A 113,275-nucleotide genomic window follows, 5' to 3' on the forward strand; every position below is an offset into this window, starting at 1 on the left:
TCGAACAGGCGCCGGTAGTAGTCGTGTGACGGTGTCGCGCGCATCTCGCGCAGGTCATGGCCGGCGCAGAAGGCCTTGCCGGCACCGGCCAGCACCACCACGCGCACGGTGTCGTCGGCGGCGAGCCGGCGCAAGGTCTCGGCCAGCGCATCCAGCAGGCCTTCGGACAAGGCGTTGAAGGCCTGCGGCCGGTTCATGGTCACGCGCACCACGCCCGCGGCATCGCGCGTTTCGGTCAGCAGCGGCGCGTCCACGCGCGCATCGTTCTCGGCCATGACGGATGCCTCCTATCGTTCCAGCAGGACTTTCAGGTGGGCCAGCACGCTGCGGCCGAGCGCGCTCAGGTTGTAGCCGCCTTCCAGGCAGCTGACAATGCGCCCCTGCGCGTACATGCGCGCCACGTCGACAAGCTGGCCGGTGATCCACGCATAGTCCTGTTCCACCAGGCCCATCTGCCCCAGGTCGTCCTCGCGGTGCGCATCGAAGCCGGCCGAGATGAACAGCATCTGCGGGCGAAACTCGTGCAGGCGCGGCAGCCAGATGGTCTCGACCACCTCGCGCACGGCCATGCCGTTGGTGTAGGCCGGCAGCGGGATGTTTGCCATATTGGCCGCCAGGTGCTCGGTGCCGCTGTATGGATAGAACGGGTGCTGGAAGAAACTGCACATCAGCACGTGCTCGTCGCCGCGAAAGGCCGACTCGGTGCCGTTGCCGTGGTGGACATCGAAATCGATGATGGCGACGCGTTCCAGCCCATGCGCCTGCAGCGCGTGGCGTGCGGCAATGGCCACGTTGTTGAAGAAGCAGAAGCCCATGGCGCGGTCCGGCTCGGCATGGTGGCCGGGCGGGCGCACGCAGCAGAAGGCGTTCTCGAACTCGCCCGAGATCACCGCATCGGTCGCCGCCACCGCGGCGCCGGCGGCCAGCCTGGCCGCGCTCAGCGTGTGGGCGTTCATCGACGTATCCGGATCGATCGGGTAGTAGCCGCTGGCCGGGCTGGTGCTTTCCAGAGAATCGACATACTCGGCCCGGTGCACGCGCTCGATCTGCTCGCGCGTGGCCGGCGTGGGCTCGCGGCGCTCCAGCAGCCCGTCCAGGCCGTGCGAAATCAGGTGATCCTCGATCGCCTGCAGGCGTTCCGGACACTCGGGATGAAAATGCCCCATCTCGTGCCGCTGGAACTCGGGGTGCGTGTAATAGCCTGTCGGCATCTCTTATCGTCGCTCGGTTGTCTCCATTCGCTACGTTAGCACAGGGCGGGCCTTGCCACCCAATGCGCGTCCTCGCGGCGGGCGCGCGGTTGAGGCGGTTCGCGCAGGGTCGCGCCGGGTCGCTGCAGTGGCATCCGCTATACTCGGAGCGACTTGCAAAGGACACCATGACCGACACCCAGCGCTCACTGCGACGCCCCCTGCTGGGCGCCGCGCTTTCCGCTGCCGCACTCGGACTCTGCGGCCTCTCCCCCAGCCTTCTCGCCGCAGGCAAGCGCCGCGTCAGCGTGCGTGAAGAAGAGATCGAACCCGGCCGCTACCGCGACAATCCGCAAACCCGCGCTTTTATCGATGAAATGGTGGCGCGCCATGGCTTCGACCGCGGCGCGCTCCAAGACTGGTTCGGCCAGGCGGTCTATTCCTCGACCGTGGTGCGGCTGATCATGCCGCCCGCCACCGTCGGGCGCAAAAGCTGGCGCGCCTACCGCTCGCGCTTTATCGAGCCGATCCGCATCAATGCCGGCGTGCGCTTCTGGCAGGACAACCGCGACACGCTGCGCCGCGCCGAGGCCGAATTCGGCGTGCCCGCCTCGGTGATCGTCGGCATCATTGGCGTGGAGACCATTTATGGCCGCGACATGGGCACGTTCCGCGTGCTCGATTCGCTGTCGACGCTCGCCTTCGACTACCCCGACACGCCGAACCGCGCCGCGCGTTCCACACTATTCCGCAACCAGCTGGCCGACTACCTGCTGTGGTGCCGCGATACGCGCACCGATGTGTATTCGGTGCTGGGCTCATACGCCGGCGCGATCGGCATCCCGCAGTTCATGCCGACCAGCCTGCGCGAATACGCCATCGACTACGACAACAATGGCCGTATCGATCTGCGCAACAGCCCGACCGATGCGATCGGCAGCGTGGCGCGCTTCCTGCAGCTGCACGGCTGGGAAGCGGGCCGGCCGGTGGCATGGCGCATTGCCGGCGACAGCGGCAGTCTTGGCGTCGCCACCGCGGCGGCGGATGGCGAGCCGTGGCCGACGCGCACGCTCAACCAGCTGACCCGCGCCGGCCTGCGCGTGGATGAGCCCATCGACATGGCGCGCGAAGGCGAAACCGGCGTGCTGGTGGTGGACCTGCCCACGCCGGACCAGCCGACCGAGTACCTGCTGGGCTTGCGCAACTTCTATGTGCTGACGCGCTACAACCGCAGCTTCTTCTACGCGCTGGCGGTGTACCAGCTGGGCGAAGCGGTCAAGGCGGCAATGGGCTGAGCCACCTCCGACACCCGGACGCAAAAATGCCTCGCTTGCGCGAGGCATTCTTTTTCTGGCGCGGCCGGCCGAATCTGGCCGGAAACGTCAGGCCGGAAATACGCCGGTCGACAGGTAGCGGTCGCCGCGATCGCACACCACGAAGACAATGGTGGCGTTCTCCACTTCCTCGGCAATCCGCAGCGCAACGCACAATGCGCCGGCTGCAGAGATGCCGCAGAAGATGCCCTCTTCAGCCGCCATGCGGCGCGCCATGTGCTCGGCATCGGCCTGGCTCACCGGCTCGGTGCGATCGATATGCGCGGGGTCATAGATCTTGGGCAGGTAGGCTTCCGGCCACTTGCGGATGCCCGGGATACGAGAGCCTTCGGCCGGCTGGGCGCCGATGACCTGGATAGCCGGGTTCTGCTCCTTCAAAAAACGCGACACGCCGGTGATGGTGCCGGTCGTCCCCATCGCGGAAACAAAATGGGTCACACGGCCGTCGGTATCGCGCCAGATCTCGGGGCCGGTGCCTTCGTAATGGGCTTGCGGGTTGTCCGGGTTGGCGAACTGGTCGAGGATCACGCCCTTGCCCTCGCGCTCCATCGCCTCCGCCAGGTCACGGGCGTATTCCATGCCGCCCTTCACCGGGGTCAGGACGATCTCGGCACCGTAGGCCGCCATGCTCTGGCGCCGCTCCAGGCTCAGGTCCTCGGGCATGATCAGCACCATCTTGTAGCCGCGGATCGCGGCCGCCATCGCCAGCGCGATGCCGGTATTGCCCGAAGTGGCCTCGATCAGCGTATCGCCCGGCTTGATGCGGCCGCGCGCCTCGGCGCGGGCGATCATCGATACCGCCGGGCGGTCCTTGACCGAACCGGCGGGGTTGTTGCCTTCCAGCTTGCCGAGAATCACATTGCCGCGCGCGTCGTTGGCGGCACCGGGAATGCGCTGCAGTCTGACCAGCGGCGTATTGCCGATGGTGTCTTCAATTGTCTTGTAAGCCATGGGGGAGGGGTGGCGATGGTAGGTCAGGTTCGCCGGCCATTGTAATCCAGTCACCTTTCCCTCGCCGGCAGGCGGGATTTGCGCAAATGCGCCCCGCCCGCTCGCCTCCCCCCGCCGCGACTCAATCGGCGTCGTGGTTGCCTTCACCAAGCAGGTGATACAGCAGGATGCAGCCAAAGGTTGCGGTACCGATGCCACCCAGCGTCATGCCGCCCAGCTTCAGCGTCAGGTCGCCTGCGGCCACCGTCAAGGTGGCGCCGACCGTGATCAGGTTGCGCGAACTGGAGAAGTCCACCTTGTTCTGCACCCAGATCCGGCCCGCGGTCGCGGCGATCAGGCCGAACACCACGATGGTCAGCCCGCCGATCACCGGCCCGGGGATGGTCAGGATCAGCGCACCGAACTTGGGCGAAAAGCCCAGCAGGATGGCCACCGCCGCCGCCACCACGAAGATCAGCGTGGAGTAGATCTTGGTGACCGCCATCACGCCCATGTTTTCGGCATAGGTGGTCACGCCGGTGCCGCCGCCGCTGGCCGACAGCATGGTCGCGATGCCGTCGCCGATAAACGCCCGGCCGATATACGGATCGAGGTTGCGGCCCGTCATCACGCCAATGGCCTTGATGTGGCCAAGGTTCTCGGCCACCAGCACGATCGCCACCGGTGCGATCAGCAGCATGGCGCTGGCCTCGAACACCGGCGTGGTGAACGCAGGCAGGCCAAACCAGCTGGCCGCGGCGACGCCGGAGAAGTCGATCGGCTTGCCGAGCCCCATCACGCTGGTGCCCACGTAGTAGGCAACGTACCCCGCCAATCCGCCGATCAGCACCGGCAAGCGGCCGAGCATGCCCGGCGCCCGCACCGCGACCAGGCCCACGGCGAGCACCGTCAGCAGGCCCACCCAGGTATCGAGCGAGGAGCCGCTGACTGCCTTGACCGCAACCGGGGCCAGGTTCAGCCCAATGGCCGCGACGATCGCGCCCGTGACCACCGGCGGCATCAATTTTTCCACCCAGGTGTAGCCCACGGCCTGGACCACCAGGCCGATCACCGTGTAAAGGGCACCCGCTGCAATAATGCCGCCCAGTGCCACCGGGATATTAAGGTTGGGACCGCTGCCGGCATAGCCGGTGGCGGCGATCACCACGGCGATGAAGGCAAAGCTGGAGCCGAGGTAGCTGGGCACCCGGCCGCGCACGCACAGGAAGAAGATCAGCGTTCCGATACCGGAAAACAGGATGGCGATATTGGGATTGAAGCCCATCAGGATAGGCGCGATGGCAGTCGAGCCGAACATCGCCACCACATGCTGGATGCCGGCCAGCAGCGTCTGGCCGGCCGGCAGCCGTTCGTCGGGCCCGATTACCCCTTCGGTCTTGAGCTGCCATGTCGGCAGAAAACCCGCCTCCTCGCCATTCGCCATATGTTGTGCTCCCTGTGTCCGGGCGGGCCGCTGCGTCAGCGGCCGCCGCGATTGTGGTTGGTGATCGCCGCCAACCGGCTGCATATTGCCGGTCGGCACGCGCGCGCGGCAGGTCCTGCCGGCGCGGCGTCCGCATGATACTCCGCAGCCGGATGGCTGCGAAGCCGCACAGGTGTAGCACGAGACGTACCAGCAACGACGAGCCCGGACACATCCGGACCCGGCACAGGGCGACAGGGTCCGCTGCCGCTTCAGCGGCCTGCCTTGGCGGCGCCGGCCGGCGGTGCGGCAGCCGCCTTGGCGGCCTTGGCCGCGGGCGCCGGCGCAGCGGCGGCAGCAGCGCCAAACACCAGCCCCCCTTCCTGCAACCTGGCCACGGACTTCGGCCCTACCCCGCTGACACGCTCGGCAAGATCGGCGGCATCCTTGTATGGACCGCGCTTGTTGCGCTCATTGACGATATTGCGTGCGGTGGCGGGGCCGACGCCCTTGACCGAAGTCAGCGCGGCCTCGTCGGCCGTATTGACGTCGATGGCGGCATGCGCGGCGCCGCCCGCGCACAGGCACATCGCAGCCAGCAGGGAAAAACGACGGACGAGTTGCCAGACCCAATGCTTGAACATGAAAGCTCCTTTGCTGTGGATGGTGGTGAAGTACCACCCCGCCATTGCGGCGAGGCCAGCTCAGGATAGGTTCAGCGCGCCACGGCGGCGCATACGGCAACACAAATTGACACCGGCCGCACGAAAACGTGTCGGCCGGTCAGTGGGATCGTGGTAATGCGGGGCTCAGGCGTCAGCCGTTGCGCTCGATCAGCCAGCGGCAGTAGCGCGCCACGCCTTCCTCGACCGTCAGGAAGGCGTCGCTGTAGCCGGCGCCGCGCAACTTCGACACATCGGACTGCGTAAAGCACTGGTACTTGCCACGCAGCGCGTCCGGGAACTTGACGTACTCGACCAGGCCTTCCTGCACCAGTTCTTCCAGCGACAGGCGCGGCTTGCCTTCCGCCTCGCGCAGCGTGTTGACCACGGTGACGGCGATGTCGTTGAACGGCTGCGCCCGGCCGGTACCCAGGTTGAAGAGGCCGGACTTCTCCGGATGGTCCAGGAAATACAGGTTGACCTTGACCACGTCCTCGACGGAGATGAAGTCGCGGCTCTGCATGCCGGGACCATAGCCGCCGTACTCGCCGAACAGCTTCACGGTACCGTCGGCGCGGAACTGGTTGAAATTATGGAAAGCCACCGAGGCCATGCGGCCTTTGTGGTTCTCACGCGGACCATACACGTTGAAATACCGGAAGCCGACGATCTGCGACAGCGCCGACGGCAGCCTGCGCCGCACGATCTGGTCGAACAGAAACTTGGAGTAGCCGTACACGTTCAGCGGACGCTCGAACTCCCGGTCCTCGCGGAACACCTGCGACGCGCCGTAGGTAGCGGCCGACGATGCATAGAGGAACTGCGCGCCCTGCTCCAGGCAGCTCTCCATCAGCGACAGCGTGTAGCGGTAGTTGTTCTCCATCATGTAACGCCCGTCGCTCTCCATGGTGTCGGAGCAGGCGCCTTCGTGGAACACCGCGCGGACCTTGCCGAACTGCCCCTTTGCAAAGCGCTCGAGGAAGTCTTCCTTGTCCAGGTAGTCGGAGATCTCGCAGTCGACGAGGTTGTGGAACTTGTCGGCGCGGGTCAGGTTGTCGACGGCGATGACATGGGTCTCGCCCCGGTCGTTCAGGCCCTTGACGAGGTTGCTGCCGATAAAGCCGGCGGCGCCGGTCACGATGATGGTCATGGTCGCTTCAGTAATGGGTGCCGCGCGTCACGGGGCGGCGCCGAACAATTCAGGATAGGTGACGACGGCGGTGCCGAGCTTGCCGACCACGATGCCGCCGGCGCGGTTGGCATGCTGCACGGCTTCCTTGAGCGGCACGCCGGCGCCAAGCATGGTGGCCAGGGTGGCGATCACGGTATCGCCGGCACCGGATACATCATAGACCTCGCGCGCCTGGGCCGAGACGTGCAGCACTTCGGCTTCCGTGTAGAGCGTCATGCCCTCCTCCGAGCGCGTCAGCAGCAGAGCTTCGAGCTGCAGTTCGCGGCGCAGGTTCTGCGCGCGGATGGTGAGATCGGCTTCGGTTTTCCAGGCGCCGACCACGGCACGCATCTCGGAGCGGTTGGGGGTGATCAGGGTGGCACCGCGATAGCGCGAGTAGTCGTCGCCCTTGGGATCGATCAGCACCTTGCGCCCCGCCGCGCGGCCGGCGTCGATCATGCGGGTAACGTGCGTCAGGCCGCCCTTGCCGTAGTCGGACAGCACCAGCACCTGGTAGTCGTTGATCAGGCCCTGGAACCGGTCCTGTACCGCGGCCAGCACTTCGTGCGCCGGGGCGTTCTCGAAGTCCACGCGCAGCAGTTGCTGCTGGTGGGCAACCACGCGCAGCTTGATGGTGGTGTTGAGCTTGGGGTCGCGGTGCAGGTAGGGCTCGACGTGGCTGTCGGCGAGCAGCGCCTCGAGCGTGCGCGCCGGCTCGTCGTCGCCGACCACGCCCAGCATGCCCACGCGCGCGCCCAGCGCGGCGGCATTGCGCGCCACGTTGGCCGCGCCGCCCAGGCGCTCGTCGCTGCGCTTGACCTGCACCACCGGCACCGGAGCTTCCGGCGAAATGCGTTCGACGTCGCCGAACCAGTAGCGGTCCAGCATCATGTCGCCGACCACCAGGATGTGGGACTGCCGGATCTGTTCCTGCGGGATGGTCTTGTTCATGAAGATCCTTGGCGATTGCGAGGCAGCCAGCGCCGCCTCGTCAGCATGTCGGTTGATCAGTCGTTGACCCGTGCACGCGCTATTTGTTCGCGGAATCGTGCGCCGCCGGTTGGCCGGGCCGGGCCGGCCGGCCGATGGCGTGGTACTCGACGCCGCTCTCGGCCATCGCCTGGGGCTCGTACAGATTGCGCCCGTCGAAAATCACCGGCGTCTTCAGCCGCCGCTTGATCTGGCCGAAGTCCGGGCTGCGGAATACCTTCCATTCGGTCACGATAACCAGCGCGTCGGCGCCGTCCAGCGCATCCATCTGGTTGTCGTGGAAGCTGACGCGCGCCATCGCGTCCGGCAGGTTGGACAGGTCGGACTCCAGCGCGCGGCGTGCTTCCACCATCGACACCGGGTCGTGCACGCGCAGTGCCGCGCCGCGCGACACCAGCTCCCGCGCCAGGACCCGCGACGGCGCCTCGCGCATATCGTCGGTATTGGGCTTGAATGCCAGCCCCCAGATGGCAAAAGTGCGGCCGGCAAGGTCGTCGCCGAAGCGGCGCACGATCTTCTCGCCCAGCACGCGCTTCTGCGCACCATTGACCGCCTCAACCGCCTCGAGCACGCGCATGGGCTTGCCGTGGTCGGCCGCGGTGCGCATCAGCGCCTGCACGTCCTTGGGAAAGCACGAACCGCCGTAACCGGCGCCGGCATACAGGAAACTGTAGCCGATACGCGGATCCGAGCCGATACCCATCCGGACAAGTTCGATATCGGCGCCGACCTCATCGGCCAGGTTGGCCAGTTCGTTCATGAACGAGATACGCGTGGCCAGCATCGAATTGGCGGCGTACTTGGTGAACTCGGCGGAGCGCACGTCCATGTAGAACGTACGCTCATGGTGCCGGTTGAACGGCGCGTACAGCGTGCGCATGGTGGCCTGCGCGTGGCGGCCGGCGGCGTCCGGGTTGCAGCCCAGCACGATGCGGTCGGGGCGCATGAAATCCTCGACCGCCGCGCCCTCCTTCAGGAACTCGGGGTTCGACACCACCGAGAACTGCAGGTCTTCGAGCCCGCGCGCGGCCAGTTCCTCGCGGATCGCGGCGGTGACGCGGTCGCCCGTGCCCACCGGCACGGTGGATTTGTCGACCACCACCTTGAACCCGGTCATGTGCCGTCCGATATTGTGCGCCGCCGCCAGCACGTACTTGAGGTCCGCCGAGCCGTCTTCGTCCGGCGGCGTGCCGACGGCGATGAACTGCACGTCGGCATGCTCCACGCTGGCGGCGACGTCGGTGGAAAAAACCAGGCGGCCGGCGGCGCGGTTGCGCTGGATCAGCTCCTGCAGGCCCGGCTCGTAGATCGGCACGCCGCCCGCATTGAGCAGCGCGATCTTCTTTTCGTCCAGGTCGAGGCAAAACACATCATTGCCCAGTTCCGCCAGGCAAGCGCCGGTGACGAGGCCGACATAGCCGCTGCCGATAATGGTGACTTTCATGGCTTCAGATCAGGTTCTGTGGTGCTGCGCGCCGGGCTTAGCCGAGCGTCTCGGAACGCCGCGGGGCATAGGTTTCCCAGCGATTGCAACCCGGGCATTGCCAGTAGAACAGGCGGGCGCGGAAACCGCATTCGCGGCAGGTATAGCGCGCCAGGTTGCGCGTGCGCGCCTGCAGCAGGTCTCGGATCGCGCCGGTTTCCTGATCGCGGTCGCCGGCACCGTCCTCGGCCGGGGCATCGGCACCGGCCGGCACTTCTGCCGAGGTCACGGCTGCCTGCGCCTCGAAGTACTTTGTCAGCGCCAGCAGCGTGGGCTGCCGCCGCAATTGCTCGCGCATCAGGCGCGCCGCGGCCTCGGGGCCGTTCGTTTCAAGCTCGGCCTTGTAGGCCGTGTCGAGCAGTTCCGGCGCCAGCTTGCCCTTGAGCAGGCCGTGCAGCCACTCCAGCGCCGAGCCTTCCTGCTGCAGGCCGGCATAGGCCTTGACCACGCGGTCGGCCACCAGCGGCAGAAAAGAGGCGTCCTGCCGTTCGATGCCCAGCCAGTGGCCGAGCGCGGCACGTGCGTCGCCAGCGGCGGCGGCCACGTCGCCCAGCAGGATCGGTGCGCGCACATTGGCCGGATTTTCTTCGCTGGCCTGGTTCAGCCACTTCACCGCATCCTCGGGGCGCTTGCGCTGCAGCGCGTCCTGCGCCAGTTCGCAGCAGAACTGGGCGATCTGCAGGCTGTAGCTGTTGTGCTCCAGCGTCTGCAGCTCACGCGCGGCGTCGATGGCCTTTTGCCACTCTTTCTCGACCTCGTACAGCTCGAGCAGCACGCGCTTGGCCGAGGCTGCATACGGGCCGGACATCAGCCGGCGCAGCGACTCCTCGGCGCGGTCCAGCAGGCCGGCGCGCAGGAAGTCCTGGCCCAGTTCGTAAAGCGCATGTTCGCGCTCCGGCTCGGGCAGGTCGGGACGGGTCGCGAGATTCTGGTGCACGCGGATGGCGCGCTCGGTTTCGCCGCGGCGGCGGAACAGCGCGCCGAGGGCAAAGTGGAGTTCGGTGGTTTCGGGATCAAGGCGAGCCACCTCGATAAAGGCGTCGATGGCCTTGTCGGGTTGCTCGTTGAGCAGGAAATTGAGGCCCTTGAAATACGAACGCGGCAGCGCACCCTGCTCGCTGATGAGCTGCCGCACGTCGAAGCGCGCCGCCATCCAGCCGAGGCCAAAGACAAGTGGCAGCGCCAGCAACCACCAGGTTTCAAACATCATGGATCAGACTTTCGGGCCGACTACGTTGTAAGGGACCGGCTTGGCGTCGCGCGGCGTAGCCGTGCTTGCAACTGCCGGCTGCGGCGATGCGGATGCGGCGGCCGCCTGCACCTGCGTCAGCGCGCGGCGCAGCCTGGCGATCTCCATGCGCTGGCGCATCAGGCCAGGCGCCACCGAGGCCAGCGCCGCGACCGCGCCAAGCACGAAGGCGGCGAACAGGATCAGGATCAGCGGGGCATGCCAGACGGCGTTGAAGAACAGCTGCAGCGAAGCGTCGGCGGTATTGCGCAGCGCCAGCACGAACAGCAGCACGAATACGACGATACGGACGATCCAGGCGAACAGTTTCATGCAGGTAGGCAGCTTGGCAGCGTGACGTTTAGGCGACGCCGGCGCTTGCGCGCGGGCCGGCAATGACCCCGGCATTGTAACGGAATCACTTCCTCGATTCGGTAACGCGGCGGTTACGGGAGGCTAACGCGCGCGGCGCTGCGGACGCCGACACGAATTGTGCGGCAATGCCTCGCCGCCCGCGAGCAACGCGGGCCAGCAAGCGCAGAACAAAAAAAAGCGCCCCAAAGGGCGCTTTTTTTGACTTGCCAGTCAACTTGGCAGGAAGGCAATGCTCAGGAGCGGACCAGGTTCAGTCCACCCTCATGCAGCGCCGCCGGAGCGGCGCCGGAGCTCGCCTTGCCCGGCACAGCCTGGGCCGTGCCGACGGAAAGGCCGTTGCCATTGACGCCCGGGGGCGCCGGCTGGCTGCGGTCAACCCGTTCGCGCAACTCCTTGCCCGCCTTGAAGTGCGGTACCCGTTTTTCAGGTACCAGCACCCGCTCGCCGGACTTGGGATTGCGCCCCACGCGAGGCGGACGCTTGTTCAGACCAAAACTGCCGAATCCGCGGATCTCGATGCGATGGCCATCGGCCAGCGCCTCGGACATCGCGTCGAGTATCGTTTTGACCGAGATGTCCGCATCCCGCAGCAGCAGCTGTGGGAAGCGGGCAGCCAGTTTTTCGACGAGCTCCGACTTGGTCATGGGCATTCGCGCAAGCGCGGGGGCCTGCGATTACTGGTTGTCCTGGCCGAGCTTGGCCTTCAGCAGGGCGCCGAGGTTGGTCGTGCCAGCCGTGCCGGTGTCAGCCTGGAACTTCTGCATCGCTTCTTGCTGCTCTGCGCTGTCCTTGGCCTTGATCGACAGGTTGATGTTGCGCGACTTGCGGTCGACGTTCACCACCAGGGCGGTGATCTGCTCGCCTTCCTTCAGCACGTTGCGGGCGTCTTCCACACGGTCAGCGGAGATTTCCGAAGCACGCAGGTAGCCTTCCACGTCGTCAGCCAGCTGGACCACGGCGCCCTTGGCGTCAACGGCCTTGATGGTGCCGGTAACGATCGAGCCCTTGTCGTTGGCCGAGATGAAGTTGTTGAACGGATCGCCCGACAGCTGCTTGATGCCCAGCGAGATGCGCTCCTTGTCGACGTCGATGCCCAGAACCACGGCTTCGACTTCGTCGCCCTTCTTGTACTTGCGCACGGCGTCTTCGCCGGACTCTTGCCAGGACAGGTCGGACAGGTGCACCAGGCCGTCGATGCCACCAGGCAGGCCGATGAACACGCCGAAGTCGGTGATCGACTTGATCTGGCCGCTCAGCTTGTCGCCCTTCTTGTGGTTACGCGAGAAATCGTCCCACGGGTTGGCCTTGCACTGCTTCATGCCCAGGCTGATACGACGCTTGTCTTCGTCGATATCCAGGACCATGACTTCCACTTCGTCGCCCAGCTGGACAACCTTGGACGGGGCAACGTTCTTGTTGGTCCAGTCCATTTCCGACACGTGCACCAGGCCTTCGATGCCGGCTTCGATCTCGACGAACGCGCCGTAGTCGGTCAGGTTGGTCACCTTGCCGAACAGGCGGGTGCCTTGCGGGTAGCGGCGCGAGATGCCGACCCACGGATCTTCGCCCAGTTGCTTCACGCCCAGCGAGACGCGGTTCTTTTCCTGGTCGAACTTGAGGATCTTGGCGGTGATTTCCTGGCCAACCGACAGCACTTCGCTCGGGTGGCGGACACGGCGCCAGGCCAGGTCGGTGATGTGCAGCAGGCCGTCGATACCGCCCAGGTCAACGAACGCACCGTAGTCGGTGATGTTCTTGACGATACCGTTGACGATGGCGCCTTCCTTCAGGGTTTCCATCAGCTTCTGGCGCTCTTCGCCCAGCGTGGCTTCGACCACGGCACGGCGCGACAGCACAACGTTGTTGCGCTTGCGGTCCAGCTTGATGACCTTGAATTCCAGGGTCTTGCCTTCGTACGGGGTGGTGTCCTTGATCGGACGCACGTCAACCAGCGAACCCGGCAGGAACGCGCGGATGCCGTTGACCATGACGGTCAGGCCGCCCTTGACCTTGCCGGTCACGGTACCCGAGATGATCTCGCCGTCTTCCAGCGCCTTCTCGAGGTTCAGCCACGATGCCAGGCGCTTGGCCTTGTCGCGGGACAGGATGGTGTCGCCATAGCCGTTCTCGAGTGCGTCGATGGCCACGGAGACGTAGTCGCCGGCCTGCACTTCGAGTTCGCCCTGGTCGTTCAGGAACTCCTCCACCGGCACAAATGCCTCGGACTTGAGGCCGGCGTTGACGACCACGAAGTTGTGGTCGATGCGCACGACTTCAGCGGAAATCACTTCGCCAGCCTTCATATTGGAGCGGGCGATCGATTCCTCGAACAGTGCGGCAAAGGATTCGTTAGTTTGCAGGTCGGACATAAACGTAAGGTGAAATCCGCAGTACGCTGGCCGGCGCGACTATCGCGCTCAGTCTGCCAGTGCAGCGGGGTCAGGTTTGACAAAAGCCAGCTTCGGGCCGATCAGGCAGGTCCGGGCTGGCGCCATCGGGTGCGGGCGAGGTCCGTTCACTTATCATGCGCCCGATGCATTGATGCACCGGACCGCACAGCGGCAAACCACTCCAGCACCTGCGCCACTGCCTGATCCACCGTCATGTCGGAGGTATCGAGCAGCTTTGCATCCTCGGCGGGACGCAGCGGTGCGGCCGCGCGGTTGCGATCCCGCGCGTCGCGCGCCTCAAGGTCACGCAAAAGGTCTTCGATATTAGCAGAAATTCCCTTATCAATCAATTGTTTATAGCGCCTGCGAGCACGCGCTTCAACACTTGCCGTGAGGAACACTTTCAGCTGGGCGTCCGGAAAGATCACCGTGCCCATGTCACGGCCATCGGCCACCAGGCCGGGCAGCTTGCGGAAGTCACGCTGCAGCTGGGTCAGCGCGTCGCGCACCGGCTGGTGCACGGCAATGGCCGAGGCGCGGTTGCCGATGGCCTCGGCCCGGATCGCCAGGCTGACTTCCTCTCCCTGCAGCCAGACCCTGTCGGGGCCGAACTTCACTTCAAGGCGGGAGGCGACCTTTGCCAGGGTGTCCACGTCGGCCAGGTCAACGCCGGCACGATCGCTGGCCAACGCCACCAGGCGGTACAGGGCCCCGCTGTCGAGCAGGTGGAAGCCCACCGCATCGGCGACCTTGTGCGCGACCGTGCCCTTTCCCGACGCGGTCGGCCCGTCAATGGTGATGACGTTGACGATAGTCATTGGTTATGAAACTCAAAGAAACGATTTATTGTTAAAACAACTGAGAATCATTATTATTTGATTCATGGCGCTTCGCCCCATTTGGCGGCAAGTACCCTCCAGTTTCAGTCGCGAGGCAATCTACCATGGCAAAAACCCTGACGTTCGGCATCATGCACCTCGGCATCGCTTTCAGCGTGACGTATGCGCTGACCGGCAGCATTGCCATCAGCGGTGCCGTCACGTTCATCGAACCGGCCGTCAATACCGTGGCCCACTACTTCTTCGATCGCTACTGGGAACGGCGCGAGCGCCGCCAGGCTGCTGCCAGCCGTGAAGCAATCAGCACCCCAGCCACGCCAGGCGATCTGGTCAGCGCGTAACGCCGGCAAACACGCTGAAGTAGTCCGGGAACGTCTTCGCCACGCAACCGGGATCGTTGATCCGCACCGGCAGCGGCCCGAACGCGGCCAGCGAGAAACACATCGCCATGCGATGGTCATCATAGGTGCCAATACCGTCGGCCGGGGTCTGCCAGGCGGGCGGCGGCGTCACACGCAGATAGTCAGCCCCTTCTTCCACGACTGCGCCCAGCTTGCGCAGTTCCGTAGCCATCGCCGCGATCCGGTCGGTTTCCTTGACGCGCCAGCTGGCGATATTGGTCAGCGTGGTGGTGCCTTCGGCAAACAGCGCAGCCACCGCCAGGGTCATGGCCGCGTCGGGAATGTGGTTGCAGTCCAGCTCGATGCCGTGCAGGCGGCCGTCGTCCCGTTCCGTACCGCGCACTTCGATCCAGTTGTCCCCAGCCATGATGTTGGCGCCCATGCGGTTGAGCGCATCGGCGAAGCGCACATCGCCCTGGATGCTGGCCATGCCTACGCCCTCGACCCGCACCGGGCCGCCGCCGATCGCACCGGCCGCCAGGAAATACGATGCGGAGGACGCATCGCCCTCCACATAGATTTCGCCGGGTGACTGGTAGGCCGCGCCGGCTTGCAGCACGAAGCGCTCCCAGCCGTGCCGCTCGACCTGGATGCCGAAACGCGCCAGCAGGTTCAGCGTGATCGCGATATAGGGCTTGGAAATCAGCTCGCCCACCACCTCGATCTCGATCCGGCCGCTGTCGCTTTGCGCCATCGGCAGGCTCATCAGCAGCGCGGTCAGGAACTGGCTCGACACATCGCCGCGCACGCGGATCGGGGCGTCGATGCGGATGCCGGCCGGCTGGATATGCAGCGGCGGGAAGCCTTCATTGCCAAGGTAGTCGATCACCGCGCCGACCTGGCGCAGGCCGTCGACCAGGTCGCCGATCGGCCGCTCGTGCATGCGCGGCACGCCCGACAGCTTGTAGCTGCCGCCCTGCAGGGCCAGCGCGGCCGTGAGCGGGCGGATCGCCGTGCCGGCGTTGCCCATGAACAGCTCGGCCGACTTGTTCGGGAAATTGCCGCCCGCGCCAGTCACGATGTAATCGGCGCCATCCTGCCGCCACGCCACGCCCAGCGTGCGCAGCGCCTGCAGCATCACGCGGGTGTCGTCGGAATCGAGCAGGTCGCGCACGCGGGTTTCGCCGGTGGCCAGCGCGGCCAGCAGCAGCACGCGGTTGGAGATGCTTTTCGAGCCCGGCAGCCGCACGGTGCCGGTGGCGCGGGTCAGGGGGCCAAGCGTCAGGTGTTCCATGGTCTCGGTAGGCGCCGGGGCGCCTCGGTAAGGCAAATTCAGCAGTTCAGTCGCGCTGCGGCTGCTTGCCGCCATCGCGCTGGCTTTTGGTTCGATATCAGGGTTCGGTATTGTTGCTGCCCGCGGCGCGGTCGGCGCCCCAGGCCAGCCGGGTCTTGCTGGCGCGCGTGAAGATACGCTCGAGCGCGTCGCCGTCGCCCTTCTCGATCTGCGTCTTCAGGTGCGCGAGCACCGACTGGTAGGTATTCAGTTCACGCAGCAGCGCATCCCGGTTGGCTACGCAGATGTCGCGCCACATTTCCGGCGACGAGCCCGCGATGCGCGTGAAATCGCGGAACCCGCCGCCGGCGAAATCCAGCTTCAGCGCGGCGTCTTCGGCGTTGGCCACCTGCGCCACCAGCGCGTACGACAGCACGTGCGGCAGGTGGCTGACCGATGCGAACACCGCGTCGTGCTGCACCGCCGACATCACGTGGCACTGTGCGCCGGCTTGCTCCCACATCGCGCGGACTGCCGCGACGTCGTCGCGCGTGTTTTCCTGCAGCGGGCACAGCACGGTTTTCTTGCCGACGTACAGGTCGGCGAGCGCGGCTTCCACGCCGTTGAGCTCGCGCCCGGCAATCGGGTGCGCCGGCACGAACTGCGCGACCTTGTCGCCCAGTGCGGTCTTTGCCGCCATGATCACATCGGACTTGGTACTGCCCGCATCGGTGACGATGGTGCCAGGCCCCAGGTGCGGCTCCAGCGCATGCAGCAGCGCAAAGTTCTGCGCCACCGGCGCGCACAGCACGATCAGGCTGGCGCCGCGCGCGGCATCGGCGAGCGTTGCCGCTTCGTCGATCACGCCAAGGTCCAGCGCCTTCTGCAGCGACGCGGGCGAGCGGCCCACGCCGACCACCGTGCCCGCCACGCCGGCACGCTTGAGCGCCAGCGCGAGCGAGCCGCCGATCAGGCCGACGCCGACAATGACAACACGGGGAAAATGCAAAGCACTCACGATTTCAGGCCCGACGGGCAGTGGCTCGGCCAGGCCGAGCGATAACAAAAAGGTACGGCGCCAGGCACACCGGCCCGGCGTGAATCGGCGCGATTGTAGCGGGGCTTACGCCAGCGCCCGCTCCAGTGCCGCAATGAAGGCAGCGTTTTCCTCGGGCAGGCCGACAGTCACGCGCAGCCAGCGCGGCAGGTTGTAATTGCCCACCGGGCGCACGATCACGCCCTGCTTCAGCAAGGCCACGTTGATACGCGCGCCGGCACCGTCGTCGTCGCCGACGCGGACCAGCATGAAGTTGCCCGAAGACGGCACGTACTCCAGGCCGAGCCGGTCGAAGCCCTCGACCAGTTGCGCCTTGCCCGCACGGTTCAGCTCCGCGCTGCGGCGCAGGAACTCGGCATCCCCGAGCGCCGCGGTCGCCGCGGCCTGCGCCACGCTGTTGACATTGAATGGCTGGCGGATGCGGTTAAGCAGATCGGTCAGTGCCGGCTGCGCCACGGCGTAGCCGATGCGCAGCCCTGCCAGGCCATACGCCTTGGAAAAGGTGCGCGACACCATCAGGTTGGGATAGCGGCGCACCCACTCGATCGAATCGTATTGCTGGTCGGCATCCAGGTATTCGTTGTAGGCCTCGTCCAGCACCACCACCACGTTCGGCGGCACCGCCCGCAGGAAGGCCTCGATCTGTGCAGCCGGCAGGAAGGTGCCGGTGGGATTGTTCGGGTTGGCGATAAAGACCAGCCGGGTATCCGGCGCGATCGCGGCGCCCATGGCATCGAGATCGTGGCCGTAGTCGCGTGCCGGCACTTCGATGGCCCGGGCGCCGATCTCCTGTGTCGCCAGCGCATAGACCGCGAACGAGTACTCGGCATAGACGATCGACTGGCCGGGCTCAACCAGCGCATGCGCCGCCAGCTCGAGGATATCGTTGCTGCCGTTGCCCAGCGTAAGCCAGTCCTCCGGCACCCCGAAACGCGCCGACAGCGCGGCCTTCAGCGCAAAGCAGTTCGAATCGGGATAGCGCCCCAAGTCGGCCACGGCGGCAGCGACGGCGCGCTGCGCCGCCACCGGCATGCCCAGCGGATTCTCGTTGGAGGCGAGCTTGACGATGCCGGCCTCGTCCAGGCCGAACTCGCGCGCGACTTCCGAAATCGGCTTGCCGGCCACGTACGGCGAGATCGCCCGCACATAGTCCGGCCCAAACACCGTGCCGCCATGCTTACCCTGCTCTGCCATCTTGTCTCCTTGCTCCGTTTGCGCTGGCCTTACTTGCTCGACGGATACGAGCCCAGCACCTTCAGGTAGGCCGCGTTGCGGCGCAGTTCGTCGATGGCGCGTGCCACCGCCGGCTCATGCTGGTGCCCTTCGACGTCGACGTAGAAGTAGTACTCCCACGCACCGCTGCGCGCGGGACGCGACTCGAAGCGGCACATCGACACGCCGTTCTCGGCCAGCGGCGCGAGCAGCTGGTACACCGCGCCGGCCTTGTTCGGCACCGACAGGATCATCGAGGTCTGGTCGCTGCCCGACGGCTCGGTCTCATAGCGGCCGATCACAGCGAAACGGGTGCGGTTGTGCGGATCATCCTGGATATGCGTGCGCACCAGGTGCAGGTGGTAGCGGTTGGCGGCGGATTCGCCGGCGATCGCCGCGACGGTCGGGTCCTCGCTGGCCATGCGCGCGGCCTCGGCATTGCTCGATACCGCCTGGCGCTCCAGGTGCGGATAGTTGGCGGTCAGCCAGTGCTGGCACTGCGCCAGGGCCTGCGCATGCGCGCGCACCACGGTCACGCCCTTCATGTCGGGCGTGGACGCCATCAGGTTGTGGTGTACCTTCAGCGCGATCTCGCCGCTGATCTTCAGCGACGTCTGCAGAAACAGGTCGAGCGTGCGCGACACCGCGCCCTCGGTCGAGTTTTCCACCGGCACCACGCCGTATTCGACCGTGCCAGCCTCCACCGCACGGAACACTTCGTCGATGCTGGGGCAAGGCACGCCGCTCACTTCATGACCGAAGTGCGCATACAGCGCCTGTTCCGAGAACGTGCCGGCCGGGCCCAGGAAAGCGACTTCCAGCGGCTTCTCGAGCCCGCGGCAGGCGGACATCACCTCGCGCCAGATCGCGGCCACGCTCTCGCCCAGCAACGGTCCCGGGTTGGCGCCCTGCACCTTGCGGATGACCTGCAGCTCGCGCTCCGGGCGGAACACGGGCGCGCCGTACTTCTTCTTGACCTCGCCCACCTCGAGCGCAAGCCTGGCCCGACGGTTCAGCATGGCCAGCAGTTCGCGGTCCACCGTGTCGATCTGCTCGCGCAGCGGCGCCAGCTCGACCGACAGATTGCGTTCGGCATCGCTCAGGTGGTTGCCGTTGGGCTGCGTCTCCTCGTGCGCAGGGATGCTGTCTTGACTTGTCATTGTATGAATCCGGTGGGCCGCCGGGGCGCGGCGGCCGGGGAAAAACCTGTCCGCGCCAGCCTGCGCGCGCGATGGCGCGCCGGCTGTGCCGCGGGCACGCGCCTCAGGCCGAGGTGCGTTCGAACTCGCGCATGAAATCGATCAGTGCCGTCACGCCTTCCAGCGGCATCGCGTTGTAGATGCTGGCGCGCATGCCGCCCACGGTCTTGTGTCCCTTGAGCTGCACCAGGCCATTGGCGCGTGCCTGCGCCAGGAAGGCATCATTGCGCGATTCATCACCGAGGAAGAACGGCACGTTCATGCGCGAACGGCAGCTCGGATCGATCTCATTGCGGTAGAAGTCGCTCTGGTCCAGGAAATCGTACAGCGCGGTAGCCTTGGCGATGTTGCGCTGCTCGATCGCCGGGACGCCGCCCTGGCGCTTGAGCCATTTGAAGACCAGCCCGGCGATGTAGATGGCGTACGTTGGCGGCGTGTTGTACATCGAGTTGTGCTCCGCCACCTGGCGCCAGTTGAATGCCGACGGGCACAGCGGATGCGCGTGGCCAAGCAGGTCTTCGCGCACGATCACGATGGTGACGCCGGCCGGGCCGATATTCTTTTGCGCGCCGCCGTAGACCACTTGCACGCGCGACCAATCGATCGGGCGCGACAGGATATGGCTGGAAGCGTCGGCCACCACCACACGCTTGCCCTTGACCTGGCCGATATCGGGAATCTCCTGGAACTCGACGCCAACGATGGTTTCGTTGGTGCACAGGTGCACGTATGCAGCGTCATCCGACAGTTTCCAGCCGGCAACGGCGGGAATTCGGTGGAATTTCTCCGCCTCGTTGGACGCGGCGATATTGACCGCGCCGTAGCGGCGCGCTTCCTGCTCGGTCTTGATCGACCAGGTGCCGGTGACGACGAAGTCGGCTTTGGGCTGATCGGCATTGCGCAGCCGCATCAGGTTCAGCGGCACAATGCCGTTTTCGCCAATGGCCCCGCCCTGCAGGAACAGCACGCGGAAATTGTCGGGGATATGCAGCAGCTCGCGCAGGTCGGCGATGGCTTCGTTGTGGATGCCCTCGAACTCGCGGCTGCGGTGGCTCATTTCCATCACCGAAACCCCGGTTCCGCGCCATGACAGCATTTCCTCGGCAGCCTGTTGCAGCACTTCGGCCGGCAGCATGGCCGGGCCCGGGGAGAAGTTGTAGACGCGTTCGGCCAATGCACGCTGCATCATGCCGGCAATTGCGGGATTCTGGGGATCGTTCATGAGACGGGAAAGGAAAAATGGCTGCCGGAGTTACCCAAGCAGCCATTATCCCTCAAACCCGCGCCCGGTTGGGCGTCCGGGGCCGGACCCCGGTGCGGCGCCGGCCCGCGCAAGGCGGCCGGCCCACGTAGCACTGCGACGCATTGCCTCAGGCGAACCCTGCGGCGAAGATCACTTCGACGCGGCGGTGATTTCCTTCTCGGCGGCGTCGCGCATCGACTTGCCGACCTGCGGGCCGTACTTCTGCATCATCGAACCCCAGATCTCCTGGGTCGCCTTGCCCTGGTTGGCCATGAACTTCTGGCCGGTCGGCGACTTCAGGAACGTGGTCAGGTCCTTCAGTTCCTGCGTGGAGTAGTACTTGCCGAAGGCGTCGTAATGGGCCTGGATCGCATCCTTGCGGAACCCGTCGGTGTTGAATGCCGTGCCGGCGCCGTCGACCATGCGCTGGACCGCGCCGTTCTTCTTCAGCTTTTCAACCGCGGCCTGCTTTTGCTTGTCGCTCAAGGTCTTGTTCTCGACCAGAACCTGCTCCAGCACCAGCGGGGCTTCCTGCTTGGCACCTTGCTGCCAGTTTTCTGCCTGGCCCTTGACGGCCTGGTCAGCCTGCATGACGGAAAGCAGTTCCTTGATGGCAGCCGTCTTTTCCCCGTCCTGTGCATGGGCATGCTGCGCCACCATGAAGGTCGGAACGAAAGCGGCCAGAACAGCGATACGTCGATAGGTTTTGAGCATTGTGACTCCCTGGTAAATACGTCCGTTTTAGTCCGGACAGCCGCAAGGCGAGTTCCGGCTGGCGTCCTGTTGTTGCAACAATTTACGTTTTAACGCGCGATGGGGCCAATTAGTTACGAATTGGCGTCGGCATCGGCATTACCGCCCGCCTCTTCCGCCTCTTCCGGGCCGGCGCCATTGTCGGCGTCGCTCTCGACGATGCGTTGCAGGCCGGACAGCTTGGTGCCCTCGTCGACGTTGATCAGCGTGACGCCCTGCGTGGCGCGACCCATTTCCCGGATTTCACCGACACGGGTACGGATCAGCACACCGCCGGTGGTGATCAGCATGATTTCGTCTTCCGGCGAAACCAGCGCCGCCGCCACGACGCGGCCATTGCGCTCGCTGGTCTGGATCGCGATCATGCCCTTGGTGCCGCGGCCGTGGCGAGTGTACTCGGCGATCGGCGTGCGCTTGCCGTAGCCGTTCTCGGTTGCGGTCAGCACGCTGCCGCGCACGCCCGCCTCGGCTTCCTCGGCAGTTTCCGCAGGCGCGACCAGCATGGCGATCACCGCCTGGCCGTCTTCCAGGTTCATGCCGCGCACGCCACGCGCCTGGCGACCCATGGGGCGGACATCGTTTTCGTCGAAGCGCACCGCCTTGCCGGCATCCGAGAACAGCATCACGTCGTGCTGCCCGTCGGTCACGGCGGCGCCGATGAGGTAGTCGCCCTCATCCAGGTCGACGGCGATGATGCCGGCCTTGCGCGGGTTGGAGAACTCGGTCAGCGCCGTCTTCTTGACCGTGCCGCGGGCGGTGGCCATGAAGATGAAGTGCTCGGCATCGAACTGGCGCACCGGCAGGATCACGTTGATCTTTTCGCCGTCAGACAGCGGGAACATGTTGACGATGGGGCGGCCGCGGGAGTTGCGCGAGCCCTGCGGCACCTCATAGACCTTCAGCCAGTACAGTCGGCCGCGGTTCGAGAAGCACAGGATGTAGTCGTGGGTATTTGCCACGAACAGGGTGTCGATCCAGTCGTCTTCCTTGGTCGCCGCCGCCTGCTTGCCGCGGCCGCCACGCTTCTGCGCCCGGTACTCGGAGATCGGCTGGCTCTTCATATAGCCGCTGTGTGACAGGGTGACCACCATGTCCTGCGGCGTGATCAGGTCCTCGGTGTCCAGCTCGGTCGCATTCAGTTCGATCTGCGAACGTCGGTCATCGCCGAATTCGGCGCGGATCGCCGTAAGTTCGTCGGTGATGATCGCGGTAATGCGTTCCGGACGCGCCAGGATATCGAGCAGGTCGGCGATTATCGCCATGACATCGCGATATTCCTGGACGATCTTGTCCTGTTCCAGGCCGGTGAGGCGTTGCAGGCGCATTTGCAGGATTTCCTGCGCCTGGCTGTCGGACAGCTTGTAGAGGCCGTCGGCCTGCATGCCGAATACCGCCGGCAGGCCGTCCGGCCGGTATGACGCACGGCCGCCGGGGGTCTCGCTTTCCGCCCGTGCCAGCATATCGCGCACCAGGCTGGAATCCCAGGCCTTGGACATGAGTTCCTGCTTGGCGATCGGCGGCGTCGGCGCGGCCTTGATGATGGCGATGAACTCGTCGATATTCGCCAGCGCCACGGCCAGGCCTTCGAGCACATGGCCGCGCTCGCGCGCCTTGCGCAGCTCGTATACGGTGCGCCGGGTCACGACCTCGCGGCGGTGTGCGAGGAAGTACTCCAGCATCTGTTTCAGGTTCAGCAGGCGCGGCTGGCGGTCGACCAGCGCCACCATGTTCATGCCAAAGGTGTCCTGCAGCTGGGTGTTCTTATATAGGTTGTTGAGAACGACCTCGGGAACCTCGTTGCGCTTGAGTTCGATCACCACGCGCATACCGGACTTGTCGGACTCGTCGCGGATATCGGAGATGCCCTCGATCTTCTTTTCCGTGACCAGCTCGGCAATGCGCTCCAGCAGAGTGCGCTTGTTCACCTGGTAGGGCAGTTCGTCGACGATGATCGCCTGGCGCTGTCCCCGGTCGATGTCCTCGAAGTGCGTCTTGGCGCGCATGACCACGCGGCCGCGGCCGGTGCGATAGCCTTCGCGCACACCCTGGATGCCGTAGATAATGCCAGCGGTCGGAAAATCCGGAGCCGGAATCAATTCAATCAGTTCATCCACCGTCGCCTGCGGATTGCGCAGCAGATGCAGGCAGCCGTCTACGATTTCATTCAGGTTATGCGGCGGGATATTGGTGGCCATACCCACTGCAATACCCGAGGAACCGTTGATTAGCAGATTGGGAATACGAGCCGGGAGAATAGACGGCTCTTTTTCAGAGCCGTCATAGTTGCTGTCGAAATCGACGGTTTCCTTGTCGATATCGTGCAGCATCTCGTGGGCGATTTTCGACAGGCGGATTTCGGTATAACGCATGGCCGCGGCGTTATCGCCGTCGACCGAGCCGAAATTGCCCTGCCCGTCCACCAGCATGTAGCGCAGGGAAAAGTCCTGCGCCATGCGGACAATGGTGTCGTATACAGCAGTGTCACCGTGCGGGTGGTACTTACCAATCACATCCCCGACGATACGGGCGGACTTCTTGTACGGACGGTTCCAGTCGTTGTTAAGCTCGTGCATCGCATACAGCACGCGCCGGTGCACCGGTTTCAGGCCGTCCCGCACGTCGGGAAGCGCGCGCCCGACGATCACGCTCATGGCGTAGTCGAGATAGGAGCGGCGCATTTCCTCTTCGAGGGAGACCGGAAGGGTTTCTTTTGCGAATGGATCCATTGCGGCGTGGTTTATGCGGCAGGTTTAAGCGAATGACAGGCCCTTTTGCACGTGGCGCCGGCGGGCGCCTGACGGCTGGGCAACGTGCCATTCTAACATGCCGGCACCCCCGACTCGCCGGGTCGGAACAGCCCCGCCAGGGCCCGTCGGCGGCCCTGCCCAAATCCCGGAAACCCTGATGCCACAAGGCTTTGCGGGCGACACAAGACCCATGTTGCACAAACACCACAGACCCAAAACCCATAGGGCGAATCGAATATATTTACTTCGTAGGAAACGACCCTTGTGGCACAATTCCCCAGCGAAGAGCCAGACATTGTTCGAAGTGGAGCATACACCACATCGAGAATGTTATACTCCGAAGAATGTATGACTTGTTTTCGTCCATTTGCTCGCAGTAACCCTGCGGTGATCTCATCCTGAGAGGAGAAATATGAAAAAATTTGCCAAGCTCGCGCTCGTTGCAGCTACCGCAGTAATGGCTGCATCCGCTCAAGCCCAGTCCGTCCCCTACGAAAAGAAGGCAGTGAACGATAACTGGGGCAACGGTACGAGCGAGTACGTGTGGAAGAATGGCACGAACGAGCTCTGCTGGCGCGACAGCTCCTGGACTCCGGCCACCGCCAACGCGCTGTGCGACGGCGCCCTGGCTCCCGCAGCACCGGCACCGGCACCGGCACCGGTCGCTCCGCCGGTCGTCTCGAGCGAGAAGGTCACTTTCGCTGCTGACACCCTGTTCGACTTCGACAAGGCTGTCCTGAAGCCGGAAGGCAAGGCCAAGCTGGACGACCTGGTCTCGAAGCTGCAAGGCATCACCCTGGAAGTCATCATCGCCGTTGGTCACACCGACTCGTTCGGCTCGGACAAGTACAACGATCGCCTGTCGATCCGCCGTGCTGAATCGGTCAAGGCTTACCTGGTGAGCAAGGGCGTTGAAGCCAACCGCGTCTACACCGAAGGCAAGGGCAAGCGCCAGCTGAAGGTCGATCCGAAGTCGTGCAAGGGCAACCGCAAGGCCCAGATCGCCTGCCAGCAGCCGAACCGCCGCGTGGAAGTCGAAGTGGTCGGCACCCGCAGCGCACGTTAATCGGATCCTTTCCGATCAAGAAAGCCCAGCGCAAGCTGGGCTTTTTTTTTGATACAGTTGGCCACACACCTCCTCCGCCGGCGTGGGCAGTTGCCGCCGGCCCGCATACGATGACGTTGCCCTCCCAGACTCTGTCCGCCCATCCCGATCCGCTGCGCCGGAACGCCGACCCCAAGGAAATCGACAAATTCAGCGAACTGGCCCACCGCTGGTGGGACCCCGAGAGTGAGTTCAAGCCACTGCATGAGCTCAATCCGCTGCGCCTGGGCTGGATCGACGGCATTGCCGGGCTCGCGGGCAAGCGTGTGGTTGACGTGGGCTGCGGTGGCGGCATCCTGTCCGAGAGCATGGCGCGCCTTGGTGCCAACGTGCGCGGCATTGACCTCTCCAGCAAGGCGCTGAAGGTCGCGGACCTGCACAGCCTGGAGTCCGGCGTGGCCGTCACCTATGAGGAGATCGCGGCAGAAGCGCTGGCGGCGCGCGAACCCGGCAGCGTGGATGTCGTGACGTGCATGGAAATGCTCGAACACGTACCGGACCCAGCCTCGATCGTGCAAGCCTGCGCAACGCTGGTAAAGCCGGGCGGCCATGTTTTCTTCTCCACCATCAACCGCAACCTGAAGGCGTACCTGCTGGCCATCGTGGGCGCCGAGTACGTGCTGAACATGCTGCCGCGCGGCACGCACGATTATGAAAAGTTCATCACCCCGTCGGAACTGGCGCGCTTCGCCCGCAACGCAGGGCTGGACCTGATCGAGATGCGCGGCATGACCTATAACCCGCTATCGCAGGTCTATGCGCTGGGCCGCGACACGGATGTGAATTACATGATGGCGTTCCGCCGGGTGTCGGCATGAGCGGGGGCATCGCAGGCGTCTTCTTCGACCTCGACGGCACGCTGGCGGACACGGCGCCGGACCTGGCGGCTGCCGCCAACCGGCTGGTCGTCGAACGAGGCCGCCCACCGGTGGCGTATGAGAAGCTTCGGCCCGTTGCCTCGCATGGGGCGCGCGGCCTGCTCGGCGCGGCGTTCGGGCTGGTGCCCGAGGACGCGGACTTTCCGGCGCTGCGGGATATCTTTCTCGACTACTACGAAGCCGACATCGCCGTCCACACGCGCCTGTTCGACGGCATGCCACAAGTGCTGTCGGCGCTGGAAGCAGCCGGCATCCCGTGGGGTATCGTCACCAACAAGATTGCGCGCTTCACGGTGCCGCTGGTCGCCGCCATCGGGCTGGCGCCGCGCGCCAGCGCAGTGGTCAGCGGCGACACCACCTCCCATGCCAAGCCCCACCCCGCCCCGCTGCTGCACGCCGCGGCCAGCGCCGGGGTCGATCCGCACCGTTGCGTGTACGTCGGCGACGACCTGCGCGACATCCAGGCGGGCAAGGCCGCCGGCATGATGACGGTCACGGCCGCCTATGGCTACTGCGGCGACGGCGAGCCGCCGGAGGCATGGGGCGCCGACCACCTGGTACGCCATCCGGCCGAACTGATCCCCCTGCTGGTGCCCGCGGCCGTGCGCTAGCGGCGTGGCGGCCAGCGCACAGCTGGCCGGGATGGAACTCCCCGCGACACTTTCCATCCAACCGGGTACAATCCAGCTTCTTCTCACTGGGGCCGACCTGGTTTCGACGTGGGTTACAAAGCAGTGGAGGGCATACCGAGGACCCGTCACCTCGTTAATCAATGGGAATGCAATAACTGCTAACGACGAACGTTACGCACTGGCAGCCTAAGGGCCGCCGTCCTCGCACTGGCTCGCTGACGGGCTAGGGTCGCAAGACCACGCGAGGTCATTTACGTCAGATAAGCTCCGGAAGTGTCACGGGTCCAGAGACGAAAATTTAGTGACTCGCCGTCGTAGAGCGTGTTCGTCCGCGATGCGCCGGTTAAATCAAATGACAGAACTAAGTATGTAGAACTCTCTGTGGAGGGCTTGCGGACGCGGGTTCGATTCCCGCCGGCTCCACCAGTTACACACTTCCGAGACTTACGGTCTCAGAAGCCCGGGAAACCCGTGATGACCACCGTCTTCACGGGTTTTTTGTTGCCGGTCATAGGAAAACGGTAACCGCCGCGCATTTGCGGCGGCAAAGCGTTACCTCGGGCATCCGACGATTACAATACTCAGCCGAAGCCCGCCAAGCCTGTCCCCATGTCTGACTATCCCCGCTTTACCATCAACCGCGCCATGGTCGCGCTGGTCCCCGAACAGCCGTTCCTCGACTGGATCCAGGCAGTTGATCCGCAGCCAGTTGCCGGCCTCACGCTGGAACAGGTGCGCGAGGACCAGAGCGTATTCCTGCTGCCCGAGGAACTGGCGGATACGCATGCCAACGCGGTTCACTGGGTCGAGAAGCGCTGGCAGGAATTCTTCGAATTCATGCTGGCCGAGTGGTTCGACGATTCGCTATGGCCCGAGACCCTGACGCTGGGCATGTTCCGCGAGTGGTTCAGCATCCGCTACCACTCCATGGTGTTCGACATGGCTCCGGATGCGCCGATGATGCATGAGGATTGGGACGAAGACGACGACTCGCCGGACATGCTGCACTAGCTTGCTTCAGCGGCGCTGCCACGGGCAGGGCATGCGATTGGGGCGAAAACAGTCAACGGGCCACTTGGCCCGTTTTTCATGCCCGCAGGGCAGCCTATCAGAGGTGCTGGTCTCGGTACTGGCGCCGCATCTGCCGAAATCTTCCCAACGCATTCGGAAATTTCCGCCCATCGGCGCAAAGCGATACGACTACAGTTGGCTCGTCCCTTAACGGGCAGGCGGCGCCAATTCCAGCGAACGCAATCTGGGGTCTCACGGCCACCGCCAGCCTCCGCAACCGCTGAACCCAATGCACAACGCTCTACCCATCGGTATCCGCCTGCTCGGTGCGCTCAAACGCTGGCTGCTTGTGCTCGCGTGCCTGAGCGCCCCGCACCTCGCCCATGCCGGCTGTACCAGCACGCCCGCCATGCCCTACCTGCAGACCATGAACAATATGGCGGTGGCCGTCAACCTGCCGGTCGGCAGCACGATTCCCGGCACCGTCCGCTATTACACCTTCACCGGCACATGCACGGAGACGCAGCCATACGTGGTGGCCGGCGCGCCGATCATTTCCTGCTACTACGGCTCGGGCAACGAAGTCATGCCGGGTGTCTATTCCACCGGCGTCGCCGGCATCGGCATCCGGCTGCGCAACGCGGCGGGACAACCAATGACCAATGCCTGGGGGGTCAACTGCGATACACGCGCCGCCAACCTCGGCACGGTCAACGCTGACATGACCTATTCCGTATCGGTTTCGGTGGAATTCGTGAAGACTGGCGTGATTTCCACCGGCGATCTCGATCCAACGCAGACCCGCTTCGGCTTTGGCGTCTACAAGGGCTCGACGGCAGGTGCGCTCGGCGGCGGCTATGTCAACTACATCGGCTTCTCGGGCAGTGCCTCGCCGCGCGAGATTGCCTGCAATGTCAACTACCCCGCCGTGGTGACATTGCCCAATGTCAGTGCCAGTACGCTGGCGACCCAAGGGGCCGCCGGCAATACGCCCTTCTCGATCCAGCTGACCTGCAGCGGGGCTGCCATCGTCGGCCTGACACTGGACGGAGCGGGTGGAACCCCGGTGCAATCAGCGCCCAACGGCATACTCGGAATCGCCAATGCAGGGACAGGCGGCAGAGCCAGCGGCGCGGGCGTGCAGATCGTCAATGACACCGGCAGCACGCCAGTGCCGCTGCAAGTACGCAATGCCATGGGCAACATTGCCGCCAACGTGCCTTCCACCTACCGCTTCGGTGCACGCTATGTCGCGCTGGGCGGCACGCCATCGCCTGGGGCGGTGTCGAGCGCCATGATATTTACGCTGGACTACCAGTAATAAACGAAACACGGCGCCGCCAGGCGCCGTTTTGGCTTGCGCCAGGCCACCTGCCAGCCGTCAGAGGAACCGGTCCAGCAGCTTGCGGCTGTGCTTGTCGAGCGCCATCAGATCCCGGATGAGGTAGTGGATCCCATGGCTGTCCGACACCATCAGAGTGTTGCCGGACAGCCGCCGGATCGCTTCTTCGCCGCGCAGCACGAGCGAGGTCCGTCCCCGATCGGTCTGCACGGTCCACACGCTTGGCGTGGCGAATGTCGAGACCTCGACGATGCGCTCGATCTCCGGCATGAACTCGCGCGATGCGAGTTCCTCTTCGATCATCCTGCGCTCGTTGGCAGGAAGGGCCTCAAGCCGCGGAATCCACACCACCTCATGCCCGTCGGCGCTCATCATGCCGATGCCACCTTGCGGCGCGGAGATCGGGAAGGCGCGCACCGGCACCACCCCTTCATAGATTGTGCCGTCGTCATGGATCAGCGTCAGACGGCCAAACGGATTGCGCGACAGCTTGAAGTTCGCGCTGGCTGCGGCATTGGTGTCAGCCAAGGTCATCTCAGTGGGCATTGGCCACCTCCGGCAGTGCGGTCACGGCTTCGCGCTCGTCGTCGTCCTCGGTATCAACGTTGCGCGCCTGCGCCTGATACAGCTTGAAATAAGCGCCCTCTCGCAACAGCAGTTCGTCGTGGCTGCCGACTTCGACGATCTTGCCGCGGTCCATCACCACCAGGCGGTCGGCCTTGCGCAGCGTTGACAGTCGGTGCGCGATGGCGATCGTGGTGCGACCTTGCACCAGGTTGTCGAGCGCCTTCTGGATTTCCTTCTCGGTCTGCGTGTCCACCGACGACGTCGCCTCGTCCATGATCAGGATGCGCGGGTTGATCAGCAGCGCGCGCGCGATCGAGATGCGCTGGCGCTCGCCGCCCGACAGCGCCTGGCCGCGCTCCCCGACCAGCGAGTCGTAGCCGTGCGGCAGGCGCAGGATGAACTCGTGCGCATGCGCGGCGCGCGCGGCGGCGATGATCTCCTCGCGCGTGGCATCCGGCTTGCCGTAGGCGATGTTGTCGGCGATGGTGCCGAAGAACAGGAACGGCTCCTGCAGCACCAGGCCGATATGGCGGCGGTACTCGGAGACCGGCAGCGAGCGAATGTCAACGCCGTCGACACGAATCGCCCCTTCGGAAACATCGTAGAAGCGGCAGATCAGGTTGACCAGGGTGCTCTTGCCCGAGCCGCTGTGCCCGACCAGCCCGATCATCTCGCCCGGCGCGATCGACAGGTCGAGTCCGCGGATCACCGCCCGGTTGCCGTAGCGGAAGCCCAGGTCGCGCATGTCGATGGCACCTTCGACCTTGTCGAGCTTGGTCGGACGCACGGGCTCCGGCACGCTCGAGACATGGTCAAGGATGTCGAAGATCCGCTTGGCACCCGCCGCGGCCTTCTGCGTCACCGAAACGATACGGCTCATCGAATCGAGGCGCGTATAGAAACGGCTGATATAGGTCAGGAAGGCAACCAGCACGCCCACCGTGATGGCGCTGTGCGACACCTGCCAGATGCCGAACATCCATACGATCAGCAGCCCGATCTCGGTCAGCAGCGTCACAGTCGGCGTAAACAGCGACCATACCGCGTTGACGCGATCGTTGATGGCCAGGTTGTGCTTGTTTGCCTCGCGGAAGCGCGTCACTTCGCGCTTTTCCTGCGCGAACGCCTTGACCACGCGGATGCCGGGGATGGTGTCGGCCAGTACGTTGGTGATTTCCGACCAGATGCGGTCGATCTTTTCGAAACCATGCCGGAGGCGATCGCGCACCAGGTGGATCATCCAGGCGATGAACGGCAGTGGCACCAGCGTCACCAGCGCCAGCCATGGATTGATCGAGACCAGGATCACCGCCGTCATGACGATCATCAGCACATCAGTCGCAAAGTCCAGCAAGTGCAGGGACAGGAACACGCAGATTCGGTCGCTTTCCGAGCCGATGCGCGCCATCAGGTCACCGGTACGCTTGCCGCCGAAATATTCCAGCGACAGCTTAAGCAGATGTTCGTAGGTCGTTGTGCGCAGATCCGCACCGATGCGCTCTGATACACGCGCCAGGAGGTAGGTGCGCGCCCAACCCAGGCTCCATGCCACCAACGCTGCGCCAAGCAGGCCACTCAGGTACATGCGCACGCGGCCGTAATCGATCGGTACCCCGTTCTGGTACGGAATCAGCACCTTGTCCATCAGCGGCATGGTCAGGTATGGAGGCACCAGCGTGGCGCCGGTTGACAGCACCGTCAGCAGGAAACCGGCCAACAGCTGCCAGCGGTAAGGCCGGGCAAAGCGCCACAGGCGCAGCAATGCCCAGGTCGACGGCGGCGTTTCCAACTCGCGGTTGCACTGGGGACACTCCTCCTCTTCCGGCGGCAGCGGCGCCTTGCAGGTCGGGCACGCCACTTCGCCTGACTTGCCCGTTTCGGCAGCCGACGTGGCATCGCGGCGCATTTCGAACTGGTCGGCGAGCCGCAGCGCAGCTGGATTGTAACCAAGCGTATATCGCCAGCTGGCCAGCCGACCCGTTCGACCAGCCAGTTCAAGGGTGCCGACCCCCGCATGATCGGTATGGGAAAGGCGCAGTTCGGGCGAGATGTTCCATTCCCGCACATTTTTTTCGCCTGGCGGCCGGGCGACGATGCGCTGATCGGTCACAACCAGCCACCCTTGGGTAAAATGCAGCCTCGCGTCGAGGTCCAGCACCAGTCCGGCCAGGACGTTCTCGCCGGGACGGAGCCACGTTCCGGATTCGGCACGCCACGGCTCGTCGGAGGCGGGGATGTTAAGGGCAGGCAGGGAGGACTGGGTCATGGATGGCGCGGCGTGCAGCGTCCAGGGGAAAGGACATAACTTGAAACAAATTTAGGCCGGGCGCGCACTGGCTGCCCGTGAATTCGCCCGCAGTATACATAACGACGTAAATAACAGCGAACCCGCGGGTTGCCCTGATGCACTGCACAAACACTTTTAATCGAAGAAAGTCAACCTGTACTAAGCTGTAACGTTATTGAAAGGTTAGGCTTCCATTTCTCGGGCGTTCCGCCCACTGCCTCAAGCAAATTCAATGAAAAAGAAGGACATTGAGATTTTCGATGTCATGTCGCTGCGCGGCCCGAATATGTGGACATATCGGCCCGTCCTGGAGGCATGGGTCGATATCGGGGAACTGGAGGACTTTCCCTCCAACACGATTCCGGGATTCTACGAGCGCCTGTCGGCATGGCTGCCCTCGCTGATCGAGCATCGCTGCAGCATCGGCGAGCGCGGCGGCTTCCTGCAGCGCTTGAAGGAAGGCACCTGGCCTGGCCATATCCTGGAACACGTGACGCTTGAGCTGCAGAACCTGGCGGGGATGCCCGGCGGCTTCGGCAAGGCGCGCGAGACCCCGGTGCGCGGCGTCTACAAGGTGATCGTCCGTGCCTGGCACGAGGAAGTCACCCGCGCCGCCCTGTTCAGCGCGCGCGATCTGGTCATGGCCGCGATCGAGGACCGTCCTTTCGACGTCACCGCCGCCGTGGACCACCTGCGCCGCCTGGTGGACGAGCACTGCCTCGGCCCCAGCACCGCGTGCATCGTCGATGCCGCCGATGATCGGGACATCCCTGCTATCCGCCTGTCGGACGGCAACCTGGTCCAGCTTGGCTACGGCGCGCGCCAGCGCCGCATCTGGACGGCCGAGACCGACCGGACCAGCGCCATCGGCGAAAGCATCTCGCGCGACAAGGACCTGACCAAGAGCCTGCTCGAGTCGTGCGGCGTGCCGGTGCCGGAAGGCCGCATGGTCGACTCGCCGCAAGACGCCTGGGACGCCGCCGAAGACATCGGCGTGCCGGTGGTGGTGAAGCCCTATGACGGCAACCACGGCCGTGGCGTCTTTACCAACCTGGTCACCCGCGAGGAGGTCGAGACCGCCTACGCCGTGGCATTGGACGAAGGCAGCGGCGTCATCGTCGAGCGCTTCATCCCCGGTAACGAACACCGCCTGCTGGTGGTGGGCGGCCGCGTGGTTGCCGCGGCGATGGGCGAGACTGCCTGCGTGGTCGGCGACGGCAAGTCCACCATCGACGAGCTGATCGAACTGCAGATCAATTCCGATCCGCGGCGGGGCAGCACCGAAGACCATCCGCTGAACCGCGTGCGCCTGGATTCCGCCGCGCGCCTGGAGCTGAAGCGCCAGGGCATGGACGGCAGCTCGGTGCCGGCTGAGGGCCGCACCGTGCTGATCCAGCGCAACGGCAACGTCGCGTTCGACGTGACCGACCGCGTCCACCCGAGCGTGGCCGCACATGCGTCGCTGGCCGCGCGCGTGGTTGGGCTGGACATCGCCGGCGTGGATCTCGTGGCTGAGGACATCTCGCGCCCGCTGGCTGAACAGCGCGGCGCCATCGTCGAGGTCAACGCCGGTCCGGGCCTGCTGATGCACATCAAGCCGGCCGAAGGCACGCCGCGTCCGGTGGGCCGCGCCATCGTCAACCACCTGTTCCCCGAGGCCGAGCAGGACGACTGCGGCCGCATCCCGGTGGTCGGCGTGACCGGCACCAACGGCAAGACCGTGGTGGCGCGCCTGGTCGCGCGCCTGCTGCAGCTGTCTGGCAAGCATACTGGCCTGGCCTGCAGCGACGGGCTGTTCCTGGACCGACGCCTGGTGCAGAGCGGCGACCGCGCCAACTGGGACGCCGGCCACCGCATCCTGATGAACCGCGCGGTCGAGGCCGCCGTGTTCGAGAACGACAGCGGCAGCATCCTGTCCGAAGGCCTGGTCTATGACCGCTGCCAGGTCGGCGTGGTCACCAACTTCGACCAGCCCGACCACCTCGGCGACTACTACGTCGAGGACGAGGACCGCATGTACAACGTGCTGCGCACGCAGGTCGACGTGGTGCTCAAGGACGGCGCCGCCGTGCTTAACGCGCGCGACGAGCGCCTGGTCGAGATGGCCGAGCTGTGCGACGGCGACGTGATCTTCTTCGGCCTGACGCCGGAGCTGCCCGCGATCATGTCGCATCGCGCCGCAGGCAAGCGCGCGGTGTATGTGCGCGAAGGCAAGATCGTGCTGGCCGTCGGCAGCAAGGAAACGCCGCTGGTCGACGTGGCCGCGGTGCCGCTGACCTACGCCGGCCGCGTGGCGTTCCAGGTCGAGAACGTGCTGGCGGCCGTGGCCGCGGGCTGGGCGCTGGGCATCTCCAACGACCTGATCCGCGCCGGCGTGGTGACATTCGACGTCGGCCAGGTCGACGTGCCGGGCCGCTTCACGCTGTTCGAGCGCAATGGCGCCACCGTGGTCGTCGACGACGCTCACAACGCGCCCGCGCTGGAAGCGCTTGCGGCCGCGCTGGACCGCTTCCCGTCCGAACGCCGCATGGTGGTCTACGGCGCCGGCGTGCAGCGCCGCGATGAAGACCTGGTGCGCCAGGGCAAGGTGCTGGGCCAGCATTTCGACCGCGTCTTCCTGTGCGAAGACCGCAGCGTCAAGCGCGACCTGCCCGACGCCGAGGCGCGCGCGCTGCTCAAGCAAGGGCTGTATGAAGGCCGCCGCGTGACCAAGATCATCGACGAAGGCGCACGTGCCAATGCCATCGAGACCGCGCTCGGCCAGCTGGTGCCGGGCGACCTGCTGGTGCTGCAGTGCGACGAGGCCGCCACCGCGGCCACTGTCGACCTGGTACACCACTGGATGGGCCAGCCTGCGCGCCGCGCCTGACGCGGCGCCTGAACACAGCGCATAGAAGACACGGAACCGTTCCATGGAAGTCTCCCGTATCCGGGCCCTGCGGGGTCCGAACCTGTGGTGCCGCCACACCGCTATTGAAGCCATCGTCGTCTGCAAGGACACCACCGGCATGCTGTCGGACCTGCCCGGCTTTGAAGACCGGCTGCGCGCGCGCTTTCCCGAAATCGGGCCGCTGCGCCCGGACGAGGAATCGGGCGAACTCTCGCTCGCGCACGTGCTGGAAGTCGCCGCACTGCGCCTGCAGGCGGCCGCCGGCTGCCCGGTCACGTTCAGCCGCACCGCGCAGACGGTGGAGCCCGGCACCTACCAGGTGATCGTGCAGTACAGCGAGGAAGAAGTCGGCAGGCTCGCGTTCGAGCTGGCCGAGGCACTGTGCCTGGCCGCGCGCAACGATACCGCCTTCGACCTGGCCGACGCGTTGCATCGCCTGCGCGACCTGGATGAAGACGTGCGCCTGGGGCCCAGCACCGGCTCGATCGTCTATGCCGGCGTGGCGCGCGGCATCCCCTACCGGCGCCTGACGCAGGGTTCGATGGTGCAGTTCGGCTGGGGCAGCAAGCAGCGCCGCATCCAGGCCGCCGAGACCGACCGCACCAGCGCCGTGGCCGAATCGATCGCGCAGGACAAGGAACTGACCAAGAGCCTGCTGCACGCCGCCGGCGTGCCGGTGCCGCTGGGCCGCTCGGTACGCAGCGCCGAGCAAGCCTGGGCCGCCGCGCAGGAAATCGACGCGCCGGTGGTGGTCAAGCCGCGCGACGGCAACCAGGGCAAGGGCGTGGCGGTGCGCATCCGCACCCGCGAGGAAGTGATGACGGCCTACGAGGTCGCCTCGGACATCAGCTCCGACGTGATCGTCGAGCGCTACATCCCCGGCCACGACTTCCGCCTGCTGGTAGTCGGCAAGCAGCTGGTGGCGGCCGCGCGCCGCGACCCGCCGCAGGTGACCGGCGACGGCGTGCACACCGTGCGCGCGCTGGTCGAGGAAGTCAACCGCGATCCGCGCCGCGGCGAAGGCCATGCCACCTCGCTGACCAAGATCCGCTTCGACGATATCGCGCTGGCGGTGCTGGCCAAGCAGAACCTGACCGCCGATTCCGTGCCGGCCAAGGGCACGCGCGTGGTGCTGCGCAACAACGCCAATCTGTCCACCGGCGGCAGCGCCACCGACGTGACCGACGACGTCCACCCGGACATCGCGGCGCGCGCCGTGGCCGCGGCGCAGATGGTGGGCCTGGATATTGCCGGCGTCGACGCGGTGTGCGAGACCATGCTCAAGCCGTTCGAGGAACAGGCCGGCGGCATCGTCGAGGTCAACGCCGCGCCGGGCCTGCGCATGCACCTGCAGCCATCGTACGGCAAGGGCCGCGCGGTGGGCGAGGCGATCATCTCGACCATGTTCTCCGATGGCGACGATGGCCGCATCCCAGTGGTGGCCGTCTCCGGCACCAACGGCAAGACCACGACTGTGCGCCTGATCACCCATATCATGGCCACCAGCGGCCTGCGCATGGGCATGACCGGCACTGACGGCGTCTATATCCAGGGCGAGCGCATCGATACCGGCGACTGCAGCGGCCCGCGCAGCGCGCGCAACGTGCTGCTGCATCCCGATGTGGACGCGGCCGTTTTTGAAACCGCGCGTGGCGGCCTGCTGCGCGAAGGGCTGGCCTTCGACCGTTGCGACGTGGCCGTGGTGACCAACGTCGGCGAAGGCGACCACCTGGGCCTGTCGTACATCAATTCGGTGGAAGACCTGGCGGTGCTCAAGAGCGTGATCGTGCAGAACGTCGCGCCGCACGGCATGGCCGTGCTCAATGCAGCCGACCCGATGGTGGTGTCCATGGCCGACGCCTGCCCCGGCAGCGTGACCTTCTTCGCGCACGATCCGAACCAGCCTGCAATGGCCACGCATCGTGCGCAAGGCAAGCGCGTGGTCTTTGTCGACGGCGCCGAGATCGTGGCGTCGGAGGGCGACACCCAGGTGCGCATCGCGCTGGCGGAGATTCCGCTGACGCGCAACGGCACCATCGGCTTCCAGGTCGAGAACGCGATGTCATCGATCGCCGCCGCGTGGGCGCTGGGCATCGACTGGGCCATCATCCGCCGCGGCCTGGCTACCTTCGTCAATGACGCCGCGACGGCTCCCGGCCGCTTCAACGTGTTCGACTACAAGGGCGCCATGCTGATCGCCGATTACGGCCACAACCCGGACGCGATCCAGGCATTGTGCAACGCGGTCGAGACCATGCCGGCCGGCCGCCGGGTGGTCGTGATCAGCGGCGCCGGCGACCGCCGCGATGAGGACATCCGTCGCCAGACGCAGATCCTGGGCGGCGTATTCGACGAAGTGGTGCTGTACCAGGACCAGTGCCAGCGCGGGCGTGCCGACGGCGAGGTGCTGGCGCTGCTGCGCGAAGGCCTGCAAGGCGCGCAGCGCACCAGCCAGGTCGAGGAAATCCGTGGCGAATTCCTGGCCATCGACACCGCGTTGTCGCACCTGAAGCCGGGCGACCTGTGCCTGATCCTGGTGGACCAGGTGGAAGAGGCGCTGGGGCATATCGCGGGGCGGATCGCGCAGGGGTAACCCTCTCGCCATGCCCAGGGCTTGCTCCCTCTCCCCATGAGGGGAGAGGGAGAACACCTTGCTTGGGCTAGCTCGGGCGGCTTCGGAGCACTCAAAACCGCCCTCCTCTTCCTTACCCATGGGAGTCAATGCCTCCCCGGCAACGACAGCTTCCGCTCCAGCATATGCTGCAGCCCTGACAACCCCGTGCTCAACACCCAGTAGATCGCCGCCACCGCCAGGTACAGCGGCAACGGCTGGTACGTCGCCGCGATGACCTCCTGCGCTGTGCGCAGCAGTTCCGTCACCGTGATCACCGACACCAGCGACGTATCCTTGATCAGGCTGATCAGGCTGTTCGACAAGCTCGGCACCGCCAGCCGCAGCGCCTGCGGGCCCACCACGTAGCGCAGCGCCTGCGCCGGCGTCAGCCCCAGGCTGTATGCGGCCAGCCATTGGCCGCGCGCCACGCCCAGGATGGCGCCGCGCATGCTTTCCGACAGGTACGCCCCTACATTCAAGCTCAGCGTCAGCACGCCGGCCGGTGTGGGCTCCAGCGCGATGCCGACACCCGGGAGTCCGTAGTACACGACAAAGATCTGCACCAGCAGCGGCGTGCCGCGCATGATGCTGACATAGGTGCGCGCCACCGCCTTGAGCGGGCGGCTGTGGCTGATGCCCATCAGCGCCACCACGGTACCGATCACCAGCCCGAACAGCATCGACCACAATGCGAACTTGATGGTCAGCAGCGTGCCCTGCAGCAGCACGGGCAGGGAATCGATGACGAGCTGGAGAGCGGACATGGGCGTGGCGGCGGACTAGAGGTAAGAAAACAAAGCGGCGCGGCAGCCATGCTGGCCGCCGCGCCGCGACATGATACCGCCCGGCTCGCTGGCCGGCTTACTTGATCCGGCTTACTTGACCGGCTTGCCGGCGGGCTTGGTCACGTCGGTGCCGAACCACTTCACCGAGAGCTTGCCCAGCGTGCCGTCCTTGCTCAGGTCTTCCAGCGCATGGTTGATGGCCTGCGCGAACTTGGGGTTGTCCTTGCGGAACGGGATGGCCACCTGCGTAGTGGCGCCCGCCACGATCGCGCCCGGGCGCAGTGGCAGGTTGGCGGTCTTGACCAGGTAGGCCACCATCAGCCGGTCATTGAGCGCGGCGTCAACGCGCTGTGCCGCCAGGTCGCGCAGGTACTCGGGCGCGCCGGGATAGGTCTTGACGTCGATGCCGGCCACTGACTTGGCCAGCTCGTTGTAATTGCTGCCCAGGCTGACGCCGAGCTTGTGGCCCTTCAGGTCTTCCAGCGACTTGAACTGGCGCTTGTCGTCCTTGCGCTGGATCAGCTGCGCATCCGAGTAGACGTAGGGCGTGGAAAAGTCCAGCACCTGCTGGCGCTGCGGCGTGACATTGACCTGGTTGACGATCACGTCGAACTTGCCCGCCTGCAGGCCGGCGATGATGCCGCTCCACTCGGTGGTGACGAACTCGGGCTTGACCCCGAGCTTGCCCGCCACCGCGCGCGCGACGTCGACGTCAAACCCTTCCAGTTCATTCTTGGCGCCGCGGAAGCCGAACGGCGGGTACGTGCCCTCCAGCCCGATCTTGAGCACGCCGGCTTGCTTGACGGTATCGAGCAGGTCGGCGGCATGGGCCGCGGTGGCCGCAAGGCCGGCCCCCGCCATCAGCGAGGCCGCCAGCAGCGACTTGAACCAGCCAGTACGAATCGATCGCATATGTTCTCCAGTAGATGCGGATAAGCAGTAGGTGGGCAGGCAACGCCGGCCAGCCTCTCGTGGAGGGCTGCCGGCCGGTTGTGCTGCTATGAGCCTATATCGGGCGCTACACTACCGCAAACGCTATCGATGGCGAAATAACGATTCATCATGGCTATATAACCGCCGGGCGAAGCAGACGCCGCGGCGGCACCTCCCTGCCTGTTTACTGGTAGGCCTTGTCGTTGGGCGCCGCGAACAGTGCCTTCATGTCGGTCGACAGCGGGTAGTTCATGTTGATGTTGCGCGGCGGGATCGGCGACATGAACCACTTGTTGTAGAGCTTCTCCGCGCGGCCGCTGGTCTGCAGGTCGGCGATCACGCCGTCGGCCAGCTTCTTGAACGAAGGATCGTCCTTGCGGAACATGCAGGCATAGTTCTCGGTCTGCAGCGGCGCGCCGACCACCACCCAGTCGCCCGCGCTCTTGGCCTTGGTGCGCTCGCCGTACAGCAGCGGCTCGTCCATGACGAAGGCAGCGGCGCGCCCGCTTTCCAGGATCAGGAAGGACTGGCCATGGTCCTTGGTGCTGATCAGATTCATGTTCATCGCCTTCTCGCCGTTCATCTTGACCAGCAGGCGCTCGCCGGTGGTGCCGGCAGTGGTGACAACGTTGCGGTCCTTCAGGTCGGTGAACTCCTTCACGCCCGAGTCCTTCTTCGTCAGCATCTTGATGCCATAGACGAACAGGCTGTTGGAGAACGCCACCTGTTTCTGGCGCTCCAGGTTATTGGTGGTGCTGCCGCACTCGATGTCGATGGTGCCGTTCTGCACCAGCGGGATGCGGTTCTGCGAAGTGATCGGCGTCAGCCGCACCTGCAGGTTCGGCATCTTCAGCTCGCTCTTCACCTTGTCGACGATCTGCAGCAGGATCTCGTGCGAGTACCCCATCACCTCCTTGCCGTCGGTGTACGAGAACGGGATCGACGATTCGCGGTAGCCCAGCGAGATCACGCCGCTGTCCTTGATCTTCTTCAGCGTGTCGCCGTCGGCAGCCTGGGCCGCGCCGGCGGCCAGCAGCAACGCGGCGGCGGCAAGCATGCAGGGGGTGGCAAAGCGGGTGTGCAGTGGTTTCATGTCGCGCTCCTTGTAATGGGGCTTGGTCATTGAGGCTCGTTTTCTCGAGGTATTGCGAACTCACGGGTACTGCAGGAACCATTGCCGCATGCCGCTGCGCTACGCGCGCGCGGCATCGAAGTCCTTGACGTCCAGCGCCGGGCGACGCCCCGCCAGCCGGTCGGCCAGCAGGCCGGCGCTGCCCATCGCCAGCGTGAAGCCCAGCGCGCCGTGGCCGAGGTTCAGCCACAGGCCAGACACGCGCGATGGCCCGATCAGCGGCAGCCCGTCCGGCGTGGCCGGACGCAGGCCTGCCCACGGCTGCAGCTGCGCCAGCGGCAGGTCCGGCACGATGCCGTCAAACAGGGCGCGCGTTTGCGCCACCAGCGTGCCGACCCGCTCCGGGTCGATGCGGGTGCCGCCGCGCACCAGGTCGGCCATGCCTGCCACCCGCAGTGTATTGCCGATCCGCGCGTAAACGATCTTGTTAGCGAAATCCGTCACGCTGATATGCGGCGCGCGCGCGCCGCTGGCCAGCGGCACGGTGATGCTATAGCCCTTGAGCGGCCACAGCATCGGCCGCACGCCCAGCGGGCGCAGCAGCGGCACGCTGCCGATGCCGCCCGCGACCACGACCACATCGGCCGGCACCTCGCCGGCATCGGTGCGCACGCCGGTCACGCGCCCGCCCTGCTGCATCAGCCCCTGCACCACGGTGCCAAAGCGCAGCGACACGCCTGTGCCGCCGCCGTGTTGCAGCAACCGTGCCAGCGACACGCAGAAGCGGTGGCAGTCGCCCACCTCCTCGCTCGGCGTGTAGATGGCGCCGGCGATCTCGTCGCGGATGCCGGCCAGCGCAGGCTCCAGCGCAACGCAGGCATCGCGGTCCAGTGCCTGCTGCTCGCAGCCCAGGCTGGCCTGGTAATCCAGCAGCCGGCACGCCGAGGCAAACGCCGCTTCGTCGCGGTGCACCACCAGCTTGCCGCGCCTCGCGAAATCGAAGCCGAAGCCGGTGTCCCCGCGCTCGTGCTGCGCCACGAACGCCTGCAACTGGTCGCGCGAATAGAAGCCCAGGCGCAGCAGCTTGCGTGTGGTGGCCTCGCTGGTGCCGGCATTGCAGGCGCTCATGAAGGCGGCCAGCCAGCGCCATTGCGCGGGATCGGCCACCGGGCGGAAGCGCATCGGCGAATCGCGCCGCAGCAGCCAGCCGGGCACCTTGCCCATCACGCCCGGCCCGGCCAGCGGCGCCACATAGCTGTAGCTGAGCTGCCCGCCATTGGCAAAGCTGGTTTCCTCGCCGGGACCCCGGTGTCGTTCCAGCACCGTCACCTCATGCCCGTCCTGCGCCAGGCGCCACGCCGTTGTCATGCCCACCACTCCGGCGCCCACGATCACTACCCGCATTGACTTCCTTGTTGCATCAAAAGATCGATGCCAGAGGTTAGAACAGCAGGGCCGGCTTGCCCAATGCGAATACGTGCCAGAATATGTCTTCAGGCTATGGATGGCCTGTGCCTATCGCGTTCCAGCCCCCCAAATCCCATGCGCCTGCGCCAGATCGAGGTTTTCCGCGCCGTGATGCTGACCGGCACTGTCAGCGAAGCCGCGCGCCTGCTGCACGTGTCCCAGCCCGTGGTCACGCGCGTGCTGCAGCATGCCGAGGCCTCGCTCGGCTTCCGCCTGTTCGAGCGCGTGCGCGGTCGCCTGCAGCCGACGCCGGAGGCCAACGCCTTGTACGGCGATGTCGAAAGGCTATATGGCGAGATCGAGCGGGTGCGCCGGGTCTCGGAAAGCCTGCGCCACAAGGGCGCCGGGCGCCTGCGCGTGGCGGCCACGCCAAGCCTGGCCAACCCGCTGCTGGTGCCGGCGGTGCGGCGCTTCTGCGCGCGCCACCCCGACACACAGGTGCAGGTGCTGACCCACCATACCGACGAGATCGTCGGTGCGCTGCTGGCCAACCAGATCGACCTGGGTTTTGCCTTCTTGCCGCCGCGCCACGAGGCCATTTCGAGCGAGCCGGTGGCCAGCGGCCGCATGTTGCTGGCGGTGCCGCGCGGCCAGCCGCTGCCCGCCGCGGGGCGCCGCCGCCAAGTGCCGATGCAGCGGCTGATGGACCGCCCCTTCATCGGCTATGACGACAACAGCTCGCTCGGCCTGCTGGTGCGCCAGACGCTGGCGCGGCACGCGCTCGAGCCGCGCTCGACGCTGGAGGTGCAGACCTATTCGCTGGCGCTGGCGCTGGTCGATGCCGGGCTAGGCCTGACGCTGCTGGACCAGTACACCGCGCTCAGCGCCAATCCCGGCCATGTGGCGCTGCATGACGTGGCGCCGGAACTGCCGTTCGAAATCCAGATGCTGCGCGCCAGCCACCGCGCCGGCTCCAGCCTGGCCGACGACCTGCGCGTGCAGTTCGCGCAGGCGGCGCAGGAGCTGGCGGCAACGCTGCCACAGCGGCTGGAAGCGCCGGTGATCAGCCTCGAAGGTTCGCTGCCGGGAGGCGCCAAGGTGCGTACGGCGATACTGGAATGATGGCCGCGCCGGCGCCAATTTGACAGCTTCACAGGCGGTGCACCATCATCAAGCCGCCTGCACTCGCTGGCCGCATGCGCCAGACCGCCTATGTTTGTCCTGACCCTGACCGCTCTTGTCCTGGTCAGCGCCTTCTTCTCCATCTCCGAGATCGCGCTGACCGCCGCACGCCGCACCAAGCTCCAGGTCTTGTCCGAGCGCGGCGATGGCCGCGCCACGCGCGTACTGCTGCTCAAGGAAGAGCCAGGGAATTTCTTCACCATCGTGCAGATCGGCGTCAACAGCGTGGCCATCCTCGCCGGTATCCTCGGCGAGAAGCACGTGTCCGACCTGCTGCTGGAAACGCTGTCGCCCTATATGCAGGTGGCTCACGCGCAGCGCGTGGCCAATATCGGCTCGTTCCTGATCGTGACGCTGCTGTTTATCCAGTTTGCCGACCTGATTCCCAAGCGCATCGCGATGACCTTCCCGGAAGCATGCGCGCTCGCAGTGATCGACCCGATGCTGACGCTGCTGCGCGTGCTCAAGCCGCTGGTGTGGGTCTTCAACGCCGCCGCCGACGCCACGCTGCGGCTGTTGCGCATGCCGACCAAGCCGGTCGACCAGATCACCACCGAGGACATCGCCGCCATGGTCGATGCCGGGGCCGAGGCCGGCGTGCTGCACAAGCATGAGCTGCACCTGATCGAGAATGTGTTCGAACTCGAGTTCAAGGGCATCACCGCGATCATGACGCCGCGCGACGACGTGGTCTGGCTGAGCCTGAACGAGCCCGCCGACAGCGTGCGGCGCAAGCTGGTCAACCAGCCGCATGCGCAATACCCGGTGTGCGGGCATGACCTGGACGACGTGCAGGGCTATATCGATTCCAAGGACATCCTGCAGCTGCTGCTGGCCGACGAAAGCGCCACGGTGATCGGCAACATCGGCCGCCACCACGACAAGAACGTCCTGGTGATCCCCGACACGCTGACCCTGTCCGAGTCGCTCACGCGCTTCCGCGAGATGCACCAGAACTTTGCCGTGGTAATGAACGAGTACGGGCTGGTGGTGGGCATCGTCACGCTCGACGATATCGTCGGCGCGCTGATGGGCGACATCCTCTACTCCAGCGAAGACGAGCAGATCGTGCGACGCGACGACAGCTCGTGGCTGGTCGACGGCCTGACGCCGCTGGTGGATCTGAAGAAGGCGCTGGAACTCGATGCCCTGCCCGGTGAGGACTATGTCGACACCGCTGGCGGATTGGTGATCTACGCGCTCAAGCGCATCCCGAAGAAATCCGAGTCGATTACCGTGGCGGGCTATCGCTTTGAAGTGCTGGACATCGACCACCACAAGATCGACCAGCTGCTGGTATCGCGCCTGCCGTCGCCAGAAGATCCTGCGGTGGGACAGCCGTAGCGAGTCCTGCCTGGCGATAGCGCTCCAGTGTATCCGGCATGCCGAACCACGCCACGTAGCTGAACGCCACCACCACCGCGGCCGCCGCCACCACGCCGAGCCGCCACGGCGCCACCGCGTCCCGCGGCGCCGGCACGTGCAGCGTACGGTAGGCGGTGCCGAGTAACGCGATCCACGCCAGCCCCAGCGCATAGCCCGCGGCCACGTCGGACAGCCAGTGCATGCCCAGGTACAGCCGCGAGACCCCGATCGCCACTACCGCCACCACGGTCAGCGCCAGCACCGGCATGCGCACGCGCCATGGCTGGCGCAGGCACAGCAGGAACGCCAGGAAGCCGTACGTCACCATGCTGCTGGTGGCGTGGCTGCTCGGAAAGGAATACGACTCCAGCCCGCTGTAGATGCTGGCCGGCCGCACCCGCGCCATGCCGAGCTTGAGCGCCATCACGCAGGCGCGCGCGCCAAGCAGCGCCGTGGCCCAGTACAGCGCCGTGACCCACGCGCGCCGCCACCACAGCCACGCGAACACCGCCACGCCGACCGCCACCGAGATGCGCGCACCGCCCAGTTCGGTCACGGCGACCATGGCGATATCGAGCCAGTCGCGGCGCCATGCGCGCAGCTGCGCGAATACCAGCTGGTCGAGATGGACCACTTCGTCGCCCTCGGCGCCCCGGGCCACTTCGGCGGCCAGCCAGAACAGCGCTGCCCCGCAGGCCAGCAGCGCGGCGCCGGCTGCGAGCACCAGCAGCAGCTCGGCGATATCGCGTTCCAGCACGCGCAGCGTCAGCGTGCTCAACCGGCGCGGGCGGTCCTGTGCGGCCACGCGCGTCGACAGGGCACTGGCGCCCCAGACGCGCATGCCGTCGAGCCAGCGCACCAGCGGGCGCAACAGCGCCACCAGCAGCGGCACCAGGCACAGCAGCAACACCGTGGCAAGTGTGAACAGCCCCAGCAACCCAAGCGCCGTCCCGGGTGTCAGCCAGGCATCGCCAACCGCGCCCACGCGCGCAGGCAGCTCAGGCACGCGCATCCTCCGCGCCGCCGATGCGCGCGATATTGGCGCGCGCTGGCGCCTCGCAGTCGGCAAAGGGCGGCGTCAGGAACAGGCGCGGCCGCTGCGCCAGCTCGCCCAGGAAAGCGGCACGCCGGCGCCCGAACTCCGCCAGCAGCGCATCGCCATGCAAGCCGGTGCGCGCGGCCAGCATGCCGCGGTTCTCGGCGAAGACATCGGCGCTGTGGGCATCGAATACGTCAGGAGGTGCGGCCAGCCGGAACAGGTCGAGATCGAGCACGGCGTCCGCGCCATCGATGGTCGGCGTATGCGTGCGAGTGTCGCGCACGATCTGCGCGGCCCGGCCGAGCACCGTGCGGTCCACCTCCGGTGCAACGGTTTCGACCAGGGCCGCCGAAGCCGACTCGTTGTGCTCGCAGCCCGGCACATAGACCGCGTCGTGGCACAGCACCGCCAGCGCCTGCGCCGGATCCAGCGCGATGCCGCGCGCGCGGGCGACCTCGAACATCTCAAGGACATGGCGGCGGCCGTGGTAGTGCCGGTATGGCGTGTCATGCAGCGCCAGCACCTCCAGCACGGTCTTGCGCGGCAGGAAGTCGAGGCAGGCCAGCGCGGCGGGCCAGTCCGGGGCGAAGCGCGGCACCTCTCCCTGCGGCGTCACCACGGGCTCGCTGAACACGTCGGCGCGGCGCACCCAGAGCAAGGCGGGATCGCGCATCGCGCGATAGACAACTGCGGGCGCGAGGTCGGCCTCAAGGCGTCCGATGCCGACCACCGCGTAGGCACCCCCCTTGTGGTGGCGATACGGCATGCCGGCAACCAGGTCGGGGTCGTCGGGCAGTTCGGCGGGGTCGCCGTGGAATTCGGCAGGCGTGGCGGGTGGCATTGTCATCGGTGGCCTCGTTGGCAGTCCGCTGGATCGCCATGATAGTGCACCGCCAGGCGCTGGCAGCGATGAAACCGACCACCGGAAAAACAAAACCGACGCACACTTGCGTGGGCGTCGGCCTGAGTTTTACTACACTGTTGTTGCCTGTCCGGTGGTCGAGACCGGGCAGCTTCTTGTCTGGCGGAGAGGGTGGGATTCGAACCCACGGTACCGTCGCCGGTACGCCTGATTTCGAGTCAGGTACATTCGACCACTCTGCCACCTCTCCGGTAACTGCATTGCCGTGTGGCGAAACCGAGATTATAGCCACACCGTACCGGCCAGTGCAAGAGGCCGACAGCAGATTTTTTACAGCTCCGGTTCCAGGCGAGTGGCGCCGCCCATGTAAGGCTGCAGCGCGGCCGGGACCGTGACCGAGCCGTCGGCGTTCTGGTAGTTCTCGAGGATGGCCACCAGCGTGCGGCCCACGGCAAGGCCCGAGCCGTTCAGCGAGTGCACCAGCTCCGGCTTGCCCTGCCCCGCGCGCATGCGCGCCTGCATGCGGCGCGCCTGGAAGTCGCCCATATTCGAGCACGAGCTGATCTCGCGGTACGTGTTCTGCGCCGGGATCCACACTTCGAGGTCATAGGTCTTGGTGCTGCCGAAGCCCATGTCGCCCGTGCACAGCACGATGGTGCGGAATGGCAGTTCCAGCTTCTTCAGGATCGCCTCGGCGTGGCCGGTCAGCTCTTCCAGCGCGTCGAACGATTGCGCGGCCGGAACAATCTGCACCATCTCGACCTTGTCGAACTGGTGCTGGCGGATCATGCCGCGCGTGTCCTTGCCGTACGAGCCTGCTTCGGAGCGGAAGCACGGCGTATGCGCGACGAAGCGCAGCGGCAGCTTCTCGCCGGCGACGATGGCGTCGCGCACGATATTGGTCAGCGGCACCTCGGCGGTCGGGATCAGGTAGAAGTTCTCGATGCGCTCGCCTTCTTCGCTGCCGACCTTGCGCGGCACCTTGAACAGGTCCTCCTCGAACTTGGGCAGCTGGCCGGTGCCGCGCATCGAGGCGGCGTTGACGATGTACGGCACGTACATCTCGGTATAGCCGTGTTCCTGCGTATGGGTGTCGAGCATCAGCTGCACCAGCGCGCGGTTCAGGCGCGCCAAGCCGCCGCGCAACATCGAAAAGCGCGAGCCGGTCACCTTGACCGCGGTGTCGAAGTCCAGGCCCAGCTTCTCGCCCACGTCGACGTGGTCGCGCACGGCAAAGTCGAACTGGCGCGGCTCGCCGACGCGGCGCACTTCGACGTTCTGCGTCTCGTCATTGCCCACCGGCACGCTTTCGTGCGGCAGGTTGGGGATCGACAGCATCAGCTCCGACAGATGCGCCTGGATCTCGTCGAGCCGCGCGGCCGAGGCCTTGAGCGTGTCGCCGATGCCGCCCACTTCCGCCATCACGGCCGAGGCGTCCTCGCCCTTGCCCTTGAGCATGCCGATCTGCTTGGACAGGCTGTTGCGGCGTGCCTGCAGTTCCTCGGTCTGGGTCTGCAGTTGCTTGCGTTCGGCCTCGAGTGCCTGGAACGCCGCCACGTCGAGTTGGAAGCCGCGCGTGGCAAGGCGTTGCGCCACGGCGTCGATGTCTTTGCGGAACAGCTGGATGTCGAGCATGTTGCTTGAGGTGAAGTGCAGGGCCAGCGACATGCCGGCGGACCCGCCATTTTACTGCACACACGTTAGCAAACAGGCAACCTATTCGCTGGTCTTGCCGCCCTTGCCGGGGTCCTTCGCTTTCGCCGCGCGCTGCTCGCGATGCCAGGCATCGTCCAGTTCACGCAGATGACGCAGCTTCTCGGCGATCTTGCCTTCCAGCCCGCGCGGCACTGGCTGGTACCAGCCCTGCGCCTTCAGGTCGTCCGGAAAGTAATGCTCGCCGGCGGCGTAGGCCTCGGGCTCGTCGTGCGCGTAGCGGTAGGCATGGCCGTAGCCAAGCTCCTTCATCAGCCTTGTCGGCGCATTGCGCAGGTGCACCGGCACCGCCCGCGACTTGTCCTTGCCGACGAAGGCGCGTGCCGCGTTGTACGCGTTGTAGCCGGCATTGGACTTGGGCGCGATGGCCAGGTAGATCAGCGCCTGGCCCAATGCGAGTTCGCCTTCGGGCGAGCCCAGCCGCTCGTAGGTCTCGGCCGCGTCCAGCGTGATGCGCGCGGCACGGGGATCGGCCAGCCCGATGTCTTCCCACGCCATGCGCACGATGCGCCGCGCCAGGTAGCGCGGATCGGCGCCGCCGTCGATCATGCGGCAGAACCAGTACAGCGCGGCATCGGGGTCCGAGCCGCGCACCGACTTGTGCAGCGCGCTGATCTGGTCGTAGAAGGCATCGCCGCCCTTGTCGAAGCGGCGCAGGTTTTCCGACAGCGCGCTGCCCAGCAGTGCGGTATCGATCTGCGCGGCGCCGGCGGTGCGCGCGGCGCGCGCCACGATCTCTATGTTGTTCAGCAGCTTGCGCCCGTCGCCGTCGGCCGAGGCCACGATCAGCGCAAGGGCCTCGTCCTGCCAGCTGATGCCACCCAGTTCTTCGCTGGCGCGCAGGGCCAGCTGGGTCAGTTCGGCATCGTCCAGGCTCTTGAGCACATAGACCGCCGCGCGCGACAGCAACGCGCCGTTGACCTCGAAGGACGGATTCTCGGTGGTCGCGCCGATGAAGGTGAACAGACCGCTCTCGACGTGCGGCAGGAAGGCATCCTGCTGGCTCTTGTTGAAGCGGTGCACCTCGTCGACGAACACCAGCGTGCGCCGCCCGTGCGCGCGGAACTGCTCGGCGCGCTCCACCGCCTCGCGGATGTCCTTGACGCCCGACAGCACCGCCGACAGCGCGATGAACTCGGCGTCAAAGGCATCGGCCATCAGCCGCGCCAGCGTGGTCTTGCCCACGCCGGGCGGGCCCCACAGGATCATCGAATGTGGCTCGCCCGACTCGAACGCCACGCGCAGCGGCTTGCCCGGGCCCAGGAGGTGCTGCTGCCCGATCACCTCGTCGATGGTGCGCGGGCGCAGGCGCTCGGCCAGCGGTTGCCGGGAACGGTCAGGGGTATCGGAGAACAGCGAGTCCGCCACGTCATCAAACCTTGCGATTGCAGAACGCCACAGTGTAGACCATCGGCGTCCTGCGCTCAGGTGCCGGGCCTGCGCGCCGGGCTAGGCGGCAAAGGCGACCACGTCCTCGATCTCGACGCGGATGCCGATGCGCTCGCCCACCGCGTGGTTGTGGTGCGAGGGCACCAGCGCCAGCACCCGGCCGCCGCTGGCCAGCCGCAGCGTGTACAGGATCTCGGCGCCACGGAAGGCCTTGTGCACCACCTCCGCCTGCATCGGGCTGGCGTCGTCGTGGACGATGTCGTCAGGACGCACCAGCACGTCGACGGCGGCATCCGCGGGCAACTGCAGGGGCACGGCCGGGTTCAGCATGCCCAGCTCCACTTCGATCCGCGCATCGCCGCGCAGGTGCCCCGGCATCAGCACCCCCTGGCCGATAAAGCCGGCGACGAAGCGCGTCGCCGGGCGGTGGTACAACTCGTGCGCACTGCCCCACTGCTCGATCACGCCGTCATGCATCACGCCGATTTCGTCGGCCATGGCAAAGGCCTCGTACTGGTCATGCGTGACCAGAATGGCGGTGGTGCCCTGCGCCTTCAGGATCGCGCGCACTTCCAGGCTCAGGCGCTCGCGCAGATCGACATCCAGGTTGGAGAACGGTTCGTCAAGCAGCAACAGCTCGGGCCGCGGCGCCAGTGCGCGCGCCAGCGCCACCCGCTGCTGCTGGCCGCCGGACAGCTCATGCGGATACCTGCGTCCCGAGCCGGCAAGTCCCACCAGCCCCAGCACCTCTTCCACCCGCGCCGCACGCTCGGTACGGCCGGCGCCGGTCAGACCGAAGCCGACGTTGGCCGCCACGTCCAGGTGCGGGAACAGCGCGTAGTCCTGGAACACCATGCCGATGCGGCGCTGCTCCGGCGGCACCAGCGCGTCCGACGACGACACGGTCTGCCCGTCCAGCACGATGCGGCCGTCCTGCAACGGCTCGAAGCCGGCGATGGCGCGCAGCACGGTGGTCTTGCCGCAGCCGCTGGGCCCCAGCAGGCAGGCGATGTTGCCGCGCGCCAGCGCAAACGACAGGCCCTTGACCACCGCGTGCCGGCCGAAGGCATGCCGGATACGGTCGACCTCGATGACGGCAGCGCCGGCGGCGGTCCCGGGGGTGCCGCTGCGCGCAATCGGCCGGGTGCGTGCCTGGGCTCCGGGTAATCGGGAATAGGAATCGGTTCGCATGTGCGCATTATAGGGACGTGGCGCCGTGCCGCGGGACCGTCTCGCGCGCGGCATTGCTAGAATGCGGCAGCCCGCGTGCCGCGCCAGCGTCACTCGTCAGGGCTCGCTCCCATCGAATCCACCGCATGCTCCTTCCCAGCCGCCGCCGCCTTCACCCCCTGACCCTGGCCACGCTAGCGATGGCGCTGCTGATCGCCGTGCCGGTGCTGGTGGTCGCCTCGGCAGTGCTGCTGCCCGCCGGCGAGACCTGGCGCCACCTGATCGACACGGTGCTGGCAGAGTACGTGCTCAACACCATCTGGCTGCTGCTTGGCGTGGCCGCTGGCGTGCTGCTGCTCGGCGTGACCACGGCGTGGCTGGTCTCGACCTACCGCTTCCCCGGCCATGCCATGATGGAATGGGCGCTGGTGCTGCCGATGGCGATGCCGGCCTATGTGATCGCCTACGCTTACACCGATGCGCTGCAGTTCGCCGGGCCGGTGCAAGGGTGGCTGCGCGAACTGACCGGCTGGAAAGCGCGCGACTACTGGTTCCCGGACATCCGCTCGCTGGGCGGCGCCATCGCGCTGTTCTCGCTCGTGCTGTATCCCTACGTCTACCTGACGGCGCGCGCCGCCTTCCTGCAACAGACACAGAACACGATCGAAGCCGCACGCCTGCTCGGCCACGGCACCTGGAGCCGGCTCTGGCGCGTGGTGCTGCCGCTGGCCCGGCCCGGCATCGTCGCCGGCACCGCGCTGGCGATGATGGAAACGCTGGCTGACTTCGGCACCGTGGCGTACTTTGCCATCCCCACGTTTTCCACCGGCATCTACCGCGCGTGGTTCTCGCTCGGCGACAAGAACGCGGCGGCGCAGCTGTCGGCATGCATGCTGCTGTTCGTCGCCGCGATCCTGCTGGTGGAACGCGCCAGCCGCGGCCGCGCGCAGGTCTACGGCAACCAGCGCCGTGCCGCGGCATGGACGCTCGGCGGCACGCGCGGCTGGCTCGCACTGGCGGTGTGCGCCGTGCCGGTGCTGCTGGGCTTTCTGGTGCCGGCACTGATGTTGTGCCGCATGGCCTTCACCGACGGCGATGCCCAGTTCGGTCCGCGTTTTGTCGGGCTGGTGCGCAACAGCTTCCTGCTGGCCAGCGCGACGGCACTGGCGGCCGTGCTGGTGGCGCTGGCAATCGGCTACGCCGGGCGCGCCGCGAACGGCCGGCGCGGCTGGCTGGTGCGCGGGCTGACGCGGCTTTGCGGCATGGGCTATGCGCTGCCGGGCTCGGTCATCGCCGTGGGCGTGCTGGTGCCGGTGGCGCGCTTCGACAACGCGCTGTCGGCGTGGCTGCAGCAGCAGTTCGGGCTGTCGGTCGGCTTGCTGCTGACCGGCGGCATCGCGGCGCTGGTCTATGCGCTGCTGGTGCGTTTCCTGGGCGTGGCGCTGCAGACGGTCAATGCCGGCCTGGGCAAGATCACGCCCAGCATGGACGCCGCCGCGCACAGCCTCGGCCACGGTCCCGGCGCCACACTGCGGCGCGTGCATTTCCCGATGCTGCGTGGCAGCCTGCTGACGGCGGCGCTGATCGTCTTTGTCGATGTGATGAAGGAACTGCCGGCGACTTTCGTGATGCGGCCGTTCAACTTCGATACGCTGGCGGTGCAGGCCTACAACCTCGCTGCCGACGAACGCCTGACCGAAGCCGCGACCGCGTCGCTGGTGATCGTTGCCGTCGGCCTGCTGCCGGTGATCGTGCTGTCGCGCACGATCCGGCGCGAGGCGCAGCGCTGAGCCGCCCGCCGGCCCGTTAAAGTCCCGCCGTGCCGCGCCGATAGCCTTTTATGGCCCGGCGCTCGCCCGGGGACAAGAACAGCGGCACGCCGGGCCCTTCCGCGCCTGCCGCCGGAATGCATGACGGGGGCGTATGCTGCGATACCACATCCTGTTGTTCAAGCTGAACCGGCTGGTCAACCGCAACACGCTGAGCGGCGTGGAAGAAATCTCGCTGGCCGGACAACTGGCCGAGATGATCGAATCCGCCGATACCGCGGCGCGCATCATCGATGACCTTGCCGACCACGCCAATCCGCAGGCGCGCCGCATCGCGCTCAACGCAATCCGCCGCGCTCGCCAGTTCACCTCCCCCGGCCTGCAACCCGCGCTGGTACGCCGCATGGCGGATGCCGAAGCAGCAGTGCGCCATGATGCGGTGTGGATCGTGCAGGAAACGCGCATGGACGGCGCCGAATTGCGCGCGGCGCTGCGCCGGCTGGCGGGCAAGGTGCGGCTGCCATGGGACGCCGAGCGTGCCCGCGCCAATCCCGGCGACACGGCGCTGGCCGCGCAGGTGCGTGCCCGCATGGCGCTGGACAAGCTGCTGGAAAAGAGTGCGGCGGAGCGCAACCAGGCGCTGGCCGCCATGGCGCTGGGAACGGTCGGGAACCAGCCCTATGCGGAAGGCACGGTCGGCCACAAGGGCCTGCTGCACCGCGCGCTGATCCGGCGCCAGGCGGGGCGGCGGCTCGACAGCAGCGTCAAACTGACGTTCCGCAAGGTCGAGCCGGCCGAGGTGAAGGGAAACAAGCGGTTCCTGCTTTGATGTGGAACCTGATGCGGAGCCGGCCGGCCATCCTCGTGCGGGGACGGCCGGCCCTTCTGCGGCTTACTTGAAGCCCGCGCGGTCCAGCAGCTTCTGCGCCTGCGGCTGGTACTTGCCCAGCTCGGCCACGTTGATGCTGTCGGCCTTGAACTCGCCCAGCGAATCGAGCGCCGGATTGCTGACCTTCACGCCCTGCACCACCGGCCATTCGTTGTTGCCGTCGGCAAAGTAGCGCTGCGCCTCGTCGCTGGCCAGGTACTCCAGGAACTTGACCGCTGCTTCCTTGTTCGGCGCGTGCTTCAGCATGCCGCCGCCGGAGATGTTCATGTGCACGCCCTGGCTTTTCTGGTTGGGCCACACCACGCCCAGCTTGTCGGCCACCGCCTTGTCTTCCGGCTTGGTCGATTTCAGCAGGCGCGCGATGTAGTAGGTGTTGGAGATCGCCACGTCGCACTCGCCCGCGGCCACGGCCTTGAGCTGGTCGGTATCGCCGCCCTTGGGTGCGCGCGCCAGGTTGGCTGCCACGCCGCGCGCCCACTGCTCGGTGCGCGCCTCGCCGTCGTGCGCGATCAGGCTGGACACCAGCGACAGGTTGTAGACGTGCCCGCTGGAACGCGTGCACACCTTACCCTTCCACTTGGGATCGGCCAGGTCCTCGTAGGTCGCGATGTCGCCGGCCTTGACCGCGGTCTTGTTGTACGCGATCACGCGGCCGCGCGCCGAGAAGCCGAACCATTCCCCGTTCGGGTCGCGGTAGTTGGCGGGGATGCGCGATTCCAGCACCCTGGACTTGACCGGCGTGAACACGCCAGCCTGCTGGGCACGCCACAGCCGGCCAATATCGACAGTGATGAAGACGTCCGCCGGGCTATTGGCGCCCTCATTGCGGATGCGCTCCAGCAGCGGATCTTCCTGGCCTTCGATCCGGTTGATCTTGATGCCGGTCTGCTTGGTGAAGTTGGCGTACAGGGCCTCGTCCGTCTGGTAGTGCCGGGCGGTATAGAGGTTCAGCACCTTTTCCTGCGCCGCCGCCGCGAGCGGCAGCGTCAGCAGGGCCAGCGCCGCGACACGCGGCAGCAAGGTTCGAATAGTGGTCTTCACGCGGATGGCTCCCCAGCATGATTGGGCAGTCGCCAGCATCCGGGACACCCGGGACTGCCCGGTTATTGGATTCCGGACAGCCAAAAACATTATTGATTCTTGTTCAGCGGGTCAAATTACATTTTTGTCATGTTGGCCGCCCGTTGAGAGCTCAATCCTTGCGCCTCGATACACCAGGTGGACGCGCTTTCACATCACTTCAGCCGCGCCGCACCCACGCGACCTTGCCAGCCTTGATGCCGAGGGTCCGGCGCTGAGGGTTGTAGTCCATCGTGCCGGGAAACTGCTGCCCGTCGCGTTCGCCGAGACGCCACGCGCAGCCTTGCAGCAGGCCGACGGCCTCGGCCTCGCTCTTGCCCACCAGGGTGTCGTCGGCAACCTTGTCGGCGGCACAGCCGGCCGGGGTGCCCCGCGCACCTTGCGGCCCCGGCATTGGTGCGGGCTCGCTGGGCTGCGTCGCGCAACCGGTCGCCAGGGCAACCGTTGCGGCAATCCAGGGAAGCAGCCGGGCATGTGTCGTCATCCGCTTCGCGGTCATTTCGTTCTCCTGTCAAGGATGCGGGTAAGAGCATTCTGTGACACATGACGAACGGCAACATTCAGATTCCGTTGGGGGAACCGGAAACATTTGCCGGATTGCCAGGCGGCGCATTTGCCCAGCGTGGGGTCGCCGCAAGAGCGCCTGGTTCAGCCCTTTGCCCGTTCGGCCAGCGTCTTCATCGCGTCGGCCGGCAACGGGCCGTGACACGTCCGTTCGCCGCCAGACTCGCTGACCACGAGCCAGACCTGTTCGGGCTTGCCCCTGGGGTGCAGCAGCCAGGCGGGGCCGCGCGCGTTGCTGCTGGGCGGCAGGTCTTCCAGCACGCCGGTGCTGGCGGACTGCAGCATGACCGCGCAATCCGACGCGGGCACGCGGGTGGACTTGAGGAACGCTGCGTTGCCGAGCACTTCGGGCAACGCAGTGTCCGGCGCGCGCAGGAAGGATTCGACATCGAACTTGCTGGCACCGCCGCCCGTGCTGGCGCAAGCCGCCAGCGCAAGTGCGCCGGCACCGGCCAGGATCGCTGCGCCGTAACGTCCGCGGGCAGCAACAATGCGAACGGCCATGGCTGAGTTGGCAATCATGGGGGGCCTCATTGCTTCATCACGTCGGCGCCCTTGGGCACCGTGAAGCGGAACGCATCGGCGGCCAGCGGCGGGTTCTTCTGCATGTTCGTGAAGGTCAGCAAGGTGGTGTTGCCGAAGGCGTCGCGCAGCTCCATGGCTTCGAGATTGCCGCCCTTGAAGCCGATGCCGATGCGCTCAAACTGCGTGTCCTTGGCCTTGGGCGTCAATTCCAGCCATTCCACGCCATCGCGGGTCGGGGCGTTCTTGATGGCGAAGTTCTTTTCCAGGTCATTGCTGCCGAACAGGATCGCCGCGGGACTGGAACCCAGCGCGGCGTCGAGCTTGCGCTCGGTGACCTGGTTCAGGTCCTTGTCGTAGATGTAGAGGGTCTGGCCATCGGCCTGCAGCAGTTGCTCGTAGGGCTTGGTATAGCGCCAGCTGAACTTGCCCGGGCGCGAAAAGACGAAGGTGCCGCTGGAGTTGCCGGTCACCTTGACGTTGGCGCCCTGCCCCTTGACCTGGCGCTGCGTGAATTCGCCGCGCGCGCTCTTCACACCGGTGACAAAGCTCTGCAGCTGGTCGGTGGCTGTGGCATGGGCCGGCGCCTGGATGGCAAACATCGCCAGCGCGGCGCAGGCCGACACGAGGATGCGGTTGCGCATGATTCTGGATCCTGGTTGTTATCGAATGCGTTGCCGTAGTGCGGCACCTGCTCCGGCAGCCCGCCGCACGGTCAACGTGTCTGGTTAGAGGCGGCAGCTGGTACAGGATTCCGTGCCGCCCGTGCTACACGGGTAACCGGATATTACGCTGGGCCAATCCGCGGCCAGCCGGGATACCCGCCTGCGCTCTAATCATCATCCCGCGCAGCCGCGCCACCGCCCTGCACCAGGATGTCGCGGTTGCCATTACCCGACATGGCCGACACCAGCCCGGCCTTCTCCATATCTTCCAGCAGACGCGCGGCGCGGTTGTAGCCGATGCGCAGATGGCGCTGCACCAGCGAGATCGATGCGCGCCGGTTCTTCAGCACCACTTCCACGGCCTGGTCATACAGCGGATCCGCCTCGCCGCCGCCACCGCCGATACCGGCGCCGCCGCCAAAGCCATCGCCGCCACCGTCTTCCGCGAGGCCGCCCTCGAGGATGCCTTCGATGTAGTTGGCCTCCCCGCCTTCCTTCAGCTTTTCCACCACGCGGTGGACTTCATCGTCCGAGACAAAGGCGCCATGCACGCGCACCGGCAGGCCCGTGCCCGGCGCCAGGTAGAGCATGTCGCCCATGCCCAGCAGCGTCTCGGCGCCCTGCTGGTCGAGGATGGTGCGCGAGTCGATCTTGCTGCTGACCTGGAAGGCGATGCGGGTCGGCACGTTGGCCTTGATCAGGCCGGTGATCACGTCCACCGACGGGCGCTGCGTGGCCAGCACCAGGTGCAGGCCGGCGGCGCGCGCCTTCTGCGCGATGCGCGCGATCAGCTCTTCCACCTTCTTGCCGACCACCATCATCAGGTCGGCCAGCTCGTCGATGACGATGACGATGGTGGGCAGCTTGTCCAGCGGCTCCGGCGCATCCGGCGTCAGGCTGAACGGGTTCGGGAGCTTCTCTTCCCTGGCCGCAGCCTCGTCGATCTTCTTGTTGTAGCCCGCCAGGTTGCGCACGCCCAGCTTGCTCATCAGCTTGTAGCGCCGCTCCATCTCGCCGACCGCCCAGTTCAGAGCGTTGCCGGCCTGGCGCATGTCGGTCACCACCGGACACAGCAGGTGCGGGATGCCCTCGTAGACGCTCATCTCGAGCATCTTGGGATCGATCAGGATCAGGCGCACGTTGTCCGGCTTGGCCTTGTACAGCAGCGACAGGATCATCGCGTTGATGCCCACCGACTTGCCCGAGCCCGTGGTGCCAGCGACCATGCAGTGCGGCATCTTGGCCAGGTCCGCCACCATCGGCTTGCCGGCGATGTCCTTGCCCAGCGCCATGGTCAGGCTGGAAGCACTCTCGTTGTAGACCTGCGAGCCGAGGATTTCAGACAGCCGCACGGTCTGGCGCTTCGGATTGGGCAGCTCCAGCCCCATGTAGTTCTTGCCGGGAATGGTCTCGACCACGCGGATCGACACCAGCGACAGCGAACGCGCCAGGTCGCGCGCCAGGTTGACCACCTGGCTGCCCTTGACGCCGGTGGCCGGCTCGATCTCGTAGCGCGTGATGACCGGCCCCGGGTAGGCCGCCACCACCTTGACCTCGACGCCGAAGTCCTTGAGCTTCTTCTCGATCAGGCGCGAGGTGAATTCCAGCGTCTCGGCGCTGACCGTTTCCTGGTGCGGCGGGATCGGGTCGAGCAACGACAGCGGCGGCAGGTCCGAGTCCTGGATATCGGCGAACAGCGGCTGCTGCTTCTCGCGCTCCACCCGTTCATGCTTGGGCACCGCCTGGGGGCGCACGATCTGCACGGGCGGCGCCTCTTCGATGCGCACGCGCTGCACCTCGACGGTTTCCTTGCGCTCGACCTTGGCGGCCTCGCCGATGATGCGGTCCTGCTTGCTCTCGCGGCGCGCCTTGAAGCCCAGGAACATGGTTTCGACAAAACCGCCGATATGCTCGGCCACCGACAGCCACGAGAAGTGGAAGAACAGGGACAGACCGATCGCGAACAGCAACAGCAGCAGCAGCGTCGCGCCGGTGAAGCCCAGCGCCACCTGCATCCAGCCGCCCAGCGTGTCGCCCAGCACCCCGCCCGGCGCGCGCGGCAGCGCGGCGCGCAGCGGGTACATGCGGATCGCCTCCAGCCCCATGCTGGACAGCAGCGTCAGCGCGAAGCCGATCCAGCTCACCGCCACGCCCTGGCGATGATCCTCGCGCTCCGGCAGCTCGGCCGTCAGCGTGCGCCAGCCGCGCCAGCAGCGCCGCACCAGCAGCACCGCCCACCAGTAGGCCGAGAAGCCGAAGATAAAGAACAGCACGTCGGCTACCCAGGCGCCGACACGGCCGCCCAGGTTATGGATATCGGCGACCTGGTTCGCATGCGACCAGCCGGGGTCGGTCTTGCTGTAGCTGGCCAGCACGCACAGGAAGCCCAGCGTGACGGCCAGCAGCAGGAACCAGCGCACCTCGCCCAGCAGTTTGCCGATGCGCGATGGCAAGGCTGACGGATCGGTGCGGGTGGTCGTGGTAGCTCGGGCCATGCCTGGATAGGACTCTTAAGGTGATTCCGGATGCGTTTGGCGCCGCCGTCGGCCTGGGTCAGCGTTGACTGACCAGGTGACTGACGGGCATCGTGGCGGCCATTTTAACGTGGGCGGCGGCTATCGCACCCATTGGAATTTGCAACAGTGGGCAAATGCCGCTCCTCTTATAATGTCGCTTTCGAGCAATGCCGGTGGGCATCATGCCGCACCGGCCACAGGAACGCATCATGGCAAAACACGCAAAAGTGCTGATTCTCGGTTCTGGTCCCGCCGGCTATACCGCCGCGGTCTACGCGGCCCGCGCCAACCTGCAGCCGGTGCTGATCACCGGCCTGGCCCAGGGTGGACAGCTGATGACCACCACGGACGTCGAGAACTGGCCGGGCGATGCCAAGGGCGTCCAGGGCCCCGAACTGATGCAGCGCCTGCTGGCGCATGCCGAAGAGTTCAAGACCGAAATCATCTTCGATCACATCCACACCGCCAGGCTGGTGGACGACAACGGCAAGCCGGCCCGCCCCTTCACGCTGATCGGCGACGCCGGCGAGTACACCTGCGACGCCCTCGTCATCGCCACCGGCGCTTCGGCCCAATACCTGGGCCTGCCGTCGGAAGAGTCCTTCATGGGCCGCGGCGTGTCGGCCTGCGCCACCTGCGACGGCTTCTTCTACAAGAACCAGGAAGTCGCCGTGGTCGGCGGCGGCAACACCGCCGTGGAAGAAGCGCTGTACCTGTCGCACATCGCCAGCAAGGTCACCGTGATCCACCGCCGCGACAGCTTCCGCGCGGAGCCGATCCTGGTCGACCGCCTGCTCCAGCGCGAAAAGGAAGGCCGCATTGAAATCCGCTACGACAACGTGCTGGATGAAGTGCTGGGCGACGATTCCGGCGTCACCGGCATCCGCATCCGCAACGCCAAGACCAGCCAGACCGAGGAGCTGAAGCTGGCGGGCGTGTTCATCGCCATTGGCCACAAGCCCAATACCGACCTGTTCGCCGGCCAGCTGGAGATGAAGAACGGCTACCTGGTGACCAAGTCGGGCCTGCAGGGCGACGCCACCGCCACCAGCGTGCCCGGTGTGTTCGCCGCCGGCGATGTGCAGGACCACGTCTACCGCCAGGCGATCACCAGCGCCGGCACCGGCTGCATGGCCGCGCTGGATGCCCAGCGCTATGTCGAAGCCCTGAAGTAATCCCGCCGTCCCGAACCGGCCGCCGCGGCCGGTTCGCCCCCTTCCCGCAGCCGCCGCGGCGGCCCTGCCCCGGTCGATATAATCCCGGCGAGTACCCGGAGATTTTTCATGACGCAAGGCGCCCGCAAACCCGACCGACCGACCCAGCGCTTCGGCCTGAACGACCTGTCCCGCCTGCGCGACAACCTCAAGGCCGATGCCGAGCGGCGCGAAGCTGAACGCCTGGCCGCCGAGCAGGCGGCACAGCGTGCCCGCGAAGAGGCCGACGTGTTCCGTGCCAGCGTGGGCCAGGTCAGCCAGCTGCGCGCCCGCAACCGCGCCCACCACCCCGCCAGCAAGCCCGCGCCCGTGCCGGTGCAATCGCAGCGCAACGACCAGGCGGTGCTGCAAGCCTCGCTGTCCGATGAGTTCGACGTCGAAAGCCTGCTGGAGACCGACGAGACCCTGTCGTTCCGCCGGCCCGGCATCGGCATGGACGTGATCCGCAAGCTGCGCCGCGGCGAATGGGTGCCCCAGGACAAGGTCGACCTGCACGGCCTGCGCAGCGACGAGGCGCGCGAAGCGCTGGCCGAATTCCTGCGCCGCTCGGTGCGCAACGGCGTGCGCTGCGTGCGCGTGATCCACGGCAAGGGCCTGGGCTCGCCCGACAAGCTGCCGGTGCTCAAGGGCAAGGTGCGCAGCTGGCTGGTGCAGAAGGAGGAAGTGCTCGCCTTCGTGCAGGCGCGCGAGGCCGAAGGCGGCGCCGGCGCGCTGATGGTGCTGCTGCGCCAGCCGAAGCCCTGATGCGCCGGGCCTGACAGCGCCGCGGATGCGTCTCCCGCTTGAATTGCTGATGGGGCGCCTGCCCCTGATCCTCCATATCATGGAGGTCATCGGCGTGCTCGCCTTCGCGGTGTCGGGCGTGGTCGACGCGCGCAAGCAGCGGCTCGACGTGGTCGGCACCTTCGTGGTCGCGTTCGCCACGGCCTTTGGCGGGGGCACGCTGCGCGACGTGCTGCTGGACCGGCGCCCGTTCTACTGGGTCGACCATGAAGGCTATGTGCTGCTGATCTTCGCGATGTCGTTCGGCGCGTCGTTCGTGCTGCGCGTGGTCAGCCGCGTGGCGTCGGACCGGGCCTTGATCGTCGCCGACGCGATCGGGCTGGGGCTGTTCTCGGTCACCGGCGCCTCGCTCGCGCTGGTGGCGCAGATGACGCCAACCGTGGCGGTGATGATGGGCATCATCTCGTCGGTGTTCGGCGGCGTGGTGCGCGACGTGCTGTGCAATGAAGTACCGATGATCCTGCGCGACCGCTCGCCCTACGCGACCTGCTCCTTTGTCGGCTGCTGGATCTACATCGGCCTGACCTGGCTGGAAGTGCAGCAGGAGGCGGCGCTGATGACCGGCGCGCTGGCGATCATCGCGATGCGGCTGGTGTCGGTGCGCTACGGCTGGAAGCTGCCGAGCTGAGCCGGCATCCCGCGGGACAAGCCCCAAAACAAAAAAACGCCGCCCGGTTGGGCGGCGTTCTTGCCTTTGCAGCCGGCGGGTCAGACCGCGGCTTCGTCCTGCTCGCCGGTACGAATGCGGATCACGCGTTCGATCTCGGTCACGAAGATCTTGCCGTCGCCGATCTTGCCGGTATGCGCAGCCTTGACGATGGCATCAAGCACAGTGTCAAGCTGGTTCTCGGCCACCACCACCTCGATCTTGATCTTGGGGAGGAAGTCGACGACGTATTCGGCACCGCGGTAGAGCTCGGTATGCCCTTTCTGGCGGCCAAATCCCTTCACCTCGGTCACCGTCAGCCCGGTCACGCCGACGTCAGCCAGGGCTTCACGCACCTCGTCGAGCTTGAACGGTTTGATGATGGCGGTAATCTGCTTCATGACTGGCCCCTGGTTATCGTTTGTTTCACGCGCCTGGCGGCGCACCGCCGCGGACGCGGCGCTCTCCGGCTGGCATTTTACCAGCCATTGGCGCCGTGCAATCCCCGCAATCCCGCGCCCGGCGCGGCCGGAACGTTCGGCATCACGCATCGGGGGCCGGCGCGACGCCGTTCTCGGCTGTGGACAACCCTGTGGACAGCCGCCGGGAAATCCTGTGCAGAGCCTGTGCAAACCCTGTGCACATCACCCGGTCACGCCGTGTTGAGGAAACGGCGCCGGTAATCCGAAGGCGCCACCCCGATCCGGCGCAGGAAGGCACGCCGCAGGTTGTTGGGATCGCCAAAGCCGGCCAGCGCGGCCACGCGCTTGAGCGGATGGCGCGAGCCTTCCAGCAGACGGCGCGCGGCGTCGATGCGCGCGGCCTCGACGAAATCGGCCGGCGTCACCTGGCATTCCTGCCGGAAGACGCGGGCAAAGTTGCGCGTGCTCATGCCGGCACGCGCCGCCAGCGCCTCGACCGAGAGGTCGCCGGCGAGGTTCTCGACCACCCAGCTCTGCACCTCCCGCAGGGCATTGCGCTCGGCCGTCTGCGCCGCGAGGTGGGCACTGAACTGCGACTGCCCGCCCGGCCGCTTGAGGAACATCACCAGTTCGCGCGCCACCCGCAGCGCCACCACGCGCCCGAAATCCTCCTCGACCAGCGCCAGTGCCAGGTCCAGTCCGGCGGTCACGCCGGCGGACGTGTACAGGTTGCCGTCCTTCACGTAGATCCGGTCCGGCTCCACGTGGACGCCCGGGAACATGCGGGCCAGCCGGTCGGTGGTGTTCCAGTGCGTGGTGACGCTGCGGCCCTCGAGCAAGCCGGCATGCGCCAGCACCATCGCCCCGGAACAGACCGACCCGATCCGCCGCACAGTGCGCTCCTTCCGCGCCAGCCAGGCGCGGACGGTTTCGTCCTGCGTCTGCCGCCAGAGCGCGGGGCCGCCCGCGACCAGCAGCGTGTCGATGTCGTCACCCGCCGTCTCCAGCGTCGCGTCCGGCTCGATACGCATGCCGTTGGAGGCAGTGAGCATGCCGGGCGCCGATGCAATGATCTCGAACTGGTAGGCATCCGGCTGTCCGGCCTGGCGCGCGCCTTCGTGGAACACGTCGAGGGGACCGGCGAGATCCAGCATCTGGAAGCCAGGAAAGGCGACGATGGCGATTTTCATGGGCGGCAAGGCAAGTGCCGGGCGTGGCCCGGCTTGGCTGGCTATGACAAGTCTAGGCAGATTCAGCCAGGGCGCGTCAGCGGTAGCGCACGATGGAAATCTCGACGATGCGCCGCGAATCCGCCAGCGCGGCATGGCTGCCCGCGCGCTGCAATGCCACCAGCCGGCTGCGCTGGTCGCCGATCAGTGCGGCGTCGCCGCCAGCCTCGCGTACGCGGCTGGCGACCCGCTTCAGCAGGAAGCGCTCGCCGATCCACCCTTCCGCGGTTTCCACGGTGGTGTAGGCCAGCACCTCGTAGGGCCGCGGCGGCTCGCCGCGCATCCAGATGTCGACGCCGTCGACGTGTTCGCGCGCGCCGCCCTGGCCGAGCCGAAGCAGCGGCTCGCCTTCATGGCGCCGGATCGGCGCCTGGATGCAGGCGGCGAGGCTCACGCAGCACAACAGCAGCAGTGCGGGCACCGCAGCCCGCTTCGTCAGGGATGGTTTCATCTGTTTTCCTTTCCTTCGCATCGCAAACGGCGCGCAGTCTAGGCAGGAAAAGCGGCGCTGCGTCGCCACTGGCAGCCAGCGACCCGTGATTGGCAGGATCTGACGTATCTCGCGCCTATCGGCCAATCGATCTGAAAACCATAATTCCCTTCACCAGGCCCGCCCCCTACCCACCGCAGGCCGCGGCAAGCTCCTCCCCGTTACCCGTCAAGGCGGGCAATTTCCTGAAGCAGACCCACGAATATGACTGTTGCAGCCCATCTCGCGGCCGCCCTGCCGGCGCCCCGCAGTTCCGTGAAGCACCTCCCCGTCAACCTGTTCGCCGCCGTCATGGGCCTGTCCGGCCTGTCGCTGGCATGGCGCGGCGCCGTCACCCCTTTCGGTGCCAGTCCCGTCATCGGCGACGCCGTCGGCGTGCTCGCCGTACTGGCTTTCGTGGCCCTGGCCGCCGGCTATCTCGCCAAGTGGAAGCGCTATCCCGAAGCGGTCCGCGCGGAGTTCAGCCACCCCGTCGCGGGCAATTTCTTCGGCACCATCGCCATTGCCATCCTGCTGCTGTCGTCGGTGGTCGGCGCGCACCACGCGGCGCTGGGGCAGGCAATCTGGGCGGTCGGCACGGTGCTCACCGTGGCGCTGACCGTCGTCATCGCGGGCCGGCTGCTCAACAGCCGCACCGAGCCGGCCAATGTCGTGCCGGCCTGGCTGATTCCCGGCGTGGCGACGCTCGACATCGCCGTGGCCGGCGGCACCATGCCGATGGCATGGGCGCATGAGGTCAACCTGTTCGCCGCCGCCGTCGGCACGGTGATCGCGCTGGTGTTCTTCACCATGATCTTCTCGCGCCTGGTCCACCACGATCCGCTGCCCGCCGGCATGGTGCCGTCGCTGATCATCCTGATCGCGCCGTTCGAGGTCGGCTTCCTGGCCTACGTCAACGTGACCGGCCACGTCGACCTGTTTGCCGGCATGCTGTTCTACTTCGGCCTGTTCCTGTTCGTGCTGCTGGCATGGCGCGTGTTCCGCCGCCCGGTGCAGTTCGCGCCGTCGTGGTGGGCCATCAGCTTCCCGATGGCGGCGCTGTCGAACGCGGCGCTGAAGTACGCGGACCACGTGCAGGCCGGCGTGCTCCACTGGCTGGCCGGGCTGATCCTGCTGGTCCTGACGGTGGCGATCGCGGTGCTATCCGCGCGCACGCTGCACAGTCTCTTCACGCGTCGTTTGCTGGCCGTCTGATCGATGTCGTGGACCCTGTTGGCCGTGGCCGGCGTGCTCGAGATCGCCTTCGCGTTTGGCATGAAATGGTCGGCCGGCTTCAGCCGGTTCTGGCCCAGTGTCTACGCGGTGGTGACCGGGCTGTCCAGCATCATCCTGCTGACGCTGTCGCTGCGCGTGCTGCCGGTGGGAACGGCGTATGCGGTCTGGACCGGCATCGGCGCGGCCGGCACCGCGATGCTCGGCATGCTGTGGCTGGACGAACCGGCATCGCTGGCGCGCGCGGGCTGCATCGCGCTGATCCTGTGCGGCGTGGTTGGGCTGAAGCTGGTCAGCGGGCCAGCTGCCTGAAAGCGCGCCGGCAAGAAAATGGCCCGCACAATGCGGGCCATTTCGCTGCTATGCGACACAGGGGTATTAGTCCGGTACCTTCTCCAGGTCCGCCAGCCAGACCGCCGACTCCGAGTCGCTCGGTGCGCGCCAGTCGCCGCGCGGCGACAGCGAACCACCCGACCCGACCTTGGGCGCGTTCGGGATGCAGGAACGCTTGAACTGGCTGGTCCGGAAGAAGCGGTCGAGGAAGATCGCGAGGTTGCGCTTGATCTCCGGCAGCCCGTACTGGTTGCGTGCCACCTCCGGCCCGTACGGCCACACGCCGCGCTCGCGGTCGCCCCAGGCGTGCTGGGCCAGGAAGGCGATCTTGGACGGCGTGAAGCCGAAGCGCAGCGTGTAGTAGAGATTGAAGTCCTGCAGCTCGTATGGCCCGATGCTGCTTTCGGTTTTCTGCTCCGGGCCATGGTTGCTGTCGCCGGGCACCAGCTCGGGGCTGATGTCGGTGTCCAGCACCGCCAGCAGCACGTCGGCGCCGCCCGCGCCGATCTGGCCGGTCTCGGCGACCCAGCGCACCAGGTGCGAGATCAGCGTCTTGGGCACGCTGGCGTTGACGTTGTAGTGCGACATGTGGTCGCCCACGCCATAGGTGCACCAGCCCAGCGCCAGCTCGCTCAGGTCGCCGGTGCCGATCACGATCGCGCCGTGGAAATTGGCCAGCCGGAACAGGTGATTGGTGCGCTCGCCGGCCTGCACGTTCTCGAAGGTCACGTCATAGACCTTTTCGCCCGCGGCGTACGGATGCCCCAGGTCCTTCAGCATGGCCAGGCAGCTTGGGCGGATGTCGATCTCGGTGGCACTGCAGCCCACCACCTGCATCAGCTTGCGCGCCTGGTCGAGCGTGCGGTCGCTGGTGGCGAAGCCGGGCATGGTATAGGCGAGGATATTGGCGCGCGGCAGCCCCAGCCGGTCCATCGCCTTGGCGCACACCAGCAGCGCATGCGTGGAATCGAGCCCGCCCGAAACGCCGATCACCACCTTGCTGATCTTGCTGGCCGACAGCCGCTGCACCAGCGCCTGCACCTGGATGTTGTAGACCTCCATGCAGCGCTCGTCGCGCTGGCGCGGGTCGGCCGGCACGTACGGGAAGCGCGCCACATTGCGTGCCAGCGGCAGCGACTTCTCGCGCGGCAGGTCGAGCGCGAAGGTGACCACGCGGAACGCTTCGACCTCGGCCTTGTGCCGGCGCACCGAATGGCCGAAGGTGACCTGGTGCATGCGCTCGCGCGACAGGCGTTCGACATCGACGTCTGCGAACAGCAGGTGCGAGTCGCCGGAGAAACGCTCGGATTCGGCCAGCACTTCGCCGTTCTCGTAGATCAGTGCCTGCCCGTCCCAGGCCAGGTCGGTCGACGACTCGCCCTTGCCGGCCGAGGTGTACAGGTACGCCGCCAGGCAGCGCGCCGACTGCTGCGACACCAGCTGGTGCCGGTAGCCGGATTTGCCGATCACGATGTTCGATGCCGACAGGTTCACCAGCACGGTCGCGCCGGCCATCGCAGCGAAGGACGACGGCGGCACCGGCACCCACACGTCTTCGCAGATCTCGGCGTGGAAACGGAAGAACGGCAGGCCTTCGATATCGAACAGCAGCCCGGCGCCGAACGGCACGTCCTGGCCCAGCAGCCGCACGCTGTCGACCGTGGCGCAGTCGGCCGCGCTGAACTGGCGCCCTTCATAGAATTCCCAGTAGTTGGGCAGGAACGACTTGGGCACGACGCCCTGCACACGGCCAGCGGCGACCACGACGGCGCAGTTGAACAGCTGGTGCTGCACGCGCAGCGGCATGCCCACCACCATCGCCAGCGGCAGCTTGCGCGAAGCTTCGACAATGGTGCCGAGCGCGGTCTCGCACGCATCGAGCAGCGTGCGCTGGTGGAACAGGTCGTCGCAGGTATAGGCCGACAGGCCCAGCTCGGGGAACGCGGCCAGCACGGCGCCGCGCTGCGCGGCCTGCGTGGCCAGCGCCAGCGTCTCGCGCGCATTGAAGGCGGGGTCGGCCACGCGGCAGACCGGCACGCCGACGGCCACGCGGGCAAAGCCATGGGAATAGAGGTTGAAAAACGGAGTCTTCATATCGGGCCCTGGGGTATGGCAGGCATGGGGCGGGTCATCCGCGCCTGAACCTGGGGGTGACGCATATCCGCCATTCTACGTCGCTACCCGGGGCCGCGCCGCCGCCGCCGTGCCGCAGCGCCGCCACGCCATTTCCGGTAGACTCGAGCCGCCATGCGCCCGCCCTGGGCGCGCTCCCGTTCCCATCCCTTCAGCGACAGCCCATGCAGTCGGATTCCGGCGATACGGCGGCCACAGGCAGCCGCGCAGACGACCAGAAAGCCAGCCAAGCGGACACTCCGGACTACCAGACGCGCATCGTCTCCGACCTGGCCGAGATCGAACCGGCCGCGTGGGACGCGCTGCTGGCGCGCCAGCCCGAACCGACACCCTTCCTGCGCCACGCCTTCCTGCATGCCTTGCATGCCAGCGGCAGCGCATGCGCGGAAACCGGCTGGCATCCGCGCTTCCTGACGTTGTGGGCCGGCGACCGGCTGGCCGCGGCGATGCCGCTCTATGCCAAGGCGCATTCGTACGGCGAGTACGTGTTCGACTGGGCCTGGGCCGATGCCTATGCGCGGCACAACATCGAGTACTACCCCAAGTGGCTGTCGGCAATCCCGTTCACGCCGGTGCGCGGCGCGCGGCTGATCGCTGAAGATCCGCAAGCACGCCGGCTGCTGCTGGAGGTGGCGCTGGCGCTGGCGGCGGAAAGCGGCATGTCGTCGCTGCATGTCCTGTTCCCCGACGAGGCCGAAGCCGGGCTGATGCAGCAGGCCGGCATGCTGATGCGGCATGGCGTGCAGTTCCACTGGACCAATGGCGGCGAAGGCGGCAGCAAACCGTACGCCGATTTCGACGACTTCCTCGCCACCCTGTCACAGAAGAAGCGCAAGAACATCCGCGCCGAACGGCGCCAGGTGGCGCAGGCGGGCATCACCTTCCGCCACCTGCGCGGCCAGGAGATCGATGAAGAGGCCTGGCGTTTCTTCAACCGCTGCTACCGCCAGACCTATCGCGAGCACCATTCCACGCCCTACCTGAACCTGGACTTCTTCCGGCGGATCGGCGCGGCGATGCCGCAGCACCTGCTGCTGGTAGTGGCCGAGCGCGCGGGCCAGCCGATCGCCTCATCGCTGCTGGTCTACGACGATGCGCCGCAGGTCAGCACGCTATATGGCCGCTACTGGGGCGCGCTGGAATACCACCCCTGCCTGCACTTCGAGACCGCGTACTACCAGCCGCTGGAGTTCTGCATCGCCCACGGCATCCGTACCTTCGAAGGCGGCGCGCAGGGCGAACACAAGATGGCACGCGGCTTCCTGCCGGTGGCGACACGCTCGGCGCACTGGCTGGCGCATCCCGACTTTGCCGATGCCGTGGAGCGTTTCCTCGCGCGCGAGCGCCACGGTATCGACGCATACCTCGACGAACTGGGCGAACGCAATCCCTTCGCCCGTTCCTGAGCCGCCGCGGCGCTCAGCGCCACATGCGCCGCAGCGTGTTGTCGCCCAGCATGTAGTGGTGGAACAGCGAAGCCATCGCATGCAGCCCGATGACCAGGTAGAACGCGGTGCCCAGCGTTTCGTGGATGGCCTTGACCGTGTCCTTCAGCGCGGGGTCCGCCGCCACCAGCGCGGGCACTTCGATCCCCAGCGACGGCAGCGCCAGCAGATGTCCGCCGGCATTCATCGCCAGCAACCCCAGCAGCGGCTGCGCCAGGATAAACAGGTACAGCACCCAGTGCATGGCCTCTCCCGCCAGATGCACCCAGCGCGGGCCGGGTTCCGGCGCCGGTGCGCCGCGCACCAGCCGCCACAGCAGCCGCGGCACTGCCAGCACGAGCACCAGCGCGCCGGCCCATTCATGGATGTCCATGGCCAGCACGCGCGCCGGCGTGCCCTTGTCGAAAATGCCCTTCATTTCGATGGCCGCATATGCCAGCGCCACCAGCACGAACACCGCCCAATGGAAGCTCACCGCAAGCCGGTCATGGCGGCGCGATGGCGACAACACCTCCGGCAGTCCCTGCATCGGCTTGATGCCCGGTGTGGTGCGGTTCATGGTGGGATTCTCCTTCTTGTTCGACACAGGACCAGCGTAGCGCAAGCCGCGCGGACAGGTCCTAACCGCCATCAAGCGGCGGGCAACAAAAAACCCCGCCGCGGCGGGGTTTCTTCAGCGACGGTTCAGCTTACTTCTTGTAGTTGGCCACGCCGTCGGTGATTTCCTTGTGGGCTTCCTCGATGCCGGCCCAGCCTTCGACCTTGACCCACTTGCCGGCTTCCAGTGCCTTGTAGTGCTCAAAGAAGTGCTTGATCTGGTCCAGCTGGTTCTGCGGCACGTCCGACAGGCCCTTCATGTAGGCGGTAGCCGGCGACAGCTTGTCCACCGGCACGGCGACCAGCTTGGCATCCACGCCCGACTCGTCGGTCATCTTCAGCATGCCGAGTGCACGGCAGCGCACCACGGCGCCAGCCAGGATCGGGAACGGGGACAGCACCAGCACGTCCACCGGGTCGCCGTCGCCCGACAGCGTCTGCGGGATGTAGCCGTAGTTGGCCGGATAGCGCATGCCGGTGCCGATGAAGCGGTCAACGAACAGCAGGCCGGTTTCCTTGTCGGCTTCGTACTTCACCGGATCGCTCTGGGCCGAGATCTCGATGATGACGTTGAAATCGTTGGGAATGTCCTTGCCCGGGGTGACGAGGTTGAAGCTCATGCGGTTCTCCAGATGCCTGCGCTGTGTTGTCGGATGGCGGGCATTATAACGGCTCGCGCCTGACCGGTTGCTGACAGCCGTCGCGCCAAACCCGCTGCAACGCGTTGCAGCCAGGCCAGCGTGCGCGATAATGGCGCATTCTTCAGCCGACACTGAATAGCCGCAGCCGCCGTGCTGCCCCGGAGCCACTCATGCATGCCCAGCACTTTGTCGCCAACCGCCTGATCGCGCCGGACAACGGCCTGCGCATCAAGGTATTCGACCCGTCCAACGGCGAGCCTTTCGCCGAGATCGCCCGCGGCAACGCCACCGACATCAACGTCGCGGTCCACGCCGCCCGCCAGGCCGCCGACGGCGCCTGGGGCCAGATGGCCCCGGCCGAGCGCGTGCGCCTGCTCAACCGTGTTGCCGTGGCGCTGATCGCCCACGAAGAGGAACTGGCCGCGCTGGAAGCGCGCGATACCGGCAAGCCGCTGCGCCAGGCCCGCGCCGACGCCCGCGCGGTGGCGCGCTACTTCGAGTTCTACGCCGGCGCGGTCGACAAGCTGCACGGCCAGACCATTCCCTACAACCCCGGCTACACCGTGCTGACGGTGCGCGAGCCGCACGGCGTGACCGGGCACATCATCCCGTGGAACTACCCGCTGCAGATCTTCGGGCGCAGCGTGGGCGCGGCGCTGGCGGCGGGCAATGCCTGCGTGGTCAAGCCGGCCGAGGACGCCTGCCTGTCGCTGCTGCGCGTGGCCGAGATCGCCGCCGAGGCCGGCCTGCCCGAAGGCGCGCTCAATATCATCACCGGCTACGGCCACGAGGCCGGCGCCGCGCTGGCGCGCCATCCCGGCATCAACCACATCTCGTTCACTGGTTCGCCGCAGACGGGCAAGCTGGTGTCGCAGCTGGCCGCCGAGAACCATGTTCCGGTCACGCTGGAACTGGGGGGCAAGTCGCCGCAGATCGTGTTTGCCGATGCCGACATCGACGCGCTGGTGCCGGTGGTGGTCAATGGCATCGTGCAGAACGCCGGCCAGACCTGCTCGGCCGGCAGCCGCCTGCTGGTGGAGCGGCCGGTCTACAACGCGCTGCTCGACCGGATTGCCTCGGTGTTCGAGTCGCTGCGGGTGGGTCCGTCCGAGCTCGACCTGGAATGCGGCCCGCTGATCAGCCGCAAGCAGCAGCAACGCGTATGGGATTTCGTCTCCGACGCGCAGCACGCCGGCGTGGCGGTGATGGCGCAGGGGCAGATCGTGGCCGAGGCGCCCGAGGCCGGCTACTACCAGGTGCCGATGCTGTTCCGCGATGTCCCGCCCGCGCACCGGCTGGCGCAGGAAGAAGTGTTCGGCCCGCTGCTGGCGGCCATGCCCTTCGACACCGAGGCCGAAGCCGTCGCGCTGGCCAACGGCACGCCCTACGGCCTGGTTGCCGGCGTCTGGACCCGCGACGGCGGGCGCCAGCTGCGCCTGGCGCACAAGCTGCGCGCGGGCCAGGTCTTCATCAACAACTACGGTGCCGGCGGCGGCGTGGAACTGCCCTTCGGCGGCACCGGCCAGTCCGGCTACGGCCGCGAGAAGGGCTTCGAGGCCCTGTACGGATTCACCACACTGAAAACCATCGCCATCCAACATGGGTAACATCAATTTCCTTTCCGTCGCGTTTGCCATCTTCTTTTTCTGGATGGCGTGGCACGTGCGGAACAAGCGCGCCACCAATCCCTCCGGCATGCCGCGGCTGCAGGTGTTCAAGCGCAAGTGGGGCGATGTGGTGGGGGACCGCGTGCACTGGTGCCTGTATGTGGCGCTGCCGTTTTTGCTGGCGGTGATGATGGTGGCCAATGCGTTGCGCGGGCGGGGACCGTTCTCGCATTGAGCGAAGGCCTCCCGCGCGGGCTGACTGACGAGGCCTGAACAGATCTGCCACCCGTCGTGGACGCACCCCTCTCCCGCAAGCGGGAGAGGGGTGCAAACCAGCAGATAGTCAAATGCCATAGCAATAACCACAACCCAAGGAGACAACCAATGAGACTGGCCAACAAGGTAGCGATCGTCACCGGCGGCGGTTCCGGCTTTGGCGAAGGCATTGCCCACACCTTCGCGCGCGAGGGCGCCAGCGTGCTGGTGGTCGACCTGCGCGAAGACGCCGCCGAGCGCGTGGCCGCGGCGATCCGCGAGGCCGGCGGCCAGGCGCGCGCGGTGCGCGCCGACGTCTCGCGCGGCGACGATACCGAGGCCATGCGCGAGGCCGCGCTGGCCGCCTTCGGCGACGTGCATATCGTCGTCAACAACGCCGGCACCACCCATCGCAACAAGCCCATCCTCGACATCACCGAGGATGAGTTCGACCGCGTCTACGCGGTCAACGTCAAGAGCATCTACTGGTCGGGGCGCGCCTTCATTCCGCACTTCCGCCAGCGCGGTGGTGGCGTGTTCGTCAATATCGCCTCCACTGCCGGCATCCGCCCGCGCCCCGGGCTGGTCTGGTACAACGGCAGCAAGGGCGCTGTCATCACCGCCAGCAAGGCCATGGCGGCGGAGCTGGGCCAGGACAATATCCGCGTCAACTGCGTCAACCCTGTGATCGGCGCCACCGCGCTGCTGGAAGAGTTCATGGGCATGCCCGACACGCCCGAGAACCGCGCGAAGTTCCTCGCCACCATCCCGATGGGACGCATGTCGACGCCGCAGGACGTGGCCAACGCCTGCCTGTACCTGGCCTCCGACGAAGCCGCCTTCATCACCGGCACCTGCATCGAGGTCGACGGCGGGCGCTGTGTCTGAGCCCGCGGAATTTTCCTTGTCGTAACGCCGCTGTACCGCGTCGCAAGAACGCAAACATCCTCAGGAGACAGCATGACAACGACCGCAGTGAACTCCGGCGTCGGCGACGCCGCCTTTGAAGACGCCACCTACCGCAAGGTGAGCTGGCGCCTGGTGCCCTTCCTGCTGCTGTGCTACGTGGTGGCCTACCTGGACCGCGTCAACGTCGGCTTCGCCAAGCTGCAGATGCTCAACGACCTGCAGTTCAGCGAAACCGTCTACGGGCTGGGCGCCGGCATCTTCTTCATCGGCTACTTCCTCTTCGAGGTGCCAAGCAACGTGATCCTGCACAAGGTGGGCGCGCGCATCTGGATCGCGCGCATCATGATCACCTGGGGCGCGATCTCGGCTGCGATGATGTTCGTCACCACGCCGACCATGTTCTACGTGCTGCGCTTCCTGCTGGGCATTGCCGAGGCCGGCTTCTTTCCCGGCATCATCCTGTACCTGACTTACTGGTACCCGGCCAACCGGCGCGGACGCACCACCACCTTCTTCATGACCGCGATCGCGCTGTCGGGCGTGATCGGCGGGCCGCTGTCGGGGTGGATCATGCAGTCGTTCGACGGCCACAACGGCTGGTCGGGCTGGCAGTGGATGTTCCTGCTGGAAGGCGTGCCATCAATCCTGGTGGGGCTGTGGGTGCTGGCCTACCTGGATGACCGCATCGCGCACGCCAAGTGGCTCACGGCCGAGGAAAAGGCACTGCTCGAGCGCAATATCGCCGCCGAAGACGCGCACAAGGAAGACCCGCCGATCCGCACCGTGATGTTCAGCCCGCGCGTCTGGCTGATGAGCGCGATCTACTTCTGCTTTGTGATGGGCCTGTACGGCGTCAGCTTCTGGCTGCCGACCATCATCAAGCAGACCGGCGTGAAGAGCGCGCTCGACATCGGCTTGCTGACCGCGATCCCGTATGGCTGCGCGGTGATCGGCATGGTGCTGGTGGCGTACAGCGCCGACCGCAGCGGCGAACGGCGCTGGCATATCGCGATCCCGGCGCTGCTCGGCTCCTTCGGCCTGCTGCTGTCGGTGCATTGGGCCACCGATACCACGCTGGCCATGTTCGCGCTGACGCTGGCCACCATCGGCATCCTGACCACGCTGCCGCTGTTCTGGAGCCTGCCCACGTCGTTCCTGGCCGGCACTGGCGCCGCAGCGGGCATTGCGCTGATCAACTCGCTGGGCAACCTCGCCGGCTTTCTCAGCCCGTATGCGGTGGGCTGGCTCAAGGATCTGACCAGGAGCACGGACTCCGGCATGTACCTGCTGGCCGCGTGCCTGGTGGTGGGCGCGGCGCTGACGCTGTCGGTCCCGGCCAGGCTGGTGGGTCGCAGGTAGGCAGACGCTTCGCTCGAGGCCAGGCAACGGCGCTTTCCGGCAAGGGAAGCGCCGTTTTGGTTTGGGATTCCGGTAAGTGTCTGGCGCGCCGCCCGGGTGCCCATGACGCGCGGTCCGCTGACGCGGATGTAGGACCAAGCCCGGCAGTGTGGCCGCGGCCGGCGCCCTAGCATGGAAAGGAAGACACCCGGAGTGATCCACACGGGGTCCTCCGGGCATGTGAATCCTGAAGCTCGCCAAGGAGGCCACGATGCCGCACCTGCCCCCGTTTGCCCCAACCCAGTCATTGAAGCGCGTCGAAGAGCGGCTCGCACGCCGCACTCGCGTCAAGCGCCTGGTGATCGCGCTCAGTGCCGGCGTGGTCGCGCTGCTGGCGCTTGTGCCGGCTGCCAGCCATGCCCAGGCGCCCGTGGTCGAAGCCACGCCGAGACCTGCGCCCGCCATGCCGGCATCGACACCGGCTGCCACTGCCCCGACAGCTCCTGCAGCGACTGCCCCGGCAGCGACCGCCCCGGCTCCGGCCGGCGCCATCGCGCCAACCCCGGGCGTGAGCGCGCCCGCAACGCAGCCGCCCACCACCATGCCGCCGCCAGTGGCCCAGCCGGCGCCGCCGGCACCCGCACCGGGCACTGCGGCGCCGCCGCCAACGGCATCGCCCACCCCGCCACCGGGCGGTGCCTCACCTGCCGTGCCCGCCGCGCCGGCTACCGCGGCCCAGCCGCGGCCACCGCTGACCACGCCGCCGCCTCCGCCGCCACGTGACGCCATGGTGCAGCGTACCGCGGGGCCGGTGACCTATATCTGCGGCGGCGTCGCCGAGGACGAGCAGGTCGCGCTGCAACGGCTGGCACGCAACTTCAACATGAGCCTGCTGTTTACCCAGGGCGAGCGCGGCGAGTACCTGTCGGATGTCGACGTCAAGCTGATGCGCGGCAACAAGGAAGTGGCGAGCTTTGTCGCCGACGGGCCGCGCTGCCTGCTGAAGGCGCCGAGCGGCACCTATAACGTGCGGGCGACTTACCAGGGCCGGACCAAGACGGCCACGGTGAGCACCGGCGGGCGCAACAGCCAGATGCGCTGGTAAGTCAAGGATGGGAGCGCCGCAACGCGGCGTTGCCGGAGGAGAGGAAGAGCGCGGCGTCTCGCGATGCCGCGTTCTTTTTCTCTTGGCCGAATGCCTCACGTCAACTGACGATGGTCTCCCTCTCCCGCGTGCGGGAGAGGGTTGGGGTGAGGGCCGGAGCGTCGACGAAGTGAAGCGGTTCGGTATGTCTGCGCCTGCCCTCACCCCCTGCCCCTCTCCCGCTGGCGGGAGAGGGGAGCAAACCGATAGCGTTTGAAACGCTCAGGCCGCCGGCCCCTCGCCCAGCATCTGCGCCACCGATGCCGCCGTCCCCGCCGCGCGCTCGCCCAGCAGGCGCTGCAGCGTGGCGAGCAGGTGGTCCTCGTTGTACGGCTTGCCGAGGTAGACGTTGACGCCGATCTCCTCCGCGTAGCGGCGATGCTTGTCCGCCGTGCGCGAGGTGATCATGACCAGCGGCATGTGCGTCGTGCGCGAGTCGGAACGCACGTTGCGGGTCAGGTCGAAGCCGTCCATGTTCGGCATCTCGATATCCACCAGCATCGCATCCGGCATCACGTCCTGCAGCTGCTTGAGCGCATCCACGCCGTCGCGCGCCAGCACCACCTGGTAGCCGGCGCGGGTAAGCAGGCGCTGGGTCGCCTTGCGCACGGTCAGCGAATCGTCGACCACCATCACCGTGGGCTGCAGCGCCAGGCCGCCCACCGGCGCGGCGCTGCCGTCGCCGGCCAGTTCGGCAACCGCGCCCAGCGGCTCGGCCACCGGCTGCGCCAGTTCCGGCGCGGACTGCGCCGGCACCCTCTGCTGCGGCGCGGGCTGGCCGCGCTCGCGCAGCAGCCGCTGGGCCAGCACCACCGGGTTGTAGATCAGCACGATCTCGCCGTCCCCGAGCGTGGTCGCGCCGGCAATGCCTTCCAGCCGCGCCAGCTGCGGCCCGATGTGCTTGACCACCACTTCGCGGTTGCCGACCACCTCGTCCACGTGCACGGCGACACGTTCGGCGCCGCTGCGCACCAGCACCACCGGCGAGTACTTGCGGCCAGCCGCCACGGCGTTGCCCTCTTCCAGCAGCGCGCCGAAGTAGAAGAACGGCACTTCGGCGCCGGCCACCGCGAAGCGTCCCTGGTTGTAGGCCTCCACCAGCGCCGGCGCGCGCAGCTGCTGCACCTGGTCGATCATGCCGCTGGGCACCGCATAGCGCCGCGCGCCCAGCGAGAATACCAGCACCTGCGTGATGGCCGTGGTCAGCGGCAGGTGCACGGTAAAGGTGGTGCCCTGCCCGGCCTTCGAGGCCAGCGTGATACGGCCGCCCAGCGCCACGGTCTCGGCGCGCACCACGTCCATGCCGACGCCGCGCCCGGCCAGTTCGGAGACCTCGTCGGCCGTGGAGAAGCCCGGGGCAAAGATCATCTCGGTCAGGCGCGCCTCGCCGGCGTCGTCGTCCGGCGCGAGCAGGCGGCGCTCGACCGCGCGCGCGCGGATGCGCGCCAGGTCCAGTCCGTTGCCGTCGTCGACGAAGTGCAGCACCACTTCATTGCCTTCCTGCTGCACTTCCAGCGTCAGCGCGCCGGTGGCGGGCTTGCCGGCGGCGCGGCGTTGCGGCGCGGGCTCGATCCCATGCACCACCGCATTGCGGATCAGGTGTTCGATCGGGCCGGCCATGCGGTCCAGCACGGAACGGTCGATCTCCACCGTGCCGCCCTTGATCAGCAGCCGCACCTCCTTGCCGGTCTCGGTGGCGGCCTGGCGCGCCACGCGGTAGAGGCGCTCGGCCAGCGCGTCGAACTGCACCATGCGCGCCTGCATCAGGCTGCGCTGCAGCCCGCGCGTCAGGCGCGCCTGCGCGGCCAGGTCGCCGGCGGCGCGGTCGAAGCCGCGCTGCAGGTTCTGTTCGACGGTGGCCACGTCGTTGACCGATTCGGCCATCATCCGCGTCAGTTCCTGGAAGCGGGTAAAGCGGTCGAACTCGAGCGGGTCGAACTCCTGTTTGTGCTGCGCGTCGGCGATGCGCGACGCCATCTGCGATTCGGCCTGGATCTCGATCTCGCGCAACTGGCCGCGCAGGCGCGCCACGTTGTCATTGAGTTCGCCCAGGTAGGTGCGCATCGCGTCGAGTTCGCTGTCGAGCCGCGCGCGCGTCGCGCCGACTTCGCCGGCCTCGTTGATCAACGTGTCGAGCGCCCGCGCCTGCACGCGCACCAGCGCACGCTGCGGCTCGGCGACCGGTGTGAGCGCAGTGGAGGCGGCGGATGGAATGGGCGGCATCGGCACCATCACATCAGCTGGCCCTGGCATGACGGGCAGCATGGGAACCGCCACGGTGGCGGCAGCAGGATCCGGGGCCGCTTCAGGCCGCGCTTCGGCAGCGGGTTCAACCTCGTCCTGCGGCAACCCGCCCAGGCCGTTGACCACATCGGGGTCGTCGGCGGGCAGCAGGCGTCCGGCCTGCAGCGCCTCGGTGTGCGCGAGGATGCGGTCGTACCAGGCGTAGAGGCGCCCGAACAGCTGCGGGGCGGCTCCTGGCGTGCCCTGCCCGGCCTGAGCGCGCAGGCTCGCATCGAGCAGTGTCTCCATCTCGTGCGCAGCCTGGCCCAGCGCCATCGCGCCCGCCATGCGCGCACTGCCCTTGAGCGTATGCAACGCGCGCAGCACCAGCCCGCCGTGGCGCATGTCCTCGGGCGCCGCTTCCCAGGTACGCACCAGCTTGCCGAGTTCGGGCAGCGTGCCCTGGGCTTCCTCGAGGAAGATCTGGACCAGCGCGGGGTCAGGCGCGGAGCCGGCCGCAGCGTCGGCGGCCTCCATCGCGGCCAGCGGCCGGTGCGAAGTCGGCAGCGTAATCACGACGGCATCGTGCTGCGCAGGCGGCGCGGGCCGGGCCGGCGCTGGCGCGGACGCTAGCGCGGGCACCCATGGCGCTTCGTTGGGCGCTTCGCTGGGCACTTCGTTTGGCGCTTCGTTGCGCGCTTCGTTGTCCTCGTGCAGCGGCTGGCCATAAAGCCGCGCCATCCCGTCCACCGGCGCGGGCGGCGCCGGAACGGCCACGCGCGGACGCAGCAAGGCGCGTTCGCCGAATTCCACCAGGCTGCGCCGCAGGCCGGTATCGGCCTGCGGCCAGACGCCGGCGGCAAACTGGTGCAGCATGCCGCGCAGCCGCTCCGCCGCCTGCTCCAGCAGGCGGAAGTCGCCCGGATGCATCGCCACCGGGTGCGAGCCCAGCTGCAGCAGCAGTCCTTCCAGCGCTTCGGCGATCTCGCGCACCGGCTCCAGCCCCACGGTCGAGGCGCTGCCCTGCAGCGTGTGCGCCAAGCGCAGCGCCAGCTCGCTCGGGCACGGATGGCCCTCGTGGCGCCATTCGGAGACATCGGTGGCGAACTGGCGCAGCAGGTCATCGGCCTCCTGCAGGTAGACGTTGTAGAGCGCCAGGCCAATGCGCACCGGGCCGATGACCTTGTAGTTGTCCTCGTCGCCGGACAGGCCGCCGGCGAGGCGGAACGGGATGACGTTGCCGTCGTCGGCGAGCGGATCCTGCGGTGTCGCCGCGCCCGGCTGGCTGTCGTGCGCGGACGCAGCTTGCGGATCCGCCTCGGGGATGGGGCGTTCGGCCGGCACCGACTCTTCGGCCTTCGCCAGGCTGCCGTCGCGCACCGCCTCGGCGGTCGCCACCAGCGGCGCGATGTCGTGCGCCGCGGCGGCATCGCGGTGCAGCTGTGCCACCCACGCCGAGAGCTCGGCGTGCGCGCGGCGCAGCAGCGACAGCAGCGCCGGCACCGGCGCGCGCGCCTCGGCGATCCACAGGTTCATCACCTGCTCCACCGCCCAGGCGGCTTCGCCGTAGCGATGCAGCCCGACCATGCGGCTCGAGCCCTTGAGCGTATGGAAGGCGCGCCGCACGCGGCTGAGCATATCGGCATCGCGCAACGCATCGACGCCCGCGTTGAGGTCGGCGGCAATACCGCCCAGCACTTCGTCGGCTTCGTTCAGGAAGATGTCGAGCAGTTCGGCATCCACTGCCGCGCTGTCGCCGGCCGCGGGCAGGACCGGCGCCGTGGCGGCGGCAGGCAGCGGCGCAGGTTCGGGTTCGCCCGCGGCATCGGCCAGCGCCAGCATCAGGCGGCCGGCGGCATCATCGCTGCCGGCCAGCCAGGCATTGCATTGCGTGGTGGCATCGGCTGCGCGGCGGCGCAGCGGCGCGTTGTCGTCGATCGCGGCCTGGTCCGCCAGCGCCTGCAGCGCGGCGCGCAGGCGCTGCACTTGCGGCGCGTCGGGCATGGGGCCGGCCTGCAGCGCTTCCGCCGCGGCGTCGCGGGCGGCAGCGAGCGGATGCTGGAAAGCGCGTCCGTCGTCCGCAGCTGCCGCTTCGGCGGGGATGTCGTGGCGGCGGGCGCGGCCGAATTCGAGCGCATCGGCAAAGGCATGGACGGTGCCCAGCTCCGCCGCCACGGCGGCGAGCAGTTCGGTGCGCGTGGCGGGGTCGGATGCATGGAAGGCATCGCCGACCGCGGCCAGCCGCGCGTTGACGTCCTGCACCGCGGCGGTGGCCCTGCCCGCGTCGCCGGCCAGCACGGGCGGCAGCGCCGGCGACGCTTGCAGCCGCTCCAGCGTGCTGCCCAGCGCGGCGAACGCCTGGCGCGCATCGCGCAGGTGGCCGGCGCCATCGGCACGCGCGGCGTTGCGGTCATAGCTGTCCAGCCACGACTCGCCACTGTCCAGTTGCGCGCGCAGCTGCGCCACGGCCTCGCCGCGCAGCGCCTGCGCGCGCGCATCGTCGACCATGCTGGCCAGCCACGCCGGTGCGCCCACGCCGGGATCCGATAGCGACTGGTGCAGGCAGTCGGCCAGTGCCTCGCACTGCGCGGCAAAGCGCGCCGCGGCGGGATGGGCGGATTGTCCGTGCACGCGCCACGGCAAGGCCAGCGCACGCGCCAGGAACAGCGCGATGCCGGTGGCGCCCAGCGCTCCGGCCCGGCTGACTTCCCAGCCGGGCCCCGCGGCCGCCATCGCCGACATCGCCGATATCGCCGCCTGCGACAGGCAGCGCTGCAGCGGCGGCTGTCCCAGCGGCTGTGCGGCTTCGGCAAGCGCCGCCAGCGCGGTTTCCCAGCCGGCCTGATCGCCGGCCGCGGCCTGCTCCAGCCCCGCGGCGGCCTGCTGCAGGTTGCGCGTATCGATCGGGTCGAGCCAGCCGTAATAGCGCAGCCGGAAGTCGGCGTCGGCCACCGCGTGCGCGGCGTCGAGACGGAAGGCCGCCAGCGTACGGGCGATGTCATTGCGCACGGCAGCGGCGCCATCGGCCTGGGCCGCGTCGCCGGCTACCGTTTTCGCCAGCCCCGTGCACACCAGCAGGAACACGGCATCATTCAGCAGCGCCTGCGGCACGCGCACATGCCCTTGCTGGTACTGGCGCAGCAGCAGGTTGGCACGCCCGGCAAAGCGCTTGGCCAGCAGGTCGGACGGCAGCAGTCCATGCCCGAGCGCGCGGAACACCAGCCCCAGCACATGCCAGACGTCACGGTCCGGGTGGTCGGCGGCGCGGCGCGGCTCCTGCTCGTTGGCGCGCACTTCGTCCAGCGCCGCATGCAGCGGCAGCCAGGCCTCGCGCAGCAGGGCAGCGTCCTGGCACGCGGCGGGCAGGCGCATGGCCTTCAGCAACGTGGCCTCGAACTGCTGGCGCGCGCGCGTGATGGCGGCGGGGCTGCGCGCCGGCAGCAGCATGCCGGGCAACATCTGCAGCTCGTCGAGCCACAGGTCGGCGGGATGCACGCGCTCCTCGCGCAGTTGCGCCAGCACGCCGGCGTAGGGCTGGAACAGCCGCAGCGGGGCCTCGTCGTCGCCGGCCATCAGGTCGTCGACATATTCGGCCAGTGCCTGCACGCCGGCGCGGAACACCGCCAGCGCCTGCGCATCGGCGGCGAGCTGGCCGGCATCGATGGCCTCGAGCAGCCGGCGCAGCGCCTGGCAGTATGGATCGGTGCCGCGCAGCCCGACGATATGCACCGCGCCGGCGGCCTGGTGCAGGTGCTGGCCGGCAAGCCGCAGCGAAGTGGTATCACGCGCGCCCAGTGCCTCGGGCGCCTGGCGGATCTCATCGACGTAGTGGCCCAGCTCCGCGGCCGCGTCTTCGAGCGCGCCGCGCAGGCTCGGCGCGAGCCACGCCAGCCCGGACAGGTCGCGCGCCGCGCCGCCGGCGTCGGCCGGCACGGCAGTAGTGGCCGATGCGGGCAGCGGCGCCGCTTCCGGTTCGGGCATGGCGGGCGCCGGCAGCGATGCGTTGGCATCGGCCGCGTCGCTCGGGATGGGGAAATTCATGGGCATGACGGCTTCCAGTGCGGCGCCGCCAGGGCGGCCGCGGGCGGCCCGCCGCGGCGGCAGGCAGGCGCTGGGTTGGCTTGTTGGCAGGCGCAGCGGTGGCGGCGGTGGCGGTGGCGGTGGCGGCAGTTACCGCGCTGCGCGGAAGCGGTCGCAGGCGTCATCCGGCCACTCAGACGATCTTGAAGCGCGACACCGAGTTGCGCAGTTCCTCGGACAGCAGCGTCAGCTGGCGCACGGATTGCGCGGTCTGGCGCGTGCCGCTGGTGGTCTGCTCGGTCACCTGCAGGATGCGTTCGATATGGCGCGCCACGGTGGTGGCAAGATCGGCCTCGTGCGAGGTGGACTGCGAGATCTGCTCGATCAGCTCCGCCAGCTGGCGCGACACCCGGCCGATCTCGACCAGCGCCGCGCCGGCGTTGTCGGACAGGCGCGCGCCCTCGACCACGCCCTGCGTGCTGCGCTCCATGGCGTGCACGGCGTCCTGGGTATCGGTCTGGATGGTACGGATCAGCGCGCCGATCTGCTTGGTGGCCTCGCCCGATCGTTCGGCCAGCCGCTGCACTTCCTCGGCCACCACCGAGAAGCCGCGCCCGGCTTCGCCGGCCGACGCGGCCTGGATGGCGGCGTTCAGCGCCAGCACGTTGGTCTGCTCGGTAATGTCGGAAATCAGCTCGACGATTTCACCGATCTCCTGCGACGATTCGCCCAGGCGCTTGATCCGCTTGGAGGTTTCCTGGATCTGCTCGCGGATGTCGTTCATGCCGGTGATGGCGTTCTGCACCGCCTGCTGGCCCTGTTCGGCCGCGGTCAGCGAGGCGCGCGCCACATTGGCCGATTCGGCCGCGCCGCGCGACACCTGCGTGATGCGGTCGGCCATCTCCACCACCGACTCGCCGGTCTGGCGGATCTGGCGCGACTGCTCCTCGGTGGTCGACAGCAGCTGGGTCGAGGTGGCCTGCACCTGCCCCGATGCCTGCGTCACCTCGCCGGCGGTCTGCTGCACCCGGCCGACCAGCTCGCGCAGCTCTTCCACGGTGTAGTTGACCGAGTCGGCGATGGCGCCGGTGATGTCCTCGGTCACCGTGGCCTGGCGCGTCAGGTCGCCGTCGGCGATGTCCTGCAGCTCGTTCATGAGCTGCAAAATGGCCTTCTGGGTGTTGTCGTTATTGCGCTTTTCATCGAGGCGGCGCGCTTCGGCCTCGCGTTCGCGCGCCTCGGCTTCGAGCGCGCGCATGCGCGAATCGCGCAGGTACAGCGCGGCCAGGCCGACCAGGCACAGCAGCGTCAGCAGCGCCGACACCACGGTCGCGCCCAGCGTCACCGGGCGCAGGCGCGCCGACTCGGCATAGGCGCGCTGCAAGGCCGACAGCTCGCCGCGCAGCGCCTCGTTGTCGTTGAAGATCTGCTGCTGCGCGCGCTTGGCGGCGATCAGGCCGGGCAGGTTCTGCAGGATGGTCTGGGTGGTCTTCTGCACCGCGTCGAAACGCTGCGACAGCTGCTTCAGGTAGCCGCGCGTTTCTTCGTCGGTGGCGGCGGAGAGGCGCAGCGCTTCGCTGCCGTTCATCAGCCCGTCGAGCGTCTCGCGGAAGGTATTGGTGTCCTTGCCGAGCAGGAACGCGGTCTCGGGATTGACGCCTTCGCCGGCCAGGAACTCGTTCAGGTTCTTGCCCAGGCGCTGCGTCAGCATCACCAGCTGCGCGGAAGCCGCCACCTCGCGTGCATTGGCGCCGGACTGCAGCTTGATCGCGGCCACCTGCTCGGCGGCTTCCAGCAGTTCGGGGTTCGAGGCGTTGAAGACCTGCAGGGTCTGGCCGATGGTGGTCAGCACCGGCTGCTGGGCCAGCACGTCGGCCGCGCTCTTCTCGGAGCGCTTCCACGACGTCATCGCGGTCTCCAGCAGCGGTGCGGCATCGCCCGCGGTGGCGCGCACGCGCTTCTCGTCGCTGCCGTCCTGCAGCGCCTTCAGGTCCTTCGCCAGCGTCTCCTTGGACTCGCGCAGCTGCGTAAAGGCCTGCGCATTGCCCAGCAGCGCCACCGGCACCGCCTTGCCCAGGCGCTGCGAGTGCATCAGCATGTCGCCCGCAATCTCGATCTGTGCCGCGGCATTGTTGGCGATGCGGTTGTCCAGGTACACCGAGCCCAGCAGCGCCACCAGCGACACCACCACGCCCACCGTCAGCACCCGCTGCTGCGACGAGAACGGCATGCGGCCCATCCACGCCGACACGTGGTCCAGCGGCGTGGCGCCAAGCCCGGCGGGCGCGGCGGACGCGGCGGATTCCGCGGGCGCGGCTTCCCGGCCGCCGGCATAAGCCATGTCCGGTCCGCCGCCAAGGGCGGCAGCGGCATCGGCTGCCGGCGTACGCCGGCCCAGGCTGAATTTCTTGAAACCCATGGCACCCTCTTCCGTTCTATTCGTTGTTGTGCCCGGCGGCTCGTGCCGGGTGCGCCAGGCCAGGGCCAGCGCTTGTCTTCTTGCCCGCTCGCGGCTCCGGCGCTGCGCGCGCCGGCTCAGGCCGCGCTGCGGCCCACCTGCAGGAACGCCGGCGCGTCCAGCAGCGCGCGCACGTTGAGCACCTGCCAGTCGCGCCCGTCGCAGTCGGCAAAGCGCTGGCCCTCCCAGGCCGGCGCCTCATCCGGGTGCTGCGCCGCCTCCTCGTGCGGCAGGCCCAGGTCCGCGGCATGGCGCAAACCCGCCACGCGCGTGGCCAGGATCGCGCAGGCGCGCTCCACCTGGCGCGACAGCACCACCAGCTTGCTGCCAGGCTGCACCGGCGTGGGCGCACCGCCGCAGAACAGGCTGAAATCGATCACGCCCAGCAGGCTGCCGCGCGCGTTGACCAGGCCGCTGTACCACGGCTGCGTCAGCGGCACGCGGCTGGGCTGGCGCATGTCGAGCACCTCGCCGGTCTCCGCCAGCGGCAGCAGCCAGTGGCGCGCGCCGATCTGCAGCGCCAGGTAGCTGTCTGCGGCGGGCAGGCTGCGCGCCTCGCGCAGGCGCCGGGCCAGCATGGCCTGGTAGTCCTGCAGGCGGGTGTGGCGGGCGCGTAGGTCTTGGCGTGGCGCGTTCATGTGGCGGTCCCCGGTACTGGTGGTGGCATCCCGTACGGCCGGCGCTGGCGGCTCAGTGCGCCAGCGCGGCGATCTTGCCCAGCAGTTCCTCGCCGTCGACCGGCTTGACGATGTAGTCCGACGCGCCCTGGCGCATGCCCCAGATGCGGTCGGTGTCCAGGCCCTTGCTGGTGCACATGATCACGGGGATGTCCTTGAAGCGGTCGTCGCGCTTGATCGCGCGGGTGGCCTGGTAGCCGTTCTGGCCGGGCATCACCACATCCATGAGGATCAGGTCGAAGCTTTCCGATTCCAGGCGCGCGAAGGCCTGGTCGCTGTTGCCGGCGACCGAGACCTTGAAGCCGCGCTTGCCGAGCAGGTCGGACATGAACAGCGCTTCGGTCGGGGAATCGTCGACGATCAGGATCTTGTTGATGGCAGTCATGAGGTTTCCTTCGGTTCGTTCAGGCCGGCAAAGCCCTTTCCGCCGCGTCAGCGTGGACCGGCAGGCAGGCCTGCACGGCCTGCAGCAGCGCTTCGCGGGTGAACGGCTTGGCCAGATGGTCATGCGCCCCCACCAGGCGGCCGCGCGAGCGGTCGAACACGCCGTCGCGCGAGGACAGCATGATCACGGGGATGGCGTGGAAGCGCGGGCTTTTCTTGATCAGGGAACAGGTCTGGTAGCCGTCCAGCCGGGGCATCAGGATGTCGCAGAAGACCAGGTCCGGATGCAGCTCGCCGACCTTGGCCAGCGCCTCGAAGCCGTCCTCGGCCAGCATTACCTGGTATCCCGCCTGCGCCAGGAAGATCTCCGCGGTGCGGCGGATGGTGCTGGAATCGTCGATGACCAGCACCTTGCGGCGCGCGCGCGCCTGGGTGTCCGGTATTGGTGCGCCAGGCGCCGCAATGCTGACGCCGGCGGCATTGACCCGCTGGTTTTCTTCTGTTTGAGCGACCCGCATGTTGTTCCCGCGACCGGCCACGCCATGCGGCGCGCCGGCAAGCACCAGAGAACACCCGTGCGGAGCAGCGCGACCCATGCGCGCCCCGACGGACCCCGAAAATAATGCTGCTTCCCTTCAAGGCCGGGCCCAGACCCGGCAGCGGCGGTGCGTGGAACCCGCACCTGCCTGCCGTCTTCCCCTCCAACGGCGGATGGACGGCCACATAATTTGCAACAGAGTGTGACAAGACGCCGGTGGGCCGTCAATCCGGGGCGGCGGCCCCTTGTCGGCGTTCTGTCGTATCGGCGCGACGCGCTGCCAGTCTGACGGCTTTCTATGAAGCTTCGATGGCGCGCAAGCTGGCGTCGTGCCCGATCGCGGCCAGCGTCAGATGGCCACCATCTCGAAATCTTCCTTGCGCGCGCCGCACTCCGGGCAGGTCCAGTTGATGGGCACGTCTTCCCACCGGGTCCCCGGGGCGATGCCGTCTTCCGGCGCGCCTGCGGCTTCGTCGTAGATCCAGCCGCAGATCAGGCACATCCAAGTCTTGTATTCCATAACAGGCTCTGGCCACTCTCCATTAAAATCCAGCGCAGATGGTACCGAAACCGTGCCGCCCGCGCCAGCCGGCGACCGCCAGAATCGTGCCAGTTCCGCCGTGTTCGCGCATGTTAGCGCCGGATTGGCAGTCAATTGCCGTGAAATTCCACGGTTTTGCCTGCATGTCGACGAGACGCCGGCCGCGCCGCCACGTTCCCAGCAGTCCTTGATCCCACTCAACGCCATGTCCCGTAACCAGCAGCTCTTCGACCGCGCCCAGCAGACCATTCCTGGCGGCGTGAACTCCCCCGTGCGTGCCTTCCGCTCGGTGGGCGGCACGCCGCGCTTCATCACGCGCGCCGAAGGAGCCTATATGTGGGATGCCGATGGCCAGCGCTATATCGATTACATCGGCTCCTGGGGCCCGATGATCGTCGGCCACGCCCACCCCGAGGTGGTGCGCGCGGTGCAGGAGACCGCGGCCCACAGCTTCTCGTTCGGCGCCCCGACAGAGGCCGAGATCACCATGGCCGAAGAAATCTGCAAGCTGGTGCCGTCGATCGAACAGGTGCGGCTGGTGTCTTCCGGCACCGAGGCCACCATGAGCGCGCTGCGGCTGGCGCGCGGCTTTACCGGCCGCGACCTGATCATCAAGTTCGAGGGCTGCTACCACGGCCATGCCGACAGCCTGCTGGTCAAGGCCGGCTCGGGCCTGCTGACCTTTGCCGACACCACGCAGAACGCGCCCTCCTCCGCCGGCGTGCCGGCCGACGTCACGCGTCACACCATGGTGCTGGAGTACAACAACGTCGAGCAGCTGGAACAGGCCTTCGCCAGGCACGCCGGCGAGATCGCCGCGGTGATCGTCGAGCCGGTGGCCGGCAACATGAACCTGGTGCGCGCCAGCGACGCCTTCCTGAAGGCCATGCGAGAGCTGTGCAGCCGCGATGGCGCGGTGCTGATCTTCGATGAAGTGATGACCGGCTTCCGCGTGGCGCTTGGCGGCGCCCAGGCCCACTACGGCATCCGCCCGGACATGACCTGCCTGGGCAAGGTCATCGGCGGCGGCATGCCGGCGGCGGCCTTCGGCGGGCGGCGCGACATCATGGCCAAGCTGGCGCCGCTGGGTGGCGTCTACCAGGCCGGCACGCTGTCGGGCAACCCGCTGGCGGTGGCCGCCGGCCTGACCACGCTCAAGCTGATCCAGGCGCCCGGCTTCTATGACAAGCTGGCCGCGCAGACCCGCAAGCTGGCCGATGGCCTGGCCGACGCCGCGCGCGCGGCCGGCGTGCCGTTCGCCGCGGACGCCATCGGCGGCATGTTCGGCCTGTATTTCCGTGAAGGCGTGCCCGGCAGCTTTGCCGAGGTGACCAAGAGCGACACCACGCGCTTCAATCGCTTCTTCCATGCCATGCTGGACAACGGCGTCTACCTGGCGCCGTCGGCGTTCGAGGCCGGCTTTGTCTCGGCGCAGCACGACGACGCCATCCTGGAAGCCACGTTCGACGCCGCGCGCAAGGCGTTCGCGGCGGCCTGAGGCCCCGCCGGCGGGCGAGCGCCGCGCCTTGCCCGCCCGTCGACTGGCTGTCGCCCGGGCCGTCGCCTGGCAGATAGGCGGTGCGCTACACTTGGGACTCGCTGATCCATGCCCGTCATGCCTAACCTGCGGAGTCCCACGATGCGCGCCTCTTCCTCCCTGTCTTCGTCGATGCGTTCGCCGCTGTGCGTGCTGCGCTGGCTGCTGCTGGCGGCCATGGCCAGCCTGATGAGCGCTTGCGGCTACAACGACTTCCAGGCCAAGGACGAGGCGGTCAAGGCGGCCTGGGGCGAGGTCATCAACCAGTACCAGCGCCGCGCCGACCTGATCCCCAATCTGGTCAACACCGTCAAGGGCTACGCCACGCACGAGCGCGAGACGCTCGAAGCGGTGACCAAGGCGCGCGCCGCCGCCACCAGCATCCAGGTCTCGCCCGAGACCCTGAACGACCCGGAAGCGTTCAAGCGCTTCCAGCAGGCGCAGGGTGAGCTGTCCAGCGCGCTGTCGCGCCTGCTGGCGGTGTCCGAGAACTACCCGCAACTGAAGGCCGATGCCTCCTTCCGCGACCTGCAGTCGCAACTGGAAGGCACCGAGAACCGCATCACCGTGGCGCGCCAGCGCTATATCGCCGCGGTGCAGGACTTCAACATCCTGGCGCGCAGCTTCCCCACCAACCTGACCGCGATGATCTTCAAGTACCCGGTCAAGCCATCGTTCACGGTGGACAACGAGAAGGCCATCTCAACGCCTCCGGCGGTCAAGTTCTGAGGCAGCGGCCATGGGCCTGACCGTCGGCCGTTCGCAGCAGCCGTCCTTCTGGCGCACCGGCATGGCAGCGCTGCTGCTGTGGCTGGCGGCATGGCTGTGCCTGCCGGCGCTGGCGGCCGATGGCTTCGTCCCGGTGCCGCCGCTGACCCAGCGCGTCACCGACCTGACCGGCACGCTGAGCTCGCAGCAGCGCACCGCGCTGGAAAACGTACTCGCAGAATACGAGCAGCAGCGCGGCAGCCAGATCTTCGTGCTGATGGTGCCGACCACCGAGCCCGAGCCCATCGACGCCTACAGCATCCGCGTGGCCGATGCCTGGCGCGCCGGGCGCAAGGGCATCGACGACGGCGTGATCGTGCTGATCGCCAAGGACAATCCGCCCGGGCTGCGCAAGATGCGGCTCGAGGTCGGCCGCGGCGTGCAGGGGTCGCTGACCGATGCCATGTCCAAGCGCATCCTGCAGGACGTGATGGCGCCGCACTTCCGCCAGAACGATTTCTACGGGGGGCTGGCGGCCGGCATCTCCGCCATCCAGGCCACCATCGACAAGGAAGGGCTGGCCGGTCCGCAGCCGCGCAAGGCGCAACAATCCTCCGCGCTGGCCGACTGGCTGCCGGTGCTGTTCCCGCTGGCGATCATCCTGTTTTTCTTTATCGGCGCGATGCGGCGCTCGCGCGGGCCGCAGATCGTCACCACCCGGCGCGGCCGTGACGTGATCGCCGGCGGCCTGGGCGGATTGGGCGGCTACGGCATGGGGCAGGACTGGGGACGGCGCGGCGGTGGCTTCGGTGGAGGTTTCGGCGGTGGCGGTGGTGGTGGTGGCGGCTTCAGCGGCGGAGGCGGCGGCGGCTTCGATGGCGGCGGCGCGTCCGGCAACTGGTGACACAAGGAGCGATGACCATGCCCCATCTCCGACGTGCCCTGCACCATTTCGCCACCAGCACCGGCTACGCGCGCAGGCACTTCCCGGCCGAGGCCCAGCAGCAGCTCCATGCGGCCGTGCATGCTGGCGAATCTCGCCATCGCGGCGAAATCCGCGTGGTGATCGAAGCCAGCCTGCCGCTGGGCCACGCCTGGACCGGCGTGACCCCGCGCGAGCGTGCCCGCTTCCTGTTCGGCGCGCTCGAAGTCTGGAATACCGCCGACCATACCGGCGTGCTGCTCTATATCAACCTGGCCGACCACGCCGTCGAGCTGCTGGCCGACCGCGGCATCGACGCCAGCGTGGGTCCGGCGATCTGGCGCGAACTGTGCGACGAACTGGCGCATGGGCTGAAGCAGGACCTGTCGGTGGCGCCGGTGCTGGTCACGGTGGCGCGCATCCATGAGTTGCTGGTCCACCATTTTCCGTCGGATGGGGGGCATAACCCCAACGAGCTGGACGACCGGCCGGTGGTGATCTGACCGGCTTCCCTGTGGAGCCGTTCACGGGTGAAACATCCTTTTGCCCGATATGGCGCCTAAGGCCAATGACGCTACGCTTTGCAGGCAAGCAGACATCACGGCGGGGCGAAGATTCCGCCGGAACGAACGGGGGAAACGATGTCAGATGGCCTGATCCAAAGCGCGCCGGTTATCTCGGAACCGAAGGTCAATCTTCGGGAAGTACTGCTCGAGGTGCTCTTGAGATGCTCTACCGCGCTGATACTTGGCGCGTTCGCCTATGCCGCGATCCGGCAGTGGCTGGCAGATCCGTCACGGATCACGTTGCTGTTGCTGGTGCTTGCGAATTGCCTGACCGTCGGCCTGTCTCTCTTTGCCCGGGTGCCAAAAAGGCGAGACTGGCACCCACTCACCGTTCTTTGCTCCTTGGGCGGCACGTATTACTTCCTTGGTATTCAGTTGGCCCCAGGGCAGCACCTGGCGCCGGAACTTGTTGGCGCCAGCCTGCAAGTCGTGGGCATTGCGTGGCAGATCTACGCAAAACTGTCGTTGCGTTTCTCATTCGGGATACTCCCCGCTAACCGAGGCATCGTAACAAACGGCGCCTACCGGTTCGTGCGGCACCCGATCTACCTGGGCTACCTGATCGCGGATATCGGCTTCCTGCTGACCAACTTCGGGCTGCAGAACCTGCTGGTCTACACCGGACTGTATGCGCTGCAGGTCGTGCGGATCCACCGGGAAGAGGCGCTGCTGTCCGACGATCCAGAATACCGCCAGTACCGTGAGAATGTCCGGTTTCGTGCCGTGCCAGGGATCTATTGAGCAGTGTGCCTGCCCGCAAGGATTTCAGCGGGCGTCGGCAACAGCCGGCCTCCGACGCGCGCCCATCAGATACCACACCGCTGCCAGCACCTGCAACACTATCAGCCCGCCCCACGCCGCCATGTGCGCCGCCTTTGGATAGTGGCCACCGCTGGACGGGAACAGGTCCAGCACAAACCCCACCCCGACCTGGCACGCAAAGGTAGCCAGGAACACCGTCAGCGTCAGCGCCGTGGTGGCCCGCCCGATCAGCGCGTCGGGAAAGCTGCGCGCCAGCACCGCATAAGTCAGGATGCCGCTGGAGCCGAACACGCCGTAAGCCGCCCACAGCAGCACCGGCGGCAGCGGCACCTGCGCCATCAGCAGCGCCTGCACCACGATAAAGCCGGTCATGCCAATGCCGGCAAAGGCATAAAGGCTGACGCCGATGCGCTCCAGGTGGCGCGCCGCCCAACCCGAACCGACGCAACCCGCCATCATCGCAAGGCCGATCACCGAGACCAGCCGCGCACTGGTGGCAGGATCGAAGCCGGGCACATCGCGCAGGAAGGCACCGACCCACAGCGTCTGCACCGCCAGGAACACGCCCTGGTTCAGCAGCGTCAGCGGCACCACGCGCCAGAAACGCTCGCTGCCCAGAATCTGGCGCGTGCCGCGCAATTGCTCGCGCAGGCTTTCCTTGCCGGCACGCGGCTTGTCGGGCACGCCGAACCACAGCAGCGCCGCCATCGCCAGCGACACAGCCGCCAGCCCGGCGCTGACCATGCGCCAGTCCGCCAGCGACAGCAGCCACGACAGCGGGGTGCCGACCAGCACCGCGCCGAACCCGCCGATCGCCATCACCACGCCATTGAGCAACGGCATGCGCGACAGCGGGAACCACATCGACAGCGCCTGGATCGCGGCGCCAAGGCACACGGATACGCCCACGCCGATCAGCAGCCGGCCGGCGGCCAGCCCGGCCATGCCCGGCGCCAGCGCGAACACCAGCGAGCCGGCAACCGCGACCAGCAGCATCGCCGCCTCGGTGCGGCGCGGGCCATAGCGGTCCAGCAGGATGCCGGCGGGCAGCTGGGCACAGGCAAAGCCAAGGAAATAGAAGCTGGTGAGCAAACCCAGGTCGCCGGCATTGAGCCCCAGTTCGCGTGTCAGGTGCGGCGCGAAGCCCAGGTTGACACCGCGGAATACATAGGAAACCAGGAAGCCGAGCGAGAACACGGCCAGCACGCGCCAGCGGACGGCGGTTTGCTGCGTCGGCGCGGGGGCGGAAGACAAGGCAGAAGGAGTGGTAGTCGTCATGGCCAGCATTGTCGTCCCCATTCCGGTGCAAGGCCAACGAAACATAGCCGCGGCAATTGTGAGTAGAATTTGACGGCCATGGCCAACTCCCCCGGCAAACCCGCCGATCGCCCCCTCCATTTGCCGCCGCTGCAAGCGCTGCGTGCGCTGGAGGCCGCCACGCGCCACCGCAGCTTCTCGCGCGCGGCCGAGGAGCTGGCGCTTACGCACAGCGCCATCAGCCATCATATCCGCGGGCTGGAATCCAGCCTGGGCACCAAGCTGTTCCAGCGCACCGGCAGCCAGATGACGCCGACCAGCGCGGGCGCCCGGCTGGCCGAACAGTTGCGCGCCGCGCTCGACGGCATCGAAAGTGCGCTGCGCGAGGCCGGCAGCAGCGGCGCGCCGCCGGTGGTGCGGCTGCAGGTCAGCGTGATGGAGGACCTTGCCAATGCCTGGCTGATCCGGCGGCTGCCAAGCCTGCATGCGCAGGTGCCGTCGCTGGACCTGCATTTGCGGCTGCACGCCGAGATCAGCCCGCCCGACCCGTACAGCGTCGACATCGGCATCTGGCACCAGCGCGTGGACCTGCCCGGCTTCGAGTGCCACAACCTGATCGAGGACCACGTCATCGCCGTGGCCAGCCCGGCGCTGCTGGCGCGCTACCCCGGCTTCACGCTGGCCGACGTGCCGCGCCTGCCGATGCTGCGCTTTGCGCTGCGCCCGTGGCGGGACTGGCTGGAAGCCGCCGGCCTGCCGGGCGACGAGCCCGAGCGCGGCCCGATCTTCCAGGATGCGGGGCTGATGCTGCAGTCGGCCGTGGCCGGCCTGGGCCTTGCCACCGCGCGCGCGCAGCTGGCGCACGATTACCTGTCGAGCGGCCAGCTGGTGCAGATCGGCTCGACCCGGATCCCGTCCAGCCTGCACTACTGGGTCACATGGCGCGAAGGCAACCCGCGGGAAAAGGCCATCCACGCCTTCCACGCCTGGCTGCAGGCGCAGGTGCGCGGCGAGGCCACGCAAACGCCTCCCACCGCTGGCGGGCAACAACTGCAGTTTCATTCATGAAATTGTTTCGTACGCCGATGTTGGCAATACGAATCATTTTCGGTAACGCCTGACAATTCAACGGCTGGCGAGCGATCCTGGCGCCGGCCCTGGGTCTCTGGTCGCGTCCTTCGCCCAGGTCGGCAACTGTCCCAAGTTTCAGCGATGCAACCGTTTCGCTGGCCATGCCAGCGCGCATGGATCGCCCGCGCTACTCATCCAAAATGATGAGGCGGGCAAGGCCGCCTCATGCGCGAAACCATGCCGATGCCTGTCAACGTCCGTCGTACAAGCCTTCTACCGTGGGTACGCTCTACCGCGAAGCGCTAAAAGGCTGATACAGCCAATCTCCGGCAAGCCTGCGCAACCCGCAAACCGGCCATGCCGGTGTAAAGGAAATGCAACTCCCTCGAGCGGGTTATCGCGTGCTGCATCGGAGCCATGGCGCCCGAGCGTTTGAATTAGCGCCTCCCCTCTTTCGGATGGCCGCGGATTCACGCAAGTAAGGCATTCGACACACTAAACCGTAAAGATGTGGCGTATTCCCGGCACAGTCATCCTCGCGTATGTTGCAATGCAGCATGAAAGCCCCATGCGATGTATCAGAATCGGAACGCTTTTTTGCAGCACTGCGACGTCCGGAACGCTCGATTTTGGCAACTTTACTTTCGAATCAATGACTTGCCTCCCACTGGCACGTTCGTCGCACTTATGTCCCCGCGAACAGAAGCCCGACACAGGGGAAGTCTGAAACGGAAGCGGCAAACATACTGGCATGCGTTCGCCGAAGGTCAGTTTCAGATCGACTCTCGCATCCCAGGGTGGGCGTCGGGCTGGTGCTGTAAGCGTCGGGCCACGCGGCAGGAACTGGCCCGCACCGGCGGGTCGTTGCAGCGGCCGCCGACAAGATTAGAGGAGGTCTTTCGGGACACGGGCCGCGCGCTTGCGCGTGGCCCGTGCAACCTGGAAGAACCCTGCCAGCCCGGACCACCGGGCGGCGAAACGGGGATCGCGGACGCACGGCTTGCCGGCGCGTCTGAAGAATGGGGTGCTGACCGGCCTGCCATGCAGGCGCGGCGAAATACCGCTGCCGCGACCGATGCCATCGACATTGGCGCGGCAGCGGCGAATCGCAGCGCAGCGGCGGGACGGCAAGAGCAGAGTTCGGGGAGGACGCCAGCGACGCATCCATGATGCATCGACGGCGCAGGCTTCAGGGCCACCGAGTCCGGTGCGTGGCATCCGCCGCGTCCGGCTTCGTCAGATAAAAAGAAATCCGGGGAAATCGTATGAGCGCGTATGCCAACCGCCCGCTGCTGTATCTTTCGCAGCATCACGACGCCATGCTGTGCAGGGTCCTGTCGCAACGGGGCTGGAAGATCAGCTTTGCGTCGAGCCTGCAGGAACTGCTCGCGCTCGCCCACAGCGCCCAGCCGGCCGCCGCGCTACTCGACGTGCACAGCGGCTTCAGCGATGCCGAGCTGGAATCGTTCGAACCCTGGCTGGCCCAGCCGCAATTCGGCTGGATCGGCATCGTCGCCAGCCGCGAAGCGCTGAGCGAAGCGGCACGCCGCCTGCTCGGCCTCTACTTCGTCGACTACTACACCTCCCCTTTTGAGTCCGCCGACCTGGCCCACTCGCTTGGCCACGCGCACGGCATGGCGCAGATGCGGCCCGCCGTACAGCGCGCCGCGGCCAGTTCGCGCCCAGACGGCATGATCGGCACCTGCGCCGCCATGCAGACGCTGTTCCGCGGCATCGAGAAGGTCTCGCGCTGGGACACCCCCGTACTGATCTCGGGCGAGTCCGGCACCGGCAAGGAACTCGCCGCTCAGGCCATCCACCGTGCCAGCGAACGCGCGCAAAAACCCTTCGTCGCCGTCAACTGCGCCGCCATCCCGCCCACGCTGCTGATGTCCGAACTGTTCGGCTACGAGCGCGGCGCGTTTACCGGCGCCACCAAGCGCAAGCCGGGGCGCATCGAGATGGCACAGGGCGGCACGCTGTTCCTCGATGAAATCGGCGACATGCCGCTGGAAAGCCAGACCAGCCTGCTGCGCTTCCTGGAGACCGGCCGCATCGAGCGCCTCGGCGGCACCGAATCGATCGAAGTCAACGTGCGCATCATCTCGGCGACCCACGTCGACCTCGACGCTGCCATCGCCGCCGAACGCTTCCGCGGCGACCTCTACCACCGCCTGTGCGTGCTGCGCGTACGCCAGCCGCCGCTGCGCGAACGCGGCAGCGACATCATGCTGATCGCCGAGCACGTGCTCGAAAGCGTGCGCAAGCAGTCGCCGGCCCGCATCCGCGGCTTCTCGCCGACCGCCCTGCGCGCGATCCAGCAGCACAACTGGCCAGGCAACGTGCGCGAGCTGATCAACCGCATCCGCCATGCGGCGGCGATGTGCGAGGGAGGGGTAATCCAGCCGGCGGACCTGGAGCTGGCAACGCCTGTGGAAGAACGGCCCAAGACGCTGTCAGCGATCCGCGAGGAAGCTGAGCAGCATGCGATTGTGGAGGCGCTGCAACGCAACCATGAGCGATTAATAGATGTCGCGGCGGAACTGGGGATCTCGCGGGTGACGTTGTTCAGGTTGATGCGGGATTATAAGCTGCAGGTGAAGAAGGGGGATATGGGGATGGTGTGCGTGCAGGGCTCATGACCTTGCTTGCTGAGGAATTGACCTATGTCTCCAGATGCCTATCTCGAAATGGCCGCCACGGAAGCCAGCCACTGGTGGTTCCGTGGGCGGCGCGACATCCTCACCACCGTCCTGGCCGGCATGGCGCTGCCGCACAACGCAGCCATCCTGGAGATCGGGGCCGGCACCGGCGGCAACCTTGCCATGCTCGCGCAATTCGGCAACGTCAGCGCCGTGGAAATGGATGCCACGGCCCTGCGGCTGGCGCGCACCAAGACCCAGGGCGCCTTTGACTTACGCAACGGCCGGTGCCCCGACGACATGCCGTTTCCGGATCACGGCTTTGACCTTGTCTGCATGCTCGACTGCCTGGAACATATTGCGGACGATGCCGGCTCGCTCGACTGTGCAGCAAAGCTGCTGAAGCCAGGCGGTGCGGTGCTCATCACCGTTCCAGCCTATCAGTGGTTATGGAGCGCCCACGACGTTTTCCTTCATCACCAGCGTCGCTACTGCCAGCGCTCTTTGCGTGCACTGGCCACGCGCTGCGGCATGCGCGTAGATAAAATGTCCTACTTCAATACACTGCTGTTTCCGCTTGCCGTAGCTGCCCGAATCGGCGACCGGCTGAGCGGCAACCGGAAGGCAACGGGAGCCGGCCTCCCTCCCCGGCCGATCAATCATGCATTGCACCGCATGCTAAGCACTGAACGCCACTGGCTTGCGCGCGCATCCTTGCCATTCGGTATTTCGCTGATGGCCGTCCTGCGTGCATCGCGAACGTGAGCAACGCCACGCCCGAACTTCGCCGGATCAGGCGTTTTCTGTTATCGGGCGCCGCTTCCACATGCGTACATGTGGCGATTGCCACGACGCTCGTCAGCGCTCTGGAGACGTCGCCGGCATTGGCAAACGGCGTAGCGTTCGTGTCAGCAACTGCATGTTCCTATTTGCTTAATACCCTCTGGAGCTTCCCATCCCCGCTGCACAAGCGGACACTGGGACGCTTTTTCGCGGTATCCCTGATTGGCCTGTGCCTGACCATGGCGATTTCCGGGACGGCTCAGTACGTCGGCGCCAGCTATTGGGCAGGCCTGGCCTGCGTCCTGATGGCAGTCCCGGTCTTCACCTATCTTGCACACCGGGAATGGACCTTTCGGGCGCAGGCGTCAACGGGCACGTAGCGTGTCTATGTGTCAGCGGCCGCTGACCGCTTGCCGCGGTCGATCCGGATGACGCGCTTGCTCGCTGCGATCTGCCGCTCCTGCCCCATCTCCTGATAGCGACGCCTTATCAGGTAGATCGGTCGCCCCTTGGCTTCGTCATAGATTCGGCCGACATATTCACCAACCACACCAAGCCCGATCAGTTGTATGCCTCCCAGGAACAACAACACGGACAGCAGTGACGCGTAGCCCGGGACATCGACCCCAAGGACCAGAGTACGCCCCACGATAAAGGCACCATAACCAAAAGCACCAAATGCGATCACGCTCCCGATGTAGGTCCAGCTGCGCAGCGGCATGGTGCTGAAGCTGGTAATGCCTTCGAGCGCCAGGTTCCACAGCCGCCAGCCCGAGAATTTGGAACGTCCCGCACTGCGCGCTGCCCGTTCATAAGGCACGATGACTGTCCGATATCCCACCCAAGCAAACAAGCCTTTCATGAAGCGATGGCGTTCCGGCAGTTGCTTCAACGCATTGATCACCGAGCGATCCATCAGGCGGAAGTCGCCGACGTTCTCAGGGATTTTCAGGTCAGACACGGAGTTATGCACGCGGTAATAGGCTGCCGCGGTCAGTCGCTTCAGGAAGGAGTCGCTGGCCCGGCTGGTGCGCTGCGCCAGGACCACCTCGGCCCCCTGCCGCCAGCGCTGGACCAGCGTGGGTATCAGCTCAGGCGGATCCTGCAAGTCAGCATCGAAGGGAATCACGGCATCTCCGGTCGCCTCATCGATGCCGGCGGTCAGCGCCGCTTCCTTGCCAAAATTGCGCGTCAGGTCTATCACGCGGATGCGCCCGTCGCGACGCGACTCGAGCAACAGCCGTGCAAGCGTATCGTCCGTGCTGCCATCATTGACGCAGACGATCTCGAAGCTGGTGGCCGGGATCGATTCCAGCACCGGAACCACACTCGAGAAAAATGCGTGTAGCGCCGACTCCTCGTTGTAGAACGGTACCACCAGTGAAAGCAGCTTCGACTCAAAGTTGGCCATGTTGGCATCCCCCAGGGCGCGGTACCGAGCGCCTCGTCATCAGGCATCACGTGGTGCCTTACCCGTGCGTTCCAGCCGGATTCTCCAGACGCCCAGCGCCAGCGCCAGCAACAACCCCAGCGGCATCGGCTGAAAATCGATCCGTCCACCCATAGACATGCCGTACAGCGGCAGCAGCCACAGCAGCACCAGCAGTTCGCGCTCCCCCCACAACCAGCCATTGCGGTGGCCGTGTATTCCCAGCCAGGCAATGGCGAATCCGAGGAAAGCAAGGTCATAGTCATAGAGGTAGGCCGGCACCAACAGCCCGGCACAGACCAGTACCGCGACGCGCAGCGCAAAACTGCACGGCCAGGCCCACGCGTAAACCACTGCGGCCAGCGCCGCGATCGCCACCAGAGCGTGCAGGCCGTATGACCAGCCCAGGCTGCCCGATAGCATCTTCACCGCCGCGAATACCGTCGGCATACGTTCAAGCAACATCGCCCCCTTCTGCAACTCAGCGGTCATGCGACCGGCGTTATGCAGGAAGGCGAGGAAGGCGTCAGGGCCAAACACCAGCAGCGCCGTTAGCAACAGCAGCGCGGCCGTAGCCGCCATCGCACCCAACGCGCGCCAGTTGCGGCTGCACAGCAGCGCCACCGGAAACACGATCGCGAGATGTGGCTTCACCGTGACCAGTCCCAGGAGCACGCCAGCCAGCACTGGCCGCGAGCGCAAACAGGCCAGCGCCATACCGGCACAGCCCGCCAGCCACAGGGCGTTCTGCCCGCTGGCAAGCACCACGGCAATTCCCGGAAACGCAACCCCGGCCAGCCAGGCTTGCCGCGGCAGCGTCCGGCACAGCGCATGCACATACCAGCCCGCGCCCCCGGCGAGAAAGAGAAACGTGGCCAGCCCATATGGCAGCAGCCCAAACGCCAGCACGAAGAGCAGGAAAGTCGGCGGATACACCCACGGCAGCACGCCATAGCCAAGCGCAATTTCCGGCACCGTCGCCACTTCCACTTCGCGCAGCATGGCGTAGTCATAGGGTGCGACCGCGCCGTGAGTCAGTGCCAGCTTGGCGGCGCTCCAGAACACAACGAAGTCTGCGCCAGGATCGAACACCCCAGGCACGTCAAGTACACAGGCGCGGAAGGTCCAGATCCCGAAGTACAGCGCATAGCAAAGCAGCGCTACGTACGAGTACAAGCGCAGGCGGCCGGCGTCGAGCCAGTGAGCGGTTGCCGAACTGAAGAGCGCGCGGCGTGCGCCGAAATCCGTGGAGGCCATATCAGTTCCGCACCATGGCGCCCGCGGTGATCAGTAGCCCTACGTCGCTGCCTGCGCGCTTGCACTGCTGACCAGGCAAAACGCTGGTGTCACGTGCCGCAGCTCGCCGGATAGGTGCCTGCGTCATGGAATTCCCCCTTCTGCTTTGTGTGTGCGGGCCGTCTGTGACGCATTGCGCTATTGATTCCGGCGGCAATGGGATGCCCGTGTTTTCGCCTAGTGTTGATGCGCGCGGGGCATTAACGCAAGACAGAAGGAGTCCTTGCGGCAAGGATGGCGCGGCACAAAACACGCTGGAAGGCATCGACGTTGCGATTCTGAATCACCGGGCCTGCAGGCCTCCGGAAGCCGCCATGGGAAAGGAGTTGCGGGATGCCGCCAGGCCCCGGCAATGATCATCGCGATGTCATCCGCAACCCGCTGACGTTTCTATCCGGAAACGTCGCCCCCGCAGGCAGGCGGCTCGTCCATCTGTCTATCGGAGACGCCCGGATCATCCGTGCCTGTCTCTCGCGCTCAACCGAGTGCGGTACGCGTCGCGCTCAACTTCATCCTTATGGTTGAGTCGCGTGCATGTACCCAGACCCCACACACCGGGCCAGGCCGAATCACCCGCTCATCCGAAAGTCGCGTCATCCGAAATCCGTTGCCGCGCAAGCGTTTCCGGGTGGCAACGAGCGCCAGCCAAATTCGTGCATTTTGACTTGTTCGGATCGGCCCCGAACTGGAGCACCTGCCGCAAAGCCTTGTGCGACAACGGTTTGCGTCTATCTGGCCCGCGCTTTGCCTATGCCAGGCATGCGGCGCACCGCCAGACGCACCGCAACTGCCAGCACAGCGATTGCCGGCAGCAGACAGATACGGGGAACAAGAACATGCCATCAAATCGCCAGCTTGCGAATCCGCACCGTTTTGCCGCAATGGCTGCTGCCTATGCACGCCGCGGCAGCAGCGTGCGACCACGCGCTTCCGCACGCGCTGGAATGAGTCATCACGCCATGCGCTGCATGCACACGGCGGCCGAACGCAGGCTGCTGGCACGTAGCCCGCGCGGTGCTCGCGCCGGCGCCGGGCGCTGGCCGTTCCATGCCTGCGCCACCTGCGCGCCGCCGGCCAGCCGCTTCATCCACCACTGATCCCGTCGTTATGCAGCAACTGGTTTAAAAGCCCGCCAGGGCATCTTATTTCTCACAGAAGGAGATTGTCATGCAAAACCTGATCCAAACCGTGAAGCAATTTGTCCGCGATGAAGACGGCGTGACTGCCATCGAATACGGCCTGATCGCCGCGCTGATCGCCGTCGTGATCATCACCACGGTGACGACCGTCGGGACCAACCTGAGCTCGGTCTTCAGCTTCATCGGCGACAAGCTGAAGTTGCCCGCCTGATTCGGAGCCACGCTGCTCGTGCGGGTGTGGGCTGGCACGTCTGCAGCCCACATCCTGCCGAGGCCCTGGATACACCAAGCTTGGAGGCAGCCATGGCAGGCCCGATTGCAATGTGGAACGCATTTCAACGCGACCAGAACGGCGTCAGCTCAATCGAGTACGCGTTGCTCGCTGCGCTGATTGCCATGGCCATCGTTATTGCTGTCGGCGCGCTTGGCATCCAGGTCAATGCACTCTACGAGATGGTCGTGGCAGTCATGCCGGCCATGCCCTGAATCGCGAGGACTGCCATGCTCCCCACCTCGGCGCTCTCACCGTATATCGGCCCGATCACCATTGCGATCGTGCTTACCGCCGCAGCACTCGACCTGCAGCACCGCCGCATCCCGAACTGGCTCACGTTCGGCGCGTGGCTGCTCGCCCTGCCGGCGCAGCTGGCCATCCATGGCCTGGCCAGCGGGCTTTCCGCCTGGGGGCTGGGCTGGCTCACCGGGCTGGCCATGTTCCTGCCCTTGTACGTCCTGCGCGGCATGGCAGCCGGCGACGTCAAACTGATGGCAGCCGTGGGCGCGTGGCTCGGCCCGGCCATGGCGTTACAGATCTCGATGATGACCTTCCTGCTCGGGGGAGTCTGGGCGCTGACCCATGTCTACTGGTTTCGTCACGGCAACCAGGTATTAAGGAACATCGCCGGCATTGCGCGCGGAAGGGCCCGTGCCCCCTCGGTCGGCTCCATGCCCTACGGAGTTCCCATCGCCGCGGGCACGCTGGTGATGCTTTTCGTCGGCTCATGACGCGCGACACAACACCATGGTCGCAGGCGGCCGCCTTGACAACAACGCACAGCACAGCGAACGGGGGAAACAGCAATGACTGAGCATCACGAGTCCAACCATGCACCGCGACTGCTTGAACCGGTACCGCCGGCTGCCCGCAGCGCGCAGGGCGAACCCGCTGCAGTACCTATGCCGCCCTGGCACGTGCCGCCGCGCAGCATTGCCGATACAGGACTGGATACCTCGCTGCTGCTGGGGCTGCTGCTCAAGGCCGCATACCTGCACCGCAGCGTCACCCTGGCCGTGCTGACGGAGTCTCTCAAGCTTCCCGCCACAGTGGCCAATGAAGTGGCCGCAGTGGCTGTGCGCGAGCGCCTGATGGAAGTGGCGCACCGCGGCGCCAGCGACCTGGATGTGCGCTTCCGCCTGACCGAGGCCGGCTACACACGCGCCGCGGAGTCAACCGCGCGCTGCAGCTACTCCGGCGCGGCGCCGGTCACGCTGGACGCATACCTGGATGCCGTGCAGCGCCACTCGGTCAGCCACGCCTCAGTCAGCAAGGCGGATGTCACGGCCGCTTTCCATGACCTGGTGATCCCGGCGCGCCTGCTCGACGCGATCGGCATGGCGCTGAACACCTGCCGCGCGCTGATGATCTATGGCCCCGCCGGCAGCGGCAAGACCTACCTGGCGCAACGCCTGGGCATGCTGCTGCCCGGCGCGGTCCCGGTGCCGCATGCGATCACCGTGGCCGGCGAAATCATCCAGGTGTTCGACCCGCTGGTGCATGTACCCATCGACGACAGCGAAGCGTCGCCCGCGCGCCGCGTGCTGGACCGGCGCTGGGTGGTGTGCCACCGCCCGGTGGTGCTGTCCGGCGGCGAGCTGACACTGTCGATGCTGGACCTGCGCTACGACAGCGCCGCCGGCTTCTACCAGGCGCCGCCGCACATGAAGGCCAACAACGGCATCTACATCATCGATGACCTGGGCCGGCAACTGGTTGGGGTCGATGCCCTGCTCAACCGCTGGATCGTGCCGCTGGACCGCAACGTCGACATGTTCACGCTGCGCACCGGCGTGCGCTTCTCGATTCCGTTCGATGTGTGGCCGGTGTTCTCCAGCAACCTGGAGCCCGCGGAACTCGCCGACGACGCCTTCCTGCGCCGGCTCGGCAGCAAGCTCTACGTGGGCGCGCTGTCGCGGGACGACTACCGCCAGATCTATCAGCGCACAGCCGCCGACTTCGGCCTGACCACCAGCGAATCTGACTTCGACTTCCTGGTGCAGAGCCTGCATGACTCGGGCGACATGCCGCTGCTCGCCTGCATCCCGCGCGACCTGCTACGGCTGGTTGCCTCGAGCGTGCGCTACCACGGCCATGCCCCGCACGTCACCGAGGAGGCACTGCTGGTTGCCTGGCAGACGTACTACGGCCTGCGACCCGACGCCGGGACGCCGCCGGCGACCCGCCACCTCTGGCACGAAGAGCGCCGCGCCGCGGGCTGAACCGGATACCACCACACACGGATTACTGCAGGGAGAACCATCATGAAAAACACACGTGCAATCTTCATGCTGCTGATCGCTCTCGTCGCCGGCGTGGCGGCGGTGGTGTCGGCATCGCGCTGGCTGGTGCAGCAGTCGTCGAGTTCGGTTCGCCAGGTCGTGGTTGCCGCCAACGACCTGAACCTGGGACAGCCGCTGAACGGCAGCCAGCTGCGGCTGGTGAGCTGGCCGGCGGTCAGCGTCCCGCCGGGCGCATTCGAAGACGTCAAGGAGCTGGAAGGCCGCGTGGTGCGCACCAGCCTGCAGCGCGGCGAGCCGGTGCTGGATGCCAAGCTGGCGCCGATCGGCACCAAGGGCGGCCTGTCGGCGGTCATCAACGAGGGCAAACGTGCCATCACGGTCCGCGTCAATGACGTGGTCGGCGTGGCGGGCTTCGCCCTGCCAGGCAATCACGTCGACGTGATCGTCAACACCAACGAGGAAGCGAAGAGCACGCAGAACGGCAGCATCTCGAAAATCGTGCTCGAGAAGATCCTGGTGCTGGCGGTGGCGCAGCAGGTCAGCCGCGATGACACGCAGCCCAAGGTGGTCAACGCGGTAACGCTGGAAGTCTCGCCCGAGCAGGCCGAAAAGCTCGACGTGGCCCGCAGCGTCGGCACCCTGTCGCTGGTGCTGCGTAATCAGATGGATGTAGCCGACATCAACACCGGCGGTGCAACCAAGGGCACCCTGCTCGGCAAGGCACCGGAGGCGCCGCCCAAGGTGGTGACCCAGACCACCACGCGCACCGTGGTCAAGACCCGCACCGTGGCCGCCCAGCCCGTGCGTGGCAACTGCATCGGCGTGCTGTCCGGCATGCAGGGCGCGCTCGAGTGTTTCTAGCCACGGCCCACCATTTCTGACATGCGATTCCGCTCCGGGGGGAGAACCAAAATGAACCAGAACAGAACCAACGCCGCAGGCGGCACCCGCATCGTGGTGCTGGCCGCCATCCTCTGCACGCCACTGGCCGCTGCCGCGCAGGCCGCGATGGAGGCGGGCAACGTCACCAGGGCAACTGCGCCCGCCGCGTCGAAGGCGCCTGCGGCACCGATGCAGATGACCATCAGCATGACGCCCGGCGGCGCGCCGACGACCGTCGCGCAGAACACCGCTCCGGCTCCGGCCCCCTCGGCCGACGCCCGCGGGCCGAACTGCGTCGGCGCGATCCGCAATGAGTCCAGCGTGGTGGTGCCGGTGGGCAAGTCGCAGCTGATTCCGCTGCCCGAGGCGGTACGCAACCGTACGCTGGGCAATCCCAACGTGGTGCAGGCCACCATGGTCTCGCCACAGACTCTGTATGTACTGGGCCGTGCCGTCGGCACCACCAACATGATCGTGCAAGGCCGCAGCGGCAGCTGCAGCATCATCAACGTGGTGGTGAATGCCGACGCCGGCGGCGTGCAGGCCTCGCTGGCGCAACTGCTGCCCGGCGAGCCCGGCATCCGCGTGACGACCGCTGCCGACAATCTGGTGCTGACTGGCAGCGTCAGCAACGCGCAGTCGGCGCAGATGGCGATGGAGATCGCCCAGGCCTATGCCGCTGTGGCACAGGGCGATGCCAACAAGAAAGGCGGCGTGCTCAACATGCTTTCGGTGGACAGCCCGCAGCAGGTGATGCTCGAAGTCAAGGTGGCAGAGGTCTCCAAGACGCTGCTGAACCAACTCGGCTCTTCGGTCAACCTGCAGGGCGGCTTTGGTTCATGGACTGGCGGCATCGTGACTTCGCTGCTGACCGGCGCGTCGGCCGCCTTTTTTGGCAGCAAGGCCAACAACCTTCCACTCGATTTCGCCATTGACGCGCAGAAGAACGACAGCCTGGTCAAGATCCTGGCCGAGCCGAACCTGGTCACCATCAGCGGCCAGGAAGCCAGCTTCCTCGCCGGTGGCAAGGTCTTCATCCCCGTCGCGCAGGCCAATGTGCTGAATGGGGCGGGTACCGTCACGCTGCAGGAAGAAGAGTTCGGCGTGGGGCTGAAGTTCACGCCCACGGTACTTGCCAACGGCCGCATCCACCTGAAGGTATCGCCAGAAGTCTCGGAGCTGTCGCCGACCGGCGCCACCGTGCGCGGCAGCAGCCTGGCTGGGCAGTCGATCCTTCCGGTGATTACCACGCGGCGCGCCTCGACCACGGTGCAGATGCGCGACGGCGAAAGCTTCGCCATCGGCGGACTGCTGCAGGACAGCGCGCGTGGCTCGCTGAAGGCAGTGCCGGGCGTGGGCGAAGTCCCGGTGCTGGGCACGCTGTTCCGCAGCACGCAGTACCAGCAAGACCTGACCGAGCTGGTGTTCGTCATCACGCCGCGCCTGGTCAAGCCGATGCAGGCCAACAACTATCCGTTGCCGACCGACAGCTTCTCCACGCCAAACCCGCTTTCGCTGTACTTCATGGGCAATATGGAAGGCAGCGGCAAACCGGCTCCGCAACCTGCTCCGGCACCCGCTCCCGCCCCGGCGGCGGCACCGGTGGCACCGCCGGCAGCACCGCGCAGTGACAGCACGTCCGGGACTTCGCTGTCACTGGTGCCGAAAGGCAGGCCGCTGGATGAGCCGCCCGTGGCGACGCTGACTCCGCCGGTCCAGCGGGCCCTGCCGGCACCGCAGGCGCCGGCACCCGCCAGCGCCGCGGCGACAGCCACGGTGCCAGCCACGGCGCCCGGCGCTGCCCCGGCCGAAGACACGGCCGCGCGCATCGCCCGCATCGAAGCCACCGCCGCGCGCCTGGCACAGGCCCGTGCCGCTGGAACTGCCGGCCGCAGCCCCGCGGGCGGCAACTGAACCGCCGCCGCCCAACGCAGAACCGGAGAACGACCATGAACAACACTCTCAAGCTCAAGCGCGGCGCCGCCGCCCTGGTGCTCGGCGCGCTGGCCACCGCGGGCCTGTCGGGCTGCATGACCTCCACCCCGGTGTGGGACCAGCAGCGCGGCGTGGCGCTGGCCACGGTCACGCAGATGCAGATCATCAACCCGGACGCGCCGGCAGGGCTGCCCACCATCAGCGGCACCGACGGCAAGACCGGCGTGGCCGCGATGAAGAACTTCGAGCGCTCGCTGGCAGGCAAGCAGAACGGCGGCACGCCGGGCTTCACCATTGACTTTGGTGCGGGCGGCTATGGCGGCGTTGGCATGGGCAACGGCGGATCGCGCTGACCCGCCTCGAGGAGCGCCATCATGTCAAGGTCCTTCCACCATGGCACCACGTTGCCTCGCCGTCAGGCGCGGCAGCGCGGCGCCGTCGCCATCATCATGGGACTCGTGATCGTGGTGCTGGTCGGCTTCATCGGCCTGGCGCTCGATCTCGGCAAGCTCTATGTCGCCAAAAGCGAACTGCAGAACAGCGCCGACTCTTGCGCACTGGCGGCGGCACGCGACCTCACCGGCGCGACGCCGCTGGCGGTATCGGAGGCCGCCGGCATCACCGCCGGCTCACACAATCAGGCGCTGTTCCAGAAGGAGCAGGTGCAGCTTGTTGCCAGCGACAGCGTGAAATACACCGACTCGCTGGCCAACCCCTTCCTGGACAAGGATGCGGCCACCTACCCCCTCGACACCATCAAGTATGTTCGCTGCGACGTCTCGCGCGTGGGTATCGCCCATTGGTTCGCGCAGGTCCTCAACGCCCTGCCCGGCGTCAATATCGGGCCCAGCACCGTGGCCGCCTATGCGGTAGCGACTACGACTTCGGCACAAACGGCCTGCGCGATTCCGGTATTTGTCTGCCGCCCCGACACGGCCAACCCGCCGGTGCCCGGCGGCTACACCATCGGCCAATGGCTGACAACCAAGGCTGGGACCGCCGACAAGGACAGTACCGCCTATGGCGGCGGCAACTTCGGCTGGGCGGACCTGACCGGCGGCAGCAGCACCAAGGAACTCGCCAACCAGCTCAAGGGCGCGGGCCAGTGCAACCTGCCGGCGGTCGGCTCGGAAGTCGGCACTACCGGCGACAAGGCCTCGCTGGCAGATGAATGGAACAGCCGCTTCGGCATCGTCAAGAGCAAGACGCTCGGCGTGACCGACTTCACGGGGTTTGCCTATACCGACGCTACCTGGACGGCCAAGAGCAATGCCTATGACGGCAGCTCGACCGACAGCTCGGGCAACACACAGCCAAACTTCCTCGCGGCACGCAAGGCCTATCGCGCCTACCAGGGCGATACCACCACTGGCCTCGACACCCAGGGCAGCGCTGCCGACAAGGCTACCTACGAAGCCGGCGCCGACCGCCGCCTGGTGCTGGCGCCGATCGTCGACTGCACCTCGCTGGCCACGCCCGGCACGCACAAGATTCCGGTCACCGCCTGGGCCTGCCTGCTGATGGTCGAGCCGATGCAGAAAGGTGGCCGCAACGACACCGTGCGGCTGGAGTATCGCGGCGACTCCAGCATGTCGAGCAGCCCGTGCGCGACCCAGGGCATGCCGGGTGCGGGCACAGGCGTGGGGCCCCTGGTGCCCGTGCTGGTGCAATAGGAGAATGCGATGAAAGTGCTGATGACTTGCCGCAGACGCCAGCGCGGCGTGGCCGCCGTGGAGTTCGGCATCTTGCTCGCACCGATGGTGCTGATGGCCATGGGCGTGGCCGAGTTCGGCCGCGCGATCTACCAGTATGACACGCTGACCAAAGCCACGCGCAGCGCCACGCGCTACCTGTCGCAGTTTTCGCCCGACGACGTGACCTACCCCGCCGCCGAAGCCAAGTGCCTGGCCGCCTATGGCAACAGCAGCTGCTCCGGTCAGCCGCTGGCGCCGGGCCTGACCACGGGCATGGTGGTGATCTGCGACCGCGTCGACGCTTCCGGCTGCCCGGGACAGAACTTTGCCAACGTCAATACGTATGACAACACGTCGGGCGCCGGCACACCAGCCGGGACTGTCAACCTGGTCGCCGTCCGCATTACCGGCTTCGGCTACACGCCGCTGCAGTCTTTCATCGACGTGAACGGCCTGACCTTCGGCGACATCTCCACCGTCATGAGGCAAGTGCTATGAAACCGCTCGCCTTTCCAGTTCCCGTCCGGCTGCGCTGCCGCTCGCGCCAGCGCGGCAGCACCATCGTCGAGTTCGGGCTCATCGCCGGTGTCTTCTTTACGCTGCTGATCGGTATCGCGGAGTTCTCGCGTTTGCTGTACTACTGGAACACCGCCGCGGAGGTGACACGCCTGGGCGCGCGCATGGCCGTGGTCTGTGATGCCGGGGATGCCGTCGTCAAGAATCGTATGCGCGAGCTACTGCCAATGCTGCAAAACTCGAACATCAGCGTGTCCTACGAGCCGGCTGGCTGTGATGCAGATGCCGCCACTGCCCGCGCCACCTGCAAGAGCGTCGCCGTCAGCGTGACTAACGTGTCGGTGGCAACTGTGATTCCGCTGGTGCCGTTGACAGTCAGCATGCCGCCGTTCACGACGTCCATGACCCGCGAGAGCATGCAGACTTCCACCGGGGGCACGGTATGCAGCTGATTTCGCCACCACGCTGCCAGCAGCAAAGCACCGAGCACTCAACCGTGCAACGAACGCAGCACCGACCTGAGCATCGAGAGGACATCATGCTGAAGATCTTGATCGCATCTGAAGACGCGAACCGGCTAGCCGAAATCAGCCGGCTAAGCACAACGGTCGGCAACTTCCACACCATGTCGCTGCAGGAAGGCCTGTCGCGCTTCCCTTACCATGCCAGCCGGCTGCGCATGGCTGACCTGCTGGTTCTGGACTTGCCCTTGATCGGCGCCGCAGAGATGCATGGCATAGAAGCACTGCGCCAACAGTATCCCGAACTGCCATGCGTCTTGGTCACGCCAGCACCGAGTTCCGAAGTGCTGATCCACGCCATGCGTGCCGGCATCCGCGACGTGCTGGCCTGGCCGCTGGACAAGGCGCAACTGGCCGAGGCGCTGCGCCGTGTCGAGGCTACCCATGTGCCGCGCACACGGGCGGATGCCAAGGTAATCTCGGTAATCTCCTGCAAGGGCGGCGCCGGCACCAGCTTTGTTGCCGCCAACCTCGGCGATGCACTGGCGCGGCACCACGGCCAGCGCGCGCTGGTGGTTGACCTGAACCGCCATTTCGGAGACCTCACGCATCTCGTCTGCGACAAGACGCCACCGTCGACACTGCCGGATATCTGCAGCCAGATGGAACGGCTGGACGCCAATTTCCTCGACGCATGCCTGGTTCGCGTCGACAACGGCCTGGACATGCTTGCCGGCGCCACTGACCCCGTCAAAGCGTCGCAAATCCAGAAGGACAAAATGGAATGGATCCTGTCGGTGATGCAGCCCAATTACGATTTCGTGATTTTCGATATCGGGCAGACCATCGACCCGCTGTCGATTGGCATGCTCGATCACAGCGACGAAGTCTACGTAGTAGCAGAGGCCACAATCCCTTACGGCAGGCCTGCGCGACGCCTGGTCGACATCCTGCGTGCGCTGCACTACTCCACCGACAAGATCCGGCTGGTGCTTAACCGTACCGGACGGAAGAATGAAGTGCCGCGCGCCACCATGGAGGAGATCCTTGGCATCAAGGTTGCCTTCACCTTGCCTGACGACCCCGCAGCGGTCGACGAAGCGGTCAGCCACGGCGAGCCGGTGGCCAAGCTGAGCCGCCGCAGCGCCATCGCGCGTGCCCTGCAGGGAATGGCCGGGCAACTCGCGAGGCCGCCGGAAACAGAACGGCGCGCGCGCACCGAGCCAGTGTCGCCGCTACGCCGCCTGATGCTCCGCGCGCGCAGCACCTGATCACGACGAGGCAAGCGCGCCGTCCACAGGCTCTGCGCCAGGCATACAAACGAATCCGATAACCCGGGAGCTCACCATGTCCATCCGCGAACAACTGGCAAGCGCCAGCCCCGCCTTCACCGCCAACGGCCATGCATCGATCCACTTCAGCATCGGGGCTCCGACGGCCGCGTCGTCTGGCTACCACACGCTCAAGCGCGATATCCACGAGACCGTACTCGATCGCGTCGAATTGGAGAGGCTGGCACGCTTTCCACAGGAACAGGTACGGAGTGAAATCGCTGCACTGGTCAACCTGATCATCGACGAGCAGAAGGTGCTGCTGAATGATAGCGAGCGCCGCCAGCTGACCGTCGAGATCTACGACGAGATGTTCGGCTTCGGTCCGCTGGAGCCGCTGCTCAACGACCCGACGGTGTCCGACATCCTGGTCAACACCGCGCGCCAGACCTATGTGGAACGCCGCGGCAAGCTGGAGCTGACCGACGTGATTTTCTATGACGACGCGCACCTGATGAAGGTGATCGAGAAGATCGTCTCGCGCATGGGCCGCCGGATCGACGAAACCAGCCCGATGGTCGATGCGCGCCTGCCAGACGGCTCGCGCGTGAACGCGATCATTCCGCCGTCGGCGATCGATGGACCGCTGCTGTCGATCCGCCGCTTTGCCGTCAACCCGCTGCAGGTCAGCGACCTGGTGAACCTGCGCAGCCTGACGCCACCGATGGCGCAGATGCTGCAGGCCCTGTCGACCGCCAAGGTCAACGTGCTGGTATCGGGCGGCACCGGCAGCGGCAAGACCACGCTGCTGAACATCCTGTCCGGCTTCATCCCGGAAAGCGAACGTGTCATCACCATCGAAGACGCCGCCGAACTGCAGCTGCGCCAGCCGCACGTGCTGCGACTCGAGACACGTCCCCCAAACATCGAGGGCAAGGGCGAGATCAACCAGCGCGCGCTGGTACGCAATGCGCTGCGCATGCGCCCGGACCGCATTATCCTGGGCGAAGTGCGCGGCGGCGAGGCACTGGACATGCTCAACGCGATGAACACCGGCCACGAGGGCTCGCTCACCACCATCCACGCCAATACCCCGCGCGATGCGCTGACGCGGCTGGAAAACATGGTCAGCATGGCTGGCCTGACGATGCCGGCCAAGGCCATGCGCCAGCAGATCGCCTCGGCCATCACGGTGATCGTGCAGGCTGCACGCATGACCGACGGGCGCCGCAAGATCATCAGCATTTCCGAGATCACCGGCATGGAGGGCGACATCATCAACATGCAGGAGATCTTTACATTCCAGCGCACCGGCGTGGACAAGGACGGCACCGTGCGCGGGCACTTCCGGGCCACCGGCGTCTATCCCAAGTTTGCGGAGCGGCTGAAAGTGTTCGGCGTGGGACTACCGGACGAAACCTACAACCCGTCGCAGCGCTACGAGGTCTGAGCCGGTGCCGGCCCAGTCATGAACATAAACCGGGGGAGCCGCAAATGAATCTGATCTTCTATGCCTTCGGCATCCTGTTGTTCGTCGCCGTGGTGCTCTGCGTCGAGGGCATCTACCTCTGGTGGAACAATTACCACGGCCCAGCGGCCAAGCGCATCGAGGCGCGCCTGCGGGCGCTGTCGGCGGGCGGGCAGGTCAACGCCGAGCGACTGTCGATCCTGAAGAAGCGCCTGCTGAGCGACTCTCCCCGGCTGGAGCGCTGGCTGATGAGCGTGCCGCGCGTCGGCGCGCTGGACCGCTGGCTGGAGCAGTCTGGCAGCACGTGGACAGTCTCGCAGCTGCTGGGCTACTGCGGCTTGTTGATACTGTGCACCCTGGCAATGGTGCCGGTTCTGCCGGTGCCGGCACTGTGGACCCTCGCGGCCGCCCTGCTGCTGGGCATGCTGCCCGTACTGCACGTGATCCGTCAGCGCCAGAAGCGTCTGAAACACCTCGAAGCACAGTTGCCCGACGCAGTCGACATGATCAGCCGCGCGCTGCGCGCCGGGCATGCCTTCAGCGGCGCGCTGGGCATGGTCGGCGAGGAGATGAAGGCGCCGATCGGGCCAGAGTTCCGTACCACGTTCGAAGAGATCAACTATGGCGTGGCGCTGGACGAAGCCATGACCAATCTGGCTATCCGCGTGCCGGTCAACGACCTGCGTTACTTCGTGATCGCGGTGCTGATCCAGCGCGAAAGCGGCGGCAACCTCGCGGAGATCCTTGACACCATCGGCAAGCTGGTGCGCGAGCGTCTGAAGCTGTTTGACAAGATCCGCGTGCTGTCCGCCGAAGGCCGGCTTTCTGCCTGGATCCTGGGGCTGCTTCCGTTCGGCACCGCCGGCATGATCCTGATTGTCAATCCAGGTTTCATGCGCGTGCTGTGGCAAGACCCGATGGGTCTGCAAATGATCGGCGGCGCGCTGGTCTCCATGTTCTTCGGGGTTCTGTGGATGCGCAAGATTATTCGCATCCGCGTATGAGCCCTCACGCGGACGACATGACAACAACGACAGGCTCGGCCGCGCGCGGCCAGGCCACCAAGGCACGGCTTTGGCAGCCATCCTGAGGAGTCCATCATGCAAGGCATTTTCCAGGGATTTCAGGCAGAGCACTTGATCGTGCTCGGGCTGATCTTCATCGCTGCGTTCGGTACTGTCTTCGGCGTGCTGCATGTGTTATCGCCGAACCGCATGCGCGGCCGGATGGAGCAGATCGCCGGCCAAGGCGGACGCATCGAGCCGGATGCCGGCAAGCAGCACGAGTGGGTTGAGAAACTGGTGCAGTGGGTACAGCCGGTGTCGAAATTCTCGCTGCCGAAGGAAGGCTGGGAGAACTCGCAACTGCGCGTGCGGTTCATGAACGCGGGCTGGCGAACTCAGGGCGCAGCGCCGCTGTACTTCGGCGCCAAGACCATCTTTGCGGTGGCGCTGCCGATGGCAGGACTGATCGGCCTCAGTGGCCATCCGGCACTGCAGAACCACAACCTCATGCTATCACTGCTCGGCGTTCTTGGCGCCATTGGCTACTACCTGCCTAACGCAGTGCTGGCGCGCAAGGTAAGGCAGCGCCAGCGCACGGTGTTCGAAGAGTTCCCGGATATGATCGACCTGCTCACGGTGTGCGTCGAAGCCGGCCTCGGCCTCGACGCCGCCCTGATGCGCGTCGCCGACGAGCTCGCGCTGCGCTGCCCGGTGATGGCCGATGAACTGCAGCTGATGCTGCTGGAATTGCGCTCCGGCTTCTCCAAGGAAAAGGCGCTGTCCAACCTCTCGCTGCGCACTGGCGTCGAGGACGTCGACAAGTTCGCCTCGATGCTGATCCAGGCCGACCGCTTCGGTACCAGCCTGGGCGAGTCGTTGCGTGTGCTGTCGGACATGCTGCGCACCAAGCGCCGCATGCGTGCCGAAGAACAAGCCGCCAAGATCGCGCTCAAGCTGCTGTTCCCGCTGATCTTCACCATCTTCCCCTCGCTGCTGCTGGTGCTGCTGGGGCCGGCGTTTATCCAGATCTATCGCGTCCTGTTGCCGACCATGGCAGGACAGGGAGGATAGGACTCACGGGTAACCCTGGACGGTTCCCCCGGCTGTCTCCCGGTGCAACGCCGGCCAGACAGTCCCTTGCCCGGACCTGGTTCCGGGCTTTTTTGCTTTGCCGGCCGGCGTGCGCGCCGGGGACTTGACCGCGGCGCCAGGGTTCTTAAGAATGCCACCACTGCCCCCACCGCCGGCGCGGCGGCTGCAGCCAGATCCCATCGCCCCGGAGTCCCCATGAAACTGCGTATCCTGAGCGACCTGCATATCGAGCACAACATGCCGCAGCAAGTGCCCGGCTGCGATGCCGACATCGTGGTGCTGGCCGGCGACATCGCCAACGGCCGCGACGGCATCGACTGGGCCGCGCGCACGTTTGCGCAGCCTGTGATCTACGTCCCAGGCAACCATGAGTACTACGAGGGCAAATTCGACACCGTGGACAGGCAGATGGCCGAGGCGGCTGCGGAGCATCCCGGCATGCACGTGCTCAATGGCGCCGTTGCCGAGTTCGACGGCGCCGGTGGCCGCGTGCGGATCCTGGGCACGACCTGGTGGACGGACTACACGCTTTTTGGCTTTGACCGGCGCGAGGAATCGATGCAGGCCTGTGCGGGCGTGATGCTGGACCACAGGCTGATCGAAGTCGACGGCGGGGACGGCAAGGCTCGCCATTTCACGCCGGAAGACGCGCTGAAGCGCCACGAGGCCGCTTCGGGCTGGCTCGCCGCGCAGCTGGCGCAACCGTTTGAAGGCAAGACCGTAGTGGTCACCCATCATGGCCCCGACCTGGGCAGTCTTGACCCGCGCTACTCGCATGACCTGGTATCCGGCGGATTCCTGTCACGCCGCCCCGACCTGGTAGCGCAGGCGGACCTGTGGATCCATGGCCATACCCATACCAGTTTCGACTACTGCATCGACGATTCGCGCGTGGTATGCAATCCGCGGGGTTATGTCAGCCGGCGCACGGGCGAGCTGGAAAACAAGTGCTTCGACTGGTGCTGCGTGGTGGAGGTCTGACAGCCCCCGCGTGAG

General features: G+C 66.7%; 100 protein-coding genes, 1 tRNA gene and 1 other RNA gene (1 of these 102 only partly in view). 50 read left to right on the top strand and 52 right to left on the bottom strand.

Annotation, left to right across the window (positions count from 1 at the left end; genetic code table 11):
• Together J8I82_RS19975 and J8I82_RS19980 are read right to left on the bottom strand one after the other, a co-directional pair.
• On the bottom strand, nt 1–275 hold the start of the coding sequence (locus tag J8I82_RS19975) for an enoyl-CoA hydratase (protein ID WP_209760495.1). The gene continues 529 nt to the left of window position 1, outside the view; only the first 275 of its 804 coding nucleotides appear in the window; the start codon lies at nt 273–275; its stop codon lies off the left edge, out of view.
• Nucleotides 276–287: 12 nt separating this feature from the next.
• On the bottom strand, nt 288–1,211 hold the full coding sequence (locus J8I82_RS19980; RefSeq protein ID WP_209760496.1) for a histone deacetylase family protein: 924 nt from the start codon (nt 1,209–1,211) through the stop codon (nt 288–290).
• Between the two features lie 167 nt (nt 1,212–1,378).
• Here J8I82_RS19980 and mltB point away from each other — a divergent pair, with 167 nt between their 5' ends.
• The gene (gene mltB, locus J8I82_RS19985; RefSeq protein ID WP_209760497.1) at nt 1,379–2,485 is read left to right on the top strand and encodes a lytic murein transglycosylase B; all 1,107 of its coding nucleotides are present in this window, start codon (nt 1,379–1,381) and stop codon (nt 2,483–2,485) included.
• 87 nt (nt 2,486–2,572) lie between these two features.
• On the opposite strand, the gene cysM is transcribed toward mltB, so the two are convergent.
• The 11 genes from cysM to cmk all read right to left on the bottom strand — a co-directional run bounded on the left by cysM (nt 2,573) and on the right by cmk (nt 13,994).
• Nucleotides 2,573–3,475, bottom strand: coding sequence for a cysteine synthase CysM (cysM, locus tag J8I82_RS19990; protein WP_209760498.1), 903 nt, complete (start codon nt 3,473–3,475; stop codon nt 2,573–2,575).
• Nucleotides 3,476–3,596: 121 nt separating this feature from the next.
• A complete protein-coding gene (locus J8I82_RS19995; RefSeq protein ID WP_209760499.1) occupies nt 3,597–4,898 on the bottom strand; it encodes a solute carrier family 23 protein in 1,302 nt (433 codons plus the stop codon).
• Between the two features lie 251 nt (nt 4,899–5,149).
• Entirely contained in the window at nt 5,150–5,521 is a 372-nt protein-coding gene (locus J8I82_RS20000) for a ComEA family DNA-binding protein (protein WP_209760500.1), read from the bottom strand.
• A gap of 172 nt (nt 5,522–5,693) precedes the next feature.
• Nucleotides 5,694–6,689 (bottom strand): ADP-glyceromanno-heptose 6-epimerase, encoded by a 996-nt coding sequence (gene rfaD, locus J8I82_RS20005; RefSeq protein WP_209760501.1) that lies wholly within the window; start codon nt 6,687–6,689, stop codon nt 5,694–5,696.
• Nucleotides 6,690–6,716: 27 nt separating this feature from the next.
• Nucleotides 6,717–7,661 carry a D-glycero-beta-D-manno-heptose-7-phosphate kinase gene (gene rfaE1 / locus J8I82_RS20010; RefSeq protein ID WP_209760502.1) on the bottom strand — a complete coding sequence of 315 codons (945 nt, stop codon included), beginning with the start codon at nt 7,659–7,661 and terminating at the stop codon, nt 6,717–6,719.
• Nucleotides 7,662–7,740: 79 nt separating this feature from the next.
• Complete coding sequence (locus tag J8I82_RS20015) at nt 7,741–9,144, bottom strand: UDP-glucose dehydrogenase family protein (protein ID WP_209760503.1); 1,404 nt, start codon at nt 9,142–9,144, stop codon at nt 7,741–7,743.
• A 37-nt stretch (nt 9,145–9,181) separates the two neighbouring features.
• Nucleotides 9,182–10,393, bottom strand: coding sequence for a lipopolysaccharide assembly protein LapB (gene lapB, locus J8I82_RS20020; RefSeq protein WP_209760504.1), 1,212 nt, complete (start codon nt 10,391–10,393; stop codon nt 9,182–9,184).
• A 3-nt stretch (nt 10,394–10,396) separates the two neighbouring features.
• Entirely contained in the window at nt 10,397–10,744 is a 348-nt protein-coding gene (locus J8I82_RS20025) for a LapA family protein (protein ID WP_209760505.1), read from the bottom strand.
• Nucleotides 10,745–11,019: 275 nt separating this feature from the next.
• Nucleotides 11,020–11,430: an integration host factor subunit beta gene (locus J8I82_RS20030; RefSeq protein ID WP_209760506.1), complete on the bottom strand. Its 411-nt coding sequence runs from the start codon at nt 11,428–11,430 to the stop codon at nt 11,020–11,022.
• A 30-nt stretch (nt 11,431–11,460) separates the two neighbouring features.
• Complete coding sequence (gene rpsA, locus J8I82_RS20035; protein ID WP_133094010.1) at nt 11,461–13,155, bottom strand: 30S ribosomal protein S1; 1,695 nt, start codon at nt 13,153–13,155, stop codon at nt 11,461–11,463.
• A 146-nt stretch (nt 13,156–13,301) separates the two neighbouring features.
• Complete coding sequence (gene cmk / locus J8I82_RS20040) at nt 13,302–13,994, bottom strand: (d)CMP kinase (RefSeq protein WP_209760507.1); 693 nt, start codon at nt 13,992–13,994, stop codon at nt 13,302–13,304.
• A gap of 125 nt (nt 13,995–14,119) precedes the next feature.
• Between cmk and J8I82_RS20045 the strand changes: the two genes are divergently transcribed.
• Nucleotides 14,120–14,356: a DUF2061 domain-containing protein gene (locus J8I82_RS20045; RefSeq protein ID WP_209760508.1), complete on the top strand. Its 237-nt coding sequence runs from the start codon at nt 14,120–14,122 to the stop codon at nt 14,354–14,356.
• On the opposite strand, the gene aroA is transcribed toward J8I82_RS20045, so the two are convergent.
• The 7 genes from aroA to gyrA form a co-directional block, all read right to left on the bottom strand.
• On the bottom strand, nt 14,346–15,650 hold the full coding sequence (gene aroA / locus J8I82_RS20050; protein WP_209760509.1) for a 3-phosphoshikimate 1-carboxyvinyltransferase: 1,305 nt from the start codon (nt 15,648–15,650) through the stop codon (nt 14,346–14,348). The two genes, J8I82_RS20045 and aroA, sit on opposite strands and share 11 nt — an antisense overlap.
• 97 nt (nt 15,651–15,747) lie before the next feature.
• On the bottom strand, nt 15,748–16,647 hold the full coding sequence (locus tag J8I82_RS20055; RefSeq protein ID WP_209760510.1) for a prephenate dehydrogenase: 900 nt from the start codon (nt 16,645–16,647) through the stop codon (nt 15,748–15,750).
• Between the two features lie 105 nt (nt 16,648–16,752).
• Complete coding sequence (gene hisC / locus J8I82_RS20060; RefSeq protein WP_209760511.1) at nt 16,753–17,880, bottom strand: histidinol-phosphate transaminase; 1,128 nt, start codon at nt 17,878–17,880, stop codon at nt 16,753–16,755.
• A 29-nt stretch (nt 17,881–17,909) separates the two neighbouring features.
• Nucleotides 17,910–19,058, bottom strand: a complete 1,149-nt coding sequence (gene pheA / locus J8I82_RS20065; protein WP_209760512.1) for a prephenate dehydratase — start codon at nt 19,056–19,058, stop codon at nt 17,910–17,912.
• A gap of 103 nt (nt 19,059–19,161) precedes the next feature.
• Nucleotides 19,162–20,319 carry a 3-phosphoserine/phosphohydroxythreonine transaminase gene (serC, locus tag J8I82_RS20070; protein WP_209760513.1) on the bottom strand — a complete coding sequence of 386 codons (1,158 nt, stop codon included), beginning with the start codon at nt 20,317–20,319 and terminating at the stop codon, nt 19,162–19,164.
• Between the two features lie 171 nt (nt 20,320–20,490).
• Nucleotides 20,491–21,054, bottom strand: coding sequence for a DUF2059 domain-containing protein (locus tag J8I82_RS20075; RefSeq protein ID WP_209760514.1), 564 nt, complete (start codon nt 21,052–21,054; stop codon nt 20,491–20,493).
• Nucleotides 21,055–21,167: 113 nt separating this feature from the next.
• Nucleotides 21,168–23,819: a DNA gyrase subunit A gene (gyrA, locus tag J8I82_RS20080; protein WP_209760515.1), complete on the bottom strand. Its 2,652-nt coding sequence runs from the start codon at nt 23,817–23,819 to the stop codon at nt 21,168–21,170.
• A gap of 433 nt (nt 23,820–24,252) precedes the next feature.
• On the opposite strand from gyrA, the gene ompA reads away from it, so the two are divergent.
• The 6 genes from ompA (at nt 24,253) to J8I82_RS20110 (ending at nt 28,787) form a co-directional block, all read left to right on the top strand.
• Nucleotides 24,253–24,906: an outer membrane protein OmpA gene (gene ompA / locus J8I82_RS20085; RefSeq protein WP_029045719.1), complete on the top strand. Its 654-nt coding sequence runs from the start codon at nt 24,253–24,255 to the stop codon at nt 24,904–24,906.
• A 110-nt stretch (nt 24,907–25,016) separates the two neighbouring features.
• Nucleotides 25,017–25,763: a bifunctional 2-polyprenyl-6-hydroxyphenol methylase/3-demethylubiquinol 3-O-methyltransferase UbiG gene (ubiG, locus tag J8I82_RS20090; RefSeq protein WP_209760516.1), complete on the top strand. Its 747-nt coding sequence runs from the start codon at nt 25,017–25,019 to the stop codon at nt 25,761–25,763.
• Nucleotides 25,760–26,434 carry a phosphoglycolate phosphatase gene (gene gph, locus J8I82_RS20095; protein ID WP_209760517.1) on the top strand — a complete coding sequence of 225 codons (675 nt, stop codon included), beginning with the start codon at nt 25,760–25,762 and terminating at the stop codon, nt 26,432–26,434. Before ubiG ends, gph begins: the two co-directional genes overlap by 4 nt.
• A gap of 88 nt (nt 26,435–26,522) precedes the next feature.
• Nucleotides 26,523–26,881, top strand: a transfer-messenger RNA (tmRNA) gene (gene ssrA / locus J8I82_RS20100).
• A 183-nt stretch (nt 26,882–27,064) separates the two neighbouring features.
• The gene (locus J8I82_RS20105) at nt 27,065–27,466 is read left to right on the top strand and encodes a hypothetical protein (protein ID WP_209760518.1); all 402 of its coding nucleotides are present in this window, start codon (nt 27,065–27,067) and stop codon (nt 27,464–27,466) included.
• Between the two features lie 289 nt (nt 27,467–27,755).
• Entirely contained in the window at nt 27,756–28,787 is a 1,032-nt protein-coding gene (locus tag J8I82_RS20110; RefSeq protein ID WP_209760519.1) for a fimbrial protein, read from the top strand.
• Between the two features lie 60 nt (nt 28,788–28,847).
• On the opposite strand, the gene J8I82_RS20115 is transcribed toward J8I82_RS20110, so the two are convergent.
• Both J8I82_RS20115 and J8I82_RS20120 read right to left on the bottom strand, forming a co-directional pair.
• Nucleotides 28,848–29,354: a cyanophycin metabolism-associated DUF1854 family protein gene (locus J8I82_RS20115; protein ID WP_431831560.1), complete on the bottom strand. Its 507-nt coding sequence runs from the start codon at nt 29,352–29,354 to the stop codon at nt 28,848–28,850.
• The gene (locus J8I82_RS20120; RefSeq protein ID WP_209760520.1) at nt 29,344–31,641 is read right to left on the bottom strand and encodes a cyanophycin metabolism-associated ABC transporter; all 2,298 of its coding nucleotides are present in this window, start codon (nt 31,639–31,641) and stop codon (nt 29,344–29,346) included. Before J8I82_RS20120 ends, J8I82_RS20115 begins: the two co-directional genes overlap by 11 nt.
• Before the next feature lie 253 nt (nt 31,642–31,894).
• On the opposite strand from J8I82_RS20120, the gene cphA (J8I82_RS20125) reads away from it, so the two are divergent.
• Together cphA (J8I82_RS20125) and cphA (J8I82_RS20130) are read left to right on the top strand one after the other, a co-directional pair.
• Entirely contained in the window at nt 31,895–34,531 is a 2,637-nt protein-coding gene (gene cphA / locus J8I82_RS20125; protein ID WP_209760521.1) for a cyanophycin synthetase, read from the top strand.
• A gap of 43 nt (nt 34,532–34,574) precedes the next feature.
• Nucleotides 34,575–37,145, top strand: coding sequence for a cyanophycin synthetase (cphA, locus tag J8I82_RS20130; protein WP_209760522.1), 2,571 nt, complete (start codon nt 34,575–34,577; stop codon nt 37,143–37,145).
• A 125-nt stretch (nt 37,146–37,270) separates the two neighbouring features.
• Here cphA (J8I82_RS20130) and J8I82_RS20135 read toward each other — a convergent pair whose 3' ends face one another.
• The 4 genes from J8I82_RS20135 to J8I82_RS20150 all read right to left on the bottom strand — a co-directional run bounded on the left by J8I82_RS20135 (nt 37,271) and on the right by J8I82_RS20150 (nt 41,360).
• Nucleotides 37,271–37,930, bottom strand: coding sequence for an amino acid ABC transporter permease (locus tag J8I82_RS20135; protein WP_209760523.1), 660 nt, complete (start codon nt 37,928–37,930; stop codon nt 37,271–37,273).
• 111 nt (nt 37,931–38,041) lie between these two features.
• Complete coding sequence (locus J8I82_RS20140; RefSeq protein WP_209760524.1) at nt 38,042–38,863, bottom strand: transporter substrate-binding domain-containing protein; 822 nt, start codon at nt 38,861–38,863, stop codon at nt 38,042–38,044.
• 205 nt (nt 38,864–39,068) lie between these two features.
• Nucleotides 39,069–39,977 (bottom strand): glutamate/aspartate ABC transporter substrate-binding protein, encoded by a 909-nt coding sequence (locus tag J8I82_RS20145; RefSeq protein WP_209760525.1) that lies wholly within the window; start codon nt 39,975–39,977, stop codon nt 39,069–39,071.
• A 99-nt stretch (nt 39,978–40,076) separates the two neighbouring features.
• The gene (locus J8I82_RS20150) at nt 40,077–41,360 is read right to left on the bottom strand and encodes a D-amino acid dehydrogenase (protein WP_209760526.1); all 1,284 of its coding nucleotides are present in this window, start codon (nt 41,358–41,360) and stop codon (nt 40,077–40,079) included.
• A gap of 138 nt (nt 41,361–41,498) precedes the next feature.
• On the opposite strand from J8I82_RS20150, the gene J8I82_RS20155 reads away from it, so the two are divergent.
• Both J8I82_RS20155 and paeA read left to right on the top strand, forming a co-directional pair.
• A complete protein-coding gene (locus J8I82_RS20155; RefSeq protein WP_209760527.1) occupies nt 41,499–42,485 on the top strand; it encodes a LysR family transcriptional regulator in 987 nt (328 codons plus the stop codon).
• A 90-nt stretch (nt 42,486–42,575) separates the two neighbouring features.
• A complete protein-coding gene (paeA, locus tag J8I82_RS20160) occupies nt 42,576–43,889 on the top strand; it encodes a polyamine export protein PaeA (protein WP_209760528.1) in 1,314 nt (437 codons plus the stop codon).
• Here the strand turns inward: paeA and J8I82_RS20165 are convergent.
• From J8I82_RS20165 to J8I82_RS20190, 6 genes are all read right to left on the bottom strand, one after another.
• Nucleotides 43,777–44,916 (bottom strand): phosphatase PAP2 family protein, encoded by a 1,140-nt coding sequence (locus J8I82_RS20165; protein WP_284183110.1) that lies wholly within the window; start codon nt 44,914–44,916, stop codon nt 43,777–43,779. The two genes, paeA and J8I82_RS20165, sit on opposite strands and share 113 nt — an antisense overlap.
• Entirely contained in the window at nt 44,909–45,790 is an 882-nt protein-coding gene (locus J8I82_RS20170; protein ID WP_431831563.1) for a DUF1653 domain-containing protein, read from the bottom strand. The genes J8I82_RS20165 and J8I82_RS20170 overlap by 8 nt, the downstream gene beginning before the upstream one ends.
• A gap of 181 nt (nt 45,791–45,971) precedes the next feature.
• A tRNA-Ser gene (locus J8I82_RS20175) sits at nt 45,972–46,061 on the bottom strand.
• 80 nt (nt 46,062–46,141) lie between these two features.
• Complete coding sequence (gene serS, locus J8I82_RS20180; RefSeq protein WP_209760595.1) at nt 46,142–47,446, bottom strand: serine--tRNA ligase; 1,305 nt, start codon at nt 47,444–47,446, stop codon at nt 46,142–46,144.
• Between the two features lie 81 nt (nt 47,447–47,527).
• Nucleotides 47,528–48,892 carry a replication-associated recombination protein A gene (locus J8I82_RS20185; protein ID WP_209760531.1) on the bottom strand — a complete coding sequence of 455 codons (1,365 nt, stop codon included), beginning with the start codon at nt 48,890–48,892 and terminating at the stop codon, nt 47,528–47,530.
• An 81-nt stretch (nt 48,893–48,973) separates the two neighbouring features.
• Complete coding sequence (locus J8I82_RS20190; RefSeq protein ID WP_209760532.1) at nt 48,974–50,104, bottom strand: ABC transporter ATP-binding protein; 1,131 nt, start codon at nt 50,102–50,104, stop codon at nt 48,974–48,976.
• Between the two features lie 125 nt (nt 50,105–50,229).
• Here J8I82_RS20190 and J8I82_RS20195 point away from each other — a divergent pair, with 125 nt between their 5' ends.
• Entirely contained in the window at nt 50,230–51,873 is a 1,644-nt protein-coding gene (locus J8I82_RS20195) for an ABC transporter permease (protein WP_209760533.1), read from the top strand.
• A 133-nt stretch (nt 51,874–52,006) separates the two neighbouring features.
• Nucleotides 52,007–52,681 carry a hypothetical protein gene (locus tag J8I82_RS20200; RefSeq protein WP_209760534.1) on the top strand — a complete coding sequence of 225 codons (675 nt, stop codon included), beginning with the start codon at nt 52,007–52,009 and terminating at the stop codon, nt 52,679–52,681.
• 63 nt (nt 52,682–52,744) lie between these two features.
• On the opposite strand, the gene J8I82_RS20205 is transcribed toward J8I82_RS20200, so the two are convergent.
• The 5 genes from J8I82_RS20205 to J8I82_RS20225 all read right to left on the bottom strand — a co-directional run bounded on the left by J8I82_RS20205 (nt 52,745) and on the right by J8I82_RS20225 (nt 58,067).
• Nucleotides 52,745–53,782: a Fe(3+) ABC transporter substrate-binding protein gene (locus tag J8I82_RS20205; RefSeq protein ID WP_209760535.1), complete on the bottom strand. Its 1,038-nt coding sequence runs from the start codon at nt 53,780–53,782 to the stop codon at nt 52,745–52,747.
• 199 nt (nt 53,783–53,981) lie between these two features.
• The gene (locus J8I82_RS20210; RefSeq protein ID WP_209760536.1) at nt 53,982–54,320 is read right to left on the bottom strand and encodes a hypothetical protein; all 339 of its coding nucleotides are present in this window, start codon (nt 54,318–54,320) and stop codon (nt 53,982–53,984) included.
• Nucleotides 54,321–54,469: 149 nt separating this feature from the next.
• Nucleotides 54,470–54,889, bottom strand: coding sequence for a hypothetical protein (locus J8I82_RS20215; protein ID WP_209760596.1), 420 nt, complete (start codon nt 54,887–54,889; stop codon nt 54,470–54,472).
• A 26-nt stretch (nt 54,890–54,915) separates the two neighbouring features.
• A complete protein-coding gene (lolA, locus tag J8I82_RS20220) occupies nt 54,916–55,551 on the bottom strand; it encodes an outer membrane lipoprotein chaperone LolA (RefSeq protein WP_209760537.1) in 636 nt (211 codons plus the stop codon).
• A gap of 188 nt (nt 55,552–55,739) precedes the next feature.
• On the bottom strand, nt 55,740–58,067 hold the full coding sequence (locus J8I82_RS20225) for a DNA translocase FtsK (protein ID WP_209760538.1): 2,328 nt from the start codon (nt 58,065–58,067) through the stop codon (nt 55,740–55,742).
• A gap of 230 nt (nt 58,068–58,297) precedes the next feature.
• Between J8I82_RS20225 and trxB the strand changes: the two genes are divergently transcribed.
• The 3 genes from trxB (at nt 58,298) to J8I82_RS20240 (ending at nt 60,713) form a co-directional block, all read left to right on the top strand.
• A complete protein-coding gene (trxB, locus tag J8I82_RS20230) occupies nt 58,298–59,263 on the top strand; it encodes a thioredoxin-disulfide reductase (RefSeq protein WP_209760539.1) in 966 nt (321 codons plus the stop codon).
• Between the two features lie 108 nt (nt 59,264–59,371).
• Nucleotides 59,372–60,046, top strand: coding sequence for a Smr/MutS family protein (locus J8I82_RS20235; protein ID WP_209760540.1), 675 nt, complete (start codon nt 59,372–59,374; stop codon nt 60,044–60,046).
• A gap of 25 nt (nt 60,047–60,071) precedes the next feature.
• A complete protein-coding gene (locus tag J8I82_RS20240) occupies nt 60,072–60,713 on the top strand; it encodes a trimeric intracellular cation channel family protein (protein ID WP_209760541.1) in 642 nt (213 codons plus the stop codon).
• Between the two features lie 80 nt (nt 60,714–60,793).
• Here the strand turns inward: J8I82_RS20240 and glnK are convergent, their stop codons facing one another.
• The 3 genes from glnK to J8I82_RS20255 form a co-directional block, all read right to left on the bottom strand.
• Nucleotides 60,794–61,132: a P-II family nitrogen regulator gene (gene glnK / locus J8I82_RS20245; RefSeq protein ID WP_006162803.1), complete on the bottom strand. Its 339-nt coding sequence runs from the start codon at nt 61,130–61,132 to the stop codon at nt 60,794–60,796.
• A gap of 251 nt (nt 61,133–61,383) precedes the next feature.
• Nucleotides 61,384–62,343 (bottom strand): GlxA family transcriptional regulator, encoded by a 960-nt coding sequence (locus J8I82_RS20250; protein WP_209760542.1) that lies wholly within the window; start codon nt 62,341–62,343, stop codon nt 61,384–61,386.
• A gap of 76 nt (nt 62,344–62,419) precedes the next feature.
• A complete protein-coding gene (locus J8I82_RS20255) occupies nt 62,420–62,833 on the bottom strand; it encodes a hypothetical protein (protein ID WP_209760543.1) in 414 nt (137 codons plus the stop codon).
• A 243-nt stretch (nt 62,834–63,076) separates the two neighbouring features.
• Here J8I82_RS20255 and J8I82_RS20260 point away from each other — a divergent pair, with 243 nt between their 5' ends.
• Nucleotides 63,077–64,066, top strand: a complete 990-nt coding sequence (locus tag J8I82_RS20260) for an SLAC1 anion channel family protein (RefSeq protein ID WP_209760544.1) — start codon at nt 63,077–63,079, stop codon at nt 64,064–64,066.
• A gap of 3 nt (nt 64,067–64,069) precedes the next feature.
• Complete coding sequence (locus tag J8I82_RS20265) at nt 64,070–64,396, top strand: DMT family transporter (RefSeq protein WP_209760545.1); 327 nt, start codon at nt 64,070–64,072, stop codon at nt 64,394–64,396.
• A gap of 66 nt (nt 64,397–64,462) precedes the next feature.
• Here J8I82_RS20265 and J8I82_RS20270 read toward each other — a convergent pair whose 3' ends face one another.
• On the bottom strand, nt 64,463–66,511 hold the full coding sequence (locus J8I82_RS20270; protein ID WP_209760546.1) for an NAD(+) synthase: 2,049 nt from the start codon (nt 66,509–66,511) through the stop codon (nt 64,463–64,465).
• Nucleotides 66,512–66,714: 203 nt separating this feature from the next.
• Here J8I82_RS20270 and J8I82_RS20275 point away from each other — a divergent pair, with 203 nt between their 5' ends.
• Nucleotides 66,715–67,956, top strand: a complete 1,242-nt coding sequence (locus J8I82_RS20275; RefSeq protein ID WP_209760547.1) for a GNAT family N-acetyltransferase — start codon at nt 66,715–66,717, stop codon at nt 67,954–67,956.
• A gap of 13 nt (nt 67,957–67,969) precedes the next feature.
• Here the strand turns inward: J8I82_RS20275 and J8I82_RS20280 are convergent, their stop codons facing one another.
• Together J8I82_RS20280 and ppa are read right to left on the bottom strand one after the other, a co-directional pair.
• Nucleotides 67,970–68,554 (bottom strand): cytochrome b, encoded by a 585-nt coding sequence (locus J8I82_RS20280; RefSeq protein WP_431831561.1) that lies wholly within the window; start codon nt 68,552–68,554, stop codon nt 67,970–67,972.
• Between the two features lie 130 nt (nt 68,555–68,684).
• Complete coding sequence (ppa, locus tag J8I82_RS20285; RefSeq protein WP_063237035.1) at nt 68,685–69,212, bottom strand: inorganic diphosphatase; 528 nt, start codon at nt 69,210–69,212, stop codon at nt 68,685–68,687.
• A gap of 191 nt (nt 69,213–69,403) precedes the next feature.
• On the opposite strand from ppa, the gene J8I82_RS20290 reads away from it, so the two are divergent.
• The 5 genes from J8I82_RS20290 (at nt 69,404) to J8I82_RS39630 (ending at nt 74,447) form a co-directional block, all read left to right on the top strand.
• On the top strand, nt 69,404–70,840 hold the full coding sequence (locus J8I82_RS20290) for an aldehyde dehydrogenase family protein (RefSeq protein ID WP_209760548.1): 1,437 nt from the start codon (nt 69,404–69,406) through the stop codon (nt 70,838–70,840).
• A complete protein-coding gene (locus J8I82_RS20295) occupies nt 70,833–71,075 on the top strand; it encodes a hypothetical protein (protein WP_133093973.1) in 243 nt (80 codons plus the stop codon). Before J8I82_RS20290 ends, J8I82_RS20295 begins: the two co-directional genes overlap by 8 nt.
• Before the next feature lie 149 nt (nt 71,076–71,224).
• Nucleotides 71,225–71,983, top strand: coding sequence for an SDR family oxidoreductase (locus tag J8I82_RS20300; RefSeq protein ID WP_209760549.1), 759 nt, complete (start codon nt 71,225–71,227; stop codon nt 71,981–71,983).
• A 72-nt stretch (nt 71,984–72,055) separates the two neighbouring features.
• Nucleotides 72,056–73,363, top strand: a complete 1,308-nt coding sequence (locus J8I82_RS20305; RefSeq protein ID WP_209760550.1) for an MFS transporter — start codon at nt 72,056–72,058, stop codon at nt 73,361–73,363.
• 688 nt (nt 73,364–74,051) lie between these two features.
• Complete coding sequence (locus J8I82_RS39630; protein WP_431831564.1) at nt 74,052–74,447, top strand: hypothetical protein; 396 nt, start codon at nt 74,052–74,054, stop codon at nt 74,445–74,447.
• A 261-nt stretch (nt 74,448–74,708) separates the two neighbouring features.
• On the opposite strand, the gene J8I82_RS20315 is transcribed toward J8I82_RS39630, so the two are convergent.
• The 6 genes from J8I82_RS20315 to J8I82_RS20340 form a co-directional block, all read right to left on the bottom strand.
• Nucleotides 74,709–80,756: a hybrid sensor histidine kinase/response regulator gene (locus J8I82_RS20315; RefSeq protein WP_209760552.1), complete on the bottom strand. Its 6,048-nt coding sequence runs from the start codon at nt 80,754–80,756 to the stop codon at nt 74,709–74,711.
• A 166-nt stretch (nt 80,757–80,922) separates the two neighbouring features.
• A complete protein-coding gene (locus J8I82_RS20320) occupies nt 80,923–83,148 on the bottom strand; it encodes a methyl-accepting chemotaxis protein (protein ID WP_209760553.1) in 2,226 nt (741 codons plus the stop codon).
• Nucleotides 83,149–83,264: 116 nt separating this feature from the next.
• Nucleotides 83,265–83,825 carry a chemotaxis protein CheW gene (locus J8I82_RS20325; RefSeq protein WP_209760554.1) on the bottom strand — a complete coding sequence of 187 codons (561 nt, stop codon included), beginning with the start codon at nt 83,823–83,825 and terminating at the stop codon, nt 83,265–83,267.
• Between the two features lie 52 nt (nt 83,826–83,877).
• The gene (locus J8I82_RS20330) at nt 83,878–84,249 is read right to left on the bottom strand and encodes a response regulator (protein ID WP_029045760.1); all 372 of its coding nucleotides are present in this window, start codon (nt 84,247–84,249) and stop codon (nt 83,878–83,880) included.
• A gap of 19 nt (nt 84,250–84,268) precedes the next feature.
• Complete coding sequence (locus tag J8I82_RS20335; RefSeq protein ID WP_245179923.1) at nt 84,269–84,766, bottom strand: response regulator; 498 nt, start codon at nt 84,764–84,766, stop codon at nt 84,269–84,271.
• A 369-nt stretch (nt 84,767–85,135) separates the two neighbouring features.
• Nucleotides 85,136–85,306, bottom strand: a complete 171-nt coding sequence (locus J8I82_RS20340; RefSeq protein WP_010813017.1) for a rubredoxin — start codon at nt 85,304–85,306, stop codon at nt 85,136–85,138.
• 226 nt (nt 85,307–85,532) lie between these two features.
• Between J8I82_RS20340 and hemL the strand changes: the two genes are divergently transcribed.
• The 5 genes from hemL to J8I82_RS20365 all read left to right on the top strand — a co-directional run bounded on the left by hemL (nt 85,533) and on the right by J8I82_RS20365 (nt 89,801).
• Complete coding sequence (gene hemL, locus J8I82_RS20345) at nt 85,533–86,825, top strand: glutamate-1-semialdehyde 2,1-aminomutase (RefSeq protein WP_209760555.1); 1,293 nt, start codon at nt 85,533–85,535, stop codon at nt 86,823–86,825.
• A 141-nt stretch (nt 86,826–86,966) separates the two neighbouring features.
• Complete coding sequence (locus J8I82_RS20350) at nt 86,967–87,593, top strand: LemA family protein (protein ID WP_209760556.1); 627 nt, start codon at nt 86,967–86,969, stop codon at nt 87,591–87,593.
• A 61-nt stretch (nt 87,594–87,654) separates the two neighbouring features.
• Nucleotides 87,655–88,476 (top strand): TPM domain-containing protein, encoded by an 822-nt coding sequence (locus J8I82_RS20355; RefSeq protein WP_431831565.1) that lies wholly within the window; start codon nt 87,655–87,657, stop codon nt 88,474–88,476.
• Nucleotides 88,477–88,493: 17 nt separating this feature from the next.
• Nucleotides 88,494–88,997: a TPM domain-containing protein gene (locus J8I82_RS20360; RefSeq protein WP_209760558.1), complete on the top strand. Its 504-nt coding sequence runs from the start codon at nt 88,494–88,496 to the stop codon at nt 88,995–88,997.
• A gap of 138 nt (nt 88,998–89,135) precedes the next feature.
• Complete coding sequence (locus J8I82_RS20365; RefSeq protein WP_209760559.1) at nt 89,136–89,801, top strand: methyltransferase family protein; 666 nt, start codon at nt 89,136–89,138, stop codon at nt 89,799–89,801.
• A gap of 24 nt (nt 89,802–89,825) precedes the next feature.
• Here the strand turns inward: J8I82_RS20365 and J8I82_RS20370 are convergent, their stop codons facing one another.
• Nucleotides 89,826–91,100: an MFS transporter gene (locus J8I82_RS20370; protein ID WP_431831562.1), complete on the bottom strand. Its 1,275-nt coding sequence runs from the start codon at nt 91,098–91,100 to the stop codon at nt 89,826–89,828.
• Between the two features lie 78 nt (nt 91,101–91,178).
• Between J8I82_RS20370 and J8I82_RS20375 the strand changes: the two genes are divergently transcribed.
• The 4 genes from J8I82_RS20375 (at nt 91,179) to J8I82_RS20390 (ending at nt 95,955) form a co-directional block, all read left to right on the top strand.
• Nucleotides 91,179–92,147: a LysR substrate-binding domain-containing protein gene (locus J8I82_RS20375; protein ID WP_209760561.1), complete on the top strand. Its 969-nt coding sequence runs from the start codon at nt 91,179–91,181 to the stop codon at nt 92,145–92,147.
• 1,268 nt (nt 92,148–93,415) lie between these two features.
• Nucleotides 93,416–94,792 (top strand): sigma-54 dependent transcriptional regulator, encoded by a 1,377-nt coding sequence (locus tag J8I82_RS20380; RefSeq protein ID WP_209760562.1) that lies wholly within the window; start codon nt 93,416–93,418, stop codon nt 94,790–94,792.
• Between the two features lie 24 nt (nt 94,793–94,816).
• A complete protein-coding gene (locus J8I82_RS20385) occupies nt 94,817–95,557 on the top strand; it encodes a class I SAM-dependent methyltransferase (protein ID WP_209760563.1) in 741 nt (246 codons plus the stop codon).
• On the top strand, nt 95,554–95,955 hold the full coding sequence (locus tag J8I82_RS20390) for a GtrA family protein (protein WP_209760564.1): 402 nt from the start codon (nt 95,554–95,556) through the stop codon (nt 95,953–95,955). The genes J8I82_RS20385 and J8I82_RS20390 overlap by 4 nt, the downstream gene beginning before the upstream one ends.
• Before the next feature lie 5 nt (nt 95,956–95,960).
• On the opposite strand, the gene J8I82_RS20395 is transcribed toward J8I82_RS20390, so the two are convergent.
• Both J8I82_RS20395 and J8I82_RS20400 read right to left on the bottom strand, forming a co-directional pair.
• Nucleotides 95,961–96,986, bottom strand: a complete 1,026-nt coding sequence (locus J8I82_RS20395; RefSeq protein WP_209760565.1) for a glycosyltransferase family 2 protein — start codon at nt 96,984–96,986, stop codon at nt 95,961–95,963.
• Between the two features lie 39 nt (nt 96,987–97,025).
• Nucleotides 97,026–98,261 carry a glycosyltransferase family 87 protein gene (locus J8I82_RS20400; RefSeq protein ID WP_209760566.1) on the bottom strand — a complete coding sequence of 412 codons (1,236 nt, stop codon included), beginning with the start codon at nt 98,259–98,261 and terminating at the stop codon, nt 97,026–97,028.
• A gap of 983 nt (nt 98,262–99,244) precedes the next feature.
• Between J8I82_RS20400 and J8I82_RS20405 the strand changes: the two genes are divergently transcribed.
• From J8I82_RS20405 to J8I82_RS20480, 16 genes are all read left to right on the top strand, one after another.
• Entirely contained in the window at nt 99,245–99,397 is a 153-nt protein-coding gene (locus J8I82_RS20405; RefSeq protein ID WP_209760567.1) for a hypothetical protein, read from the top strand.
• 70 nt (nt 99,398–99,467) lie between these two features.
• Nucleotides 99,468–99,650, top strand: a complete 183-nt coding sequence (locus tag J8I82_RS20410) for a Flp family type IVb pilin (protein WP_209760568.1) — start codon at nt 99,468–99,470, stop codon at nt 99,648–99,650.
• A 92-nt stretch (nt 99,651–99,742) separates the two neighbouring features.
• Complete coding sequence (locus J8I82_RS20415) at nt 99,743–99,925, top strand: Flp family type IVb pilin (RefSeq protein ID WP_209760569.1); 183 nt, start codon at nt 99,743–99,745, stop codon at nt 99,923–99,925.
• A 15-nt stretch (nt 99,926–99,940) separates the two neighbouring features.
• Nucleotides 99,941–100,444: an A24 family peptidase gene (locus tag J8I82_RS20420; RefSeq protein WP_209760570.1), complete on the top strand. Its 504-nt coding sequence runs from the start codon at nt 99,941–99,943 to the stop codon at nt 100,442–100,444.
• A gap of 75 nt (nt 100,445–100,519) precedes the next feature.
• Nucleotides 100,520–101,935 carry a DUF8689 domain-containing protein gene (locus tag J8I82_RS20425; RefSeq protein ID WP_209760571.1) on the top strand — a complete coding sequence of 472 codons (1,416 nt, stop codon included), beginning with the start codon at nt 100,520–100,522 and terminating at the stop codon, nt 101,933–101,935.
• A gap of 42 nt (nt 101,936–101,977) precedes the next feature.
• Nucleotides 101,978–102,817: a Flp pilus assembly protein CpaB gene (gene cpaB, locus J8I82_RS20430; protein WP_209760572.1), complete on the top strand. Its 840-nt coding sequence runs from the start codon at nt 101,978–101,980 to the stop codon at nt 102,815–102,817.
• A 51-nt stretch (nt 102,818–102,868) separates the two neighbouring features.
• Nucleotides 102,869–104,752, top strand: coding sequence for a type II and III secretion system protein family protein (locus tag J8I82_RS20435; RefSeq protein WP_209760573.1), 1,884 nt, complete (start codon nt 102,869–102,871; stop codon nt 104,750–104,752).
• A 35-nt stretch (nt 104,753–104,787) separates the two neighbouring features.
• On the top strand, nt 104,788–105,126 hold the full coding sequence (locus tag J8I82_RS20440; protein ID WP_209760574.1) for a hypothetical protein: 339 nt from the start codon (nt 104,788–104,790) through the stop codon (nt 105,124–105,126).
• A 21-nt stretch (nt 105,127–105,147) separates the two neighbouring features.
• A complete protein-coding gene (locus J8I82_RS20445; RefSeq protein WP_209760575.1) occupies nt 105,148–106,446 on the top strand; it encodes a pilus assembly protein TadG-related protein in 1,299 nt (432 codons plus the stop codon).
• A 9-nt stretch (nt 106,447–106,455) separates the two neighbouring features.
• Nucleotides 106,456–106,965, top strand: coding sequence for a TadE/TadG family type IV pilus assembly protein (locus J8I82_RS20450; protein ID WP_209760576.1), 510 nt, complete (start codon nt 106,456–106,458; stop codon nt 106,963–106,965).
• Complete coding sequence (locus J8I82_RS20455) at nt 106,962–107,435, top strand: TadE/TadG family type IV pilus assembly protein (protein ID WP_209760577.1); 474 nt, start codon at nt 106,962–106,964, stop codon at nt 107,433–107,435. The genes J8I82_RS20450 and J8I82_RS20455 overlap by 4 nt, the downstream gene beginning before the upstream one ends.
• Before the next feature lie 86 nt (nt 107,436–107,521).
• Nucleotides 107,522–108,715 carry a CpaE/TadZ family protein gene (locus tag J8I82_RS20460; protein WP_209760578.1) on the top strand — a complete coding sequence of 398 codons (1,194 nt, stop codon included), beginning with the start codon at nt 107,522–107,524 and terminating at the stop codon, nt 108,713–108,715.
• A 76-nt stretch (nt 108,716–108,791) separates the two neighbouring features.
• Nucleotides 108,792–110,165: a TadA family conjugal transfer-associated ATPase gene (locus J8I82_RS20465; protein WP_209760579.1), complete on the top strand. Its 1,374-nt coding sequence runs from the start codon at nt 108,792–108,794 to the stop codon at nt 110,163–110,165.
• A gap of 44 nt (nt 110,166–110,209) precedes the next feature.
• Entirely contained in the window at nt 110,210–111,187 is a 978-nt protein-coding gene (locus tag J8I82_RS20470) for a type II secretion system F family protein (protein ID WP_209760580.1), read from the top strand.
• Between the two features lie 96 nt (nt 111,188–111,283).
• Complete coding sequence (locus J8I82_RS20475; protein WP_209760581.1) at nt 111,284–112,258, top strand: type II secretion system F family protein; 975 nt, start codon at nt 111,284–111,286, stop codon at nt 112,256–112,258.
• Nucleotides 112,259–112,474: 216 nt separating this feature from the next.
• On the top strand, nt 112,475–113,260 hold the full coding sequence (locus tag J8I82_RS20480) for a metallophosphoesterase (RefSeq protein ID WP_209760582.1): 786 nt from the start codon (nt 112,475–112,477) through the stop codon (nt 113,258–113,260).
• Nucleotides 113,261–113,275: the final 15 nt, after the last annotated feature.

It is taken from the genome of Cupriavidus consociatus (genome assembly GCF_017814975.1).
GTDB lineage: Bacteria > Pseudomonadota > Gammaproteobacteria > Burkholderiales > Burkholderiaceae > Cupriavidus > Cupriavidus consociatus.

What these genes read in the sequence shown, in the direction of transcription:
- J8I82_RS19980 (WP_209760496.1), bottom strand. Translation starts at nt 1,211, where the DNA reads ATGCCGACAGGCTATTACACGCACCCCGAGTTCCAGCGGCACGAGATG.
- mltB (WP_209760497.1), top strand. Translation starts at nt 1,379, where the DNA reads ATGACCGACACCCAGCGCTCACTGCGACGCCCCCTGCTGGGCGCCGCG.
- cysM (WP_209760498.1), bottom strand. Translation starts at nt 3,475, where the DNA reads ATGGCTTACAAGACAATTGAAGACACCATCGGCAATACGCCGCTGGTC.
- J8I82_RS19995 (WP_209760499.1), bottom strand. Translation starts at nt 4,898, where the DNA reads ATGGCGAATGGCGAGGAGGCGGGTTTTCTGCCGACATGGCAGCTCAAG.
- J8I82_RS20000 (WP_209760500.1), bottom strand. Translation starts at nt 5,521, where the DNA reads ATGTTCAAGCATTGGGTCTGGCAACTCGTCCGTCGTTTTTCCCTGCTG.
- rfaD (WP_209760501.1), bottom strand. Translation starts at nt 6,689, where the DNA reads ATGACCATCATCGTGACCGGCGCCGCCGGCTTTATCGGCAGCAACCTC.
- rfaE1 (WP_209760502.1), bottom strand. Translation starts at nt 7,661, where the DNA reads ATGAACAAGACCATCCCGCAGGAACAGATCCGGCAGTCCCACATCCTG.
- J8I82_RS20015 (WP_209760503.1), bottom strand. Translation starts at nt 9,144, where the DNA reads ATGAAAGTCACCATTATCGGCAGCGGCTATGTCGGCCTCGTCACCGGC.
- lapB (WP_209760504.1), bottom strand. Translation starts at nt 10,393, where the DNA reads ATGATGTTTGAAACCTGGTGGTTGCTGGCGCTGCCACTTGTCTTTGGC.
- J8I82_RS20025 (WP_209760505.1), bottom strand. Translation starts at nt 10,744, where the DNA reads ATGAAACTGTTCGCCTGGATCGTCCGTATCGTCGTATTCGTGCTGCTG.
- J8I82_RS20030 (WP_209760506.1), bottom strand. Translation starts at nt 11,430, where the DNA reads ATGACCAAGTCGGAGCTCGTCGAAAAACTGGCTGCCCGCTTCCCACAG.
- rpsA (WP_133094010.1), bottom strand. Translation starts at nt 13,155, where the DNA reads ATGTCCGACCTGCAAACTAACGAATCCTTTGCCGCACTGTTCGAGGAA.
- cmk (WP_209760507.1), bottom strand. Translation starts at nt 13,994, where the DNA reads ATGACTATCGTCAACGTCATCACCATTGACGGGCCGACCGCGTCGGGA.
- J8I82_RS20045 (WP_209760508.1), top strand. Translation starts at nt 14,120, where the DNA reads ATGGCAAAAACCCTGACGTTCGGCATCATGCACCTCGGCATCGCTTTC.
- aroA (WP_209760509.1), bottom strand. Translation starts at nt 15,650, where the DNA reads ATGGAACACCTGACGCTTGGCCCCCTGACCCGCGCCACCGGCACCGTG.
- hisC (WP_209760511.1), bottom strand. Translation starts at nt 17,880, where the DNA reads ATGGCAGAGCAGGGTAAGCATGGCGGCACGGTGTTTGGGCCGGACTAT.
- pheA (WP_209760512.1), bottom strand. Translation starts at nt 19,058, where the DNA reads ATGACAAGTCAAGACAGCATCCCTGCGCACGAGGAGACGCAGCCCAAC.
- serC (WP_209760513.1), bottom strand. Translation starts at nt 20,319, where the DNA reads ATGAACGATCCCCAGAATCCCGCAATTGCCGGCATGATGCAGCGTGCA.
- J8I82_RS20075 (WP_209760514.1), bottom strand. Translation starts at nt 21,054, where the DNA reads ATGCTCAAAACCTATCGACGTATCGCTGTTCTGGCCGCTTTCGTTCCG.
- gyrA (WP_209760515.1), bottom strand. Translation starts at nt 23,819, where the DNA reads ATGGATCCATTCGCAAAAGAAACCCTTCCGGTCTCCCTCGAAGAGGAA.
- ompA (WP_029045719.1), top strand. Translation starts at nt 24,253, where the DNA reads ATGAAAAAATTTGCCAAGCTCGCGCTCGTTGCAGCTACCGCAGTAATG.
- ubiG (WP_209760516.1), top strand. Translation starts at nt 25,017, where the DNA reads ATGACGTTGCCCTCCCAGACTCTGTCCGCCCATCCCGATCCGCTGCGC.
- gph (WP_209760517.1), top strand. Translation starts at nt 25,760, where the DNA reads ATGAGCGGGGGCATCGCAGGCGTCTTCTTCGACCTCGACGGCACGCTG.
- J8I82_RS20105 (WP_209760518.1), top strand. Translation starts at nt 27,065, where the DNA reads ATGTCTGACTATCCCCGCTTTACCATCAACCGCGCCATGGTCGCGCTG.
- J8I82_RS20110 (WP_209760519.1), top strand. Translation starts at nt 27,756, where the DNA reads ATGCACAACGCTCTACCCATCGGTATCCGCCTGCTCGGTGCGCTCAAA.
- J8I82_RS20115 (WP_431831560.1), bottom strand. Translation starts at nt 29,354, where the DNA reads ATGCCCACTGAGATGACCTTGGCTGACACCAATGCCGCAGCCAGCGCG.
- J8I82_RS20120 (WP_209760520.1), bottom strand. Translation starts at nt 31,641, where the DNA reads ATGACCCAGTCCTCCCTGCCTGCCCTTAACATCCCCGCCTCCGACGAG.
- cphA (WP_209760521.1), top strand. Translation starts at nt 31,895, where the DNA reads ATGAAAAAGAAGGACATTGAGATTTTCGATGTCATGTCGCTGCGCGGC.
- cphA (WP_209760522.1), top strand. Translation starts at nt 34,575, where the DNA reads ATGGAAGTCTCCCGTATCCGGGCCCTGCGGGGTCCGAACCTGTGGTGC.
- J8I82_RS20135 (WP_209760523.1), bottom strand. Translation starts at nt 37,930, where the DNA reads ATGTCCGCTCTCCAGCTCGTCATCGATTCCCTGCCCGTGCTGCTGCAG.
- J8I82_RS20140 (WP_209760524.1), bottom strand. Translation starts at nt 38,863, where the DNA reads ATGCGATCGATTCGTACTGGCTGGTTCAAGTCGCTGCTGGCGGCCTCG.
- J8I82_RS20145 (WP_209760525.1), bottom strand. Translation starts at nt 39,977, where the DNA reads ATGAAACCACTGCACACCCGCTTTGCCACCCCCTGCATGCTTGCCGCC.
- J8I82_RS20150 (WP_209760526.1), bottom strand. Translation starts at nt 41,360, where the DNA reads ATGCGGGTAGTGATCGTGGGCGCCGGAGTGGTGGGCATGACAACGGCG.
- J8I82_RS20155 (WP_209760527.1), top strand. Translation starts at nt 41,499, where the DNA reads ATGCGCCTGCGCCAGATCGAGGTTTTCCGCGCCGTGATGCTGACCGGC.
- paeA (WP_209760528.1), top strand. Translation starts at nt 42,576, where the DNA reads ATGTTTGTCCTGACCCTGACCGCTCTTGTCCTGGTCAGCGCCTTCTTC.
- J8I82_RS20170 (WP_431831563.1), bottom strand. Translation starts at nt 45,790, where the DNA reads ATGCCACCCGCCACGCCTGCCGAATTCCACGGCGACCCCGCCGAACTG.
- serS (WP_209760595.1), bottom strand. Translation starts at nt 47,446, where the DNA reads ATGCTCGACATCCAGCTGTTCCGCAAAGACATCGACGCCGTGGCGCAA.
- J8I82_RS20190 (WP_209760532.1), bottom strand. Translation starts at nt 50,104, where the DNA reads ATGCGAACCGATTCCTATTCCCGATTACCCGGAGCCCAGGCACGCACC.
- J8I82_RS20195 (WP_209760533.1), top strand. Translation starts at nt 50,230, where the DNA reads ATGCTCCTTCCCAGCCGCCGCCGCCTTCACCCCCTGACCCTGGCCACG.
- J8I82_RS20200 (WP_209760534.1), top strand. Translation starts at nt 52,007, where the DNA reads ATGCTGCGATACCACATCCTGTTGTTCAAGCTGAACCGGCTGGTCAAC.
- J8I82_RS20210 (WP_209760536.1), bottom strand. Translation starts at nt 54,320, where the DNA reads ATGACCGCGAAGCGGATGACGACACATGCCCGGCTGCTTCCCTGGATT.
- J8I82_RS20215 (WP_209760596.1), bottom strand. Translation starts at nt 54,889, where the DNA reads ATGGCCGTTCGCATTGTTGCTGCCCGCGGACGTTACGGCGCAGCGATC.
- lolA (WP_209760537.1), bottom strand. Translation starts at nt 55,551, where the DNA reads ATGCGCAACCGCATCCTCGTGTCGGCCTGCGCCGCGCTGGCGATGTTT.
- J8I82_RS20225 (WP_209760538.1), bottom strand. Translation starts at nt 58,067, where the DNA reads ATGGCCCGAGCTACCACGACCACCCGCACCGATCCGTCAGCCTTGCCA.
- trxB (WP_209760539.1), top strand. Translation starts at nt 58,298, where the DNA reads ATGGCAAAACACGCAAAAGTGCTGATTCTCGGTTCTGGTCCCGCCGGC.
- J8I82_RS20235 (WP_209760540.1), top strand. Translation starts at nt 59,372, where the DNA reads ATGACGCAAGGCGCCCGCAAACCCGACCGACCGACCCAGCGCTTCGGC.
- J8I82_RS20240 (WP_209760541.1), top strand. Translation starts at nt 60,072, where the DNA reads ATGCGTCTCCCGCTTGAATTGCTGATGGGGCGCCTGCCCCTGATCCTC.
- glnK (WP_006162803.1), bottom strand. Translation starts at nt 61,132, where the DNA reads ATGAAGCAGATTACCGCCATCATCAAACCGTTCAAGCTCGACGAGGTG.
- J8I82_RS20250 (WP_209760542.1), bottom strand. Translation starts at nt 62,343, where the DNA reads ATGAAAATCGCCATCGTCGCCTTTCCTGGCTTCCAGATGCTGGATCTC.
- J8I82_RS20255 (WP_209760543.1), bottom strand. Translation starts at nt 62,833, where the DNA reads ATGAAACCATCCCTGACGAAGCGGGCTGCGGTGCCCGCACTGCTGCTG.
- J8I82_RS20260 (WP_209760544.1), top strand. Translation starts at nt 63,077, where the DNA reads ATGACTGTTGCAGCCCATCTCGCGGCCGCCCTGCCGGCGCCCCGCAGT.
- J8I82_RS20265 (WP_209760545.1), top strand. Translation starts at nt 64,070, where the DNA reads ATGTCGTGGACCCTGTTGGCCGTGGCCGGCGTGCTCGAGATCGCCTTC.
- J8I82_RS20270 (WP_209760546.1), bottom strand. Translation starts at nt 66,511, where the DNA reads ATGAAGACTCCGTTTTTCAACCTCTATTCCCATGGCTTTGCCCGCGTG.
- J8I82_RS20275 (WP_209760547.1), top strand. Translation starts at nt 66,715, where the DNA reads ATGCAGTCGGATTCCGGCGATACGGCGGCCACAGGCAGCCGCGCAGAC.
- J8I82_RS20280 (WP_431831561.1), bottom strand. Translation starts at nt 68,554, where the DNA reads ATGAACCGCACCACACCGGGCATCAAGCCGATGCAGGGACTGCCGGAG.
- ppa (WP_063237035.1), bottom strand. Translation starts at nt 69,212, where the DNA reads ATGAGCTTCAACCTCGTCACCCCGGGCAAGGACATTCCCAACGATTTC.
- J8I82_RS20290 (WP_209760548.1), top strand. Translation starts at nt 69,404, where the DNA reads ATGCATGCCCAGCACTTTGTCGCCAACCGCCTGATCGCGCCGGACAAC.
- J8I82_RS20295 (WP_133093973.1), top strand. Translation starts at nt 70,833, where the DNA reads ATGGGTAACATCAATTTCCTTTCCGTCGCGTTTGCCATCTTCTTTTTC.
- J8I82_RS20300 (WP_209760549.1), top strand. Translation starts at nt 71,225, where the DNA reads ATGAGACTGGCCAACAAGGTAGCGATCGTCACCGGCGGCGGTTCCGGC.
- J8I82_RS20305 (WP_209760550.1), top strand. Translation starts at nt 72,056, where the DNA reads ATGACAACGACCGCAGTGAACTCCGGCGTCGGCGACGCCGCCTTTGAA.
- J8I82_RS20315 (WP_209760552.1), bottom strand. Translation starts at nt 80,756, where the DNA reads ATGCCCATGAATTTCCCCATCCCGAGCGACGCGGCCGATGCCAACGCA.
- J8I82_RS20320 (WP_209760553.1), bottom strand. Translation starts at nt 83,148, where the DNA reads ATGGGTTTCAAGAAATTCAGCCTGGGCCGGCGTACGCCGGCAGCCGAT.
- J8I82_RS20325 (WP_209760554.1), bottom strand. Translation starts at nt 83,825, where the DNA reads ATGAACGCGCCACGCCAAGACCTACGCGCCCGCCACACCCGCCTGCAG.
- J8I82_RS20330 (WP_029045760.1), bottom strand. Translation starts at nt 84,249, where the DNA reads ATGACTGCCATCAACAAGATCCTGATCGTCGACGATTCCCCGACCGAA.
- J8I82_RS20335 (WP_245179923.1), bottom strand. Translation starts at nt 84,766, where the DNA reads ATGCGGGTCGCTCAAACAGAAGAAAACCAGCGGGTCAATGCCGCCGGC.
- J8I82_RS20340 (WP_010813017.1), bottom strand. Translation starts at nt 85,306, where the DNA reads ATGGAATACAAGACTTGGATGTGCCTGATCTGCGGCTGGATCTACGAC.
- hemL (WP_209760555.1), top strand. Translation starts at nt 85,533, where the DNA reads ATGTCCCGTAACCAGCAGCTCTTCGACCGCGCCCAGCAGACCATTCCT.
- J8I82_RS20350 (WP_209760556.1), top strand. Translation starts at nt 86,967, where the DNA reads ATGCGCGCCTCTTCCTCCCTGTCTTCGTCGATGCGTTCGCCGCTGTGC.
- J8I82_RS20355 (WP_431831565.1), top strand. Translation starts at nt 87,655, where the DNA reads ATGGCAGCGCTGCTGCTGTGGCTGGCGGCATGGCTGTGCCTGCCGGCG.
- J8I82_RS20360 (WP_209760558.1), top strand. Translation starts at nt 88,494, where the DNA reads ATGCCCCATCTCCGACGTGCCCTGCACCATTTCGCCACCAGCACCGGC.
- J8I82_RS20365 (WP_209760559.1), top strand. Translation starts at nt 89,136, where the DNA reads ATGTCAGATGGCCTGATCCAAAGCGCGCCGGTTATCTCGGAACCGAAG.
- J8I82_RS20370 (WP_431831562.1), bottom strand. Translation starts at nt 91,100, where the DNA reads ATGACGACTACCACTCCTTCTGCCTTGTCTTCCGCCCCCGCGCCGACG.
- J8I82_RS20375 (WP_209760561.1), top strand. Translation starts at nt 91,179, where the DNA reads ATGGCCAACTCCCCCGGCAAACCCGCCGATCGCCCCCTCCATTTGCCG.
- J8I82_RS20380 (WP_209760562.1), top strand. Translation starts at nt 93,416, where the DNA reads ATGAGCGCGTATGCCAACCGCCCGCTGCTGTATCTTTCGCAGCATCAC.
- J8I82_RS20385 (WP_209760563.1), top strand. Translation starts at nt 94,817, where the DNA reads ATGTCTCCAGATGCCTATCTCGAAATGGCCGCCACGGAAGCCAGCCAC.
- J8I82_RS20395 (WP_209760565.1), bottom strand. Translation starts at nt 96,986, where the DNA reads ATGGCCAACTTTGAGTCGAAGCTGCTTTCACTGGTGGTACCGTTCTAC.
- J8I82_RS20400 (WP_209760566.1), bottom strand. Translation starts at nt 98,261, where the DNA reads ATGGCCTCCACGGATTTCGGCGCACGCCGCGCGCTCTTCAGTTCGGCA.
- J8I82_RS20405 (WP_209760567.1), top strand. Translation starts at nt 99,245, where the DNA reads ATGAGTCATCACGCCATGCGCTGCATGCACACGGCGGCCGAACGCAGG.
- J8I82_RS20410 (WP_209760568.1), top strand. Translation starts at nt 99,468, where the DNA reads ATGCAAAACCTGATCCAAACCGTGAAGCAATTTGTCCGCGATGAAGAC.
- J8I82_RS20415 (WP_209760569.1), top strand. Translation starts at nt 99,743, where the DNA reads ATGGCAGGCCCGATTGCAATGTGGAACGCATTTCAACGCGACCAGAAC.
- J8I82_RS20420 (WP_209760570.1), top strand. Translation starts at nt 99,941, where the DNA reads ATGCTCCCCACCTCGGCGCTCTCACCGTATATCGGCCCGATCACCATT.
- J8I82_RS20425 (WP_209760571.1), top strand. Translation starts at nt 100,520, where the DNA reads ATGACTGAGCATCACGAGTCCAACCATGCACCGCGACTGCTTGAACCG.
- cpaB (WP_209760572.1), top strand. Translation starts at nt 101,978, where the DNA reads ATGAAAAACACACGTGCAATCTTCATGCTGCTGATCGCTCTCGTCGCC.
- J8I82_RS20435 (WP_209760573.1), top strand. Translation starts at nt 102,869, where the DNA reads ATGAACCAGAACAGAACCAACGCCGCAGGCGGCACCCGCATCGTGGTG.
- J8I82_RS20440 (WP_209760574.1), top strand. Translation starts at nt 104,788, where the DNA reads ATGAACAACACTCTCAAGCTCAAGCGCGGCGCCGCCGCCCTGGTGCTC.
- J8I82_RS20445 (WP_209760575.1), top strand. Translation starts at nt 105,148, where the DNA reads ATGTCAAGGTCCTTCCACCATGGCACCACGTTGCCTCGCCGTCAGGCG.
- J8I82_RS20450 (WP_209760576.1), top strand. Translation starts at nt 106,456, where the DNA reads ATGAAAGTGCTGATGACTTGCCGCAGACGCCAGCGCGGCGTGGCCGCC.
- J8I82_RS20455 (WP_209760577.1), top strand. Translation starts at nt 106,962, where the DNA reads ATGAAACCGCTCGCCTTTCCAGTTCCCGTCCGGCTGCGCTGCCGCTCG.
- J8I82_RS20460 (WP_209760578.1), top strand. Translation starts at nt 107,522, where the DNA reads ATGCTGAAGATCTTGATCGCATCTGAAGACGCGAACCGGCTAGCCGAA.
- J8I82_RS20465 (WP_209760579.1), top strand. Translation starts at nt 108,792, where the DNA reads ATGTCCATCCGCGAACAACTGGCAAGCGCCAGCCCCGCCTTCACCGCC.
- J8I82_RS20470 (WP_209760580.1), top strand. Translation starts at nt 110,210, where the DNA reads ATGAATCTGATCTTCTATGCCTTCGGCATCCTGTTGTTCGTCGCCGTG.
- J8I82_RS20475 (WP_209760581.1), top strand. Translation starts at nt 111,284, where the DNA reads ATGCAAGGCATTTTCCAGGGATTTCAGGCAGAGCACTTGATCGTGCTC.
- J8I82_RS20480 (WP_209760582.1), top strand. Translation starts at nt 112,475, where the DNA reads ATGAAACTGCGTATCCTGAGCGACCTGCATATCGAGCACAACATGCCG.